Source organism: Pedobacter sp. Leaf194 (assembly GCF_001423945.1).
In the GTDB taxonomy this organism is placed as follows: domain Bacteria; phylum Bacteroidota; class Bacteroidia; order Sphingobacteriales; family Sphingobacteriaceae; genus Pedobacter.
The window spans coordinates 230687-346029 of sequence record NZ_LMPU01000009.1 but is presented as its reverse complement, the minus strand read 5'-3'; the positions used below and the strand labels follow the sequence as shown (position 1 = coordinate 346029).

Genomic DNA, 115343 nt, shown 5'->3' with positions numbered 1-115343 from the left:
GGAATGGTAAAATAAAATGGATACATGTACGAAACGAAGAAGCAGGTGCCTTTGCGGCCGCTGCCGAAGCCGAGCTTGATGGCATTGCATGTTGCGCAGGCAGCTGCGGACCAGGGCACGTACATTTAATAAACGGCTTATACGATGCGCATCGTTCTCACGTACCCGTAATCGCAATAGCATCCACCATACCAACTACAGAGTTTGGAACAGAATTTTTTCAGGAAACCAACACGATTAAGTTATTTGATGATTGTAGTTACTATAATCAGGTAGCAACAACGGCAGCACAAGCACCACGTATGCTGCAAACGGCAATTCAGCATGCGGTACATAAGAAAGGAGTTGCCGTTTTTGGTTTGCCGGGCGACGTTGCCGAACTCGATGCAGTTGAAAGCATAACTTCGATGCAACTCTTTAGAAACGCACCTATTATAAGGCCAGCTGATGCGGAACTTTCCCAATTAGCCCAACTTCTAAATTCGGAGAAAAAAATAATGCTTTACTGTGGTATTGGGGCGGCACAAGCTCATGATGAGGTAATTCAACTTGCGGCGAAATTGAAGGCGCCTGTAGGGTTTTCATTCCGTGGTAAAATGAGTATTCAATATAACAATCCATATGAAGTTGGGATGACGGGCCTACTCGGCCAGCCATCTGGTTACCATGCCATGCATGAAGCTGATGTGGTCTTGCTTTTAGGCACCGATTTTCCCTACGTAAATTTCATGCCTGTAAAAAATAAAATAGTACAGATAGATGAAAGTCCGGAACGCTTAGGCAGAAGGGCGAAACTTACGCAAGGCTTGTGTGGCAATATTGCCGATTCCATCAAGGCTTTATTGCCATTTATTGAAGAGAAGAAAGATGATGGCTTCCTCAAAGCTCAGCTCGAGTTTTACAGTAAGGTAAAGGAACACCAGCAGGTGTATGTTAATGATAAAGGTGAAGAAAACAGAATTCAGCCAGAATTTGTTGCTGCTACCATTAATCGTTTAGCCAAAACCGACGCAATTTTTACGGTAGATACCGGGATGTGCTGTGTTTGGGGAGCAAGATTTATTGATGGCACCGGCGAACGGAATATGCTCGGTTCATTTAACCATGGTTCTATGGCAAATGCAATGCCAATGGCTATTGGTGCGGCATTAGCACATCCCGAAAGGCAGGTAATTGCTTTATGCGGCGACGGTGGATTATCGATGTTGTTAGGCGATTTAGCCACTATAAAACAGTATAACCTGCCGATAAAACTTATCGTTTTCAATAACCGTGCTTTAGGTATGGTTAAGTTGGAGATGGAGGTTGATGGTTTGCCAGACAGCGAAACGGATATGGTCAACCCCGACTTTGGTTTGGTTGCACAGGCCATGGGTTTTACGGGTATTACCGTTTCCAAACCTGAAGAAGTTGAAAACGCAATTGCCAATGCACTTGTTACCGAAGGACCAGTTTTGTTAAACATCTTAACTAATCCTAATGCCTTGGCAATGCCGCCTAAAATTGAATGGGCGCAGGTTAAAGGGATGACAGAATCGATGGCAAAGTTAATGTTGGGTGGTAAAATGTCGGAAGTATTTGATACGATCAAGTCAAACTACAAACATTTGGGAGAGGTGTTATAAAATTTATCTGCAATATTATTCGTCATTGCGAGGTTTGCAATTATCTTCAAGCATTTTTGTTTTATACGAATGCTAACTGAGATAGTTGAGTCACACCTGGCAATGACGATTTTTTTTTAAAAGGAAGAAAGATCTAGCTACAAATTCCCTCTCAGTTCTTGTTCACGTTCTAAAGACTCAAATAAGGCTTTGAAATTTCCGGCACCGAAACTTTGGGCCCCTTTACGCTGAATGATTTCGAAAAACAACGTTGGCCTGTCTTCAATCGGTTTCGTAAAAATCTGAAGCAGATAGCCTTCTTCATCGCAGTCTACAAGAATTCCAAGGTCTTCAAGAATTTTTATTTCCTCATCAATTTGCCCAACACGTTGTGGCATCATATCGTAATACGCTTCGGGTGGGGCACTTAAAAATTCGACACCCCGCGATTTTAATTCCTTAACGGTTTTCACAATATCCTTTGTTGCAACCGCAATATGCTGCACGCCTTCCCCTTCATAATATTCCAGGTACTCTTCAATCTGCGATTTCTTTTTACCTTCGGCAGGTTCATTAATGGGAAATTTTGAGAATCCATTTCCGTTGCTCATTACTTTACTCATCAATGCAGAATATTCCGTGTTAATTTGTTTATCATCGAAAGATAGAATATTTACAAATCCCATCACTTCTTCATACCACTTAACGGCTTCATTCATTCTGTTCCAGCCAACATTTCCTACGCAATGGTCAATATACAAAAGCCCTGCGTCGGCCGGTTTGTAATCACTTTCCCAATCCCTGAAACCTGGCATGAAGGTGCCATTGTAATTTTTTCTCTCGATAAACATGTGTACGGTTTCGCCATAAGTGTATATTCCACTCATTTTCACTTCGCCGTTCTCATCCGTTAACGTTTTCGGTTCCATGTATGGCTTTGCACCACGTTTTGTCGTTTCCTCAAAGGCATTGTAAGCATCATCAACCCAAAGCGCCAAAACTTTAACACCGTCGCCATGTTTTTTAACATGCTCAGAAATCGGGTGGTCCGATTTTAGCGCAGTTGTAAGAATCAATCTGATTTTGCCTTGTTGAAGCACATATGATGCCCTGTCTCGCAAACCAGTTTCCGGCCCGGCATAGGCCAAGCTCTGAAAGCCAAAGGCTGTTTTATAGTAGTGAGCAGCTTGTTTTGCATTGCCCACATAAAATTCGATATAGTCCGTTCCGTTAATTGGCAAAAAATCCTGTGCCTTGGATATTTTTTCTGCAAATGTTAGTGTTTCCATTTTTGTTGTATCAGGTAATTAATATCGTGTATAAAGATGTTTCGTTCATTTTTAAAAGTGATTTACTGCCCAATTGTAGCAAATCCGCATTATTCTACATTTATTTGCCAGCTTTTGTGGTAGTTTTCATCTTCAATATCTAAAGCATCCTGCGTAAGCATTAATGGTTTAAAAGGGTCGATCATTACTGCAAGTTCATCGGTTTTTTCCTTTCCAATTGATTTTTCTACCGTACCGGGATGTGGGCCGTGTGGAATACCACCGGGATGTAAAGTGATTTGCCCTTTAACTACACTTTTCCTACTCATAAAATCGCCATCTACATAATAAAGAACCTCATCGCTATCTACATTGCTGTGGTTATACGGAGCAGGAATCGAATCAGGATGATAATCATACTTACGGGGAACGAATGAACAGACAACGAAATTATGCCCTTCGAAGGTTTGGTGTACTGGTGGCGGCTGGTGCAGGCGACCAGTTATTGGTTCAAAATCGTGTATAGAGAAAGCATAAGGATAATGATAACCATCCCAGCCCACATAATCAAAAGGATGTGTACCATAAGTGTACGGATAGATCAAACCTTGTTTTTTAATTAAAACCTTAAAATCTCCATATTCATCATGCGTTTGCAGGTTTTCGGGCAACCGCAAATCCCTTTCGCAATAAGGCGAATGTTCCATCAATTGCCCAAACTGATTTAAATACCTTTTTGGGGGTCTTAGCGGACTAAAACTTTCTACAATGAATAAACGGTTCTCTTCTGTATCAAATTCGAGCTGATAAATCGTCCCTCTTGGAATAATCAGGTAGTCGCCATACGCAAATCTAATCTCGCCGAAGCCGGTTTTTAGCTTGCCAGAGCCTTCGTGTACAAAAATCATTTCATCAGCCTGGCTGTTTTTGTAGAAATAATCTGTCATAGATTTTCTCGGTGCCGCCAGCACGATATGCAAATCACTGTTTACCAAAACAGGTTTACGGCTTTTTAGATAATCATCCTCGGGCTTTATTTTAAAGCCAATTAAACTTGTGTGTTTAAGGTGCTTCTCACGGGCAATTTTTGGCTCTAAACTGTACGGTTCGCCCAAATGCTTCACAATTGTTGGCGGATGACAATGGTAAACAAGCGAGTAAAGGCTGGAAAACCCCTCGGTTGATACCAGTTCTTCTGCATATAAATTACCATCGGGCTTGCGGAAAACCGTGTGCCGCTTTGCAGGAATTTGCCCCAATTTATGATAAACAGGCATAATAATTATTTTATGGTTAGAAAGAAAAATCTTCAGAATAAACAATCGAAAGGCTAATGCGTTTCAACTAAGTAAAGAATGCAGAAAAGATTAAAGAGAATATTGGGCCATGATTAATTTCGATAGCATTTTGTAACGGCGTGCAGCAATTGCATCGTTTACAAGGTTTATATGTAATGCTTTTAAAATCATGTTTTGATGTTGCTAAAGTAATGATTTTATTTTGAACTTAAAATTTGTTTATATTTAAAGCAACCCCAAAAGCTTTATTATGAAATTTGTTTTAAGTCTCTTGATTTGCATTTTGATTTCATGCACAGTTTCTGCACAAAAAAAGTGGAAATATAAAGTTAAAGTTATCGAAAATAGTGGAAAACGACATCGTGGATTTTTTTACGCCGCAGAAGATACAAGGCTTGTAGTAATTAAAAAAAATGCAGACACCGTTGGGATAGATGCAGCCAATATCGACAGGCTTTTTATTCACAGGCGTGCGATTGTTGCTCCTGTTGCCATTGCTGCGGCCGCTGCCACCGCCGCCCTCGCAATTGATAATCCAAATGCGCTAGAAACGGCCGTAATCATAATTATTGGCGTGCCATTGAGTGTTTGCGCTGGCCTGGTTGTGGGTGAGCTTTTTGCAAATAAAAGGTTTTATAAGAAGCTTCAGGCAAAAGATTTCCCTTCCATAAAGGCAAACTTACAAAAATTTACGGTCCTCAAATAATCGATATTTGCTTTTTAATTGCTGCCCTAAATCACTAGCTTTACCCGGTATTTTAACCAAATTATATGAAATTAGTATCCTATAAAACTGAAGACCGAGAGCATCTTGGCGTTTTCATAAACGGCCATATTTATAATTTAAACAGTTGTGATAAGTTGCTTCCTGATACAATGAACGAATTTCTTCAGGGCGGAGAGGTATTGATGGAACGGGCTAAAAAAGTAGACAACGAAATCAAAAACGGAGCGCTTGAGGCTAAAGAAGAGATTTTTTATGAAATCCTTGCTCCGGTTCCGCACCCAACAAGCTGCAGAGATGGTTATGCCTTCAGGCAACATGTAGCTGCGGCTCGTAGAAACAGGAAAGTAGATATGATTCCTCAATTTGATGAATACCCAATTTTTTATTTCACCAACCATAATGCCATACAGGGAACAGGTGAAATTGAGTGTATGCCCGATCATTTTGAAAAGCTGGATTTCGAACTCGAGCTTGCAATTGTTATTGGAAAAAAGGGGAGAAACGTAAAGGCCGCAAATGCTGATGAATACATTGCCGGTTACATGGTTATGAACGATATGAGCGCCAGAACATTGCAAATGGAAGAAATGCTTTTAAACCTGGGACCAGCTAAAGGAAAAGATTTTTCTACAGTTATTGGTCCGTGGTTAGTTACACCAGATGAACTTGAACAATATAAAGTTGCACCAAAAGACGGGCATACAGGTAACGCTTACGACCTAAAAATGACTTGCCGGGTTAATGGTATCGAAGTTTCCAAAGGAAATGCTGCGGATATGGATTGGACTTTTGCCGAAATTATAGAACGCTGTGCCTATGGAGTAGACATCCTTCCCGGCGACGTGATAGGTTCTGGTACGGTTGGTACAGGTTGCTTTTTGGAGTTAAATGGAACCGGTTTATTAAACGACCCAAATTACAAAACGCAGTGGCTGCAATCGGGCGATGTGGTAGAAATGGAAATAACAGGCTTAGGTGCGCTAACTAATACCATAACAAAGGCCGAAACAGACTTTTCTATTTTAGCTTTGAAAAAGTAAAATGACAACGCTAAAAGCCGAAGATTTATCAGCAGTTCAACTTCAGGATTATTTGCAATACGCCATTGCGCCGAGGCCAATTTGCTTTGCCTCTACAATTGATGCGGAAGGAAATATAAATCTGAGTCCGTTTAGTTTCTTTAACATGTTTAGTACCAAGCCGCCAATATGCGTTTTTTCTCCCGCAAGGCGTGTTCGCGATAACACTACTAAACATACACTTGAAAATGTTCTTCAGGTAAAGGAATGTGTAATTAACATTGTTAATTACGATATGGTACAGCAAATGAGCTTAGCCAGTACTGAATATGCCAAGGGGGTAAATGAGTTTGAAAAGGCGGGCTTTACAATGCTTAAGTCGGTCATGGTTTCACCGCCAAGAGTTGCAGAGGCACCTGTACAGATGGAGTGTTTAATAAATGAAGTGATTTCATTAGGCGATACCAATGGTGCCGGTAATTTAATTTTGGCAGAAGTAAAGCTAATCCACATCAAGGAAGATATTCTTGATGAAAGCGGAAAAATTGATCAGCAAAAAATTGATTTAGTCGCACGTTTAGGTGGCGACTGGTATTGCAGAGTAACAAAAGACAATCTTTTTAAAGTTGCAAAGCCTTTATCTAAACTAGGTATTGGAGTAGATAATTTGCCCAGGTCGGTACGGTTTTCGAAAGTGTTAACCGGAAATGATTTAGGTATGCTGGGCAATGTAGAAATGCTTCCTACAGAAGATGACATTGACGCAGTAAGTCAGTTAGCTGATGTGAAAGAGATTTTAGACGCTACAATAGGTGATGCAACAAACAGGGAAAGGGAATTACATGAACTTGCAAAAAGCGCTTTAAAACAGGGAGAGGTAGAACTTGCGCTAAAAATTGTATTACTGTAAATTTACTAAAACAATAATCTGTTATGCATACAATTGTAGGGGTAGATCAATACATCGCAAATTCTGCTGAGTTTGCAATTCCTATTTTGGAACATTTAAGGAATTTAGTTCACCGTGCGGATGCCAGAATTGAGGAAAAAATCAAATGGAGTATGCCTTTTTTCGATTTTAAGGGAACCGTTTGCCACATGGCCGCATTTAAAAATCATTGTGCATTTGGCTTTTGGAAAGCATCACTGATGAATGATGACTATAAAATATTTAAAGACCGTTCGGAAGCGATGGGTTGGCTGGGACAAATAAAATCTTTTAAGGATTTACCAGAAGACGAGATTTTAATAGCATACATCCAGCAGGCGATACAGCTAAATGAAGATGGCATCAGTCTGCCACCAAAGCCTAAATCGGCGCCAAAAGAACTTGATGTACCCAAATATTTTATTGATGCCCTGCAGCAAGAGCCAAAGGCATTGGCAACCTTTCAAAATTTTAGCAACTCCAATAAAAAAGAATACGTGCAGTGGTTGCTGCAGGCTAAAACGGATACAACCAAACAGAAGCGGCTCGAAACTGCATTAGAGTGGATTGCAGACGGAAAAACAAGAATGTGGAAATATAAAAAGTAAGCTTATAAGATGCTTACAATTTTCATGAAACGATTTTTATAATGGCCATTAAACTCCGTAATGGTTACCCCGTGAGATTTGCCAGAGGAAGCGTGGATGAATTTAATTCCTGAATCATCAATCGAATAAACAATGCCAACATGGCCAATTCGTCTCACTTTCGAATTACTTCCTGTAAAGATTAAAACATCACCTACTTTCGCGTTTTCGATGGTAGTTTCTTTACCTGCAGCGCTAAACTCTCTTGAAGAACGCGGAACTTTAAAACCAAAATTGCTGAAAACGTAGCTAACAAAACCAGAGCAATCAAAACCAATTTTGGGGTTGCTGGTTGCATAACGATAGGGTATACCCAGCATGCTTTTAGCAAAATCGATAAGACTAGTAGAGTTTGTAGGTTTCGGTTCTTTAACTGGCTCTTCTGAAGTTTTAGGCAAACTTGCGGCAAGTTTTTTAACTAATTCCTGGTATTGAACAGGTAGTGTTGTTTGGGCTTTTACTGCTGTCGCAGACAAAATGAAAAACAAAATTGGTATTAATATTTTCTTCATATGTTGGGGCCAAAGATAGAAAAATTTTTTTAACCCATTTAAAGTGTTGAAAATCAGTTGAAACAAAATGGCCTCAGCTAAGCTAAGGCCATTTTTGTTGAAAAATTAAATGCCGGGGAACATTGTTTGTGCTCTTTCACCAATGAAAGGAATCGGTTTCTTCTCGCCGTTAATTGCGCCTATTAAACCAATTATCCAGATGATAAACAAAGCGATTCTAAACAGGTAAATTATATAGATTAATGCAGCTATTCCTGTCGCAACCATTAACGTTCCAATTAATAAGGCAAGTATCCAGCCCACCGCTATCGAAACAATTGCGAATAGAAGTGTTTGCCTCAATTGGTAGCTTCCCAATTCGGTTCTGTTATCCTTATGCATTGCAAAATAGGCTATCAACCAACCAATAATTGTAAAGTAGCTGATGATGCCAGCAGTTTTACCGCTGTCTGTTGTTGTGAAATTGTTGTTTGTTTCCATATTTAGATTTAGTTTATTTAATTTAAATTAATAAAATATATGGGAAGTATGATAAAATACTCGAAATAACAATCAGACAATTTTTTTTGCTTGCTATTCAGTTTCTCCGTTATGGCGTTGTAACGGCTACTGGCAGAATTTTTCCGTTAAAAAATTTATGGGCAGTCCTGGCGAAGTCAGCAACATATTTGCCCATTTCGAAAGCCATTACCGGACTTTGATAACCCGGAAAAGCGGCTTCCAGCATTTCAGTTTGAGCAGAGCCTAGCGCAAGGCAATTTATTTTAATACCCGTTTCAGCTAATTCGAAAGCCAAACATTCTGTTAAGGCATGTAACGCAGCTTTACTTGCAGAATACGCTGCTAAGCCTGGAAATTTTACGCTACCTTGAAATCCGCCCATACTGCCAATGTTAACAATGTGGCTTCCAGGTTGCAGGAGTGCGAGCGTATTTTGTATCATCTTAAAATGGGCAACAACGTTGCTTTGCAACATTGCACCTAAATCAATTTCCGTAGTTTCAACGAATGGCTTATTTATCAACGCTCCGGCGTTGTTTATCAGAATATCAACGGTGCCTAATCTTTCTTTTAAAAAAGGAATAAGGGCGGCATAATCGTCATTTACAATGTCGAACTCTACCGGTAAAAGGTTACAATCCGGATTAATTCCCTTCGCGATTTCTAAGAGCTTGCGCAACTTTTCTGCAGTTCTGGCAATAGCAACAATTTTATTTTCTTTTTGTAAACTAAATTCTAATGCGGTTTCAAATCCTATCCCGCTACTTGCGCCGGTAATTATAATGTTCATTATGTTTATGTTTTTGCAAACTTAACTATTCGGTAATTAACTGGCTAACGGGATTTTTAATCACATGCAAACCATCATTTATCAGCTTAGTGTGTTCCGCTTCTTTCCCTGCTTTTATTTCAAGGTAAACCGTAATTTCTTTTTCCAGCTGATGATAAATTTTTTTGTGGTAAACGAGTTCAAGAATTTCCAGCGCACAAAGCCAATCGTTTCGATGAATAGTTTTTAATTGCCCAAATATGTGTTCAAGCTGCTCCATACCTTCACCTTTTTCCCGGATTGCCCTAACTTGTTTGTATAAATTGTGCAGTTTAATCGTCTTTTCATCATAAGTTACCCGATTTGTTTTCTGGCCACTTATTAATGTTATTTCTTCGTATGCATCTTTATCTGCTGCGCCATTAAATACTGAAACTATTTTTTCACCTACAGCCATGTCATAGTTGCCCCATTCCGGTTTAAATAGAATATTACCATTGTTTTCGGTAACAGAGCAATCGGTAAAGGTTATTAAAATTATCTTCGCATTTTCGCGTACAATGCCGGCAATGAGGCCCTCAACAATAATCCCGTTTTCAAAGGTTAGTTTGGTTCTGCCGCCGGCATCTTTTCCTGTAGCCAAAAGGTCGGCTTCGGTGTAGTCCTCGAGCGGTTTTTCTGCATCTTTTAACTTTCCTACAGGTGATGAGAAACCATCTGCATGGTAGTGTTTATCGTGCCCTGAAAGTTGTTTGCCAGCGAATGACAAAGCCGTTGGTCCAGTAGTTTTAATAAATGTAACCTCATCATTTGCACTAATGCCAATATCCGTAAAAACCCCGCTTACCTGCAAGCCTGAACTGTAAACGGCTGTAGCAACGTTTTTGCAGGCAATTGCTTTCATAATACTTTCTGTTCCACCCTTTCTAAAAGCCATGGTGTCAGCAAATTGCTCCAACACATCAATAAGATTTTGGAAAGTTGCTGTTACAAACAGTTGAGGTTGGGTTTTGGTAATGTCGTACGGATAATTTATGGTTTCCATATTATACCAAAGTTTTTTAACGTTGGCTTGCATACAGGAAGCGCTTTCACCTATAGACGAAAGTAAACCAGCGCCATAAATTTTCGGGTTTTCCAAAGTTCCAATCAGGCCGTATTCAACAGTCCACCAGTGCAAACGGCCCAGCAAAGCCATTTCCGACGGTTCGCCCATGTTTTCGCTAATGTAGCGTAACTCTTTTTCCGCCTTTGCAATTGCCCTTTCATCAGTAGCCACGGCTTCTTTTAAAATGGAAAGTTTTCTTATTGCCTCATAAAGCTCAAAATCTTTTTCCGAAAACATAGCTTTGGCACCGATAGAGCCAAAATAGCTTAAATAATTATTGTAATCCGTGTCGGCAATAATAGGGGCATGGCCGGCACTTTCGTGGATAATATCCGGAGCCGGTGTGTATTCTATATGGTTTATCTGGCGAATATCTGCGGCAATAACCAAGACCCGGTAAGCCTGGTATTCCATAAATGCAGCGGGCGGAATAAAACCATCTACTGTTACAGCGCCCCAGCCAATCTTGCCGAGGTTATCATTCATGGTTTGCAAATCCGGAATGTATTCTATACTTAATCCTGCTCGTTGTAAGCCTTTTATGTATGGGTAATAAGCAACATTTTTAAGATAGCTGTAATTCTGGCGCATCACATATCGCCAAACAGCCTGGTCTATAGGTGTGTATTTCTCATAGTTTTGCGCAACAATGAACTGCTTTAAATGCTTAGGTAATTTGGCTACCTGGGCATTGTTAAAATCATTAAAATCGCTCATTAAGTATTATACTAAGTTAGTTGGTGCCTAAGTTAACTGCTTGCGGCAACCTAAGCAAGAAAGCCGTTGCTTAAATTAACAGCAACAGGTAAATAAAGTTTCGCCGGCCTAAAAATCAGGTTTTTTGGCAAAGCTAAGGCAGCATTTCAACTAATTGTTTCGTCGGGCTGTTCGCTAAATCTTTTTCGGACTTGTGCTGCTTTAGCGAACGAAGTAGCTGAAAAAGGATATCGCTGCCATCCCGTTTAGCTACGCAGTTTTTACACGCAACAGCGGTTTTTGGCAACTGCTATAAAAAACGATAGTAGTTGCTAAACCCTTGCCACTTAAACCCGACCAAAGTGTAAAGCCCGCAAAGCGAGGTACGAGCTGCGGACTTGAAACGGGGGCGGGACTGTATTACCCAAAACGATGCAGGCAGTGCTTTTCTAAAAAAAATTAAAGCTTGGGACCTGATTTTTTGCTTCCGATTTTTTTTACACTGAATGTAAAATAATGTTGATATAGGTAGCTAAAAAGGGCCATTAAAACCGAAACTGCAATTCTCGATAGCATGGCTAAGGTTGGATAATCTCTTAAAAGCTCGAGCAAAAATTTGAGGAGAACATAGTTGGCCAGTATATTTATAAACTGAAGGTTCAAAAAACGGAAAAACTGTACGCGGCCTTTTAATTCGCTATGGGTAAATATTACATATTTGTTTAGCAAAAAACTTGTGGGTATGGCAATGCTGTAATCAACCAATAGCGATGCTGTTTCCCGCTGCAGTACAATAATGCCGAAGTTTACCTCTTGACTTTTGAAGATAAAAAAGTAAGCAAAATAGTAACTTAAAATGCCAAGAAGTAAGGTTCCACCTCCGGTGGCCAGGTACCTGAAATTATGTTGAGAAATAAAGCCTTTAAAAGGTGGATGGAAGAAATCTATTAATGCTAAAATTGCTTTGCGCATGCTTAATCAAATGTAATCAAAAAGAAGTGGGAAGCTTCTGCTTAAATAGTTATGGGGCAAAGGTAATTTTTTTAGCAAACTTCTTTCGAAATTGTAACTAAAAAAGTCTGCAAGGTTTGTGTGGTGTTTTTTCTGCTGCCAGTTGGCCTATTTTACTCTGTTTTAATTAAAAGCAGATTTAATTTACCTGAATGCTATCCGCAAAATTTACTTTCTCACGTATTTTACGGGTTGCTGGTGTAAAAGGTAGGTTGCGCTACAAAATCTATTACCGCACACCAGCTGTAAGATGGATGCGGTTGAATGCTTACGCCGATTGTGTTTAATTTGTATTTCTGATCGAGTATATTGAAACGGTGACCTAGCGAAGGAACACCACAATCTAAAAGCAGGTGGCAAACAATATCCAGGCTGTTCGAGTAGCCAAAGTCTATGTTTTCACTCATTGGTTTATTAGGAAAATATTTTGCCAGCCTTTTGTTAAACTTGTCTCCGTTGCTGCTTTCGTGGCTGTCTAAATTATTTTTGTTTAAGTCTGTGGCGTGGCTTCTGCTTAATGCAGTAAGTCTTTCGTCAGGGTAGAACATTGGTAGGTTTTTTACCCGTACCTGTTTAAGTAACGAAAGGTAATAACTGTTGTTTTTGGCAATTTTGAGCTCGTTGTAGTTTCTATACCTTCTAACTTTCTCGTTGTAGTTATTTATGTAATCCTGCAGAAATGTGTAATAGAACTTCTCTCCGTCAATACGTATCAGGTTCATGTACAGCACGATATTCTTTTCCTCGTTGCTTAGGTAATCGGAAAATGCAGCTGTGTTTGCTCTTTTAAATTCGGCATCTGTCCAGGTTTGCGCAGAGGCCTTGCCGCCAAGAATAATTAACAGCGTCACAAAATAAAAGGTTCTACTCATGCCTGGCTTTTGATGGATAACGTTTGTAAAACAGATTTATTTCTTTGTTTTCGAAATTTAACATTGTTGCCTCGGTAAGCAATTAGTTACAGCTTTTTGCAGATGGCAAAATGTTAAAATTTGTAATTTTAACCAATCATGAAGAAAATATTTTTGTTGTGTTGCCCTTTATTTCTTTCAGTTTCGCTGAAAGCCCAGATTGATACGGCGGCTTTTAGGCAGATATCGATTGAGGTAAAAAAAGAATTTGCGCCCGATAAGCGCTCGGTTTACTTCAATGTTCAAACCAAAGGCGACACAATTTTTGTGGAAAGCAGTTCGGAAAGTGCTTTAACAGCAATAGATAAACGGGTGCCAGGGATTAAAGGCTTTACCAAAGTAAATGTATTGCTGCCGTCACAAAGTTTAGGCGGTATGACTTACGGTCTGGCGAATTTATCGGTTTGTAATAACCGCTCAGCGCCTCAAAATTCTGCTGAAATGCTCACGCAAATGATTTTAGGAACCCCTGTGCGGGTTTTAAAAAAACAAGGCGGCTATTATTTGGTTGAAACGCCAGATGGTTATCTTTCTTACACCGATGCAACTGCGGTAAGCCTGATGAATGCCGACGCTTTTGAATCCTGGAAAAACTCAAAACGAATAATTTATACTTTTGATTTCGGCCATGCGTTTAGCAAAGCCGATGTAAATTCGACCCGGGTTTCTGACCTGGTTAAAGGAAATATTTTACAGGTACTGGCCGAAGAAAGAAGTTATTATAAAGTTGGTTTTCCGGATAAGCGAATTGGTTATATTAAAAAGACCGAAGCGAAGCTATTTTCTGAATGGGAGAAAAGAGCCAACCCAAATGCTGATGCGATTTTGGAGACGGCCAAGACGTTAATTGGTGTGCCTTATTTGTGGGGAGGTACATCAATAAAAGGGGTAGATTGCAGTGGTTTTACCAAAACGAGTTATTTCCTGAATGGAGTTATCATTCCCAGAGATGCGTCTCAGCAAGCTTTGGTAGGGACAGGAATTGATGTTCTGGACGCTGATTCAATCAGCGTTGAAAAATGTCTGAAAAATTTGCAACCTGGCGATTTGTTGTTTTTCTCAGCAGCGAAAAGACGTGGGGTTACGGGTGGAAGAGTTACGCATACCGCAATATATATGGGCAAAGGAGAATTTATCCAAGCTGCAGGCATGGTTAAGGTGAGTAGCCTGGTTCCAGAAACTGCAAATTATGACGAACATCAGAGCAAAACACTGGTAAGTGCAAGGCGGTTTTTAACCGAGATTGGGAAGCCCGAAATTACCAGAGTTGCCGAACATGAGTGGTACGGAAAGTAGCTGAAAGGAAAATAGTTTGTCGGTAAACCTTCATTTACCGACAAACTCGATTTATTAAATTACAAGAACATTCCGCCAGATGCCTCGATGCGTTGTGCATTAATCCATTTAGCTTCTTCGGTGCATAAAAATGCAACAACAGGACCAATATCATCTGGCAAGCCAACTCTGCCAAGCGCTGTTTGAGAAGCAATTCCTTTATTCATCTCTTCGTTATCTCGAACCACACCACCGCCAAAATCAGTTTCTATTGCGCCGGGAGCAACAATGTTTACATTAATTCCTCTTGCACCTAATTCTTTAGCCTGGTACTTTGTAAGCGTTTCCATTGCGCCTTTCATTGATGCATAGGCGGCGTAGCCAGGCAAAGCGAAACGAGCCAGGCCTGTTGAAACGTTAACGATACCACCGCCATCATTTAACAATGCAAGCGCTTTTTGAGTTAGAAAGAATACGCCTTTAAACTGGATATTTACCAGGCTGTCGAACTGTTCTTCGGTCGTTTCTGCAAATGGCGCATGGATTCCAATACCAGCATTATTGACCAGGTAATCGATTTTTTCTGACTGGAAAGTTGTCTGGAGTAAAGACTTCACTTCTGCAAAAAACGCATCGAAGGTTTTTACATCTCCAACATTTAGTTGCAGTGCTGCCGCATTTACACCGATAGTTTTTAGCTCTTCAACCGTTTCCTCTGCATCCTCTTTTTTCGACTGATAAGTAAGAATTACATCCAGCCCTTTTTTTGCTAAATGAATAGCAGCATTTTTGCCTAATCCACGGCTGCCGCCGGTTACGAGTACAATCTTATTTTTTGTTTCCATTTTCTTTTAATTTGATAAACAAAGTTAAATGGAAAGTGGTGGTTAAAATGGTGACAGCTTAAGTTAAAATGGTGAGTGTTTAAGTTTTATATGGTGAAGGTTTCGTTTTTTTCGGCTAGCGACAGAAAATAATGCTCACGATATTGTTTTGGGGTTTGGCCAGCGAAATGTTTAAAAAACTTGGTGAAATTTGATGGATCGTAAGTTAAAATTCTTGCAATTTCAGCAATTGGCATACTTACATTCTGTAGCATCGATTTCGATATTTCCATTAAACGTTCTTCAAAAAAGAAGCAGGGAGAATGCCCGGTTGCGGCTTTAATAGTATTGCTGAGGTGCGTTGGATGCACATGTATTAAATCTGCAAAATCCCTAACCTCAAACATTTCCGTTGCTCTGCCAGCCACAATATCATCTAAATGTTTATCGAGTTCCTTTAAATAGTCAGCGGCAATTTCATGTCGGCGGGCAAAAAATTTCTGAGGGATTTTCATTTATTGTTTTATTACTTGCTTAGCCAAATATAAACCGTAAGTGTGCAAAATAAGGCATTACTTTACTTTTTTACCTGTACCCAACCAAATCAAGCTGTTTAAAATCATCTTATTCTGAGTTTCATTATCAAAGGTAAAAGAAAGTGATTTGTTTGTATTATCGTATTTATGCTCGTAATCCATATCGTTGTGCCCCATATTTACGTACACCATTTTGTAGTTTTTATTGCTCCAAACAACAGGATAATAACCACTATGCCAAATTTCATGCGCTTTGGGGCCGGTTCCTAACGGAAAACTTGTTGAATCAATGGCAAGTAAAATGGTGATGTTTTTATTTTCTCTCAAATCGTTTTGCCAGCGGTACCATTCATTTGGTTGAGACTTGAAGGTATTGGGCAGGTTTTTAGTTACCGGATGATTTTTTTTCTCGACTTTCAGTGTGGCAGATGTTGGTCTCCAGGTATTGCTGCCGTAACCACCAGAGCCTAAAAAAGTGTTGTGGTACCAATCCCAATCCATATTGTAAGCAGATTTTTCCAGTGCGAAAGCGGAAAAATGAAAGCCCATCCATCCACCACCATTTTCCATGTATTTTTGGAAAGCCTCGCGTTGTTCTTTTTTTTCCGGTCTTGTATCCAGAAACAATACAACCTGGTACCTGGAAAGAAATTTCTCGTTTAAGTTAGCCCAGTTCGATGTAGAATCATAACTAAAATTATTTTGCCTGGCCATTTCAGGCAGTCGTTTATTGGCTTCGTTTACAAAACTGACATGCGCCAGGTCGTTCTTGCCTGTATAAAATGCAATTACACTAAACTTTGGTGTTTTATTTTGCGCAAATATAGAAAGCGTGAGAAATGATAAAATCAGCAGTGGCAAAAATTTTCCAGTCATTTGTTAAGTTTTTATAATTAAAATTAACAAAAGCAACCTAATAGCTTTTTCGTTCAGGCAACAATCTACGCTTTTGTGTTCTCAAAGCGTTTTCAATCGAATGATATTATTAACTCAAAGCCATAGCTGTTACGACATTTACGCCGAAGCTTTTTTACGCAAAATTCGCTTAACCTTTTCTGAGTGGCAAATCGAAAGTTCCTTCCGTAACGGTTACAGCTGTTTTTATGGTGCTATCTTCATTTGGCGCTTTAAATTCAAAGGTTCCCTTTAGCCTGCCATTGGTTTCGCTCGTAATTTTTACTGTTCCGTTTTCTGAAGAGAATGAACCAGATGGTGTTTGATCTTTCATATAAGCGCCAATGCCGTCAACTGGCAGTACATATGTTCCAACTCCTTTGTATCCAAGAATCCCCAGTACAATTCGTTTTTCGCCATTTACAGCTAAAATAGACAGGCTGTTTCCAATTATGGGAACATTTACAGAAATTGCTTCTCCGGTAAAGCCTATTGCAACACCATCAACTTTTACATTTAAATTGTTTGTGCTGCTATTGGTTTCAGGTAGTTTTACTGGTACTAAACTAATTTTAAATTGTCCCTCCGTAATCGTTTTGGTTTCCGTACCTGCTAAATTTTGTCCTTTAAACTCAAAAGTTCCGGTTATCATTTTCTGTTCGGCATAACTTGTAATGGTAATTGTACCTATTGTGGTAGCCATATAAGAGTCGGTTTGCGGCAGGCCGGCCAGGAGATAAACTGCGGCATTTCCATCGGCTATTTTATAGGTACCAACGCCTTTAAAATCATTTATGACTAAGCTGAAACCGCTTTGGCCTTTATTTCCAATAATCTGAAGTGTTGTATTGGCGCCAAGATTATAGGTTTGTGCTGATGCAATTGGACAATTCAGTAATACGCCATCTATTTTGCCACTCATTGATGATGTATCCCATTCTGGGTGATAATCGATGGATTTTTTACAAGATGTACTGAATAAGATGCATGTTAATGCCAGCAGACAAAATTTATGGAATACCTTCACGAGCGTAATTTTTTATGGTTTAATTTACTTGCTAAGATAAAATAATTTAAATAAGCTTCAATTAGATTTTTTTGGCCAAGCCTTAATTTTTTAAGTAAATGCTTTTTCAGCGAAAGTTCGATGAATGCTGAGTCTAATCGTCAGATAAAAAAACCGCAGGCTTTTAAAAACCTGCGGTTAAACTATATTTTAAACCTACCGAGTTAAGTTCAGTTTTGTGTTTTTAGGCCAGTAGCGTTTTCCAGCTTACTGCTTCTCCAACCATGCCAGCTAAATCGGCAATTGCAACCCGTTCCTGGTCCATGCTGTCGCGATGGCGAATTGTAACAGTGTTGTCCTCTAAACTTTGGTGGTCTACAGTGATGCAAAATGGCGTACCAACAGCATCCTGGCGGCGGTAACGTTTTCCAATAGCATCTTTCTCCTCATAAATGCAGTTAAAATCAAATTTTAGCTCATCCATTATCTGGCGGGCCTTTTCTGGTAAGCCATCTTTTTTGGTTAGCGGAAAAACGGCTACTTTATATGGTGCCAAAGCAGGGTGGAGGCGTAGCAACGTTCTGCTATCCTGTTTGTCTTCCGTACTTAGATCCTGTTCTTCAAAGGCGTTAATCATGGTTAATAGAAACATCCGATCCAAACCAATAGAAGTTTCAATTACATAAGGAACGTAATTACCGTAAGGTTTTCCATCTTCGTTAAGGTCGTTATCGAAATACTGCATTTTTTTGCCAGAAAATTCCTGATGCTGCGTTAAATCGAAATCGGTTCTGCTGTGTATGCCTTCAACCTCTTTAAATCCAAAAGGGAATTCAAATTCTATATCGGTTGCCGCGTTTGCATAATGCGCCAGTTTTACATGGTCGTGGTAACGGTACTTTTCTGGTGCAGTTCCCAATGCTTTATGCCATTTTAAACGAGCCTCTTTCCAGTATTCAAACCACTTTTTATCTTCGCCGGGCCGAACGAAAAATTGCATTTCCATTTGCTCGAACTCACGCATACGCATAATAAACTGGCGTGCAATCACTTCATTTCTAAAGGCTTTTCCAATCTGTGCAATGCCGAAAGGAATTTTCATTCTTCCAGATTTTTGAACATTTAAAAAGTTTACAAAAATACCTTGTGCAGTCTCCGGACGAAGATAAACCTCATCACTTCCCTCGGCCATTGCACCAAATTGCGTGCTAAACATCAGGTTAAACTGGCGAACATCGGTCCAGTTTGAAGTTTTAGAAATTGGGCAGATTACTTTGTAATCAACAATTAAATCTTTTAGTTGCACTAAATTTTCTGATTTCAATGCTAAATTCATTTCAACCTCAAGCGCTAAGCCTTTTTTAACGAATCTCCAGCTGGGTTCATCAATAAAAGGGTATTCAGAGTTCTCTAAAATGCCGGTCCCATCTTTAAAACTTGGAATCCAGCTTGCCTGCCCTTCGTCACTTAAGCCAAGTATTTCTTGTTGAAAATTCTCAAATTTTGCTTTGTTTTCTGGTGAGAAATTTGCCAGTTCAGCATATAATTCATCAATTTTATTCTCTAACAACTGGTCGGCACGGTAACGTTTTTTCGAATCTTTGTTGTCAATCATCGGGTCGTTGAAACCATCAACATGTCCGCTGGCTTTCCAAACTTTCGGGTGCATAAAAATTGCAGAATCGATGCCCACAATATTTTCATGCATTTGTACCATGGCTTTCCACCAATAGGTTTTAATGTTGTTTTTCAACTCGGCACCCAATTGGCCATAGTCGTAAACGGCACTTAAGCCATCATATATTTCGCTGCTCTGAAATACGAAGCCGTATTCTTTAGCGTGTGATATTACATTTTTAAATTGTTCGTCGTTATTCTTTTGAGCCATAATGGTGGCAAAGATAATAAAAAGGCGGGGGCTTTAAAGGTTTAGGCTTTAAGGTTTTTAACCGGCAACCTTAGGGATTTGAAATATCGAACCTGATGCTTTACCTTACTTTAGACTATGCTTTTCAGAAATCTTTATGCTGAATGCAAATGTCTGCTTGTCTACTCTGCCTCGCCTGGCACTCATAATATTGAACAGTTGACGCTTTCCGAATGCCTGTTTGCTGCAGTGAAGCAATCGAAGTAAAGATCTATAAATTCAACTATACGTTGTTGCGGTAAACAAGAATTCTGTTTTGCAACTTACATCTTCCATTTTTTTCTATTTTTGAAACATGAAATTTTACCATTTGCTTTTTCTGTCGGTGATAATCTTTTTTGCATCGTGCAAGCAGGAAGAAAAAGTTCATCACTATATTAAGTTTAATAAAACTGCAGAACTCTATCAGTTTTTAAAGTGGTCGCCAGAAAATCGTTTTCCTTTAATCAGCGCTCACCGAGGCGGGCCAATGGCTGGCTTTCCAGAAAATTGTATCGAAACTTTCGAAAACGCAACCACTTATAACCCGGTTATTATCGAATTTGATATTGCTTACAGTAAAGATTCGGTTATGGTCATCATGCATGATGATAAGTTGGATAGAACTTCGACCGGGAAAGGCAATATAGGCGATTACACCTACGAAGAACTAAGAGCATTTAACCTGAAAGACAATGATGGTAAGGAAACAAACTTCAAAATCCCGACTTTAGACAGCGTGTTGACCTGGAGCAAAGGAAAGGCTTTGCTTACCATCGATTTGAAAAGAGGTGTTTCATATGCGAGGGTAATTGCAAAAGTTCGTCAATATAAGGTAGAAAGCAATTCAATCATTATTACCTATACAGCAAACCAGGCTCAGGAAGTACATCAGCTGGCGCCCGATTTAATGATTTCAGCCTCTGTGCAGAAAAAGGCGGAGCTGAAACGGTTGAACAATTTAGGCATACCAAACGATAGAATTGTAGCATTTGTGGGTGTAAGCGCACCTGAAAGAAGCTTGTATGATTTTCTGCATGAAAATGGAATAACTACAATCCTCGGAACAATGGGCAATATTGATAAAAGTGCAATTGCCAGCCCTGCAAGAAATATTTATTATCACCTGGTAAACAATGGAGCGGATATTTTGTCTGGAGATAACCTTCCGCAGGCAGCAGAAGAGCTTGATAAGTTTCGGTATAATAAGAAGCTCACGTCATCATTCGTTAATTAACCACAGCTGGAATTTGTGCCTGATATTAGGCAAATCTTTTGGTTAAAAAATTTTATATGAGTATTTCAGTAAGAAATCTTTCTAAGCATTACGATAAGCAAAGGGCAGTAGATTCGATAAGTTTTGAGGCAAAACCAGGTCGTATATTGGGTTTTCTGGGTCCAAATGGCGCAGGGAAATCCACTACAATGCGTATGCTTACCGGATATTTGGAACCGACATCTGGCGATGCTGAAATTTCGGGTAAAAACATTTTAACGAGCGCAATCGAAGCCAAAAAACAGATTGGTTATTTGCCCGAAAATACACCGGTTTACACAGAAATGTACGTAAAGGAGTTTCTCCGCTTTATTGGCCAAACCTATCAATTAAAAAATTTGCCTGCAAGAGTTGATGAGGTAATAAAAATGGTCGGTTTAACGCCCGAGCAACACAAAAAAATCGGAATGCTATCTAAGGGTTACCGGCAGCGGGTAGGCTTGGCGCAAGCGATTATCCACAACCCTGCGGTTTTGATTTTGGATGAGCCAACTTCAGGGTTAGATCCAAATCAGCTGGTGGATATAAGAGCACTTATCAAAGAACTCGGCAAAAACAAAACGGTCGTAATTTCTACCCACATCATGCAGGAAGTAGAGGCAATTTGCGATGACGTCATCATCATAAACAAAGGCAAAATTGTAGCAAATGACACGCTTACAGGCATTAAACAAACTCACAGCCAACATTCTTTAGAAGAAATTTTTAGAACATTAACTGCTTAAATGTAGGTTGATGTAATCAATTTATTGATAAGTCTTTTTCTTTAAGAAGCGTTTTTCTAGACATTATATTCGCTGACGACTAAAGCATTTCCCATTTCGTAACCAGCGCTTTTTTACGAAGAAGAAATTGGCTTTTTTGCTTCAATATTTCATATCTTCGGCATTTAAAATTGTATGTACGCAGTATTTAAACGCGAATTGTTAAGTTTTTTAAGTTCGATGGTTGCCTATATTACCATCGGTATCTTTCTTGCTGTTTCCGGTCTTTTGCTCTGGTTTTTTCCTGATACTTCTGTTCTTGATTATGGTTATGCCGACCTTGGCGGTTTTTTTAGTCTTGTGCCCTATTTATTTATGTTTTTGATTCCGGCAATTACCATGCGTTCTTTTGCCGAAGAACAAAAGGAAGGTACATACGAACTGTTAGTCACCAAGCCAATTAGCCAATGGCAAATCATTTGGGCAAAGTATTTAGCCTGTGTTATTTTAGTTTTACTCGCCCTAATACCAACATTGATATATTATTATTCGATTTCAAAACTTGGTTTGCCGGAAGGGAATATTGATTCAGGTTCAGTAATTGGCTCTTATATTGGTTTGTTTCTATTAGGCTCGGCTTTTACCGCAATTGGTATTTTTGCCTCCTCATTAACTAAAAATCAAATTATCGCATTCGCAATTGCTGCAGCTTTATGTGCCTTTGCATTTTTAGGATTTGACTATACAAGTGAAATCTTTTCGATGCAGAGTTTCGAGACAACCATATCCTCGTTAGGTATTAATCAGCATTACCAATCGATAAGTCGCGGCGTTTTAGATACTCGCGATTTAATTTATTTTATCAGTTTTTCTGTTCTGTTTTTATTATTCACAAAACTGGCCACCGGGAGGAAATGATGATGAAAAAGAAATGGCTTAACCTTTTTGTTGTGTTACTTGCATTGGTTTTATTAAACGTTGGCGGTCAGTATTTTTTCCATCGCTTCGATTTTACTTCTGATAAAAGATTTACCCTCAATGATAAAACAAAAAAGCTACTGCTCGATACGAAGAAGCCAATTATTGTAACTGTTTTTCTGGATGGTAAGTTGCCCGCCGCTTTTAAGCGCTTGCAGACTTCGGTAAAGGATTTACTGGCTGATTATAAAGCCTATTCGAAAGCCAATTTGAAAATTGTTTTTGTTGATCCCTTAACAGGCTTAAGCGCTGCAGACCAGGATACGGTAATTAACAATCTTTACCAACAAGGAATAGAAGCCACAAATTTGAGTGTAAAAACAGAAAGTGGCTTAACTCAGAAACTCGTTTTCCCGATGGCAATGATAGAAAGTGATGGGAAGCAGATGCCTGTTAAACTATTGCAAAACCTTGATGCCGGGGGCAGTTACGAAGATAATATAAACCGCTCTATCGAAAATCTTGAGTATATCTTTACCTCAAGCATTAAAAAGGTGCTTACCGGAAATAATCCGAGGATTGGTTTTACGGAATCTAATGGCGAACCATCTGATTTACAGCTATATGATGCAATGCACACGCTTGCGAATAGTTACGAGGTTGGTCGCGTGGATTTGAATACAATTGATAAGGCCGGATTAGATAAACTGAAAATGATGATTGTGGTAAAACCCCAAACGGAGTTTTCGGAAACGGAGAAATACAAGTTAAATTATTTTGTAATGAACGGCGGACGAGTACTGTGGAGCATCGACCAGATTTCAGCAGAGCTCGACAGTTTGAGGGGTAGAGGTAGTCAGATGGTGTTCAATAAGGCTTTAAACCTTGATGATATGCTGTTCATTTATGGAGCCAGAATAAATTATAACATCATTGCGGATAAGAATGCTGCGGAGATTCCGGTTTCTACCGGCGTAGTTGGTGGCCAGCCTCAATTACAGCTTGTTCCCTGGATTTACTACCCGATTTTGCTGCCCGATACAGCTGCTAGTGTGGTTAAAAATTTAGATGGCATCAAAGCAGAATTCGCCAGTACGGTTGATACCATTGGCGCCAAAGGTATAAAGAAGACATACATTTTAACCACTTCTAATTTTAATAAGGTATTTAATGTGCCGAAATTATTTTCGCTTCAAATGCTTGCAGAACAGCCGGATCCGGAAACATTTCGTAATCCGTTACAAAGTGCTGGTGTTTTATTAGAGGGAAATTTTCCTTCAGTTTTTTCCGGCCGACCGCTTCCGGCGGGTATTTCTATGCCGTATACCAATGCTGCGGTAGGCAAACCCGCCAAAATGGTTGTGATAGGAGATGGAGATATCTTTAAAAATCAGGTGGTGGCAAAAGACAATTCGCCCTTACCATTAGGTTTTGACCGCTATACACAGCGTACCTATGGTAACAAAGCTTTACTGTTAAACATTGCCGATTATTTTACTGATGATGATAACTTAATCGCTTTGCGTAATAAAGACGTTAAAATAAGGCTGTTAGACCGGGCAAAAGTTAAAATCGAGAAAACCAAGTGGCAGATTGTAAATATTGTTGCGCCCATGCTATTGTTAATATTCTTTGCAATTTTTCAACATTATTACCGCAAGTACAAGTACGCTAAATAATTTTTATATTTTTGAAGAAGACTAATTGATATCATGAGATTTATTGTATCCACATCAACTTTATTAAAACACCTGCAAACAGTTAATGGTGCATCTAGCAGCAGTACTGTTTTACCTATACTAGAAAATTTTTTGTTCGAAATCAAAGATGGTAATTTAACTATATCAGCCACTGATTTACAAACAAGTATGACAACGGCTTTGGCTGTAGAATCAAAAGAAGAAGGCAAAGTAGCTGTTCCATCAAAAATTCTGCTTGATACGCTAAAAACTTTACCGGATCAGCCGATTGCTTTCAATATTGATGATGCTACTTTCGCTATCGAAATTAGTGCTGGTGATGGTAAATATAAACTGAGTGGCGAAAATGGCGATGATTTCCCGAAAATTCCAGTTGTAGAAAATGCTTCATCGGTAAATCTTCCCGCATCAGTTTTAACTGAAGCAATAACAAAAACCATTTTTGCAGTTAGTAATGATGAATTACGGCCGGCTATGACTGGTGTTTTCTGCCAGTTATCTCCGCAACACATTACATTCGTAGCTACTGACGCCCATAAGTTGGTTCGTTACCGCCGTATGGATAGCAAGGCAGATAAAGCAACATCATTTATTTTGCCTAAAAAAGCACTAACACTCCTAAAAGCAGCACTGCCATCAAACGATATTAACGTATCTGTTGACTATAACGCCACAAGTGCTTTTTTTAAATTTGAAAACATAAACTTAGTGTGTCGTTTAATAGACGAGCGTTATCCTGATTATGAGGCAGTTATTCCGCAAAATAATCCAAATAAGTTAGTTATCGACAGAAGCTTGTTTTTAAACACACTTCGCAGAGTGGTAATTTTTGCAAATAAAACTACCCATCAGGTTCGTTTAAAAATTAATGGAAGTGAATTGAATATTTCTTCTGAAGATTTGGATTTTGCCAACGAAGCTCACGAACGTTTAAGTTGCCAATATGATGGTGAAGACCTGGAAATAGGCTTTAATGCCCGCTTTTTAATCGAAATGCTGAGCAATCTTAGTGGCGATGAAGTAACGCTAGAACTTTCTACACCGAACAGGGCAGGGCTGCTTATTCCTCAAACAAACGATGATAATGAAGATGTATTAATGCTGGTAATGCCGGTAATGCTAAATAATAGTTATTAATCGACTAAAATTTTAGTTTATTCATAGGAAATGGCTTGGTTTTTGACCAAGCCATTTTTGTTAATACCAAATACAACTACCTATGAAAATCTTTACAAAACGTGTCTCACTACGCTTCTCAGGCGTGCTTGTTCTTTTTATCACATTCTTTGCATCCTGTAGCAAAAAAAATCCGGATGTTATCGTTAATGGGCAGGCTAAAATCAAAGTAGTAAACGCTGTGCAAACAGATGTTAAACAAGATGTTTTTGTTGATAAACAAAAAATGACAACCAATTCTTTAGCCTTTGGCGAAACAAGTGAATACGTTAAAATTCCTTCGGGAAACAGGACTTTAAGTTATATTGATACCAACAACTTGAACACCGATGCAAGCTTAAACTTTACCCCATCAATAACCTATAGTACATTTTTAGTTGCAGATAGAAACGGAAACAGGGAAATACTTAACTATGAAGATAATTTAAGCAATGCAGACATCGCTACTGCGAAATTTCGGGTTATCAACTTAACGCCTTTTTTTAACACCGGGATAAATGTGAGTATACAGACGGGTTCGCCATTTGTAAACGCTTTACTTTTCAAAGAAGCATCGAACTACTTTAACCTCGAGGCTGGAGCCGCAATCAGGTACAATGTAGTAGGTTCCGGAAGCATCAAAACAATTGCGGCTACCGAGCTAATACCGGGTAAAATTTATTCTATTTGGTTTAGCGGCTTAACCGCTTCTACTTTAGAGGCACATTTGATTGTAGATAATTAGAGTTTGTATTTTCATTAAATATTTAGAATACTAAGGCTATCTTTACAGTTCATTTTTACCGAATCGACATGAGCGACAAACCATCCCTGCTTTTTCAATTTCTTTTTTTGTGCGGAGCAATTTGTTTGATTACCGCTTGCGTGAAAAGCGACAATACCGATTTAGATACTAAGGTCCGCTTTATAAACGTAGTAGATGGCCCTTCGCAGGATTTTTATCTGAATAATGTATTGGTATCCAATTCTGTGGGCTACGGTACAAACAGCGCTTACGCAGTAACGGCAGCAGATAAGCTTTACACTATTCTGGCTAAAAATACCGGCACTCAAAATGTCAGTGATTCTATCAGCGAAAAACTGAGGGTGGGTAGAAATTATTCTGTTTATTATTATAAAACCTCTTCACAGGATTCGCTGCTAAAAATATATGAGGATGATTTAACACCTAACGGAGATAGCGCACGGGTTCTTTTTATCAATCTCGGCTACACGCTGCGCTCCAGGGTAAATATAAAAACGCCAGCAATGACAACCACTTTAGGCTTCGGTGAAAAAACGGGTTACATTTCGCTCAAAGCCGATTCAACCTCTAAAATGTCGTTCAATCTGGTAGATTCTGCTAATGTGGTTGATGTTATTGTTCCGACCATTTTTTCCAAAGGGAAAACATACACTATTCTAATAGACGGCGTGACTAAAGGTGTTGGTACAGGCAAACTTCGCGAACGCTTAATCACCAATAACTAATTAATTTTATTAATAACTCTGGAATACTCTTTTAATCAATTTGATATTCCTACTTTTGCCTAAAATCAGAAACTTTGGAATTATTACAACAACTCTGGGATTTTATTGCCCATATAGATGTTCACTTAGCAGAAATCATTCGCGATTACCAGACTTGGACCTACCTTATTTTATTCCTAATTATTTTTGCTGAAACCGGCTTCGTGGTTACACCATTTTTACCAGGCGATTCTTTACTTTTTGCAGCAGGTGCATTAATAGCCGGCGGAAACACAGGTTTAAACATATGGCTAATGCTGCTGATTTTAATAGTTGCAGCTATTGCCGGCAACACCTTAAATTATAAACTCGGTACCGTTTTGGGCTCCGGCGTTTTTAAGGAGGAAAATAAAATTCTAAAGCTTAAGTATTATCACCAGTCTCATGAGTTTTTCGAAAAGCATGGTGGTAAGGCAATAATGTTAAGTAGATTTCTTCCTATTTTCAGAACCATCGCACCATTTGTAGCTGGAATTGCAAAAATGCCGTTCGGCCGCTTTACTTATTACAACATTATTGGGGGTGTTACCTGGATTTTCGCATTGCTTGTAGGCGGCTATTTATTAGGACAAATTCCAATCATCAAAAATAACTTTGAGATTGTTATTTTAACAATTGCCGTTGTAACCTTTGTTCCCGCAATTTGGGCTGCCGTTAAAAGCAGAATGCAGCCTAAAAAAATAGAAGAGATTATTGAAGGGGAAGATTCAAAATAGCAAAAATTTTTTTAAAAGGTAGCATAGCGTTTTCGATTATATAAAATCGCTTATGTTGGTAGTAGAATAGAGATTTTATAATTCTCTTCCTATCGGAATTCCGTTACGGTATTTCTTTTCTACATTTTCCTGCATCTGCTTTTCCTCAGGTTCTAAATCTATTTTAACAAGGTCTTTTAACTCAGGCTGACCAGCATCTACCCACGCCGAATACCAAAAGGAGCCAATCTCCAGAATCGCAGAACGCATTTGCTTTTCTACCATATGATTCATCTTATCGTGGTAAGCTTTTGAATATGCTGTAGAATATTGTTTTAATACCGTGTTGTTTCGCTCGCTAAAACTGTATTTCTTGTCAGACGGAAAAGATGCAGCTAACTGTGCCTAAAAAGTTAATACGCTATCAACCAAACTGTGTGTATGTTTCACAATTTTCCAGCTCTCCTCTAAAGGATTTTCTATGTATTGCGCTTTGCCCACGATGAAATTATAGTTTGTAGAGAATAGTTCGGGCAGCCTGCTTTCCCAAAACGCATGGATGCCAGCCTGATTTGTGAGTTGTCCGTTGTGATTATTTGTTGTATGCAAAGGCACATGCGCATCACCAATATAATGCCCTAAATCAGCAGCGTACTTCAGAATCTTAATGGAATCTCTTGTTTTAAAAGCTTTCACTAAATTATAATAGGTTCGTTGAATTTGCCATGGAACAATACCATTGGCATTCAAATGCTTCAATCCATACTTTGCTAAAGCATCATTATATTTCTTTGGGATGCTGTCAATATCGCTTTCATAATTTTCGACGTCGAGGTAGTGCCGGGGCGCCTCCAATGTGTCAGCGTAACGCCGCTTATCTGGGTCTACAGCATGTTCTGTAATGTATTTGATGCCCTTTTTGTAAAAACCTATCATGCCCGAAGGCAAAGTAAAAATAGCCAGGTTATTTATCCTCTGGTGTGCGAAGAAACCCCAGGATGTACAAAAAAATAAAGGGATGATTAACGCAATCAGTATCGTTAATCGTTTCATAATTGAAGATAGTCTTTAGGGCTTTTTGAACCTTGTACCTTTAGCTAACATTCCCCCTAAAATCGAAATTGGGGCGAAAATCACGATCGCCAAAATTTGAGTCCAGTGATTTCCGTCAGATTTGAAGAGCGAGAAACTTGCAAAGCCCGCAATGAGTAGAGCAAGTATATAATTTACATTAAGGGTGCTGCTTTTTGAAATTAGATTTGTGGCGTAACCTGCTATAATCGAAAAGAGTGCACCATAAATTGCGCTACAAATAATGAAAAAGTTCGTGGCATCAGCATGTGGCTTTTGCCCCGAAATTTTGAACAATAAGAGCGATGTTATCACAAAAATTGCATAACCAACTATAACCGCTAAAATTTTTCTAATCATAATTAATTAAACACCAAACTGATTTAAATGATGATCTAAATGTTTATAAAACATATTGTTCCATTCACCTTTAGTGAGTTTGCCGAACGAAAGCGATTCTTTTCCGTCGAAATGACTTTCGCCCAACTCTTGCGTTTGTTGTAGGTATAAAATTAAGCGATTTTTTTCTTTCTCAAATTCCTTTTCATCGGTAATTATAAAAGAAGGAGCTGTATGACTGTTCCGTTTATACGGTTTTTCACTAACCACGACATTTTTTACGAAAGCTTTTAGCATTAGTTTCATCAAAGCGTTGGGCTTTGGATGCTTGTTTTCGTAAACCATTTCATAGCTGACACTGCAATGTGCCAACATTTGAGAAACGTTCATTTTACCCCATTGCTGTGGCGTTGAAGGATTTAATTTGTTAATTCTTTCGATTACTTCGCTAGTTACTGCGGCTTGAAAAATGTTTTTCATGTTTGTATTTATTGTTTTTTATAGTTTAATATCTTGAAAAAGCTTTGAAGTTTTGATGTTTTTGTTTGAGTTTGATGGCGAGCGTTATTCGCGGTGCGCCAAGGGTATAACTTAAATTTATCCGCTTGATCGGTGTGATCGCATCATTATCTATTGCATATTTCGCTCCCGATACATACATCAAATGTTAATATGAGGATACCAATCTTGCAGATTAGATTCCCTTCGATAAACTATCGGTGGGGAATTTTTCGTTTGTACTGCAATTTTAACAGGAAAGGGATTCTGTCGTTCAGCGATGCAGCCTGTTTCATGTTGCAGTGCTTCAACAGGCTGCTTTGAAGCGAAAATTTCTGCTTCGAAACCTTGTTGTCTCAGTTGTAAATTTGTCAGCTTAACTAAAAGCAGGTTTAGCTGTTCGGAGTTATCCATACTATATTTGGTGTTGTGTAATTTACGTTGTTGAATATAGGGCTGGAATACGCAAGGTTAAGGAAAATATTTTATTGATAATGATAATTCTTTACCTTTAAGCAAAAAAATATGGAATTATCCTGCCCGATATCTGCTGAAAGAGTTAACGAAAGTGTTGTTAGGATTGTAGCCTTCATGGTTGCCATGATTGCGATCTGCTGTATTGCGTTTTCGAATTATTGGGCAATAAGCTTATTAGCTGTAGATTTTGCTGCGAGGGCCTTTGGAAACGGGAAATTTAGTTTACTGAAATTGATTGCCGTGAATATTTCGAAAGCTTTGCATTTAAAGCCAACGATGACGGATTTAGCACCCAAAAAATTTGCGGCAACCATGGGCTTTGCATTTTGCCTTCTGATTACCGCAACATTTCTTTTTAGCTTTTCTACCGCGACCTTAATTCTTATTTCCATAATGGTCATGTTTGCATTACTCGAAAGCCTATTTGGCGTCTGCGTAGGATGTTATGTTTATACTTTTCTACAAGTATTTAAACGTAAAAAAGCGTAACTATTTATGCAGTGCTTTTCTAACAGCAGGCGCAATTTCGTTTCCAAAAATTTCTATCGATTTCATCATTGCTGCATGTGACGGCCCGCCAACATCCATGTGAGCGGAAAAACGCGTAAGACAGAAGGTTTCTTCCATTGCCAAGATTTTATCAACCGATTCATTAGCGTCACCAATAATTAGTGCGCCATTGCTGTTTCTGCCGGCCTCAAACTGGTTTCGCTGAAACGGTGCCCAACCACGGGTATTGCCAATACGGTTCATTTGGGCAGAATATAATGGAAAATAATAATCAGAAACCTCCTGACTGTTTTCGCCAAACAGCGAGTGCATGTGTACGCCAACTTCGAATTTATTCATATCATGCCCATAAGCCTGATAAACTTTTTTGTAATAATCGAAAAGTGGTTTGAATTGCACAGGCTGACCGCCGATGATGGCAAACATTACAGGCAAACCTAATCGTCCTGCTCTTTCAACAGATTCCGGTGTACCGCCAACAGCTACCCAAATTTTTAAATTATCGTTAACTGCTCTTGGCAAAACCTCTTGATTAACCAATTCAGGACGAAATTTCCCTTTCCAGGTTATCTTTGCTTCCTTATTGATTTTCAATAGCAATTCTAATTTCTCTTCATAAAGTTCATCGTAATCTTCGAGGTTGTAACCAAATAATGGGAAAGATTCGATGAAACTCCCACGACCAGCCATCAATTCCGCTCTTCCGTTCGAAATCAAGTCGATAGTTGCGAAATTTTGATATAGTTTTATCGGGTCTGAGGAACTTAGAACCGAAACAGCACTGCTCAACTTGATGTTTTTGGTCACAGTTGCAGCAGCGGCTAAAATAATTTCAGGACTCGAAACGGCATAGTCAGGACGGTGGTGTTCGCCAATGCCGTAGAAATCTAATCCTACTTCATCCATCAATTTAATTTCTTCTATAATTTCTTGAAGTCTCTGCTGTGCAGACTGAATTTCTCCTTTTGCATTAATTTGCAAATCTCCGAACATGCCAATACCTAATTCCATATTGCTAAAATTTATGTTTCAAAGTTAACAGCTTAGCGGTAAAGAAATTTTGATGTATGATAAGAAAAAATCAAAGCGCATGCAAACCACCCGCAGTGCAACAGTTGTAAATACGGGCCGTTTGTTTTTTAGCAGGAACTAACTGATTTACCTATTCTATTTTTTTACCTTTCATTGCGGTAGATATCGCAGCATCCATAACACGTTCGGCAAATGGCCGGGTAAACTCATTAAGTTCATCCGCTTTTTTCAGGATAATATCTTTTTCCTGTTCGGCAAGGGCAGTTTTCAATGCTTCGATATGAACTTTCGTTTCAGAAATTTCATCCTCTGTTAGGTGTTCAGCATGTTTTTCTATAAATCTTTCTGCGGTGTAAAGTAACTGTTCACCTTCACTCCGGGCCTCAATCAACATACGCTGCTGCACATCACTCTGTGCAAACTCAATACTATCTAAAAGCATTTTCTCAACGGTATCATCACTCAAACCGTAGCTTGGTGTTACTTCAATCTCCTGTTTTACTCCAGATCTAAGTTCAATAGCCTGAACCGTCAAAATGCCATCAGCATTTAGCAAAAAGTTAATATCTACTTTTGGCAAACCGGCCGGCATCGCTGGAATTCCTTTTAAATCAAACTCGGCAAGCTTACGGTTTTCCTGCACTAAATCACGTTCACCCTGATAAACCGAAATTTTCATATTTACCTGCCCATCAACCGAAGTGGTATACTGGCGGCCAGCCTTGGTTGGAACTTTGCTGTTTCTTGCAATAATTACATCCATTAAACCACCCATTGTTTCAATACCCAATGAAAGTGGCGTAACGTCAAGCAGCAGGATATCCGAACGGTTTCCGGCCAAAACATCGGCCTGAATGGCGGCACCAAGGGCAACTACCTCATCAGGATTAATATTATCTTGCGGCTTTTTGCCGAAGAAATTTTCTACAGCTTGCTTTACAAAAGGGGTACGGGTTGAGCCACCAACTAATATTACTTCGTCAATATTTTCTGAGCTCAAGTCAGCATCTTTCAAAGCGTTTTTACATGCCGAAATCGTCTCTTCAACTTTTGTTGAGATGAGTTGCTCAAACGTCTGTTTATCTAATGTACACCAAATATCACCAACCTTTTCATTGTATAAATTCTGGGTCGATAAAGCTTTCTTCGCAGCTTCTGCTTGCAACCGCAACGTTTGCATTAGAATGTTATCGGTAGCAACCCTGGTGAACTCAAGTTTGTTTTTTTCTATCCAATGGTTTAAAATGGCACGGTCAAAATCATCTCCACCTAAATAAGTGTTCCCATTTGTGGCCAAAACCTCGAAAATTCCATTCTGTATCTGCAGAATCGACACATCGAAGGTTCCGCCACCTAAATCGTAAACTGCAATGGTTTTTTGCTCCGTTGGGTCTAAACCGATACCGTAAGCCAAACTGGCGGCGGTAGGTTCATTTACAATGCGCATCACATCCAGGCCTGCAAGTTTCCCCGCATCACGTGTTGCCTGGCGCTGGCTATCGTTGAAATAGGCAGGAACCGTAATCACCGCACGGTTAACTGGTGTTTTTAAAGCATGCTCGGCCCTGGCCTTAAGTTCTTTCAAAATTTCGGCTGATAATTCTATTGGGGTATAAAACCGGTCGCCAGCCTGGATTTTCACCAAAGCATCGCTATCATCATCGATAATTTTATAAGAGAAAATATCTTTATGTTCCGCAACATCTTTATACGAACGGCCAAGTAATCGTTTTACGGAAAAAATTGTGTTTGCAGGGTCTGTGGTTAAATATTCTTTTGCCTCATTACCTACAATTGCTTCATTTTGGTTGTTGAAATAAACTATAGACGGCACTAAAAGTCCTTTACCGGCATCATTAATTACCTGCGGGTTTTTATCAGGATTGATGAAGGCAACCAAACTATTTGTTGTACCTAAATCTATTCCCACTATAATTTCTTCCTTTTGAAACGAACCTGTAGCAAGGTTAATTGATATTTTTGCCATGTGGCGAATTTACGTAGATTGTTGCAATGTTTCAGGGCTGAAATGTTTTAATGTTGTAAATTAAAGCGGTAAGATTGCGGCTCAAAAAATTGATTGACCAATATGCTGGTGCCTGTAAGAATTGTTAACAGCCGACTATTTTTTGTTCTTTTCCTCAATCCATAGCGACATATACCGGGTGCTTTGTAAAGTATGGTGGTTCAGTATCTGACCTATAAAATTTTTCCGGCGATGGGATTTTAAATCTAATTTGTCAATATCAGCAACAAATTTATCGGCGAAATTCGAGGAAGCGTAGCGTTCATTGATAATACGAATTCCATTTTTTTGTGCGTTATGCCAGGCTGATTTATCCTGATACAACATCGCCGCTCTATCAACAAAAACCACGAAATCATCTTCAACAAACCCGTTCCACTCCAAATTGCCTTTCATTGCTTCGGCACCAACCAGAGTAGTTACCGAGGGCGTGCCAACTTGCATTGCATCGATAAACTTGCCTTTTACGCCGGCGCCAAACTGAATGGGGGCGAGTAAAACCTTATGTTTCGAAATCGTTTCCTGTGCATTGATTGCTCTTCCTTTTACAAAAAATCTTTCCTGCCTGTTTTCCAGTTGCAACACTTTTTGCGATGCATAAGCCCCGTAAATATTCATATTCACGCCAGGCAATTTTTTCCTTAGCAGTGGCCAGATTTTCGTTTTTAAAACTTGAACCGAATTCCAGTTAGGTTCGTGCAGGAAGTTGCCAATAAAGATAAAATCGGTCCTGGCCTCAAATGGAAGCCAATTACTTATGTTTTCGGAACGAATTTCATTTTCTAAAAACGGGAGATAGTATAGCAGAGCAGGTTCGATATTGAAGGTTTCTTCCAGAATTTTGATTTCCACCTCAGAAATTATCAAAGATAGATCACATCTGAGTATTGCTGCCATCTCCCTTTTAGCAGTATCAGAAAATAAATCTACCGGACTTTGTGTTTTATCACTTTGCTGCCGAGCGCTTCGGAGAAAATGTAAATCTTCTGTGTCTAAAATTCTAAGTGCCTCCGGGCATTCTTGCTGCACCCGCCAGCCATACTGCTCTTCTACCATAAATCGATCGAAAAGGACGATTTCCGGATTCAGCGTTTTCAATAATAAATTGAAACTTTCATCATTTAGTTTTATTTGCTGTTCAATAACTTCAGTTTCAGAAAAATCATAACTGAAATCACTTTTAGAAGCCGCAGATGCGAAGGTAATATTGAAACCTTTGCGCAAAAACAAATCAACCAATTGGATCATCCTCGTCCCGGCTGCTGATGAAGTGGGTTCAGGCCATACTAATCCAATAATCAATATCTTTTTTGCACTCATATTTAACTGCAAAGTAAGTCGTTTTTTTTGTCTCCCGTATATCAAACGGAAAAGTTCTAAGTTCATCGCGTAAATCTTTCTGAAACACGCACCATATGTTAAATATTCTTAATTTTGCAGCTCAATCACAAAGACCCGAATGTTAGGATTAAAATTGTTAACAGACCCACGCTGGGCAAATATTGCAGAATCGAACATAGCCGAAATCTTATCTGACCATGCATGGTGCGAACAGAAAGCAGCATCGAATGCCATTACCTTAATCACTCAAAACTCTGAACACCAGGATTTGGTAGATGAATTGACTGCAATTGCTATTGAAGAGATGCAGCACTTTCAAATGGTAATTGAAATTATTAAAGAACGTGGCTACACTTTGAGTCGGGAAAGGAAAGATGATTATGTGGGCCGGTTGGTAAAGTTTAGTAAAAAAGACGGTAGCAGAAATCAGGCCTTTATCGACAGACTTTTATTTGCAGCAATGATTGAAGCCAGAAGCTGTGAACGGTTTCGTGTATTATCTTTAAACATTAAAGATGAAAAGCTCGCTAAATTCTATCATGAACTTATGGTTTCTGAAGCAGGCCATTATACTACATTTTTAAATTTTGCCCGCAAACATAGTGTCGACGTAGATGTTGATAAGCGCTGGAAAGAATGGCTGGAATTTGAGGGTGAGTTAATTCAAAGTTTTGGCAAAAAAGAGGCAATACACGGTTAAAATTTATTGGTTTAAAGGTTAAGTTTATCTGCTGTAAGCCGAGTTTACGCGTTCCCGCTCAACTTTTTTCAATTCTTTCTTATGAATATTCCATAACCAAATTACAATATCCTGATAGCTGTCGATGCCTTTCGGCTGATTATTTAGTTTTAAAAAACTGTCAAAAGCGGCATCCATATAACCGAACATATCACCATTATATTTTCTCCAGAATTCCTTTTCGGTTTTAAAATCAGCCAAAACCCTGGGTTCTATCTTCTCATAAAGTAGTTTGTAATCCTGCGGTGATTTCATTCTAATTTCAAACAAAATATACCTTAACATCTCATAATTAGCCGAGTATTGATAATTAACATCGGGCATATTACTTGCAGTTAAATAGCCTAAAAGATTCGCTTCATCTTCGTAAGATATCCCCAGTTGATGTGCGATTTCGTGGCAGGAAACGTAAGGCTTAACAAAATCTGGTAAAGCCATATTCATATTTGCTTCGCCGGTTAAAGGCGCATAATAGCCCTCTATGCCCGCTTTACTGGTTAGCCAATTGCTTGAAACAGGCTTTAGGCAAGGGTTTTTATAACGAAACAATGAATTTTTGTTTTTCAATAAATCGTATGCTTTCGAAGAGTTTTGCTCTAAATCGTTAATGGAATACGCCGGAATTTTGCTTTGCTTTGATTTTAAACTATTCGTTTTTTTTACAAAATAATCGCCCAGCAGAACCAATTCTTTTACACTATATTTTTCATCTCCAATGCCCAGTTCTTCGCTTACACTTGGCCGACTGTAATTTAAGCCCCAGGCAATTTTGAAAAGAATGTAGAGCACTAAAAAAAAGTTTAGAACTTGCAGCGGAACTATAACGCGGTGTTTTCTATTTAGAGTTTTCCTCTTTCTAAAAAACCTGACAACTTTATAAATAACAAAGCCGATAAGCAATAGATAAACAAGATCGCCAATGGCAAAAGGGAAAATTGAGGAAACAAATCGAAGTGAAGAAGAAATATAAGGGTAAATGCCGGTTGAATAATACGTTAAAACCAGTTTAGGAAACAGGCCGAAAACGAAAATCAGGATGGTTAAACTGATTGAAACCGAAATTCTTTTGTATACCGAATGCTTAAACAAACAATTATGGCCTTTTAAAGATTGGATTTCCATAAGTGTGAGCATGTCATCATCATGGGTTTTGTAAACAAGTGAGTATGTACCGTTTGATTTTGCTTAATAAACAAATATAAAAAACTATCTGGCAAAAGTTAGTCGCTTTCCAATCTGGTCGGTAGTGAACCTGCCTTTTTGGTACGCCAGGTTGCCCGACACAAAAGTATGTGTAACGCTCGCCTGAAAGGTATCTCCATCAAAAGGGCTCCAGCCACATTTATAAAAGTTATTAAGTTTGGTTACTTTCCAGGAGTCTTTCAAATCAACCAAAACTAAATCGGCCCAAAAGCCCTCACGGATGAAACCACGTTTTTCAATATCGAAGCAGATGGCGAGGTTATGAGCAGTTTTTTCTACAATTTTTTCTAAGGATATTTTGCCTTGTAAGTGCATTTCCAGTAAAGCGGGCAAAGCATGTTGCACCAATGGTCCGCCTGATGGTGCTTGCGAATAGGGTTGGTTCTTTTCTTCCAAAGTATGTGGGGCATGGTCTGTGGCGATAACATCAATATTATCATTTAGAATGCCTTGAAGAATGCCATTTTGATCGTGTTCGGTCTTCACAGCAGGATTCCATTTAATAAAGTTACCTTTTGTAGCATAGTCTTTATCATTAAACCACAGGTGATGGACGCAGGCTTCTGCCGTAATTGTTTTAGCAGCTAATGGAATGCTGTTGTCGAACAGTTCAATCTCTTTGGCTGTCGATATATGTAAAATATGAAGTCGGGTTTGGTAGGCTTTAGCCAGTTCGACTGCAAGCGACGAAGATTTGTAACATGCTTCTGCACTGCGAATAAGCGGATGCATTTCTATGGTTAAGTCATCGCCGTATTTTGCCTTAAATTCTGCAAGGTTATGTCGAATTGTGGCTTCATCTTCGCAATGTGTAGCAACGAGAATTGGTGCTTTACTAAAAATATTTTCCAGGGTTTTTTCATTGTCTACCAACATATTTCCTGTTGATGAACCCATAAAAACCTTTATGCCGCAGACATTTTTCGGGTCGGTTTTTAAAACTTCCTCAATATTATCATTGCTGGCACCCATGTAAAATGAATAATTAGCCAACGATGTTTCTGCAGCAATGGCATATTTATCGGCCAGTAAAGCCTGAGATAATGTATTAGGAACCGTGTTTGGCATTTCCATGAACGAGGTAATCCCACCGGCAACGGCAGCCATACTTTCGGTAAAAATATCTGCCTTATGAGTTAAACCCGGCTCGCGAAAATGAACCTGGTCATCAATCATTCCCGGTAAAAGATATTGGCCCTCAGCATTAATTTCCGTTGTATCTTCAGCAGAAATGTTTTGACCGATTTTCTCAATAAATCCATTTTTAATTAACACATCTGCAACAAATTTTTGTCCTTCGTTTACAATTGTGGCGGCTTTTATCAGGTAAGAATTCATGGTTTCAAAGGTAGTAATTTAGTATTAAGTAGTGGCTATCGAGTATCATGTTTGGGCGGATGGAAGTTAGAAATTGAGTTTTTACCACTGTTTTTAGTTAAATAAACCTGATAGAGTGGAAATACTTTTTGCAGCAGTGCTGCGGCAAGCTTGAACTTACAAAGGCAAAAAGATTGGAACGATAGCAGGGCTGCCCCAACCGAAGAATTACCTAAATTGCTTTTCGAAAGAAGATAAGCTGATATAAGTTAATTAACAACAATCAGTTTTTAGTCTTGAGCTTTGGTTGTTAAGCTTTTAGCCTTTCGGCTTAAAAAAGCTATCTTTGTGCGCTATGGCAAAATCGTTCGAAGAATTTAAATTAAACAGGCAAATTTTAAATGCAGTTGCCGATGCAGGTTATACCGTTGCCACGCCGATACAGGAGAAAGCAATTGCGCCTGTGTTATCAGGACAAGATATTTTCGGTATTGCCGAAACGGGAACAGGAAAAACTGCGGCCTTTGTTTTGCCAATTTTAATGCAGTTGAAGTACGCTCAGGGTGAAAATCCGCGGGCTTTAATTTTGTCGCCCACACGGGAGCTGGCCATGCAGATAGCGGAACAGGTAAAGTTGTTTTCTACTTACACGGATTTGCGTTCGCTTGTAATTTTTGGCGGCATCGGACCAAAAACCCAGAAAGAACAGATTGCCAAGGGCGTTGATATTTTGATTGCAACGCCAGGAAGATTTCTTGATTTGTACCTGGCAGGGGATATTAATACTCAAAGCTTGAAGTTTTTGGTTTTAGATGAAGCGGATAAGATGATGGACATGGGCTTTATTGGTTCTATACATCGGATTCTGGAAATTGTGCCACGCAAGCGCCAAAATTTACTTTTTTCTGCAACGATGAGCGATTTGGTACAGAAAATTGCTGGTGATTTTCTAAATAATCCACTTGTTATTGAAGCCTCGGCGCAGGCTACACCAGCTGCAAACGTAACGCAAACGCTGTATTACGTGCCGAATTTTAAGACAAAAATTAACCTGTTACAGCATCTTTTAAAAAATGATGAGGCTTTTAGCCGTCTGATAATTTTTTGTAAAACAAAAACAGTTGCCGATAATATTTTCAGCTTTATTGAACGCAGATATGGTGCAGAAAATGTTCGTGTGATACACGCGAATAAAGGTCAGAATACCAGAATTAATTCTATTACTAGCTTTAAGGAGGGCAATATTCGTGTATTGGTTGCAACAGATGTAGCGAGCAGAGGAATCGATGTGAGCGATGTAAGTCACGTAATTAACTTCGATGTGCCGATTATTATTGAAGATTATGTGCACAGAATTGGCCGTACAGGTAGGGCTTTTGCTAAAGGTGACGCGATTACTTTTGCCACTGATGCGGAAAAATATTATATCCGTAAAATTGAGAAGTTAATTCGTCAGTATATTCCTGTGGCCGAAATTCCGGAGGGTGTTTATATAGATGAAACGCCGTACGAGGAACGCCAGTATATTGCCAAGGAAATTGATATGCAGAAACGCAAGGAAGACCCCGATTTTAAAGGTGCTTTCCACGAGAAAAAACATGCTGCAGCAATTGAGAAAAAAGCGAGGGAAAAGGCAAAAGCGAAGGCAGGGAAGGAAGTTAAGAGTTTTAAGAAAGGTAAGCGTTTCGATAAGAAAAACTAATGAAATTAAGGATTACGCCTTTGAATATTATTGGCGCTGCAGGTTTGGGACTTGCGGTTTTAAACATTATAGCGCCGAAAAATAATGCACCAAGGCAAATAGATTTAAGCGGTTTTTACCTTGTTATTTTAGGGTGCTTAATTCTGGTTACTTTTATTACCGATTTGATTTTCCGTTCTACGTTAAAAGATTTGAAAAGAATCTGGATTGTCGAGTCCGTTTTTATCCTGATTACCTTAATCTTGATGGTAATATTACAAAAAATGACCTAAGTGGTTAAGAGATTATTTACTAAAATCAGCATCTTTGCATCCTTAAAATAATCGATAAATCTGTAAAGTCTTATCGTAATATTCAATTTAAAAGAAATGAAAACAGCAGAAATAAAGTTAACAGTTGAGTTAGACGAGGGCAATAATCCAGATAATATTCTTTGGGAAAGTACCGATTCTGGCAATGCTGATAAGGTGCCCGCCAAAGCCATGTTTTTATCGGTTTGGGATCATAATTACAAGAACACGTTGAAGATAGACCTTTGGACCAAAGATATGCCTGTTGACGAAATGAAACGTTTTTTCTATGAAACCTTGCAAACCATGGGCGATAGCTTTCTGAAGGCTACGAACGAGACCTTGATCGTAGAAGATTTACGGGACTATTGTGCACATTTTGCTGAAAAGATGGGTATTGTTGAGGGACAATAATTGTTTTTATTAAATCAATAGTAAGGTTTTTTAGTCGCAACCTTCAGAAAAAATATAAAAGAAGATGTTAATTCTAAATAAATTCAGGGCCTGGTTGGGTATTTTGTTATGCGTTGTTGCGAGTTTCTGCCCAATCTTGAAAGTGCCTATCAAGGGTAATTGGAATTTGTATCAATCTGATGCCCGATTGTTCTTCATTACGTTTGCTATTCTTGGAGTCGCAGTTCTGTTCTTATTTATCAGAAAAGCAGGTGCATTCCGTTTCATGAGCTTTGTAATGGCTATCTGGTATGTTTTAGCAGTGATTGCAGTTTATTTTACTGCGAATAATTACACTAAATATGGTTTCGCAAATAAATTAATAGGAAAGGTGGTTCATTTCCAATGGGGATGGATTGTGCTTTTGGTTGGTGTTATTTTTATGCTATTTAGCACAAGCCGGAGCGGAAAGATCACTAGTCAAACCATTACCCCTTAAATTGGGCAGTTAGTTTACTTACTTCATATCCTTTTTCCCTGCAACGGGCAACAATCTCATCATGTGTTTTCTTCGCCATTGTTTGATTGCGACTCATGATGAATAAGAACTTCCGATCTGGGTGCCCCACTACAACATAAGAATAGTCGTCAGCAAGCTCAATAATCCAATAATCTACTTTTATTGGCCAAACAAATTGCGCCTGTAGTTCCCCACTTCTTCCTTCATCTGAAGGAAAAATTTTAGAGCTTCTGGAGTAGACTTTTTCGTCTCCAGGCTTTTTGTAAGTTGTAATTACGTTATAATATCCCTCTTTATTAAGCGTGTATTTTGTCGTAGTTTCCCTACTTCCCTTATCGAAAATTGTTGGAATTGAATATAACGAATACCATGTTCCTGAGTATTTTTTAAGGTCTAGCTTAGCCACAGGAGTATTCTTTTCCATTGGAAGATAGCTTAGCATAATCAACAGGACTGCATAAATCGTTTTCATAACAACAATAGGTTTGAGGTTATTTACGCATTATCAATTGAATTGGTTTTTAAAAAACTCGGTAAGGATATTTATAAAGTGGCTTCTTTGAAAGGTTTTTGCTTTTGGCAAGTTGTCGTACTTGTAAGATGCTTGTTTCCATATTTTGCAGAAATGACTTAGTCTGCTATAAAATGATCATTAAAACTATCTTCCAATGGGATATAGATTCTTTCCCATTCATTGCCGTCAATAATTTCCCAGGTGTGGCCTTCGCCTTGAGTATCATTTGCAATCAAAATTATTCCGGGTTCTATGATGAAGGTTTTACCGCTTGTAACTGTAAATTTTAACCTCCCTTTTGTTGTAATTACATATTGCTTCCTGGGTGCAGGGTGCGGGGTATTGTGCAACGAAACATCTGTTTGTGCGAAAAAATAATTAGCGTTGATGTGTTGTCTGGCAGGAATTCGTCCGAGCTCAAAATCACATCTGTTACCGTCGACATTTATTAAGCGGATCGCTTTTAAGTAGGTTGGGGTATCGGCTTTTTCTGAAGTAGTATTCATGTTAAAATTTTATTTCCGTTTGTCCTTTTTGAGAAACTTCTCTTTCATGCTGCAATAACCATTGCTTGCGCCACAAACCGCCAGCATAACCAACAAGTTTTCCATTGCTACCAATAACCCGGTGACAAGGAATGGCTATGGCCAGGTTATTTTTTCCATTGGCCGCTGCAATTGCTCTGATGGCTAATGGATGGTGCGCAGAAAATTTAGCGTAAGATAGCGTTGTCCCATATGGGATAGTGAGTAGATTTTGCCAAACGCCTTGTTGAAACGCAGTTCCTTTTTGTTTAATCGGGAAGTCGAAGGTTGTTAAGTTGCCGTCGAAGTAGTCGGCCAATTGTTTAGCTACCCTCTTCGTTAAATTGTTTTCTACTAATCCTTCGATGGTTTGTTCACCAAAAGTTACCGCATGCACGAAATCATCATCTGCAAGGATGGTTATTTTTCCAATTGGAGAATTTATGAACGATGCGTATTCCATTTTTTTTTCTGCCACAAAGCAAAGATTTACGAATGTACCGGAATTTTTTTTGACAAGTTAAATCATCATTGCTCTGAGTCTTCTGTGTTTCTGTGGCTAATTATTTTTATTTAAGTCAAAATTGGTGCATTAATTTTTGCCACAGAAGCACAGAATTCACCGAACATGGCGGAATATTTTTTTGTTAGTGAAATCATCTTCGCTCTGAGTCTTCTGTGTTTCTGTGGCTAATTATTTTATTTAAGTTAAAATTAGCGGATCAATTGTTTTTGCCACAGAAGCACAGAATTCACCGAATATGGTGCCGTATTTTTTGACAAATTAGATCATCATCCCTCTGAGTCTTCTGTGTTTCTGTGGCTAATTATTTTATTTAATTTAAAGTTGGTGTAATAATTTTTGCCACAGAAGCACAGAATTCACCGAATATGGCGGCGTATTTTTTGACAAGTTAAATCATCTTCGCTCTGAGTATTCTGTGTTTCTGTGGCTAATTTTTCTATGTTAACGTTAAACAATATTACAACAATCCAACAATTTTAACTTACAATATTTATCAATAAAAGTATCTTTGCGTTTATGCAATTGGCCAAAGAGGTTAAATATTTAATCCACAAAGAAGTACTATTGGAGTGGCGCTCAAAATATACCATCAACGGTGTGTTGCTCTATGTCGTTTCAACTATTTTTACTTGCTATTTATCTTTTGTAATTCTCAGCGAGAAAGAGAGATTGATCTGGAATGCGCTTTTTTGGATTATTATGCTCTTTGCATCAATCAATGGGGTCTCGAAAAGTTTTCTTCAGGAGAGTAGAGGACAGCAACTGTACAGCTATTTGTTAGCTAGCCCTGGTGCAGTACTTATATCAAAAACAATTTATAACACGATGCTGATGCTGGTGCTTACTACCGTGGCTTTGGGCTTCTATATGCTAGTATTTAATGATTACACACCACCCGATTTACTCCTCTATTACGTAGCTGTGGTACTCGGAAGCATCAGCTTTTCAACGGTTTTTACCATGGTTTCGGCAATAGCAAGCAAAGCTGGAAATGGGGGCATGCTCATGGCGATCTTAAGTTTTCCAATCATTATTCCTGTACTAATATTGCTTATAAAGCTTGCGAAAAACGCTGTTGATGGCTTGCCATGGGAAAATAGTTATGATGAAATCGCGATGCTTTTGGTTGTGAATGTGCTTACGGTAGCAACCTCGTTATTGTTATTTCCTTATCTTTGGCGTGATTAATATTGATTAAGCAATTAGAAAATGAAGGACTGGTTGAAAGTTATCTCTTTTAAAAAATGTTGAATCAGAAATAGTGAATTGAGGGATTGTTGTATCAATCATTCAGTAGTCACTCATTAAAAATTATAGATGTATGAATAAAACTTGGTGGAAAATTTTGGGTTCTGTATTGGTTATTTACACCGCTATTGCCGGCTTATTACTTGGCGTACCTCGTTTGCCTATTTTAAATGAATCTATCAGGAACCTTTACTTTCATGTACCAATGTGGTTTGCAATGATTGTGTTGTTTTCAATCTCTGTTTTTTACAGTATAAAATCTTTAAGCTCCAAAAGTGAAGTGGATGATATCAAAGCTGTTGAAAGCGTAAATGCAGGAATTATTTTCGGCCTTTTGGGTTTGGTAACCGGCGCCATCTGGGCCAAATATACCTGGGGCCAGTTTTGGAGTTTTGACCCAAAACAAAATTTCGCAGCCATCTCCGTCCTTCTGTATTTTGCTTATTTAATTCTTCGCAATGCGATAGATGAAGAGCAAAAAAGAGCTAAAATTTCTGCTATCTACAACATTTTTGCTTTCCCAATGATGGTTGTTTTACTTTTCGTTTTACCGCGGTTAAAAGACTCCTTACACCCAGGAAACGGTGGTAACCCCGGTTTTAACAGCTATGATTTAGATAGCCGTATGCGCATGGTTTTTTATCCTGCTTGCCTCGGCTGGATACTAATTGGCTACTGGGTGTACACCATTCGTTTCAGACTTCGTTCGCTGGAAAATAAACAGCAAATGAATTAGCTTGATAATTAAAATAAGAGAACAAAAAAATAATTGCCGAACATTCATTACCAAAATTTCAAAACACAAATGAAAAAGATATTGTTTTCCCTAATATTTACGCTTTTTACTGTCCAGTTATTTGCCCAGGATAATGGTGTAGAAATGGCAGATAAATTGCGCAGCGATGGTAAAATTTACGTAGTTGTAACCTGTATTGTTATCATTCTTGTTGGTTTGCTGGCTTACCTGTTCTCAATCGATAAAAGATTAAAAAAAATCGAAAGAGAAAACTTACCTAAAAACTAAGTTTAAACAATTTAAAGCTATTTTTTGCGCTTGATAAGATTGGTGTCGGGTTTACACTAAGTGTTTTTTCATTTGGATATATGCGTTTTTTTTAGGCAATTTTGCGGCATACTTAATTCATAAAAATAAAAAATGGCTAATCTAGCAGACGAGAACAAGTTTTTTGCTGATGTATGCAAGAACTTTGACAGTGCGGCTCAATTCACCAATCATCCTGAAGGTTTATTGAACCAGATTAAAGCGTGTAATAGTGTTTATCGTTTCCAATTCCCAATTCGTCGTGGAAACGGTTTTGAAGTAATTGATGCCTGGCGTGTTGAACACTCGCATCACATGAGCCCAACAAAAGGCGGTATCCGCTACAGCGAAATGGTTAATGAAGATGAAGTTATGGCGCTTGCAGCCTTAATGACATACAAATGTGCTATTGTGAACGTTCCTTTCGGCGGCGCCAAAGGGGGTATCAAAATAAATACTAAACAATACAGTGTTGCCGAGCTAGAAACCATCACCCGTCGCTACACTACAGAATTAATTAAGAAAAATTTTATCGGTCCCGGTATAGACGTTCCTGCACCAGATTATGGTTCTGGAGAACGCGAAATGAGTTGGATAGCGGATACTTACATGACTATGAATCCGGGTCAGCTTGATGCTTTAGGTTGCGTAACCGGAAAGCCAATTGCTTTACACGGTATCCGTGGGCGGAAGGAAGCTACGGGTCGCGGTGTGGCTTATGCAGTTCGCGAATGTGTGGATGTTGCTGAAGATATGGCTAAAATCGGTTTTAAAGCTGGTTTGGGCGATAAAAGAGTTATTGTTCAGGGTTTGGGAAATGTGGGCTACCATTCAGCTAAATTTTTAGCCGAATTTGGCGCTACAATTGTTGGTTTGTGCGAATTCGAAGGTGCAATCTACAATCCTAATGGCTTAAATGTCGATGAAGTTTTTGCACACCGTAAAAACACCGGTTCAATTTTAGGTTTTCCTGGTGCAACCGATTTTAAAAATTCGATGGACGGTTTGGAGCAAGATTGCGACATTCTTGTACCTGCGGCATTGGAAAATCAGTTTACAGAGCATAACATTCGCAACGTTAAGGCGAAAATTATTGCCGAAGGCGCAAACGGACCAACGACGCCGGAAGCAGAGGCAATTTTTACAGAAATGGGTGGTATCATCATTCCAGATATGTATTGCAACGCTGGCGGTGTTACCGTTTCATACTTCGAGTGGTTAAAAAACCTTTCTCATGTGGCTTTTGGCCGTATGGAAAACCGTTACGCAGCTAATTCAAACGCCAACCTAATTAACACTTTAGAAAACTTGACGGGCAAAACGATACTTCCCGAGCATCGTCTAATGATTGTTAAAGGGGCATCCGAAATCGAATTGGTAAACTCTGGTTTGGAAGATACCATGATCCATTCTTACCACGAAATTCGCGAGACTTTGGTAAACAAGCCTGCAACAAAAACTTTAAGAACTGCAGCTTTTGTTAATTCAATTGATAAAATTGCGGTTTCTTACATGAATTTGGGCGTTTGGCCTTAATAAGAAAGAGTACACACAGGAGGAAGGTCTAAGGCTCTTTCCCTCGATATACTTAAAAAACCCTTGCAGATGTAAATTTGCAAGGGTTTTTTGTTTTGGAAATGTGCGGTTCTGTGTTTGTAGGGTAGGGTTGTTCCCGCTTTCGTTCCAATCTTTTGTGAATGTCAGTGTGAGCCTGATGAAGACCTTGCAACAAAAGTATTTCCACATTAATCGGGTTTAGATACAAAAGTATGTTTGGGAAGGTTGCGCAACAAGTCATCCTTCAGAAAGAAGTGGAGAGACCTTTTAAAAAACTAAGATTGAGATTTTCTCACGAATATTCGGGATTTTGTTTCAGGTGAAATGAGGATTGATATCAAAATCCTTTCAGTAACTGATACAGCGAATTGATATCCTTATTAACGAATGCTAATCTACCATCAACTTTAATTTTGCCATTTTCCTGCTTGTTCCCGTTAACCTCCAGCAATGCTAAATTCTTTGTATAACGAGTGAACAGAGGATGATTTATTTGCTTATTCAGTTTTAAAAAATTAACCTTCAAAGCGAAAAAATTGTTTGATGATTCAGTAGAATCTCCAACTTTACTACCCTTGCTTGTGCTTAAAACCAGTCGTTCATTATCTCCGCCAACAAATACGTTATATAGCGGAAATACCGATTTGTTAACAATACCGCTATCTAAATTGATGATACTCCTGCTACTCAAATATTTCTTTAAACCAATGGCATCTGCTGAAATATTTAAAACGAAATTCGGTACATCTCTTTTTTGCAATGTTACTTTCTCAACCTTCTCAAAATCATCATTGTAGTCATAAGTAATTATCGAGTCGATTTGTTGAGTGGTGTTTACCCATTCAAAATCGAGATACCTTTGATAATATTTGGCTATGCTGTCTCGTTCCAAGCTAGTGTTTTTAAGTATTAGAGTTTGCTTAGCTGTTCTTTTAAAATCTGCATTTACCCAAAAACTAATAGCACTTTCGTTGTTAAACTTTCTGTAGACTGGTTTTGCGGCAGGAATTATACTTTTAGAAACAAACTCGTCAGTTAAGTTTATTGTTCCCTTACCAAAATTCAAGGTGCCAAAGTGCTCGCCATCTGCAAAAGCAACATGTTCGGTTGAGTTCTTAACCAAATCGAAATTGCTCTTGCCAACTTCAATAAAATCTTTTTGATTTAAGACATTCTTTAATATCAGCTCGAACTTAATTACCTCAGTGGAAATTGCAATCGCTGCATATTTTGTATTATAATAAACTGCAATATTGCCTGTTTTTGATTTTGAATAATTGCCGTTTTTTCCGCTTTTAACTACCTGCAATTTAAGGGTACTTAATAGAAAATGCTCAAAACGATCTAGCTCCTTAATTTCAAACCTCGAAAAAAAAGCCGTTTTTGGTTGATTTTTAAGGGTATACAAATAAATACTTGCAGGAATTTTTAATCCATGGTCAAAATCTTCAACCTTCGGTTTAGTGGTTTTGTTTGTGTCCGATTTGAAATAATAGCCAGGGTTTGAAATCAAGTTAGCCGCAATACTTTTGTAAATCTCATCAATGTTAAGCTTTACCAAAGAAGTAGCGTTTTTAGGGATGGAAACTCCATTGGCTTTATACTGCCTGTACTTGAATGTGCCTAGAAAAAAAATAAGCAGTAATAAAATTATCACTACTGTTATTTTTAAAAGTTTCTTCATGAGACTATTTTAAAAGATTTTGCCACAAGAAACACGAGGTAACACCGAAAAACTTAGCACTTATTCTGCGGTTTTGTTGGCGGATGTTATTTCGATGCATTCTCAATTAAAGAAAACAAATATTTTAAGGCATTTTCATGGCCGTTTGATATTTCTGCACTTATATCAGCTGAAACGACATTACCTTTTATTGGATTTGATTTCATGTAAACATTTCCCATTTTCCCCAAAGTTTCGTTGAATTTCTTAGCCGTTTCTTCACCGCCAATTTCTTCGGTAGGAACTTTACCCACCAAATTTTTGGCGTTAAATAAGAAGCTAAAATTGTTTTTGGCTAACAAGGTTCTATGTGCTTTTGTTATTGCCGGTTTAAAAGTGTTATCACTGATGCTTTCCATTTCGACGATGGAATTGCCGAAAAATACGATTCCATCTTTTATCATAAAGTAAATATCAACCGGACTTTTCTTCTCTTCAATTTTATAGATGTTATTCTTTAGAGATACATAATTTTTATGCATACCATATTTAATCAGCTTGTTCATCAGGCGGTTATCTTCTGATGAAAACATGAACAAGAAATCTGGCAAGGTTTCTTGTTTTGTTTTCGTTACTTCTTTTTGGTTGTAATCATCGTCATATTCGTAAGAAGTGTACGTTACATCTTTTGTATTTAAACCGTTAATTACAAACAATGCGTCGCCTTTTACAACTTCGCTTACAGCCTCCTCATCTAATAAAAGTGAAAATAAGTCAGTTCCTAACTCAATTTCTTCCTCCATATTCCGACCTAGAAAAGCGCCGTAAGTCTGTTTCATTAACTTAGGGAATTCCTCCAGATAGGCTTTTGTATCGATAGAATACCCCATAAAGCCAATTGCTTTCTCGCTATTTACATATTTCAGGAATTTTTTGTTCATCTTCCTGTCCATAATTTTTTTGTAAGCATCTGCCTGGTCTTTCGCCAACGTTATACCTGTCGAAATCCTGAAGCTCTTATCATCCATAAAAAGCTTGGCGCCTAAACTACCGTAGCCCTGCATTAAACCGGTTTTTCCGTACGTGCCAAACTCGGGCGCAACCGAATTGTACACATCTTGTAAGCTCGCAACCCAAAGCTCGGCAATTGCCTTATTATCCAAACTGGCTGAATAAGATTTATTGCTCTCAATCGATTCGTAACTGGAATTAAAAATTTTATCTGCCTGAGCCGTCATCCATACAAAAGCAAGCTGTTTTTTCTTCGCATCTTGTTCAGCTCTTTCTTTTTGATACTCGTCGTACTGCTCGTCGCCATAGGGATTCTGTGAGGCCATCATCGCACTATCAACCGGAATTTCCTGCACTATCGGTTCGTCAATTACTTTAACCTTGGGCGCTTTAACGGTCTTTGAAACACCTTTTTTACCTTTCGAATTTTTGACTTTCTTTTTAAACTTAGTCGTTTTTTTCTTTGACGTTTGTTTTATTGCAGCCTTTTTTTGAATTTGTTCTTTCTGAATGATGGGCGGCGGAACATCGGTGACCTCAACAAGTACAGGTTCGGCTGTTGTTGCATAAGTTGAATCGACGGTAACCATTGCGCTGTCTGTTAAATCATCGTAGCTATTCTGATAACGAATATCTTTTATACCATATCGAGCAGATTTTGCGGAATCAGCGAAAAAAGAACTTTTTATGCTGCCGGTAACAAAATACATCATGCTGTTGTTCCACTTAATAATGCTTGTACTGTCGGGCAGGATCATGGTTCTTACATCGCCATCTTTCTTTATCTTTTTATCTTTATCGTTTATCAGGTTTTCAAATTTTGTAGCGTCTTTGAGCGGAATTAGAAAACAGTTGTAGCTAATACTATCCGTTAACTGATTAAAGTAGTACATGTTTTTTTCGAGATTAATCCCAAAATCTTCAATACTTGAAAACGTTTTATCAAGTGATTTAGACGTTTCTGTGAGTAGTTTTTTTCCTACGAACGACTCGTTAAAGTCTTTCACAAACATCAGTTTAAATACATTATCGCCTTTAATTGTGGCAACTGTAAAGGCATTAGCCGGAATTTTCTTCACTAAATCCTGAGCGTAATTTAGCTTGGTTAATAATAGGAGGGCGGCGGCAAGTAGAACTTTTTTCATTTTTATTTAGATAGTTGTATTTGGTTGGAAACATTTGTTTTTCCATTTATTAAATCCATTATGCTACTTTTTAGCATCACGGCTTTTTTAGATTTAGACACGTTTGATGCCGGGTTACTGGTACTTGTAACCGGCGATTCGAAGCGGTAAATACTGGTATAGGTTGCGCCGTTAAAAACAGCTTTATCTTTAGTTTTTAATTTATTAAATTCGGCTTTTGCAGTGGCTACCGGTTGATATTTCCTTATAAATGTTTTGCCGATTTTATTAAAGCTGTAAGACGAAGTATTTGTAGCTTTTATTTTTTGGCGGGCCAAAATGTTTTTAGTGATGTTATTTATGTTTGAAACATCTTTAAAAGTAAAGCTTATCGTAGCGATATAATTGTTGAAATCGCTGCTGCTTTTAACATTTGATATTCCTTCAGATTTTTTGAGGTAGGCAACTGCCTCGCTCAGTTCTTGTTGAATCTTCTGTTTGCTGGGTACTTTATAGCCCTGCACGCTATCTAAAAGCATTACTGATGCAACTTTAGTTCTACTTTGGCTTAAATTAATGGTAAGTACAACATCTCCGGTTCCATCGTTTCGCATAGAAATTTCTTCAATAACCTCGAAGCAGGAACTAAACAAAGGAATCAAAAAGGCAAATAGAACGAGTTTGTAGAACTGTTTAAGGTTCATAAATATTAGTGATTTTGGTTTACGGCACCTGTTATAAATGATAAATTACCTGAATGGCCCAAACTTAATGATAATGCCTGAACTTTGAATCGATTTGTGTGTGCAACTGATGTTTTTTATGCGATGGGTGCGTTAACGATGGAAGCGGCATCCTTTTTGGCTTTTTCTGCCAAAAAGATAAAGCGGACAGCGTGTTGAAACGCCAAAAAAATTATTTTTCAAGGTTTGCAGAAATCCTGGATTCCATCAGCTAATTGTCAATATAAAGACAAGAAAAATGTAAAAGAACGTTCGCTATGGCTATTTTTCTATCTTTGTTGCCAGCTTTTACAATAACATATACAATGAAAAAAAGTGCAATTATTGGTCTAATTACCATTGCTATTTCGGTTGGAATCTTATTCAGTTTAAATGCGAATACAGATACTTACTCAAATTTTAGGGAGGCAACTGCTTCTCAAAAGGAAGAACACGTAATGGGTTACTGGGATAAATCTCAAGGCACATACTATGATGCCGCGAAAGATGCCAATCATTTCTCTTTCCACATGAAAGATGAAAAAGGCGAAATCCGTGAAGTGGTTTACAATGGTACGAAACCCCAGGATTTTGAAAAATCGGAGAAGCTGGTTCTTATAGGCCGGATGGACAAGGATAAATTTTATGCCTCGAAAATTTTAATGAAATGCCCGTCTAAATACAACGATAACCTTGTTGAGATTAATAAAGACGGTAAGGTTGATGAAGTAGGTAAGTACGGCGAGAAAAAATATAACTAATTTAATGGATATTCAATTTATAGGCGAAAACCTGTTGCCGGGCAAAATCGGACAGTTTTTTATTGTGCTGGCGTTTAGTGCATCTTTACTTTCCACTATCGCATATTTTTATGCCAGTCGCGATAAAAATTTAGAAGATAATTCCTGGAGAAACCTTGGTAGAATTGGATTTCTTGTAAACTGGATGAGTATCATTGGTATTGGTGCAACTCTTTTTTACCTCATTCTTGGTCATTACAACGAGTATAGTTACGTTTACTGGCACTCTTCGAAAGAGTTGCCTATTTATTATATTGTTTCTGCTTTTTGGGAAGGGCAGGAAGGAAGTTTTTGGCTTTGGGCTTTTTGGCAATCATTTTTAGGTGCATTATTAATTTGGAAAGCCAAAACCTGGGAGCGCCCGGTAATGACGGTTGTTGCATTCTCGCAAGTGTTTTTAACCTCGATGATGCTTGGTGTAGAAATTTTTGGTGAGCGTATTGGTAGTTCGCCATTCATTTTGCTCAGAGAGTCGCTTGATTTAAAATCAATGGCTCCGGTCGTTTTTGCCAACCCTGAAAACTTTGCTAATTATTTAAAATTTATAACCGATGGAAGGGGTTTAAACCCGCTGTTGCAAAACTATTGGATGGTTATCCACCCGCCAACGCTATTTTTAGGTTTTGCGAGTATGGTTGTTCCTTTCGCTTACGGAATTGCGGCCCTTTGGCAAAAACGCTATAAAGAATGGATTAAACCTGCAATGCCCTGGACGCTTTTTGCCGTTATGGTTTTGGGAACCGGGATTATCATGGGTTCTTTCTGGGCTTATGAAGCACTTAACTTCGGTGGTTTCTGGGCGTGGGACCCCGTTGAAAATGCATCCTTGATACCATGGTTAACGCTAATTGGTGCAGTACACGTTATGATCGCTTATAAAAACACTGGTCATGCTTATTTTACAGCAATTGCACTGGTTTTCTTAAGCTTTTTGTTGGTGCTTTATGCATCTTTTTTAACCCGGAGTGGTATTTTAGGTGACACATCTGTGCACTCATTCACAGATATGGGCATGTTCGGCCACCTGATTCTTTATAATGTTGTGTTCGCTGTTTTAGCAGTGTTTTTGATTGTCAAAAGGTGGAAGGAACTTCCTATTACCACAAAGGATGAAGAAACCTATTCGCGGGAATTTTGGATGTTTATTGGTGCGCTTGTAGTAACGATTGCCTGTATTCAGGTTATTTTTTCTACCTCTGTTCCGGTATTCAACAAGGCTTTCGGTACAAAATTTTCGCCCCCGATTGATGCTGTAAAATATTACAATCAATGGCAGGCACCATTTGCAGTTTTAATTACGCTAATCTCAGGGTTTTCTCAATATTTAAAATACAAAAGAACCGACCCACGCAAATTCTACAGCAGTTTGGTTTCTGCAATTTTATTTGCCGCGGTTTTAACCGCTGGTTTGGTTTACGTAACAGGAATTTACACAAACACCATGTACATTCTAATTACGTTTAGTTGTTTGTTTGCGATACTTTCTAATGCAACAATTTTATACACAGCATTTGGCGGGAAGGCAAAATTAGCTGGCTCTGCAATTGCACACATCGGTTTTGCCTTTCTTATTTTAGGTGCCTTAATTTCGGCCGCTACAAATAAGCCGATATCTATAAATGCGAATAATTTTATTCCCGTTAAGGATTTTGAAAAAACGGAAAAACCTGGTGAAAACATTATGTTGTATAAGAACGAACCCAAAAAAATGGGTAAGTATACTGTAACTTATGTGAGCGACACCACGCGGTTACCAAATACTATTTATACGCTTAATTTTAAGGTTTATAATGATGAGGGCAAGCTGAAAGAAGATTTCAATCTGCATCCGCATGTTCAGGATAATGAAAAAATGGGCCTGATAGCCTCGCCTGATACCAAGCATTATTTAACTTACGATGTGTATACGCACATAACGAGTGCGGCAATTAAGAAGACCTCGCATGATGACCATGAAGGGCATTCTGATGATGAAAATTACAAAGCACCACGTATTGTAAAAGTTGCTGCAGGAGATACCATCCACACATCGAGCGGGATTATTACTGTAAAAGCGTTAAATAACCAGCCAAAGGCGAAGGATTTAGCTTTAGCAAAAGGTGATTTTGCCGTTGGATTGCCATTGGAAATTAATGCTGCGGGGAAAATCTACGACACCGAGCCAATATTTTTAATTAAAGGCAACAATACTTTTGATTTCGCGAGGAAGGTTGATGAACTTGATTTAAAGTTCCGCTTTTCCAAAGTGCTTCCGGATGAGAAGAAAGTAGAATTGCAGATTTTCGAAAAACCGCAACAGGCTAAAGACTGGGTAGTGTTTAAGGCAATAGAATTTCCTTACATTAACTTGTATTGGGCAGGTACAATTATTATGGTTATAGGCTTCTTGCTGTCGATTTTCAGACGTCGGAAAGAGGCTAAAACTGCGTAAAGCATGAATATAGTTTTATTAGGTTCGGGAAATGTTGCCACACATTTAGCCTTGGCTTTGAGAGCAATTGGCGAAAATATAGTGCAGGTTTTCAGTCCGAATTTGATAAACGCAAAGGCTTTGGCCGATAGGGTTGATTCAGCATACATTAATAACCTCGCTCAAATTAATACCGACGCGGATTTGTATATCATTTCGGTTAAAGATGATGCGATAGTGGAAGTTGCCCGAAAGCTTGCCGATGTTAATGGTCTTGTCGTTCATACCTCGGGTACAACTGATATTAAAGTGTTATCCACGGAAGTTAAGCATGCCGGCGTATTTTACCCCTTGCAAACCTTCTCCAGAACCAAAAGCGTCGACTTTAAAACTATACCGCTTTGTTTGGAAGCAAATGAAGCCAGCCAACTTGAATTATTGCAACTGCTAGCAACCAGGTTGAGCAATAAAGTTTACCAACTGGATGGTGAAAAACGTAAAGTGTTGCATTTGGCAGCAGTTTTTGCCTGTAATTTTACCAATCATGTGTATGCTTTGGCCAGCCAGATTTTAAATGCAAACGGTTTGCATTTCGACATCATTAGGCCTTTAATTGCCGAAACGGCTGATAAAGTAATGGCTGATTTACCTGAGAATGTGCAAACCGGACCGGCAATACGGCAAGACGAAGGCACTATAAATAAGCATTTAACAATGCTGGCAGACCTGCCTGAATTGCAGGAAATTTATCAAACATTAAGTGATAGCATTAAATTAGTACATAAATAGTATAATTGCCGCTTTTGCTTATTACTTTTGCAAAATAATTATGAGCATTTTTAAACTTAAAATAAATTTTGAAGAAGCAGACCACGAAGCGCTAGAGTTACCTATTGCTGCCGGTGAGTCTGTATTGGATGTGTGCCTTGACAACGGAATCGATTTGCAACACAATTGCGGTGGGGTTTGCGGTTGCAGTACCTGCCATGTTTATGTAAAAAAAGGTATGGATAACATCGAAGAAATTTCCGATAAAGAGGAGGATTTTATTGATAGAGCAGTGCGACCAAGAATCACTTCCAGATTAGGATGCCAATGTGTGGTTATTAACGGCGATATTGAAGTAACCATCCCAGATCAGTCTGGCTTTATGGGCCACTAAATTTAAAAAATCAGCGTTGTTATCCCGATTAAAAATCAACAGATAACCGATTAATCCATTAGAAAAATAACCAAACTACACATACATGAATAACGATAAATTTGCCTTACCCTTTTATTGGAATGACTATGAAGACATTGCAATGTCTTTATATGAAAAATTTGGTGATGAGTTTGGCGAAACTAAAATTTACCGCATCCGTTTTACCGACTTGTTAGAATGGGTACTCACCTTGCCCAACTTTAAAGGTACCCGCGAAGAAAGTAACGAGGGGCATTTAGAGCAAATTCAATCGGCCTGGGTTTACGAGTGGAGAGACAATCAGGATTAAATTCCCGTTATCACTCCATATTAACTTCGTGTGCTCACAAACGTATTAGCCATTTCCATTTTCAATATAAATGTTTCTACAAAAACTAAAAGACATTTCGACCTTTATTTTTGATGTTGATGGCGTGTTAACCGACGGTTCAGTACAGGTTACCGATAACGGGCAATCTCTGCGAACTTTTAATATTAAAGATGGTTACGCCATGCAACTCGCCGTTAAAAAAGGCTATAATCTTTGCATTATTTCTGGTGGTGATGGTGTTGCGATGGCAAAACGCTTTTTAAATTTAGGCATTACCGACGTTTTTTTAGCCGCTGGAGATAAAGTCGAAATTTTCAGGAAATTCATTGCTGATAAAAATATTACAGCCGCCGAAGTGCTTTATATGGGTGATGACATACCCGATTTGAAAGTAATGAAACTCGTTGGCTTACCAACTTGCCCTGCTGATGCTGTAGAAGAAATTAAAGCCATCTCTGCATTCATATCTCCTTATAATGGTGGTCAAGCTGCCGTTCGAGACATCATTGAAAAAGTTATGAAAGTGCAAGGAAAGTGGTTCGATACAAATCCAAACGCCGCCGATTCCGGTAAATAGGCTTAGGCCTCACACTTCCAGATTCTAGTTTTTTCTGTTTAGTTCTAATTTTTGGCTATAAGTTATCTGCTGTGTACTTTTTTAAATGCAACGGTTTAGTTACAAAAATGTAATTAAACTTTTTTTGATTTTGGTATTCAAATAACTTAAAAATCAACCAAAAAACGAATGACAGGCGAAAGCCTTGCACTCGAAACAAAAAAACACAAAAACATGAAAAAATTAATGATGATTTGTGCATTGTTATTCTCCGTAATAACTTATGCAAATGCACAGCAAGGTGGCGGCCGTATGGGTGGTACGCCAGAGGAAAGAGCAAAAAGAAATACGGACCAGTTGGCTGAGAAGCTGAAACTTACCGAAGATCAAAAAACGAAAGTTTTAGCTATCTACACTGCTCAGAATGGAGAAATGGCTAAAGCGAGAGAAGCTGCAAGTGGTGACGCGTCTGGTATGAGAGAGAAAATGATGAAGATGATGGGTGAAACTAATACCAAAATCGAAGCTGTTTTAACCGATGAGCAAAAAACGACTTTTAAAACTTATTTAGAAGAGCGTAAAAAAGCGATGGAAGCACGTCAGAATGGCGGTGGTAAATAATCCTTATCGTAAATAATTCTAATATCAAAAGCGGCTTTATGCCGCTTTTGTTATTTTAGCGAAAAATTAATAAAATGATCCTAAACACGCCGATTATACTCGCTTCAAAATCGCCCCGCCGACAGGAACTTCTTAAGCTAATGGGGTTAAATTTTAAAGTTGAATTGAAAGATGTTGATGAAAGTTACCCTGAAGGCCTGGCGCCAGAAGAGATTGCAGTTTATATTTCTGAAAAGAAAGCCATTGCCTTTAATGCCGGTGATGAACTGGTTGTTACAGCTGATACAATCGTTGCCCTTAATGGCGAAATATTAGGAAAACCTGAAAACAGAGCTCATGCGCAGGAGATGCTTAAAAAATTATCAGGCGCTAAACACAAGGTTTACACCGGCGTTTCGATAGTTAAAAATGGTAAGGTGCAATCATTTTATGACGTGACCGAAGTGACCTGCAAAGCGGTTTCGAGCCAGGAAATTGATTTTTATATTGATAATTACAAACCTTACGATAAGGCAGGCAGTTACGGCATTCAGGATTGGTGGGGACTTGTGGTGGTAGAAAAAATTAACGGCTCGTACACAAATGTGATGGGGCTGCCAACCGAAAAATTATATCGAGCCTTATTGGCGCTCATTTAATTTTCATCCAGGTATGGAAATACGGTTACTTCATCATCATCTAATTGAATGTAAACAGATGAAGACGATGATAACTGACATACAAATCGAAGAACCTTGTTCAGAAAACTGGGAAACTATGCAAAGCGATGGCGAGCGTAGATTCTGTATTTCCTGCAATAAACATGTTACGGATTTTACGGGATACACCAATGCAGAAATTATTAAGACACTTGCCGCTGCCTCATCACAAGTTTGTGGTAGGCTTTCACCAAGCCAGCTTAATCAATTAAATTATCATCTTATTATTGCACCAAAAAACAGAAATTGGCTCAAATACATTGGCGTTTTGGCTATCACCGCAAGTTTCTTCATGCACGAAGTAATGGCGTCTGCATCAAATTGCCCGACCGAAATATCCGCATACAAAAAGATAGCAGACACCAAGCCGGCAAGTGTGCGCAAAATTTATGGATATGTCTTTGATGCCGCGAAAAAACCACTTGCAGGCATCAGAGTTGTTTTAAGCAACACCAGATATTTTGCTTTAACAGATAAAAATGGACGCTATCAGATCACTTTAGATGCAAAAACCGAGTTGAACGATGCAATGCTCTCTGTAGAAAGCGTGCGTTTTTCAGCTTCCATGAAAGTAAATTTATCGATTGAAAAGCAGGCCGATTTAATTTTAAAAGTTATGGACCCAATGATAGTAGGAAGGATAAGTTTTACTAAGAAAGGCACAAGGTTTTTATAGTAACCCAGCCAAAATACCCATTTTTAAATCGAAAGTTGATAACGTTAACCTATTTATCTGTAACCTGCCCATCACATAATTGGTGATAAGCGCTGCGATCACGCTCATGTCTACGCGAAGGGGAATCATACCAGGCATTGCCACCCGCTCTTCGTGTGTCGCATTAATTAGTTTTAAGGTAGTTTCTATATACTCATCGAAGTCAAATTCGAATTTTTTCTCGCTGGCAATATCAACCGGTAGCTTTTTCCTGTTGATGATTAATTGTGCGAAAGTTTCAAAGGCACCTGCAGAACCGATTAAAAGTCTGGGTTTATATTTTTCGCAGATTTCAAATAAGTCCGCGAGTTCATTTTGCACATGATGGATAATTGCATTACTGTCATCAGCGGAAATGGGGTCAGATTTAAAATATTTCTGCATTAAGCGTGCAGCGCCGATGTTATAACTTTTTTTCCAGATTAATTTCTCGGTGTCGCAAAGTATAAATTCTACGCTTCCACCACCGATATCCATAATCAAGGCTAAATCATTAATTGCGCCACTAAGTTTTACACCTTCGTAAATTGCCGTAGCTTCTTCATCACCGCTAATTATTTCGATTTCGATATTTGTTTCTTCCCTAACCGCAGATACAAAATCCCCGCCGTTGTTTGCGCTTCTAACTGCTGAAGTTGCGGTAGCCCTCACTTTATCCACCTGGTAACCATCAATCGTTTCACGAAATTCTTTAAGTGCCGAGATGCCCCGTTCAAAAGCGGAAGGAATGATGATGTTATCATTTATCCTGCCTTCTCCCAACTTTACAGGCTTATTTGTTTTGTATAAAATTTCGAAACTTTTATTGTTTGCTTCCGCAATAAGAAGGTGGAACGTGTTTGTGCCTAAATCGATAATAGCGAAACGCATAATTAAATTTTTTTAATCAAATATCGTGGTAAAATTTTGGATGTCCATCCAAACAAACGCCATCTTTTACTAACATAAATTACATCCGCTTTGCGCTCTATGCCTTCAATAATTTGTTTAGCTGCCTTTCTTACCGGTGTAACCCAAAATAAATTGTCGCCCTTGGCCATTGAAGTGTCAACGTAACCTGGCCTGATATCTAAAATATTTATGCCGAGTTTAAACTTCGACGATTTTCGCGACAAGCTTTCCAAATAGTTAATTTGATAGGCTTTAGAGGCACTGTACGCCGGCGATTTGTCGTTTCCACGCAAGCCGGCTACTGATGTAATCGCAGCAATCTGCCCGTAACCTTGCTTTTGAAAATAAGCGAAAGTCCAGGTTAATACATTTGTGAAAGAACGTACATTGGTATTTATGGTATCTTGTTCAATTTGTGAATCGAGGTCTTCATTTATCTCACCGTAACCGGCACTGTAAACTAAAATATCAAAACCACCTAATCGCTCAATTAATTCTGTTAGGTTTTCAATTAAATTCACGTCATCATTTACATCGAAACAAGAGCCAAAAATGCGTTCAGAATTTAAGTTTTCCAACTCATTAATCAATGTTTGGCGCTTGCCAGTTACACCAATTTTATAGTTGGCGGCCGACATTCGAACTGCCAACTCCCTGCCGATGCCTGAGGTGGCACCAATGATGATTGCTTTTTTCAATTGTGTTGAATAGGTTTGGCAAAGGTAATAAAATCGACCTTAAATCAGAAAAAACGTATATTTGTAACTGGTTATATATCAATATATTAATTTATTTATATTCCATTTTGTTGTTCTAGCCTTTGTGCCAAAACCATTTAACCATTTCTTTAAAGCTTGCCTTTTTACCATACATTAAAATGCCCACACGATAAATCCTCGCAGCAAACCATACTGTTCCAACAAAACCGATAACTAAAATAATCATTGATAAGGCTAGTTCCCAACCTGGTACGCCATAGGGCAGCCTTACAACCATTGCAATCGGCGAGGTAAAAGGAATCATCGATTGCCAGAAAGCCACTTTTCCATACGGGTCATTTGTAACCACACTCAGCGAAAGTGCGTATCCAAGCAACAGAGGCATCATCACTGGCATCATAAATTGCTGTGTTTCCGTTTCACTGTCTACCGCAGAACCGATAGCTGCGTACAGAGCGCTGTAAAAAAGATAGCCTCCTAAAAAGTAGAAAATAAAAACCGATATAATTTTCCCTAAATCGAGGTTCTTGATACTTTTTTGTACGTTGCCAAGCGGCCCGTCGCTAATGGCGGCTGCCTGAATTTGTTGTGCTCCGGGATTTGAAGCTGTCACAATTGAACTTGATGCAACCATTTTCTTTGCATCATCCTTGCTCACAAATACGGTAACCGTCAGGGCCGATATCGAAAAAGTGAGCACAATCCACAATAAAAACTGGGTTAAGCCAACCATGGCGATACCGATAATTTTACCCATCATTAATTGAAAAGGCTTTACAGAAGAAATCATTATCTCTATAATTCTGCTTGTTTTTTCTTCAATAACCCCTCTCATTACCTGCACCCCGTAAAGCATAATGAACATAAACATCAGCACACCCGCAACAAAAGCAATAATTGTACTGGCGCCGGCACTACTATTTTCTTCTTCGCCTTTATCGCCAATCTTTTTGGTATTAATCGTTACCTTAATTTTAAGGTTGTCTAAATCGGTTTGCGAAATGCCAGATTTTTTAAGCTTGTAATCGCGGATTAGGTCTTCTATCGAATCCGATATCCTACCGTCCAGTGTAAGGCCTGCTTGTTTGGTGCCGATTAATTCTATACCTTTTGGATGTTCAATGTCAAAATCGGGCAGGTATAAAATGTAATCGTAACTGCTTTTTGTCAGATTTTTCTTCAAATGCTCAAAAGAGTCGTTTACATATTCAAACGTTACATTTCTATTGGAAACGAGGTTTTCTTTTAATGTTTTATTTTGGTTTACAACTGCAACCTTATCCGTTTTATCATTAATTCCTTTGATAGAAAAGTAAATTATCAAGCCATAAAAACCTGCAATAATCAGCGGTGTTAAAAAAGTCATTATAATAAACGATTTTTTTCTAACCCTCGATAAATATTCGCGGCGAATAATCAGTAAAATTTTGTTCATAACCTATTTTCTAACACGTTCAATAAAAATATCGTTCATACTTGGTATCACTTCCTCTAAATGATTGATTTGCACCTTCGAAATCATCATGTTCAGTACATCGTTAACCACAAAATTTCCTTTTAACTTAAATTTAAGACATTTACCGTTCTTGGTTTGCGTTAACTCAATTACATCAAAAATTGCCGAGTCACTAAAATCTGCGTCGCCCTTGTATTCAATCTTGTAGGTATTATTTCGGTATCCGGCTTTAATGTCATCAACAGCGCCGTCTAAAATTTTCTTCGATTTATCAATCAATGCAATGTTATCGCAAAGCTCTTCAACGCTCTCCATTCGGTGTGTCGAAAAAATGAAAGTAGTACCCTGCGCATTCAGCTCAAGAATTTCATTTTTAATTAAATCGGCATTAACCGGGTCGAAGCCAGAGAAAGGTTCGTCGAGTATAATCAATTCCGGATTGTGGAGTACAGTTGCAACAAACTGAACTTTCTGTTGCATCCCTTTACTCAAATCTTCCACTTTTTTATTCCACCAGCTACCCATTTCCAGCTTATCAAACCAGAAATTAATACGTTTGGTGGCTTCTGCGGTGCTTAATCCTTTCAGTTTAGAAAGGTAAAGTACTTGTTCGCCAATCTCCATTTTTTTGTACAGACCACGCTCTTCGGGCAAGTAACCGATTTGGTTTATATGGTCAGAATTTAATTTCTTTCCATTAAAAATTACGTCGCCACTATCCGGGGCGGTAATTTGTGTGATAATTCTAATTAGGGAAGTTTTTCCGGCACCGTTTGGTCCGAGGAGTCCGAAAATTTTGCCTTTTTCTACTTCCAGACTGACATCGTTGAGCGCCAAATGATTTGCGTATTGTTTTACAATATTTCTTACGCTAAGCATAGTTAATGTTTTAGTTATAACTGTTAGTCGTAAAAAAGCAAAAAAGGTTACAAATGTTAAATGTTTTTTGAAAAGCCAAACCCGAGCACTTCGGTTAATTCAGTCCTGCTTTCACTGCAATCTTTTTTTCATGGTAAGCAGGAAATTATTGGTGGTGCTGCAAAAAGTATTTCCGCTCAATCAGGTTTATTTTACTATGGCAGCTCCATTTCCAGTGCTTACCAATTGTTGCAATTGTTTAGCATTACGAATGGCGCCAACGCCCCAGGTGTTATTAAAATATACAAAAACATCTTGTGCCTTATTGGTTAATTGCTTAGCAAAGTCTTCTATAATGCCTAATTCGTATTCAGATTTGTACAACACAGGGTTGCCGTGAAAACGATAATATAACGTATTTGAAGTTTTTATAACTGTATTGGGTAGGGGCGAAGGATAATTTTGTCCACTAATTGTTATGTTATCAGCAGTAAATCGTGCTAAAATTTCATCGTCTAACCAGGAAATGTTTCTGAACTCAAGCACATTCTTGAACTGCGGATCAAGATTTTCGAGCAAAAGATTATACCGCTCTTCAGAAAAGGCAAATTTTGGTGGAAACTGGAAAAGCACACAGCCTAATTTTTCTTTCAAACCGTCTTTAATTGCCAGGTAGAAATCGGCAAGTAACGTCTCACATTCTTTAAATTGCTTGTAGTGTGTTATCAACCTTGGGCCTTTTATGGTAAATAGAAAATCTTCGGGACTTTCATTATACCACTTATCGAACGAATTCTGCGTTGGCATTTTGTAGAAAGTTGAGTTTATCTCAATCGTGTTAAAATGCTCGCAATAATAGGTAAACCAATTTTTCTGCGCCAGGCCAGCCGGATAGAATTCTTCTTTCCACTCCCGATAGTAAAACCCAGAACATCCAATTCTCCATTTCATTACTTTATAACAAAAACCCTTTATTAATGTTCGTTTTAGCAATAAGCATGTCATTCTAAACGAACGTCACAAACTGAAAAGCCTTGGCTTAACCGCCGATGAAACCGAGAAAAGGAATCGGTAGAGCAATTTAAATAGCCTAAATTTTGGCAAAGCTTAGTATTGGTCACCAAATACGGCTTTTTGTATGAGACGTTCATGTAATAAAAAAAATCGTCAACATATGTTAACTAACTGATTTATAGAAACTTGTACTAAATGTAATCTCTGTTAAAAGCCTGTTTGTCAGCTTTTTACAAAATTAACTTTGTTAATGCCTATATTAAATCTACCTTCAATTCTATTTAGATAGATAGGAATGGTTTAAATTTTAAGCAGCCATGCTAAATGCCCGGCAGTTTAAAAAAATCTAATAGCCTAAATAATATTAATTATGCTGCAACAAGTAAAAAATACGGAACATAGCAGTCTGGCCGAATCTTATTCTTCGTCCAATGGTATTCGTGTAGGCTACAATGCTTTGGTAAAAGAAGTAATTCCCGAGAAGATGAATTTTTTCAAGAAGCTTTTTAGCCGCTCGGAAGAAGTTAAGCCGGCTACGGTTGTTTCAATGAAATATCCTAAATTCTGTAAATCGAAACAGCAACTTATAGAGAGATTTGGGGGCATTGCCTTCGATAAACAGTTGGATGTGGCCGAGTTAATCGGCGACAATAGCTGGAGTATTGATATGATTAGCTGTGAAATTAATTTTGGCGAGGAACTGGTGATACCCTTTCAAATTCTCGGTTCGTATTCACGTTCAGCTGAAAGCTGGGAATGGGCCTGGGCAAATAAACAGGCCCAAATGGCAGGCGATGCTCTTGGCCATGCCTTTAAGCTCAAAAACTATGGGGAAGTTAACGACATTGACTTTTTGAAAACTGAACATTTCGAAATGTCAAACATCGATTTGCATTTAATTGGGCTGGCCGCATCTGGTATTATGAAAGCAAGCGGTTACTACATAGCAGATTATGGCAAAGGGGCAATGGTTTTCACGCTAAATGATATCGTCATCAAAAAAGCTGATAACAATGAAACTGGCCGCATTGTAGATGTTTTTAAGCAGTTGATTTCTGATTTCGATATTAACCATAAACTGGCTTTTAAATTCTATTTAGAAGAAAAAGGCTACCAAACAACTGTAAATAAATATAGTGTTATTGGTATTAAAGGTTTAAATAAAATTACGGCAGAATTTGATAAAAATGATTCGTTAACCAGATTAAATGGTTAATAATGTAAATATTGGAAAATAAAAAAACCGAGGCTTTCGCATCGGTTTTTTTATTTTTGTTATCTTTTTAACCTATTCAAAGTACTCTTTCATTCTATCGAAAAAGCTTTTTTCATTTTTGCCTGGCTGTGGTTTAAAATTTGCTGAATCGCGTAGTTTTTCTAAAATGCTGCGTTCCTCGCTGCTCAAAGCCTTCGGTGTCCAAACGTTTATGTGAATAATTTCATCACCTCTGTTATATGAGTTAACCTCAGGCAAGCCTTTACCTTTTAAACGAAGAAGTTTCCCGCTTTGAGTACCAGGGTCGATTTTGATTTTAGCTTTACCATCGATTGTTGGCACTTCGATGCTAATTCCTAAGGCTGCATCGGCAAAGCTTAAGTGTAAATCATAAACAATATTATTGCCTTCTCTTTTTAAAGTTTCATGTGCCGTTTCTTCAATAAGAATAATTAAATCGCCAGGTACGCCACCGTTTGGTGCTGCATTTCCTTTTCCGCTCATGCTCAGTTGCATGCCTTCACTTACACCAGCAGGGATATTAATTGTTATCGTCTCTTCTCCGCGTACAACTCCGTCTCCATGGCAAACATTACATTTTGCTGTAATTTGCTGGCCGCTGCCGTTACAGGTAGGGCAGGTAGAAGCAGTTTGCATTTGGCCCAAAATGGTGTTTGTCACCCTACGAACTTGTCCGCTGCCACCGCAAGTACCACACGTACTTACTGATGATTTATCTTTAGCGCCAGTTCCATCACACGTTTTACAGGAAACAAGCTTGTTAACTTTTATTTTTTTCTCTGCGCCATGGGCGATTTCCTCAAGCGTTAGCTTAACCTTAATGCGAAGGTTGGAACCTTTAGCAACCCTGCGGCCACCACGTTGCTGGCCACCGCCACCGCCGCCACCAAAAAAGCTTTCGAATGGGTTATGACCGCCAAATATATCTCCAAAATTACTGAAGATATCATCCATATTCATGTTGCCACCGCCGTATCCTCCGGAGGCACTACTACCAACGCCGGCATGACCAAACTGATCATAACGTTGCTTTTTCTCCGGGTTACTCAGCACTTCGTAAGCTTCCGCAGCTTCCTTAAACATATCTTCGGCGGCTTTATCACCCGGATTTTTGTCGGGGTGATATTTAATAGCCATCTTACGATAAGCTTTCTTTATCTCCTCGGCAGGGGCGCTTTTGGTTACGCCTAACACATCATAATAGTCTCTTTTACTCATCTTCTTTTTAAAATGATTGAATTTTGAATGAACGAAATGTCGAATGTTTTACCATTCCATCATCCACTCATTTTATCATTCCTAATTTTATGCCCCTACCACCACTTTGGCAAAGCGAATAACATTATCGTTTAAAGTATAACCTTTCTCCACTTCATCAATAACTTTACCTTTCAAATCATCACTAGGTGCAGGGATATTGGTAATTGCTTCGTGAAAATCTGTATTAAACTCTTTATTAATACTTTCCACATCCTTCAGTCCTTTTTGGGCAAGCGTATTTTTCAATTTGGTGCTAACCAATAAAATTCCTTCTTTAACCGGCGTTACATCGGCAGCAGTTTCCATCGCTTTTAATGCTCTGTCAAAATCATCCAACACAGGTAAAAGCGAAACAATAACATCTTTTCCGGCAGTTTGTAACAACTCTACGCGTTCCTTTTGCGTACGGCGCTTGTAATTGTCAAACTCGGCATAAAGGCGTAAATATTTATCATTAAGTTGCTGAACTTCACCTTGTAATTTTTCCTCGGCGGTTTGTTCTTCAACCTGCTCAGCAGCTTGTTGGTTATCAGCATTTTCTACATTTTCAGGCGCAGTATTTTCTGATGAATTTTCAGTATTCATTATATTTTCTTCTGTATCGTTATTTTTCTTCTTATTAAACATAATATTATGCTGATTTTTTTGTCCTAATCTCAACTATTTTGCCACAAACGTAAATCAGCCAAGCTGGCAGAGTTATTAATAATTATCTGAACAGATTGACAGGGGACGTGGAATTGCGGATTTTAATTCACAATTTTGGCAGAGGGAAGCAGGTATTCAGATTTGGTTATTTATGAATTTGACGGTTTGTAAAACGCTCAATCCGTTACACTATTTGTGCATCTTCATGCACAACACCACTTTCGCATTTAATAATACGCGAAGGAAATGTTCTGATGATGTGGTAATCATGCGTAGCCATTAAAACCGCAGTACCGTTTTGGCTAATCTGTTTTAAAAGCGTAACAATTTCTTCAGAGGTTTCAGGATCGAGATTGCCGGTTGGCTCATCGGCGAGTATAATTTCGGGGTCGTTAAGGAGTGCCCTGGCAATTACGATACGTTGCTGTTCGCCACCAGAAATTTCGTGCGGCATTTTCTTTATTTTAGAGCGTAAACCAACTTTATCAAGTACGTCTTTTATCCGTTCGTTAATCAGATTTGCATCTTTCCATCCGGTTGCTTTTAAAACAAACTCCAGGTTTTTTTCGATTGTACGGTCGGTAAGCAATTGAAAATCCTGAAAAACTACACCTAGCTTTCGACGTAAAAACGGAACCTGGCTTTCTTTTAAATCTTTTAAATCGAAACCGGCAATATTTCCATTACCGCTACCAATGTGTAAATCGCCGTATAATATTTTTAGTAAGCTACTTTTTCCTGAACCTGTTTGTCCGATAAGAAAAACAAATTCGCCCTTTTCTATATGTAAATTTACGCTTGAGAGTACCAGGTGTTTCTGTTGAAATACATCAACACTGTTTAAATGAATTACTGCGTTTTCTGCCATTTTATATATCTAATTTAGCAATCTGCCCAAAAGGCAAATCCTTTACCATTTGCATTATATAGTCTAATTTGTCGCCAAGTCCCAGTTTATCTAAAGATTTGTCAGGTCTATCAACCCTAAAATAAGCAAGCAAAGTAAACTTATCATCCCTTAGCTGAACGTAATCGGGAATTTTGGCGATGCCTTTTACCTTAATAATGTACATTGTGTCCAAAAATAGCTATTTAAGCTGAAAGCTGAAAGGCAAAAGATTATCGCGTTAAGAAAATCCAGCCGGAGAACATGTCGAAATCTTCGTTGAAATAAATCGTGTAGTAATAAGTTCCAACGGGAAGATCCTTGCCTTCAAATCTTCCATCCCAGGGTTTATAAACGCCATTACTTTGGTAGAGGAGACTTCCGGTTCTGTTTACAATTCTTACTTTTGCATTAGGAAAAGCCTCGGCTGCCGGAATTGTCCAGGTATCATTTATCCCGTCGCCATTCGGCGTAAAGGAATTTGGGATAACAATTTTTGGATATACTTTAACAAAAACATCGTCAGATGTGCTAAGACAACCCGAATTTGATTCCGCATGAAGCGTGTAGGTGATATCGAAAGGCGGCGTGGCAACAGGATTCAGCTTTGTAGGGTCGTCCAGATAATCAGATGGGGTCCAGAAATACTTAACATTATCGCCGGAAACTTTTCCGCCCAACGTTACGGGCTGACCAGTCAAAATTTTCAAATCGGCGCCTGCATCTGCAACTGCATTTTTAATGATGTTAACTTCAACAGTGGCCGTAGCAGAACAGCCGCCATTTGAAACCGTTACTGTATAAATGGTTGTTTCCTTTGGCGATGCAATCGGGTTCGCAATATTTGGGTCTGAAAGCCCATCAACCGGGAGCCAGCGGTAAGTTGTTCCTCCGCTCGCCATTAATTGAATCGGACTATTCTGGCAAGTGAAGCCTTTATTCAAGTGCGTAGCCGCTTTTATCGGCTCGAGAACCTGTAAAGTAGTTGTGGAAGTACTTGTACAGCCATTTATTGTAGCGGTTACGGTGTAAACGCCAGCCATATTTAATTGCGCATTGTTAATTAAAGGCGATTTATCTGTTGATGTGAAGTTATTTGGACCAGACCAGCTAAAGGTTGCGCCATCAGTAGCTGAAAGTTGAATGTTTGCACCTATACAAACGGGGCCGTTGCTACTTGCAATGGTATTTGGCTTCGCGTTGACATTTATTACCAGAGGTGCAGAAGCAACTCTGCAATTCACCGAGGCAATATTCTGCCGCTCCGCAGCCACCAGGCGATACTGATAAATTCCTTTACTTGCATTTACCAGATTTACTGTGGTTTGCTTCGACGTTTCCCCGGGTAAATCTGTCCATGTTGTACCCGAATTTACCTGCCATTGAAATACCGGCTCTGCATAGCCTGCAGATACCTCTGCATTTAAATTATAGCTGTCTGTTACGCCCTCACAAACCGATATATTTGCAGATCCACTATTTATGGATGGCGTTATCGTTGGTCCGCATGCCCTGAAGGTGATGTCATCTAAAGCAATGTCATTGCCGTTTCCGCCTGGCCCGTTGTTGGTTATTTTTAATATCAAATCTGTTTGAGCGGTGGTTTTAAATGTTGTTGCGTACTGCACCCAGTTTGGCGATGGACCATCAGGAATGTCGCCTGTGTTATAACTTTGCAGTACTACACCCGCAGTTGTTTCAATGGAAAAGGTAATGTTTGGCTTTATCCCTGAGTAATTTAGCAAATTTATAATCCAGGCTGCAAACTCGTAGGTTGTTCCGGGACAGAGATTTGGGATAGCTGCCTGATAGAAGATACCGGGGTTGTTAGAAGCGTTAACTACCATCATATAGCCGTTAGAATCTCCGGGAGTATGGTTGGGAATTTGATGCCAACCTACGCCACTGTGCATTCCGTTCGTACTTTTTGCAATGGTGTATTCCCCATCGTTGGGCGTTCCGGCTAAAAACCTGTAATTGGTGTTGATGCTGCTAAGCGGCGAGCTGAAATTAGAAGTTCCTGAACCGAAATCGATATTAATTACCGGATCTCCAAGTGCGCCGGCGCAGGCCTGCTGTGCCGATAAATTTTTAAACGTGAAAATTAATAACAGAAATAGGGAAAATCTGATTTGAAGGCGCATTGGGATGAAACAATTTCCTGCAATATCTTAATAAAAAACCGAAATGCCGAATATGCGGAACCTAACTTCTCAGCCCATTCAGAAATGCTATTGTATCAACATTATCTGCGTAATCCCAAAGTTTTGGATGTTGGCTTTCGCCGAAATTAAAAGTTTTTACAGCTAATGGGGCCTTGGTGATAATGCATTGAATTTGCGCTGCTTTTTCAGTTAGTTTTTCTTCAACATTCGCCAGGCTTTCGTATTCTTCATAAAAAAGAACTGCAAGTGGCGATGTTAAACTTTCATCCTCTTTGAGCAATAAAAAACCGTTATCAAAGTGCTTGGCGGCATTTACCAGGTAAATTGATTTATTGTAATCGTAATTATTGTTGTACTTGAAGTGATTTATTATTGGTTGAAAGTGTTCAATTCCCTCATAGAAATTTGCAATATCGTAACCTTTCGGGAAATAAATTTTTGAAACGTTTCTACAACCCAATCCGAAATAATCAAAAACATCTGCACCCAGGTTTTGTATATCCTCAAAAGATTCTGACCCTGTTAACACGGCAACACTATTTCGGTTTTTTCTGATGATATTAGGCACTTTGCCAAAATAATAATCGAAATACCGGGATGAATTGTTACTGCCTGTTGCAATTACGGCATCAAAATCTTTTAAACGCTCTACATACTCAATTTTTTCAGAAAAGCCGGGTTCAATCAAAATGAGTTGTCCGAGAATTGCTTTTATTAGTTTATCATCCGAAGATGACAGTTTTATCAGGGCTATATTCCCTGTAGCAAGAACGCTTAGTACATCGTGCAAACCAACCATAGGAATGTTACCTGCCAGTATTAATCCGACTTTTTTTGGCGAAGCACTGAGCTCTATAGCCTTAAACCACGCGTCAACATCTGCCGGACTTAACATTTCTGCAAACGACGCTATAGATTTTTTAACATTTTCTATGGTAAACCATGCATTGGCATTTTGTGCCGAATACATTACACTTTCTAAAGAATCAGTTGAACTGGCAAGAAATTTACCTAGGTTTTTGAAGGCGATAATTATTTTTTCCTGAGTTAAAACTGACATATTTAGAATTATTATTAATTGATTATATCTTATATTTGCAGCTGCAAAGGTAAACTAAGCAAAAGAATTAGACGAAGACATGGCAATTAAAATAACAGATGAGTGTATAAATTGTGGGGCGTGCGAACCAGAATGCCCTAATAATGCAATTTATGATGCCGGTACTGCATGGCGTTTTTCTGATGGTACAAATTTAGAAGGCGTTATAGATTTTGGTAATCAACAAATTGAAGCAGATTCGGCTCAGGAAGCGGTTTCTGATGAGGTTTATTATATCGTATCGGATAAGTGTACAGAATGCAAGGGATTTCATGACGAGCCTCAGTGTGCAGCAGTTTGCCCTGTAGATTGCTGCGTAGATGACGAAGATATTCGCGAAACAGAAGAGGAACTACTTGCTAAAAAAGCTTGGTTGCACCAGGAGAATTAACATTGATATCCAAAGTATTATAAAATTATAATCCCGGTTTTACCGGGATTTTTTTTTGCTAATTTTTGGCAGTTTGGTTGTAAATGATTGCTTTGAACCGACCCGCAATTTCACCATGAGAGAAAGGCCATTGCTGTACATAAATTTGTGCAACAATCTTCTTTTTTGGATCTACCCAATAAGTGGATCCAAAGAAGCCGCCCCAACCAAATGAACCAACGCTTTGGCCGCTGAGCTTGCTTCCCTTTTCGGTAACAACTTCAAAACCCAAACCAAAAGTATTATCTGTAAAAGGTATATTTCCAATTTGCCTGCTTGTCATTAACGCTACACTTTTTTCTGAAAGAATTCTTCTCCTGCTGTAAATACCCTTGTTTAAAAACATTTGTAAAAAAGTTCCATAATCTTTTGATGTAGAAACCAGCCCTGCACCGCCGGCATAATAGCCGTTATTATTAATCGGGTAATTTACTGTTGCACCCGGAAAGACACCATCTACCCAAGGCTTTACTCTTTTATTTTTTGGGTCTTCCGTGTAAACGGTCGCCAGCCGTGATTGCTTCTCTTTAGACAGCGCAAAATAAGTGTCGTTCATGGCCAAAGGCTTAAAGATCCTTTCTTTAAAAAAAGTATTTAAATCCAAACCGGAGGCTACTTCGACTAATCGTCCTAGAACATCAATGCTTAAGCTATATTGCCATCTTTCGCCAGGTTGGCCAGCCAGGGGAAGCTTAGCCAATTTGTTTATTTCGGTTTCCAGCAGCTTCTTGTGAATAACGAAGCCTGCCTCAATACCTGCTTTGGCATATATTGCATTCATTTCGGGCGAGCCAATCTGCGCATATCCCAAACCTGACGTATGGGTCATTAATTCTCTAACTGTAATTTCGTGAGTCGCGGGTTTGGTCGTGTAACTGGAATCAGTTGGATTAAATTTATCAAGCACCCTTGGATTTTTGAAAGCTGGAATGTACTTTGATATTGGATCGTCGAGGCCAAATTTTCCATCGTCGAACAAAATCATGGCCGCCGTGCAGGTAACAGCTTTGGTTTGGGAAGCAATTCTTAATATGTCATCCGTTCTGGCTGGCCGGTTTAAATTGTTGCCAAAAGCTTTATTATAAACTGGCTTTCGATCAACTAAAATGCTTGCAGAAACAGCTTTAATCCATCCTTTAGAGATGTAATCATTCAATAAGTTGTCGAGTTTAACGCGTTGCGATTCAGAAAACGAAGCCTCATTCGCTTTTTGCTGGGCGAAAACAGGACTTACAATCAATAAAAGGAACCAAATGTTAGCGGCAATTCGTTTTTTCATCCGGAAGATTAATCAATTTCGCTTTTGTTGGGAATGATTAAAACCGGGCATGCAGATTTTCTGGCAACATGTTCAGCAACACTTCCCATTAAAAAATGGTACAAGCCAGATCGGCCATAGGTTCCGATAACGATCAGGTCAGAGCCCCATTCGTCTGATTGTTGAATAATGCCATGCGCTGCGGTGTCAACAACACTTAAATATGAAGTTTTAACCCCGTTTGAAAATTTCGTTTCCATCTCTTTTAAAAGAATGTGGCTATTTTCTTCACTATTGTCGTAGGTTTCTAAAAAAACCGGAGCCAATGTTAAATCGGGGTTTACATTTGCCGGAATCGGCTCGATAATGTTTACCAGTGCAACTTCGGCGTCAAATTTTTCAGCGATATCGTATCCTGCCTTTGCTGCCTTCTCTGAACATGTACTGTTATCAACGGCTATTAATATTTTCTTGAAATTCATGGTGAGCAAGTTTAAAGGTTATCATAAAATTAACAAATTTAGCGGCAAAATGTTAGTTGGCCAATGTAATTTATTAGTTTTATGGCAGAATTAGTATTGCAGAAAATGGATAGTAAATATGGTATTTGCCGGGTGGCTGTTGCGCCTTTGAGGGCTGAAGGTTCTGACAAATCAGAAATCGTTTCTCAATTATTGTTTGGCGAACATGTCGAGATTCTTCAGAAGGAAGAGCGCTGGTGGCTTGTTCAAAACGGGTTCGACGGCTACCAGGGCTGGGTCGATTTCAAACAACTGGCCGCCATCAGTGAAAATGATTTCGCTAAAATGCATGATTGTAAATTACTTGTTCCTTTGAATTTTGATAATGTCTTGAAGGCGGCTGATGGGAGCTTACATCATTTAAGTGCCGGAAGCAACCTGCCTTTTTATAAAGATGGCTTTTGCTTTGCAGGCGACGAAAAATTTGAAGTTGCTTTTGAACCTTACAACAGCGAAAAGGCAAATTTCGAAAACGATGTTATCGCAACGGCGAAGTTTTTTCAGAACGTACCATACCTTTGGGGTGGCAGAAATGTTTTCGGCATAGACTGCTCTGGCTTTACACAAACCGTTTTTAAATTAATGAACATCAAGTTGAGGCGGGATGCATCTCAACAGGCAGAGCAAGGAGAATTAGTGGGCTTCTTAGCAGAATGTAAGGCTGGCGACGTCGCTTTTTTCGACAATGCAGAAGGAAAGATTACGCATGTAGGCATTATGCTAAACAGCAATGAAATTATCCATTCTTCGGGAAAAGTAAGAATAGACCCAATTGATGATCAGGGAATTTTTAACAAGGAGCTAGGCCGATATACCCACAAACTCAGAATTATCAAACGTTTTGTGGAATAAACACCGAAGTTGCATCATGTTATAAAATAACTTCTATGGCAACTTCTTTTAAAATAACAATTGATGCTCCTTGTACACAACAATGGGCAGGTATGCAAGAACATAAAGATGGCAGGTTTTGTACTTCTTGTCAAAAGTCGGTTGTTGATTTTACACAGTTTTCGGATTTCGAATTAAAAAACTGGCTTGCCAAAGATCAAGGTAAAAGCTGTGGTAGATTTCGGCCAGCGCAACTTAACCGTGTTATAGATTCCAAATCAAATTTTTCGATGGCAGGATTTAAACCAGGCCTGGTTGCGGCATCTTTAATTGCATTATTAAGTTTTCCTAAACCAACCCAGGCAATCAAAGTGAAATCCTATCCTGTCTCGCAGGGCGATTACAGTAATAAATCTGTTAAAAGTTTGGTTCACGAAAGGGCCGAGACCGCTTTGGTAACAATAAAAGGAACTGTAATCGATAAAGGTGAGAATACGCCAATTATCGGTGCAAGTATAAAGGTAAACGGTTTGCCGACTGGAGTTGTTACAGATAATGAAGGTAAATTCGAAATTGTTTTAGACCGCAATAAGTTTAAAAAGAGTGTTGTGCTGGATTTAAGCTATATTGGCTATCAAAGTCAGTATGTAAAAATAAACCTGTTTAAGAAGGATAAAATTGTGATTCGTTTAAAGGCGGGTAACTACATCCTGGGAGGGCTCGGTATTATAAAGCAACCAACCATGTTTGAAAAAATCTCTAAGTTTTTGAATGGCTAAATTTATAGCTCCATCTCCCAAACCATTACTTGCCGGTCATCGCCCGTAGTTATCAAATATTTGCCATTATTGCTCCACATTAATTTGTTTATGGAGTGTGTGTGGCCAATTCCTGCCTTTTCCAAACTTAAAATTTTGTAAAGTTTAAAGTTTTCTGCATCCCAAAGTTTAATGCTCTTATCCTGACTGCTCGTAGCAAAGTAGGGGAGCGTGGGGTGAAAAGCGATATCATAAACGGTGAACAGATGCGCCGGAATATTTTGAACCAATTCATATGCGGGCAAACTCCAGATTTTGAGTTGCGCATCCCTGCTTCCAGAAATTAAATATTTGCCTGTTGGGTGATAGGCTACCGAAGTAACTGGTAGCGAATGGCTTTCCAGATTTTTTTTTCTGCTGTAATCGCTTAGGTTGTAAATTTTTATCAGATGATCTTTGCAGCCGAAGGCGATTTCGGTTTCATCAGGAGCGATTGCAATCGTCCGCACTGTATCAGCGGCGACTTGAAATCGGTAAATTTCAGCAAAATCATTTAACGACCAAACTGCAACGGTGCCATCTTCACCGGTGGTTAAAAGTTCATTTTTACTTTTAACTGTTTGAATGTTGAAAATCGGCTTTATATGAGCGTTAATTCTTGCAATTATTTTGCTTTCGTGAAAATCATAGACACTAAAAGCACCGCTACGTTCGCCAACAAATAATTGATTGTTATAATAATGCAGGTAGTAAACAGAGCTTTGAACAGGCATTTTGACTTTCACAAAAGCCATAGTCCCCAATGACCACTCTACAACACCTTTATCGTTTCCGGCGCTAAAAAAAGTTTCATCATTAGATGAGTTTGCTAAAGCGTACACAGGGTTCTGATGGCCGGAAAGGGTTTTTAAGTGTTTAAGCATGAATGTCAATTTGCAAATATTTTCGGAAAATTTACTTCATCACCAAATTCATCGATTTTGATTTGGTTTAAACGATTGAAGATTCTTTCTGAATCAACAGCCGAGATTGGTAATGATGTTCTAAAGATCTCTTCTTGCAACTTTTCATTGTTATAATTGATGAAAATCAAGGTCAATTCATTTTGATTGGTACTATCCGTTGAGATGAAGTCATACTTTAAAGTTTTTTGTGTGGTTTTCCAAATACCATAATGATGCTGGTAAGTTATATGAGTTGTGCTAATAATATAAAATTCTTCTCCAAAGGTGTTCCAAAGAAAATATTTGCCAATTGTACATCCGTAAGCTATGGGTAATAACAATGGTAATGGATTTGGCTTATCTTTTTGCAGAAAGAAGACGAAATAAAATAAACCAATTGCTGCACTTAGATTAACAATTACTAAAAATACTTTTAAATATCTATTCGTCGGAATCTTAGTCCTAACATAGATATTCAAGTGGTCAAAGGTTATTTCGGTGTTCAATAGTCTATCTTACTTATGTCTTTTCTCTAAGTTTTTTGCAATATCCTGAATCGATAATCCTTTTTCTTTTAACAAAAATAATAAGTGAAATATTAAATCCGAGGCTTCGCCTATTAGTTCTTCCTCTGATTCTGCTAATGCTGCAATAACTGTTTCTACACCTTCTTCGCCAACTTTTTGGGCAATTTTATTTAACCCTTTGCCTCGCATTTTATTGATGTAGGAACCCTCAACAGGATTCTCATATCTGTCTGCAATGATGTTCTCCAGTTCGAAAATGAAATTCTGATTAAAATCAGTTTTGAAACAACTACGACTGCCCGTATGGCAGGTAGGACCAACCGCATGCGCCTTAATTAAAATGGTATCATTATCGCAATCAACAAAAATTTCTTTTACGTAGAGAAAGTTATTGCTCGTCTCACCTTTCGTCCAAAGGCGATTTTTAGAGCGGGAAAAGAACGTAACCTTACCTTCGGATTGCGTTTTCTCCAGAGCCTCTGCATTCATGTAACCAAGCATTAAAACCTCTAAAGTTTGCTCATCTTGTATCACTACCGGGACCAAACCATCACTCTTACTAAAATCTATATTCATTGTATTTTCTAGTTCCGTCCTTGCGAGCAATGAATCAATCTTAAAGCGGTAGGTTTAGTGCCTACTCAACTAGTAATATTGCTTCGTGCCTCGCAATGACGAGTTTATTATATTCTCACAGGAATTTTATTCCTTTTTAATTCTCGTTTTAAATCGGGTATTAAGATTTCGCCATAATGAAATACCGATGCTGCAAGCGCTGCGTCGACGTTTGCTTTTTGGAAAACCTCCGTAAAATGATCCATACTGCCTGCACCGCCCGATGCAATTATCGGTATATTTATCATTTGATTAACGCTGCCGAGTAAACCACAATCAAAACCGGCCTTTGTGCCATCATGGTCCATAGAAGTTAGCAAAATTTCTCCGGCCCCTAAATTTTCAGCTTGTTTAATCCAGACTTCGGTTTCCAACTCTGTAATTAACCTGCCGCCATTTAAGTGCACCATATTTTTGCCATCGATATGTTTGGTATCTACTGCCAAAACCACAAATTGAACTCCAAAAGCCTTCGCCAGTTCTTCAATCAATTGCGGGTTTCTTACTGCTGCAGAATTGATGCTGATTTTATCTGCTCCTGCATTTAAAAGCGCTTCAGCGTCGGCAATTTCTGTAATACCACCTCCAATTGTAAATGGAATATTTAGCTGTCTGGCAACCGATTTAACCATTTCTATCATCGTTTTTCGGCGTTCGTGTGTGGCGGTAATGTCAAGGAAAACCAGTTCATCGGCACCTTGCTCTGCGTATTGCGCAGCCAATTCCACCGGGTCGCCGGCATCCCGCAAATCAACAAAATTTACACCTTTTACTGTGCGACCGTCTTTAACGTCTAAACAGGGAATTATTCTTTTACTAAGCATTTGTTTGGCTTTTCACCGTGATACATAAAGCAATTTTTCTATCGAAATAAGTTACTTTGTGCCTCGCAATGACGATTTGACTAATGTTTTCGCTTTATATCGAAGTCAGCGCTTTCAGATTCCACTCCTTAATTTCTTCGATGGTAATTCGATCTTCGTAAATAGCCTTACCAACTACAACGCTTCTGATAGGGTATTTAGCCAATTCGTGAATATCTTCCATCGAACTTACACCACCCGATGCGATTAACTTAATCATTGGAGAATGCTCAAGTAATTTTTTGTATAAATCAATAGCGGCACCGCCTAATTTGCCGTCTTTGCTAATATCTGTACATAAGAAACGGAAGAAACCAAGTGCCAAACATTTATCAACATAATCCATTAGCTTTATAGGCGAACTTTCCATCCAACCCGAATATTTTATCACCTCATCCAAAACATCGATGGCGATAACAATTCGGTTAGCGTAGTTGTCTTTCTTTGCAAAAGCCTCGCTTAATTGTTGTAAAAAATCTGGGTTGGTAATGGCTTGTGTGCCCACAATTACGCGATGAATTCCTGCATCGAGCAAATTTGTTACCTGTTCAATCGTACGGATTCCCCCGCCGTACTGAACTTTCATTTCCGTTTTTTTAATGATTTCAAACAGTGATTTCTGGTTGCTAAAATCACCCTTAGCGCCATTTAAATCGATAATATGGATAAAATCTGTTCCATTAGAACGGTATTTTTCTATCATTTCAGCGATAGATACATCATATTCAGTTTTCTGGTTGTAATCGCCTTCACGCAGGCGAACTACTTTTCCATCCAAAATATCAATAGCAGGAATTATGTACATTTCTTGAGTTATAAGTTAAAAGTTGTTACTTAATTTCAGAAGCTCAACTAAGGTTTGAAAAATTTTTTAATATCTGCTCGCCAGCTTTGCCCGATTTTTCGGGATGGAACTGAACGCCATAAAAATTGTCCTTTTGTACTGCTGCCGAAAATTTTAGTCCGTAATTGGCAGAGGCGATGTCAAAAGTAGGGTTATATTCAATAAAGTACGAATGAACAAAATAAAATTGTGCATTCTCTTCAACACCTTCAAATAATGAATTGTTTTTGTGGTTAACGGCATTCCAACCCATATGTGGAATCTTGATGTTCAGCAACTTATCAAATTTCCTTGTTTTTAAAGGTACAATGTCCAGTAGCGGTGCATCGCCTTCTTCCGAATGTTCGGTAATTAATTGCATACCTACGCAGATACCCAAAACTGGTTTGTTTAATGCTTTTATGGCTGGAATCAATCCTGTATGCTTTAATTTTTCCATTGCTGCACCTGCGTGGCCTACACCCGGAATAATGATGTGGCTATACGTGGCCAGGTCAGCTTCGGTATTAACCATGCCATAATTAAGTGCCAAACGCTCCAAAGCTGCAGTTAACGAGAAGATATTGCCGGCACCGTAATTTACTATTCCAATCATATTTTTTTAATTGAAGGTAAGAACAAAAATTAAAGACTATCAATCTTCAACATTGTTCGTATGTTTCTTCTTTTTTACGTTTATTATTTGACAGTTATTCACTTACAACAAGCCCTTGGTGCTCGGCAATACCATTTTTTCAGCATCGCGTTTAATTGCCATTTTTATCGCCTTTGCAAAGGCTTTAAATATCGCTTCAATTTTATGATGTTCGTTATCACCTTCGGCTTTAACGTTCAGGTTACATTTCGCGGCATCGCTGAATGATTTAAAGAAATGATAAAACATTTCGGTAGGCATATCGCCAACTTTTTCACGTTTAAATTCCGCGTTCCAAACAATCCAGTTGCGTCCACCAAAGTCTATTGCAACCTGAGCCAAACAATCATCCATCGGTAAGCAAAAGCCATAACGCTCAATGCCCAGTTTATTGCCCAAACCTTTAGCAAAAGCCTCGCCAAGGGCAATTCCGGTGTCTTCAATGGTGTGGTGTTCGTCAATGTGTAAATCGCCTTTGGCAATTATTTCCAAATCTACGCTTCCGTGCCTGGCAATCTGGTCCAGCATGTGGTCGAAGAAATTTAAACCGGTTTCAATTTTTGTTTTTCCGGTTCCATCGAGGTCTAAATTGATGGTGATATCGGTTTCATTCGTTTTACGGACATGGCTGATTTTTCTGCTTCCTGCCTTCAGTAAGTTATAAATGTCTTCCCATTTCTGCGTTTCCAGAATAATAACATCAAGTAGGGTTTCGTGTTTATCTAATGCCTCAGTAGAACCAAGAGCATCATTCTGACGGAGAAAAATGGCTTTTGCACCTAAATTCTTTGCCAGCACAACGTCGTTCAGCCTGTCGCCAATAACGTAAGAATTTTGCAAATCATAGTCACCGCTAAGGTATTTCGTCAACAATGCGGTGCCCGGTTTTCTCGTTGGCGCATTATCTTTAGCGAAAGTTCTGTCAATAATAATCTCGCTAAAGTTTACGCCTTCGCCGGCGAAAGTATCCAGCATAAAATTATGAATCGGCCAGAAATTTTCTTCAGGATTTGAAGCTGTTCCCAATCCGTCCTGATTCGTAACCATAACTAATTCGTAATCCATTTCGGCTGCAATCTTTGACAGATAATACAGCGAGCGGGGATAAAATTTCAGTTTCGCAAAACTGTCAACCTGCTCATCGGCCGGCTCAATATTCAACGTTCCGTCTCTATCTATAAACAATACTTTCTTCATCTTTCTAAAAGTTTTTCAGAATGGTTAATAGTTTATCATTTTCTTCTTTCGTGCCAACGGTAATTCGCAAACAGCCTTCGCATAAGATAACTTTCGAGCGGTCGCGAACAATGATCCCTTCGTTTACTAAAGTATCATAAATTTTAGCTGCGTCGGTAACTTCTGCCAATATAAAATTTGCATCTGAGGGATATACTTTGGTAACAATACCGAGCGTTTGCAGATCGACAGAAAGTCGCTCCCTTTCGGCCACAGCTTGTTTAATCCATGCGTTAACTTGTTCGATGTTTTTTAAGGCTTCAAAAGCCAAATCCTGAGTAGCCTGATTGATGTTGTAAGGCGGTTTAATTTTGTTTAAAACATCGATAACTTTTCGTGATGAAAATGCCATTCCCAAACGGAGGGCAGCGAGTCCCCAGGCTTTCGAAAAAGTTTGTAAAACAACCAGGTTTACATACTCCGTTAACTCCTGAATAAACGTCTTCTGACGGGCGTAATTTATGTATGCTTCATCCACCACAACGATGCCTTTAAAGTTGGCTAAAATGGTTTCGATATCTTCACGATTTATCGAATTTCCTGTCGGATTATTTGGCGAACAAATGAAAATTAATTTGGTGTTTTCATCGATTGTTTCTGCTATCGTTTCCATATCTAACTGGAAGTTTGGAAGCAGGCTGACTTTACGAATTTCAACATCGTTTATATTAGCCGAAACCTCGTACATTCCATAGGTTGGCGGTAGTACAATTACATTGTCTTTTCCTGGATTACAAAATGCACGGAAAAGCAAATCTATAGCCTCATCACTGCCGTTACCTAAAAATGTATTTTCGATAGGGACGCCTTTAATTTTGCTGATAGCATCTTTCAAATCCAATTGCAACGGATCCGGATAGCGGTTGTAATTTGCAGGTAGGGGAGAACCATAACTGTTTTCGTTTGCATCTAGAAATACGGATGCATGCCCTTTAAATTCGTCCCTGGCGGTGGAGTAGGGTTTAAGATTTTTTATATTTTCTCTAACTAAATCGTTAATGTCCATTTTTTATGCTTTATGAAGGTTGAAAGAACAAGTCAACATGATTAAACCATAATATCTTGTGGCTTTGTCACATCAATTGGGCCGAACCTTATGCTTTTACTCTATGTTATTTAATCTCAAAGTGATTGCGTTTTTGTGCGCCTCTAAGCCTTCCGCGGCAGCAAGTATTTCTACGGTGTTTCCAATATTCTTTAAACCATTGACTTTTAAGTGTTGAAAGGTGATTTTCTTAAGGAACGCATCAGTAGAAACGCCCGAATAAGCTTTTGCAAAGCCACTTGTAGGTAATGTATGGTTAGTTCCAGAGGCGTAATCTCCGGCACTTTCTGGCGTAAGGTTGCCAAGAAATACTGAGCCTGCATTGATTATCAATGGAATAAGGCTTTCAAACTTATCGGTAGCGAGAATTAAGTGCTCAGGAGCATATTCATTTGAAAAATGCATTGCCTCATTAGAATTGTCGACTAAAACTGCGTAAGAATTTGCAATTGCTTTTGCGGCGATTTCTTTTCTAGGTAGAGTAGTCAATTGATAATCAATTTCTACAAGTGTTTTATCTATAACATCCATAGATGTAGCAACTAAAACCGACTGACTATCAATGCCATGTTCTGCCTGTGCAAGTAAGTCTGAGGCCACGAATGACGGATTGGCAGTTTCGTCAGCGATTACCAAAACCTCGGATGGACCCGCAGGCATGTCGATGGCCACCTTATTTTGCACCATGGTTTTAGCAGTTGTTACATAACGGTTTCCCGGGCCGAAAATCTTATAAACCTTCGGAACGGTTTCCGTTCCAAATGCCATTGCAGCAATTGCTTGTGCACCCCCGATTAGGTAGATTTTGTCGATACCTAAAAGCACAGCGCAGTAGGCGAGATAACAGTTCGTTTTAGCATCACTTTGCGGTGGCGAGCAAACTACAATCTCCTTGCATCCGGCGATAATTGCAGGCGTAGCTAACATTAAAAAAGTGCTGGGTAAAACAGCCGTACCACCCGGAATATAGAGTCCAACCTTCTCAATTGCTCTCGATTCCCGCCAACAAACCACACCTGGCATCGTTTCAATTTTCTCTTCCGATTTTAATTGAGATTGATGAAAGACTTTAATATTTTGGTAAGCAGTTTCTATAGCTTTTTTTGCATCGGGTGGAATGGATGATGCGATCGTTTCCAATTCTTCTGCATCTAAATAAAGCTTTTCAAGGGTGACTTTATCAAACTGTTTTGAGAAATTGATCAGCGCCTTATCGCCATCATTTCTAACGGTTTTAATGATGTCTGAAACCCGTTCTTCAACTAATTTATCGTCTTCAATTTGTCGCGAATACAGGTGCTCAATATTTGATTCAGATAAATCTTTATAGTTATAGACTTTCAATGTGTTATAATTTTAAATTAACTAATAGTTAATGTTTTTTTTTTAGGTTTTTATGCTTTTTTAGGTGATTATTTTTTCAATTGGCATCACCAAAATACCTTCGGCACCTGCAGCTTTAAGGCTATTTATTTTATCCCAAAAATCTTCTTCGGCGATTACAGAATGAACAGCAACCCAGTTAGGTTCGAACAAAGGAACAACCGTCGGACTTTTAACACCAGGCAACAAATCAACAACTTTTTGAAGGTTATCTTTTGATACATTGAGCACAACATATTTGTTAGATTTTGCACTTAAAACTGAACGAATACGTTGAAGTAATTCTGCAACTTCCGGGTTGTTTACAATCGATTTATTTCCGATTAAAACGGCTTCCGATTTCATCACATCAGCGAAAGGTTTTAGTCCGTTACTTTTCAAAGTTCCGCCTGTAGAAACGATGTCAAAAATGGCATCACTTAAACCCAAACCCGGGCCAATTTCTACCGAGCCGGAGATGGTTCTGATGTCAGATTTTATTCCTTTTTCGGTTAAGAATTTTTCTAGAATAACAGGGTAAGAGGTTGCGATTGCCTTACCATTTAAGTCTTCAAGTTTTTGAATATCGCTACCGGTTTGAACAGCGATTTTTAATGTGCATTTTCCAAATCCCAAACGCTGTAGATATTCTACCCCAGCTTTAGTTTCGGTGATTACATTTTCCCCAACAATACCCAAATCGGCAATGCCGTCCTGAACATACTCCGGGATATCATCGTCTCGAAGAAAAAGGATTTCCAAAGGAAAATTTTGAACAGTTGATATCAGCGAACTCTTGTAGTTTTCGAAAGAAAGACCACAGTTTTTTAATATTTCTACGGATTTTTCGTTTAACCTACCCGATTTCTGGATAGCAATTTTTAGTGTTTTCAAAGTATTGAATATAGAATGAACAAGAAATAATTTTACGGAAAAAAAGTTTTGAAGTACAAAACAAACATATCATATCGCCTATCGGCGATGGTGTAAATGTAAGTGATGGTTCAAAATTAAATTCATAAATTATTTATGCCAGTATCAATACTTTAGCTGATAAGCGCTGGCAAATATAGTGTTTGAATCCGTAAAACAAAAAATAATGGCACTTAATTTGCCTTTATGCTGTTTTTATTTCCGATAACCTTATTTTGTATTAAATTAATTACGTGTTGAAAAACTTCCGCTTTCTGATTATTCCTTTAGTTCTTTCTGTTTCTGCCTGTAACTGGTTCAAATCTCCTCCAGAAATCGGCAAAATTCTGGCTGAACATTTCAACAATAAAATTTACAAAGACTTTGATACGGCAGCCTACGATAGTGTTTTCGTTAAAACGATGGGCGATCTTTCTCAAAATTTCATCAACCCAAAAACGATTAAGGCTTTTTACGAACACAACAATGATGAGCCACGATTAGTTACAAAATTTTATGTCAATGGCGAATTGGATTCCTTAAATAATTATTTAAAGAATAGTACAGTCCACGGCTTAAACCCTAAGCTTTTTAATATTGATGAGCTGCAAAGTTTGATAAATGAACTTGGAGCAAATAAATTTAAGACTGTTGATGAAAGCTATCCTGTAATTGCCAGGCTTGAAATTCTGAGTGCAAATGCTTATTTAAATTATACAAATTTTTTGCGGTATGGCGTGGTAAATCCCCGCAACATTTTTTCCAGATATTACATCAAAGTAAAACGGCCGGATAGTTTACGAATGAGCAAAATGCTGGCTTCAGAAAGTTTGATTGATACCTTGAAGAATGTTCAGCCAAAATCGCCCCAATATAAGGCACTTCAAACCGCTTACCTTAATGCAAATTCTGCAGATGAGAAGCGAATTTTGCTGTTAAATATGGAACGTTTCAGATGGCAAATGCCCGAAACGGGTGATAATTATGTGCAGGTAAACATTGCAGATTTTAAACTGACCTGGTTTGATAAGCAGGATACGGTAATTTCAATGAAAGTTTGCGTGGGCGGTAAACGTGAAAATGGTTATGAAGAGAAGATGAAGGCCTTTGCGAAATCGGGCAATTTAGACGATAAACCGAAAAACCACGAAACCCCTTTATTGTTTAGTAAGATAAATTCAATTCAGGCCAATCCAATATGGAATATACCGGTTAGCATTGCGCAAAGTGAAATCTATTGGATGGCCAGGAAGGACCGATACTATCTTTCGAATAGTAACATCAAAGTTTACTACAAAGATAAGCTCATCGGCGAGCCGGATACCATAAACTGGAACCGATATTCGCGGGATAAGTTGCCTTTTAAATTTAAACAAGGTTCTGGCGACGGAAACGCTTTAGGTAAGTTTAAATTTATCTTTGATAACAGCTCAAGTATTTATCTACACGATACCAATAATAAAAGTGGCTTTGGGTTAAGTAACCGGGCAATTAGTCATGGTTGCGTACGCGTAGAAAAGCCCCTTGAATTTGCGGAGAAATTACTCGACGATAATTACGCCTATGACAAGTTGAGGGTTGAAGTAGATTTATTGCCGGTTGATACCACGCACATGAACTGGTATCGCAAGCGAATGGCAAAAAAGGCGGATACCTTGAAATCTTTCCAATTGAAACCAGCTTGGTTTGGGCCAAAAAAAGCCGTTCCGTTGTTAATTACCTATTTTACGGCTTGGTCTCAAAATGATAAAATTGAATACCGCCCTGATGTTTACGACATGGACGAAAAATTGTGGTCTGCAATGAAAAAATTTAGATAAAACGCGTAAAGTAATCACCCTATAAAATAGCTTAAAAACATCCCGAGTTGAAACAAATTTTCTATTTTAACCCGAGCAATCTTGAAAACTTTTACCTCGTTTTTTATTCCTTTATTAGCTGTTATTTTTTTTCTAAATTTCAACAAAAAACCAGAAATCGGTCAGCAATTAGCCATTAGCTTAGGTAGTTCGATTTACAATGATTTCGATACGACTGCGTATGATCTTGTGTTTAAAAAGGAGTTTAAACTTCTTTCAGAAAAGTACATCAACGTAAGCAAACTCAATAATTATTATCAAGAGGTTAATAACCAACCAAGGTTTATTGCCAGTTGTTTTGAAGATAAGAGTCTAGATTCACTCATCAAATATTTAGCCAAAAGTACTGCGCATGGCTTTAATCCTAAGGTATTTCATTTTGAGGAAATTACTGCATTAACAGCCAGGCTTAAAGCAAACGATTATAAAAATGTTAGTGAAAATTATGAGCTGCTTGCCAGGTTAGACATTTTGGCTTCGGATGCCTTCACCCGGTACACCAGGTATTTAAAATTCGGGGCTGTTAATCCGAAAGACATCTTTACCCGGTATTATATTGCGGTTAAGCAACCTGATAGTACATTTAATGCATGCCTACTGAAGGCCCCGGCCATTTTGGATACGTTAACGGTTTTGCAACATAAATCACCGCAATATAAAAGCTTACAACACGCATATTTAAGTAGCAGGAATGATTCTCTTAAAAAAATCCTCCTGGTTAATATGGAGCGTTTACGTTGGGTAATGCCATCTGCAGGAGAGAAATTTATTCAGGTGAATATTCCGGATTTTAGGTTATTTTATTTTTGTGGCAGCGATACCTTGATATCGATGAAAGTTTGTGTGGGCGAAAAAAGAGATTTAAATTACGATGAACAACAAAAAATTTTTGCGAGAACCGGCGATTTAGACGACAAGCCTCAGAATAAAGAAACGCCGTTACTTTTTAGCCAAATAAAAAAGCTTTACACCAATCCGGTTTGGAACATTCCCGAAAGTATTGTACAGGAGGAAATTTACCCAATGGCCCGCCGTAGTTCGAGATATTTAATGCGCAAAAACATAGCGGTTTTTCGTAACAACAAGCGAATAGAAAACCCGGCAACGATTAAGTGGTACAAATATAACCGGGATAAAATTCCGTTTTTATTTGTTCAGCAACCGGGAACAAATAATTCTTTAGGGCGTTTGAAGTTTATTTTTCCAAATAGCAGCAGTGTTTATTTGCACGATACGAACTTTAAGCAGGGATTTAAGCTAACCAACAGGGCCATTAGTCACGGATGTATCCGATTGGAAAAACCACTCGAACTTGCTCGGCTTTTGGTAGAGGATAGCTTAAAATATGATTCGATTAGGAGTGAATTGAATTTGAAACCGTTAAAAGTTTTCGTGGCAACAGGCAAAAAAACAAAATCCATAGCAACCGATAAAGAGGAAGAACGGTCAACTTTCCAGTTCGTTCCGAAGGCAGAAACCCCTATATTAATTACCTATTTTACGGCATGGTTTCAAAATAATAAAATTCAATACCGGCCTGATGTTTATGGCATGGACGAGAAACTTTGGTTGGCGATGAAGAAATTTAGATAGAAGATGTAGATTTGTGCCATGGAGGATAATATTTCATTCAATCATCAAGCTGATATCGTAAACAGTGCCCTTAGATTTATTAACGCCTGGTTTAAGCAGTCAAAGTCTATCACCGCCGAGTTGAATGATTTTTTTATCCTTCCGGGAAACAAAATTATCGGAAAAGAGGCTATTGTTGGCAGATTAAAAGGCATTTTTGGGAAATTTGATGAGTATGTTGGTGGCCGGTATGACATTATTGATGTAAATTTCGAATTGCTTACTGATGGCAAAGGAATGGGTTTTGTTGAGGGTGTTGCAGGTTACCGGGCAGTCGTTCAGAAACAATCGAAGATAGTTAGCGGCCCTTTCAAACTCTATTTCGCTTTGCAAAATGGCGTATGGAAAATTGTAAATATTGAGTTTCCTGGATTTATCTAAAAATTAACTATTAATTTAGTTTGTTGGTTAATTTTTTTAAATTGTCTCCTGATTAACCTTCCCTAATTATGAGAAATCTTGCCAGCATCTTTATTCTATTTGTTTTTTTTCTTGCGTCTTGTTCACAAAGTTCAAAACAAGATAATCCAGTAACTACTAAAGCTTTACCAGCGCAGCAGGATAAGTCCATACCGGGAGCGCCAGTATTTGCACTGACAGCAATAACGACCAACTTTGACCAATATTGGGAATACCATACCCGTTATGTTAAATTGTATCGTGATTTTCTGGCTTTTGATGAAAATGCTTCACCCATAACAAAAAAAGCCTTTCTGCAACAACTCAGCACCGGAAGGTTTTTGCCCTTTTTGTTAAAGTCGAAAAATCCAACGAGCTGTTATAAGCTTGTAGAAATTCCTGCAACCATCAAAGAAGAGACTAGCGCAATTATTGCTGATTATGCTAAAACCCAGCTTGGCTTTTTCAACATGGAAGCTAAACCCGTTCCTGATTTTGATTTTGTTGATATAAATGGCGTTAGGTATACCTCTGCGAATACGAAAGGAAAAATTGTTTTGTTTAAATGCTGGTTTATTGGCTGTGCTACCTGTGTACAGGAAATGCCTGAATTGAATAGAATCGTAGAACGCTATAAAAACCGTAAAGATATTTTGTTTATAAGTCTGGCGAGTGATAAGAAAAAGCCGCTCCAGGATTTTTTGGTTAAAACGAAATTTGATTATGCGGTTGTGCCGGATCAAGATAAATATATGAGTGGGAAATTAAATGTTATTGCCTATCCAACTCACTTCCTGATTGATAAAAATGGAATTTTAACAAAAATTGTTGACACCGAAAAAGAAGTTTCCGAAGTGCTGGAAACGATGGCAGTTAAATAAGTTGTTACAATTGAAATTCGCCACTTTATTTAATTTTTCTATCTTTGGTTTTTAATGAATTTCCTTTATCCGGGCTTTCTTTTCGCACTATTATCGGTTGCAATTCCGGTTATTATTCATTTATTTAATTTTCGAAAATTTAAAAAGATTTATTTCTCAAATGTTCAGCTTTTAAAAGAGGTAGAACAGCAAAACTCATCAAGGGAAAAGCTAAAAAATCTACTTATCCTCATTTCGAGAATTTTAGCAATCGTGTTTTTGGTTCTCGCTTTTGCGCAGCCGTATCTTCCTGTGGGAGAGAAGAATCAGCGCTTAAGTAACATAGTAAGCATCTATGTGGATAATTCTTACAGTATGGAAGCCGTTAATAAAGATGGCAACTTATTGGACGAAGCCAAAAGACGTGCGAAAGAACTCATAAAGGCTTACGGTTTAAATGATAAATTCCAGTTGCTTACCAATGATTTCGAAGGTAAACATCAGCGGCTTTTAAACCATGACGAATTTTTGAAAGCACTGGATGAGGTGGAAATTTCGGCTTCGAACAGAAATCTTCAACAGATTTTAAACCGTCAAGAGAATATTTTGTCAGGTTCGGCAAATAAATACAGTTTCATTATTTCTGATTTTCAGCAAAATATTTCCGATGGAAATAACCTCAAAACCAATAAGGATATTCAATATTCGTTTTTAAAATTAAATGCAACTGCGCTACCAAATGTTGCTGTAGATAGTGTTTGGTCACTTTCACCAAATCATCAACCTGGTGCAAATGAGCGCCTTGTTGTTCAGTTAAAAAATTATTCTGAAGAAGATGCCGTTAATATTCCGCTAAAGCTGACCATTAACAATCAGCAAAAGGCGTTAAGTTCTGTGAGTATTGCTGCGGGTAAAACAAATCGTGATACCCTTAATTTTTCTGGACTAACCGCAGGATGGCAAAAAGGACTTTTAAGTATTAAAGATTTTCCCGTTACTTTTGATGATACACTTTCCTTCAGTTTTAAAGTTGATTCGAGCCTGCCGGTTTTAAGCATTAACGGCCCTGACGCCGGGAGTTACATTAAGGCACTTTTCGGCGCAGATAAATATTTCAAGCTTACAGAAAACTTAGAGAGCAACATCAATTACAGTGGCTTTTCCAATTACGGTTTAATTGTATTAAACGGGTTGAGAAATCCTTCGAGTGGTTTGGCACAGCAATTAAAAGCTTACCTGAAAGGCGGTGGGTCGGCGGTTATCTTCCCAAATTTGGATGCAGATATTCGAACTTACAACAGCTTTTTAAATGGTCTTTCGCTGCCGGCTATTCAAAGTTTAAATACTACGGAAACCCGGGTTGATAAGATAGATTTGCAAAATCCAATTTTTAAGGCGGTTTTCGAAGAAATTCCTAAAAATCTTGATTTACCCATTGCTAACCGGTACTTTTCCTTTGTCGAGCGTAACTCAACGAATAAAGAAAGCTTACTGTCTTTTACCGGTGGGCGACTTTATTTCGCAAAATATGGCGTTGATGATGGTGCGGTTTATTTAGCGGCAACCGGCTTAAATCCTGCCGATGGTAATCTTGCGAGGCATCCTGTTTTTGTTCCGCTAATGTACCGATTAGCATTGTCTGCCGAAAATGAAACTGCGCTGTATTATAACATTGGTACTGATAACGCATTAATTGGCAAAAAAATCAGTTTAGGCAAAAACCAAACGTTAAAGTTAACCGCAAAAAATTTCGAGGCGATTCCGGAAATCAGACAGGTTGATGGCAAAACAATTATTTATGTTGCAGACCAGATTAAAGCGCCTGGGTTCTACAATTTAAATCTTGCAGACTCTTTAATTGCCGTTTACAGTTTCAATATTAGCAGGTCAGAATCTGCTATGCACTATTTGAAAAGTTCGGAGCTTAGCAAACTGGCAGGGAAGAATAACCTAAAAATTTACGATACTGATAAAGACGCTGTAAAGCTCATTTCTGGCAGTAATAAAATCGGACAGACTTTATGGAAACTTTGTCTAATTTTGTCGCTGATTTTTATTGCAGCAGAAATTTTGCTCATCCGATTTTTTAATAAAACCAAGAAAACAAAATGAATCTCCTAGTAAAACGTGCAACCATTACCGACCCGCAAAGTAAGTTTAACACAAAACTGTGCGATGTTAGGGTAGTTGATGGAAAAATCCAAGCCATCGGGAATTTATCTGCTGAAAAAGATGAGCACGTTTTTGACGCTAAAGGCGCATTACTGACACCAGGCTTTTTCGATTTAAACTGCGCCGCAGGCGATCCGGGCTACGAAACAAAAGAAGATATACAAACGCTAACGGCTGCTGCAGCAGCTGGAGGCTTTACCGGTTTAGCTTTGCTGCCGCAAACAAGCCCTGTTGTGCAGTCAAAATCTCAGGTAGAATACATCATTAACAGGGCAAAAAATAATCTGGTTGATGTTTATCCGGTTGGCGCCTTAAGCCAGAACCGTGAAGCTAAAGAACTTGCAGAACTTTTCGATATGCAGAGCGCTGGGGCCGTGGCTTTTTCTGACGGCGATAAAGCAATTCAGGATGATGGTTTTATGAGCCGTGCCTTGCAATACGCAAAAGGTCTTGATGCTTTGATAATGGTTTATCCGGAAAATAAATCAATTGCGGGAAAATCGCAGATTAACGAAAGTAAAAATTCGGTGCTACTGGGCATGAAGGGCTTGCCGGCCTTGGCAGAAGAAATGCACATCGCCAGAGATATTTTTCTCGCTACTTATAACGAAACCAAAATTCACATCAGCAATATATCTACAGCAGGTGCTGTTGCCTTAATCCGCAAGGCGAAAAAATACGGGGTTCAAATTACATGTGATGTTACTGCACATCACCTTGTTTTTACGGAAGATTTGCTGGTAGATTTTGACAGCAATTATAAAGTGAAGCCGCCTTTGCGCAGCAAAAACGACGTAAAGGCCTTAATTGCCGGCTTAAAAGATGGTACTATTGATGCGATTATTTCGCAACATCGCCCGGAGGAAGTTGAGTTTAAAAATGTGGAATTTGAAATTGCACATTACGGAATTATCGCTTTGCAAACTGTACTGCCATTATTACTAAAAGCCGGTTTAGACACCAGTCTTATTGCCGAAAAACTGGCTATAAATCCTCGCAAATTGTTAAATTTAACTGTTCCGGTGATAGAAGAAGGACAGGAAGCAAACTTTACGGTTTACGATCCAAATGAAAAATGGGTTTATAATGCGGCCAGCAACTTTTCGAAATCAGCGAACAGTCCGTTAATAGGAAGAGAATTAACCGGAAAAGTAACTTTAGTGTTTAACAATAACCAATACAGAGCAAGCTAAATCTGGCCGGTAAGCTGAAATTTTGATCCTAAACCATTGATACAAGAAACTACATAATATGGATAATAGAGTAAAAAAGGCGCTTAATGCTGCAACAACTAAATACGCCGAAACAGAAGGCATTGAAGCCGGTAACTTCCAAACGGAATTAATTGCTGCTTTTGAACTTGATGTTAATTTTTTAGACAAAGCAACTGCTTTTGATGCAGTTTTTGATTCTAATCCAAAATTTGAAGCGCTTAGAGAGATTTTCTTCGATTTATTGATGGTGAATTTTTTCAGCAGCGACGTTCAAAAACTCGAAGATGATTATTTAGAAAGTGATGAATGGGCGAATATTGAGGAAGAAACCATAGATAGGGGAACTGAACTTTTAAACCTTCTTTTATACATAAAGGAATGCCACGATGAGGATTTAGACCCTGAACTAGGCGATTTTTTAAAGGAATTTTTGTTGGTTGAAGATGATGAGTTTCAGGATGAATTTGAAATTTATGAGGAGTTAATTAGCAATCAACAGCTTGCGGAAAGTAGTGTAGAAGAAATTTGTAAAACTGCGGAGACCTTGAATGTTAGTGATGAAATGAAAGATTTATTCGTGCCGTTTATGGCCTTTTTCCTTGATACGGAAGGAAGCGCGGAGACTATGAAAGAATTAATTCAGTTTAGCCGTAACAAATCTTTCGATTCTGCTACTTATATATTGATAACAACTATTAATAACTAAACTTAAACAAACAACATGGACAAGAGTACATTAATTACCAAATTATCATTAAAATATGGTTTTATACTTGCAGCCGTATCACTTGTAATTTCATTTACGCTGTATTTCATAAACCCGGTAATGCTTTACACCAATTTCGCATTGCCGTTTATCATATTGATTGTTTTTATAGCCCTGCTTGTTTTCTCGGGAATAACAATTCGAAAAGAAGTTGGTGGATACTGGACCTTTGGCGAGGCTTTTAAATCATTCCTGATAATTGCCCTTATTCTCGCAATAACATCAGTTTTGTATAATGTGGTTTTAATGACTTTAATTGATCCTGATTTACCAGCCAGAGCAGCTGCAGCTATTGAAGAATCACAAAGAAGTATGATGGAGAAATTTGGTATGGCGTCTGAACAAATAGATGAAGCAATGGCCAAAGCAGGCAACATGCAAGAAAAACTTACGCCAACGTTTAAAAATTCATTCACAAGCTTCGGCGTATCAATAGCAATGTATGGTGTACTTGCATTGATTCTTGCGGCAATCTTGAAGAAAAAAGAACCGGTAACTTTTAATTCCTTACCAGAACAAGAAGGTTAAACCAGCGTTATAAAAATTTACAACGTGCAACTTTTATCATTTTATTTGATGAAATTTGCACGTTTTGTTTTGAACAAACTTCCTAGGCTTTCAAACCTTTGCGGTTTAAATTTTGAAAATGGATATATCAGTAGTAATACCTTTATATAACGAAGATGAATCGCTTCCGGAGTTAACAGCCTGGATTGCAAAAGTAATGGACGAAAAAAATTTCAGCTACGAAATAATTTTGGTCGACGATGGTAGTACAGACCGCTCCTGGGAAGTTATAGAGGAATTGAAGTTGCAAAACGATGCAATAAAAGGCATTAAGTTTAGGAGGAATTATGGTAAATCTGCTGCACTTAACGTTGGTTTTGAGGCCACCAGAGGTGATGTTATCATAACAATGGACGCTGATTTGCAAGATAGTCCTGACGAAATACCTGAATTGTACCGACGCATTAAAGAAGAAAAACTCGATTTAATCTCAGGCTGGAAGAAGAAACGCTACGATCCGATTACGAAAACCATACCTACAAAATTATTTAATGCAGCCACCCGTAAAATGAGTGGAATTGAACTGAACGATTTTAACTGCGGTTTAAAGGCATACCGGAGCGATGTAATTAAAACCATAGAAGTTTACGGAGAAATGCACCGCTACATTCCCGTAATTGCGAAATGGGCAGGCTTTAAGAAAATTGAAGAGCAAGTTGTAGAGCACAGAGCCCGGAAATACGGCACCACAAAGTTTGGTTTCAGCAGGTTTATTAATGGCTTTTTAGATTTGCTTTCGATATTCTTCGTAGGTAAATTCGGTAAACGCCCAATGCACTTTTTTGGCTCACTCGGCGTACTGAGTTTTTTAATAGGAACAATTATGGCTTTATGGATGATTGGCATAAAGCTTTACCACATAGCTGCACATATTCCTTACAAAAGGGAAATTACCGACCAGCCATTGTTTTATATTGCCTTGGTTGCAATTGTTGTGGGTTCGCAAATGTTTTTAACGGGCTTTGTGGCCGAATTGGTTACCCGAAACGCCCCAGAAAGAAATCAATATTTAATTGAAAAGAGGGTGTAAGGCAAAAGTTTCACAATTAGGCTAATCGGCCAAGAAACAAAACCAATTAAATTCTACTGCTTACCTTTTTCGAAAATGTTTTTCTCCGTCATAATTCCACTTTACAATCGTCCGCAAGAAATTAACGAATTGCTGTACACGCTAACCAAGCAAACTTATTTACAGTTTGAAGTTTTGGTTATTGAAGACGGTTCAAAAGACGATGCTAAATCGATTGTAGAAAGTTATGCAAACAAATTAGATGTAAGCTATTTTTACAAAGAAAACGAAGGACAAGGGTTTACCAGAAATTTTGGCTTTGAGCGTGCAAAGGGAGATTATTTTGTAATTTTTGATTCAGATTGCTTAATTCCTCATGACTATCTGGAAATTGTTAAAAATTATCTTTACGAGCATGATTTGGACGCCTATGGTGGTCCAGATGCCGCACATGACAGCTTCACACCCGTACAAAAGGCCATAAGTTACGCAATGACTTCGCCCTTTACAACGGGGGGCATTCGCGGCAATAAAAAACATGTTGGCCAATTTCATCCACGAAGCTTTAACATGGGGGTTTCCCGTCAGGTTTGGGAAAAAGTTGGTGGCTTTATTCTAACCCGGCTCGGAGAGGATATCGAATACAGTATTCGTATTCATGAAAGCGGCTTTAAAATTGGACTTATACCAGAAGCAAAAGTTTACCACAAACGGAGAACAAGTTTTAGCCAGTTTTACAAGCAGCTTCATTTTTTTGGCCGGGCCAGAATCAATATTTATAAGCATTTTCCAAAAGAATTAAAGCTTGTTCATTTCTTTCCTGCGGTGTTTACTGTTGGTTTCATTACCACCATCCTATGCGATATTTTTTATCGCCCTTTAGGAATTGTTGGTAATTTTATCTTGTTAATGTTCTTTTTGTTGATATTTTTTCATTCGTGGTCTGTAAATAAATCACTAAAAGTTGCATTTTTGAGCATTATATCTTCATTTATCCAATTATTTGCCTACGGCTTAGGATTTATTCAAGATCTATTTAAAAGAGTGGTATTTAAACAACAATGATAAACTATCTAAAAGAAAGTACTTTCGCAGTTAATGATGTTATTCAAAAAGCATGGAACATCACCAGGAAACATTATTTTTCCATTGCAACGCTGTGTTTTTTAATGTTTATCACCGCGAGCGCATCAAGTTTGATGGCATTTTTTATTAAAGATGTGAGTAAGATTTTAAGCATCGCGATGGTCTTCGTATTTATAATGCTTTATTTTACAATCAATCTTTCGTTATTTAAATACATTTTCCATTTGATGGATGATGAACAAAACGATGTTAAAATTGTGGATACACTACCAACCAGGCAGCAGATTATCCGCTTTCTTGTTGCTACATTATATTTTGTGGGCTGTATTTTTGGTGTTTACCTGGTGGTCATACTCATAGCCTTTCCTTTTATTTACACCGGTCTGGATGTTACAATCGTAAAAAACGTGGCGATTTCTGTCGGTGTAATTGCAATCTTCATCACCTGGTTAAGAATATCATTTTTCCCATTCTTTATAATCGACAAAAATTCTACGCCTTTCGATTCGATTAAGTTGAGTCTGGCCACAACCAAAGGGAACTTTACCAAAATATTGTTGTTATTGGTTGTGTTAGGTGGCGGATATTTAATTTATTTATTGTTAAACTACTTGCAATGGCCGCTTATTGCTTTTGTTGTTAATATTTTAAGTTCTTTTATAATTGTCCCGTTATCGAGTGTTGCTTTAACCGTTGCCTACCGCAAAATTTCGGGCGAGTATAAGGGCGACGAGCATCCTGATATTTTGCATAATATCGTTTAGCCTTGAACAATGTAATGGGCAATTGAAATCCCAACTAAAAAATTATGCCTAGTAAAATTTGCCAGCTAAATACCAATATCAGAAAGGAGAAGCCCCTTTAAGGGTTTAAGGTGTATGGGAATTAAATCAGCGCTGAGCAAACCGTTTGCAGCATTTGTGGTTTGGCAAATCAACAAGTGGAAAGCAAATGCAGTCTATGCCCAGCAAAAAATTCTTTTAAAGCTTGTTAATGATGCAAAGCAAACTGCTTTTGGAAGAGATCATCATTTCTCGGCGATAAAAAGCTATTCGGATTTTAAAAATTATGTACCAATTCAGGATTACGAGGGTTTAAAACCCTATATAGACCGCACCGTTGCCGGGGAAGCCGATGTGCTTTGGAAAGGTAAACCGTTATATTTTGCAAAAACGTCAGGTACAACATCGGGAGTAAAATATATCCCTTTATCTAAAGAATCTATGCCTGAGCATATAAAAGCTGCCAGAAACGCAATTTTAACGTACATCAACGAAACTGGGAAAACTGCTTTCGTTAACGGGAAAATGATCTTTTTGCAGGGGAGTCCGGTACTCAACCAAAAAAATGGCATTAATGTAGGTCGTTTATCAGGTATTGTTGCTCACCATGTGCCAAAGTACCTTCAAAAAAATCGACTTCCTTCCTACGAAACCAATATTATTGAAGATTGGGAGCAGAAAGTAGATGCTATTGTTGGCGAAACAATTAACGAAGATATGACCCTGATTTCTGGCATACCGCCTTGGGTACAAATGTATTTTGATAAACTAACCGACCAGAGCGGGGGCAAAAAAATTGCAGAAATTTTTAAAAACTTTAGCCTGTTTATATACGGTGGCGTTAATTTCGAGCCTTACCGGGCTAAAATTGAACAAAGTATTGGTAAGCGAATTGATTCGATAGAAACATACCCCGCCTCCGAAGGTTTTATTGCTTATCAGGATTCGCAAAAAGACAAGGGCTTACTGCTGCTTGCCGATGCTGGTATATTTTACGAATTTATTCCTGCAGATGAGTATCATGACGAAAATCCGGCCAGATTATCATTAGGAGAAATTGAACTTGACAAAAACTACGCACTAATACTTAATACGAATGCTGGTTTGTGGGGTTACAGCATTGGTGATACGGTTAAATTTGTGTCCAAAAATCCGTATCGAATTGTGGTTACAGGTAGGATTAAACATTTTATTTCTGCATTTGGCGAACATGTTATTGGCGAAGAGGTAGAACATGCACTGCTTTCGGTAGCAAATGCTGAAGGTGTAAAAATTACCGAATTTACAGTTGCGCCTCAGGTTAACCCGAAGCCGGGTGAACTGCCTTACCATGAATGGTTTGTGGAATTCTCTGCGCCGCCTGTAGATTTACCTGCATTCAGCAGAAAGGTAGATGAAGCGCTGCAAAAGAAAAATATTTACTATTTTGACCTCATTGAAGGAAACATCCTTCGACCGTTAATAATACGTACGTTGCAAAAGGATGCCTTTGTTAATTATATGAAAAGTGAAGGGAAACTGGGCGGGCAAAATAAAGTTCCAAGATTAAGCAATGACAGGAAACTTGCTGATGGGTTGGAGAAGTTTATTGTTTAAGTGTTTGACCTCAATAAACAGTGTTTATCTAGAGGTTGAGACCTGAGTTTCACAAAGATGGAAAGCAAATGACTTCTTCGAAACTAAAAGTTTTGCCTAAAAGAAATTCACAACTAATAAAATATACAAACGAAAAGTTAAAAATTTCATTGATTTTTAACCTTCAAAAACACGTAGACTCAACATTTCTTAGCAAAAGAAAAAAAACATTTGCATAGTGAAAATAAGAAACCTTCAAATACGAGAGGAAGAACAACAATTGAGCAATACATCAACAAAACATTCCATTAGAAACATAACCATACTAGGCTCCACAGGGAGCATAGGCACCCAGGCACTCGAGGTTATTCGTGACCATCCGGCAATTTTTAAAGTTTCGGTATTATCTGCGTTAAAAAATTCGGAATTACTTATCCAGCAGGCGAAAGCGTTTAAACCTGAAACCGTAGTAATTTGTGATGAAAGCCAATATTTGTATGTGAAAGATGCTTTAGCACCTTTTAACATTCAGGTTTTGGCTGGCGAGGCTGCATTGTCAGAAGTAGCGGCTTACCCTCAAAGCGATGTTGTGCTAACGGCGTTAATGGGTTCTGTTGGGTTAAAGCCAACAATAGAGGCGATAAGAGCGGGCAAAAGTATAGCGCTTGCAAATAAAGAAACTTTGGTTGTAGCAGGCAAATATATTACCGAACTGGCGATACAACATAAAGTAAAAATCCTTCCGGTTGATTCAGAACATTCTGCAATTTTTCAGTGCCTGGTTGGTGAGGAAAATAATGAAATTGAAAAGATTTACCTTACTGCATCGGGCGGGCCTTTTTTAGGCAAAAACGGGGATTTCTTAGCTACGGTTAAGAAAGAACAGGCTTTAAAGCATCCCAATTGGGTAATGGGCGCAAAAATCACCATAGATTCTGCCTCGCTTATGAACAAAGGTTTGGAAGTTATCGAAGCGAAATGGCTGTTCAACCTAGAAGTAGACCAGATTGACGTTATTGTCCATCCGCAATCAATCATTCATTCTATAGTTCAGTTTAGAGATGGTTCGATGAAAGCGCAAATGGGTGTTCCGGATATGAAATTGCCAATTCAGTATGCCTTAAATTATCCCGACAGGCTAAAAAATGATTTTAAGCGTTTTAATTTTCTGGATTACCCAAACTTTAGCTTCCAGCAGGCAGACCGGGAAACGTTTAGAAATCTGGAACTTGCATTCACATCAATAAAAAAAGGTGGGAACATGCCATGTATTTTAAACGCGGCGAACGAAGTTGTGGTAGAGGCATTTTTAAAAGATAGGATTGGGTTTCTTCAAATGAGTGATGTTATTGAACGCTGTATGTTAGATATCAATTTCATAGAAACACCACAATTGGCCGATTATTTAGAAACTGACAAACATAGCCGTATCTTAGCGGCCGAATTAGTAACAAAAAGTATATTTTAACATCTAACATAAAATATTGTAAGAGCATATGAATGGATTGATTATGGCGGGGCAGCTGCTGCTTGGATTGTCTTTATTAGTTATATTACACGAACTAGGGCATTTTCTTGCGGCCAGGGCATTTGGAATTAAAGTAGAAAAGTTTTATCTGTTTTTTGATGCATGGGGTTTCAAACTTTTCAGTTTCAAAAAAGGGGATGTTGAATACGGAGTTGGATGGTTGCCTTTGGGCGGTTATGTTAAAATTGCCGGGATGATAGATGAGAGCATGGATACTGAGCAACTCGCACAACCTGCGCAACCTTGGGAGTTCCGCTCGAAACCAGCCTGGCAGCGCTTAATTGTGATGCTTGGTGGTATTATCGTTAACGTTATTGTTGGTATTGTTATTTTTTGGGTGCTTACTTTTAAATATGGTGAAACCTTTACCCCAAACAGTGCGGTTGTACATGGTATTCAGGTTGGAAAAGTAGCGGCTGATATCGGACTGAGAAATGGTGATAAGATTTTGGCCATTAACGGTAACAAGGTTATCCGCTTTGAAGAACTGAAAAGCTCAAAAGTGCTTATGGGTAACACAACATTAACGGTTATCCGTGGTGATAAAACCATCGAGATTAAAGTTCCTGATGATTTCCTGAATAAGGTAGCTGATGGAAAAAGCCTTTTTGTTGAGCCTAGATACACTGCAACAGCAGACAGTTTAATGGCTGGGTACGGTGCAATTAAAGCCGGGGTTAAGCCTGGTGATAAAATCAAAGCCGTAGACGGAGTACCTGTAACTTATCAGGATGAAGCGAAGCCTTTAGTAATGAAGAAAAAGGGTAAAATGGTTGCTTTATCGATCGACAGAAATGGCAAGCCTTTGCAAATAAACGTACAGGTTGATACCGCAGGTGCGATTGGTTATTTCCCGGATTTCGATGAAATAAAACGTAAAACAATTAATTACGGCTTCTTTGCGGCACTTCCTGTTGGCGCTAATATGGCATGGAGCACTTTTGCCGACAATGCAAAAGGCATAGGTAAAATGATTACCGGTAAAGTTAGTGCCCGTAACATCAGCAGCCCGATTGGTATTGCAAAAGTTTATGGTAGCACCTTTGACTGGCTTAAATTCTGGACTTTAACAGGCTTAATTTCAATGGCACTTGCCTTTATGAATTTATTGCCTATTCCGGGTTTAGATGGAGGCCATGTAGTTTTTCTGCTTATTGAAATGGTGCAACGTAAACCTGTGAGCGAAAAAGTACTTGAGAAAGCGCAAATTGCCGGTTTTGTAATCTTAATAAGTTTGATGGTGTTTGCCTTTGGTAATGACATCTTAAAAATATTTGGCAAGTAAAACTAATTTTATAGCATTGCCGCAGTTATTAGTTTTAATTCTAATGGCTGCGGCTTTTTAATTTATACGCAATGTCGGAGCAAAAAAACATTCCAAACTATTTTGAATTTTATGAACTGCCGGTACGGTTTCATCCAGATTTAAATGTTGTAAAATCTAAATTTTATGCCTTCAGCAAAAAGTTTCATCCCGATTTTTTCGCAAATGAAAGTGAAGAGAAGCAACAGGAAGTTTTACATTTATCAACCTTAAATAATAAAGCTTATCAAGTTTTAAGTAGCCCTCAAAAGCGATTGAAATATGTTTTGGAACTTAAAGGCATTGTTGAAACAGATGAAGGCTATCAGTTGCCTCAATCTTTTTTGATGGACATGATGGATGTAAATGAAGCCCTGATGGATTTACAGTTCGAGCCCGACCCAGAAAAACTACATCAGGTAAATGCCGACGTTAATGCAATTGAACAGCAACTTAATGATGAACTGGATGGCCTTACGAAACAGTTTGATGAAAATCCTGAAACTGCGGACGCATTATTATCGTCTATAAAAGATATTTTCTACCGGCAGAAGTACATTTCAAGAATTAGAGAGAAGCTACCCAAGGAGTAGCATTAGCACCCAAGGCAGAAAAACACTTGATTTGAGCGCATAATTGAATGTGCATTTTTGGTGCTTGAAAGATGGTTCAAACAATCGGCGTTTTTTAAAAAGATTCCTGATAACTACACAAGAAATTAAATTTCGATATGCAGGTAAAACGGGCGGAAATTGTGTAGAGTTTACAAAAAACGATTGCTGAGGTATATTACCGGGCGGGGAAACAGATTGTTTATTAACTGATAGAAGGTTGTGTATTAAGCGATTGGCTTAATACACAACCTTTTTTATGAGGCTTTTATTTTTTTAATATGCGCAGCAATTGCCGCCCGTGAACTGCTTCCGGATTCAGTTGCGTACTTTTTATATTCCACTGAAGATACGCCTGCTTCCTGAGCAGCATAAGCAACCTCGTTTGGGTCGTTCAAATCTACTTTAGCATCATCACGACCATCTTGTTTTGATTTATCATCCATGCTTTATTAACACGCTTTTTAAGCATTGGTTTGGTTTTTCCCAAGGATGCTTGTTTGAAAACTATTTTTTTTGCCAACTTTCCAGTCACCTGGAAGCAAAAATTCTCTGGATACAGGCTTTAAAACTATTTGTTTAGCCCTCCGAACTTATCTTTCAGTACAATGTTGTAATCAAACATTTAGTTACAACTATGATTACAACATATACAGAAAATGGCTGGCAAATTATTACCCAGCGTTCCCATGGTTTGCTTGCGGGCCAAATTTGTGCCAGATGGAAGCTTTCGAATCAGCCAGACAGGTGGATTGAAACCCTGATTGCCACCGCAGAACATGATGATGTTTTCAATGAATTTGAACGCAATCCGCTTATCGATGAAAATGGAGCGCCAATTAATTTTAAAGAGACTAGTTTCGATTTGGATGCTTCCACACGCTTGCTGGATATGGCCCTTACAAAAAGCCGTTTTATTGCGCTGTTAATTAACCGGCATATCAGGTTCACGCATGGTGATGATCCTCTGGCAAAAGAATTTATTTCAAATTTAAAAAAACAGGAAAAACATTGGCTATCAGATGCCGGGGTAGAAAAAAAAGAACTCGACATGGCCTACGAACTTCTCGAATTTTGCGATGCTTTTTCCCTCCTCATTTGTCAGTCACAAATTCCACCCGAAGGGAGAAGGATAGAAATAAGTTGCGGGCCGGACGGTACGCCCTATAGCTTATTTCAAAGTAAAGAATCCATTATAGTCGAACCCTGGCCATTCGCGGTAGGCAAGTTTGAGATTGGCTTTGAAAGAAGAAAAATAGAACAGTTGCAGTTCAAAAATGATGAAGAGTTCCGGACGCTCCTCAAAAATTCCGACATTGAAAACGTCCGTTTCACCCTGGCCGAAAAGTAAATTTACATGTCCTCTACATCGGTATCCCGCGGTTTTTCTGTTGATGGATGTAAATCTACAGGTAAACAACTTATTGATCCTCGTTGGAAACTGCCACATCATCTTTCGTTTTAAGCCTTTCGTGGTGTTGCTTTTGCTATAAATACTACTTTTCGAAGTGAAATACCTGTTGTGAAAAAAGCTTGAACATTTCTCAAAAACTTCTTGTATTAAGAATGGGCGCTCGAATTATAATCAATTTAATTAAACAGAACCTCATTAAAATTAAGTTTATGGAATCGCAAAGTAAATCGCACAGCGAAGGCAAAGTTGCTACCGCAATTGAAGAACAAACATCTAAACTACCATCGGATACTTTTTTATGGGCTGCTCTAGCCTCTATGGGTGTTTCTTTAACGCTAAAATGTTTGGGGCATCAGCATAATGCACTTTTTGTTGGCCAATGGGCGGCGCCATTTCTGCTTCTTGGAATATATAATAAAATTGTGAAAACACAGGGCCACGATCAGGAAAATCCTCAACCTTAAATTATAGGCTTGCCAATATTATGAAACAAAGCAGCGACAATCACATGATCCCAATGACTTCATTTTCAAGCGGAAACGGAAAAGGCATTGTGGAAGATGTTTATTATTACACCAATCAAATCGTAAATGTAATTATGCTGGGCAAGCCAGACGGAGATTGGTTTTTGATTGATTGTGGCATGCCCAAATGTGGCGAAGAAATTATTGAGGCAGCAGAAAATAGGTTTGGTAAGGGAAAGCCGCCGAAGGCAATTTTTTTAACCCATGGGCATTTCGACCATGTTGGTGGTATCGTTAAGATTTTGGAGCAATGGCCGGTACCTGTTTACGCCCACGAATTGGAACTGCCCTTTCTAACAGGTAAGCAAGCCTATCCGGAACCGGATAGCACAGTTGAGGGTGGTATCTTGGCAAAGCTTTCAGCGCTTTACCCAAACGAGCCAATTGACATAACCGGGCATGTAACTGCATACCCGCCAGATGGGAGCTTACCCGAACTTTCGGATTGGCGTTGGATACATACCCCGGGGCATGCTCCCGGGCAAGTAGCCTTTTTTCGTGAAAAAGACAGAATTTTAATTGCTGGAGATGCTTTTGTAACCGTGAGACAGGATTCTTTTTATAAAGTGCTTGTACAAAAACGGGAAGTACACGGACCGCCAAGATACCTTACAACTGATTGGCAGGCCGCATGGGAAACCGTAAAAAAACTTCGGGATCTTCGCCCGGCTGTTGTAATAGCAGGTCATGGGCAATCCATGAAAGGGGCGTCGCTTAGGCTGGGATTAAAAAAACTTGCAGACGATTTTGATACCATTGCTATTCCTGAGCATGGACGTTTTGTCTAACATTAATTATCAAGCTAAAATTTATATAATATAGAAAACCAGGCATGATTGCATATCACGCATCTCATGAGCAATTCAAACCTAGTGAATTGTTAGATTACGTTATTCTTGCTGAAAAAGCTGGCTTCGAAGCTATATCTTCATCAGATCACTTTCATCCGTGGAGCGAGCGGCAGGGCCAGAGTGGGTTTGCATTTGCGTGGCTTGGGGCTGCAATGCTTGCAACTTCCGTTCCGTACAGTATGGTTTGTGCGCCGGGTCAGCGCTACCACCCCGCCATTGTGGCTCAGGCCATCGCTACATTAAATGAAATGTTTGGCGGTCGTTTAGTAGTTGCCTTGGGTAGCGGGGAAGCGCTCAACGAAAGCATAACGGGTGAAAAATGGCCCGAAAAGTCAGTCAGAAATGCAAGGTTGCTAGAATGCTACGAAATAATAAGCGAATTATTAAAGGGTGTTATTGTTTCGCGGAAGGGGATTATATCAATAGAAAATGCCAGGCTTTATACACTGCCCGAAAAGGTTCCAAACCTGTTTTGTGCAGCTGTTGGTTCGGAAACGGCGAAATGGGCGGCATCATGGGCAGACGGACTGGTCACTACCCACAAGCCCAAACAAGAACTTAAGGAACTTGTTCAAGCCTTCAAATCTAACGGTGGTGAAAAAAAACCAATATACCTTAAAGTACAGCTATCGTACGCCAGAAACAAAGAAGAAGCAATCTTGGGCGCCTACCACCAGTGGCGTGGAAATATTTTTCAGGGAAGCGTTTTGGGCGAGCTCCCTACTGTTGCCCACTTTGATGCTGCGGCAGAATTGGTTAGCCAGTCGCAAATGGATGAACATGTGCTAATATCTGATGACCTTAACCAACACCGCAAATGGATAGAGGATTACCTGGGCATGGGTTTCGATAGAATTATACTCCACAATGTAAACAGAAATCAGCGAGATTTTATTGAAGATTTTGGCAATGGTGTGTTGCCAATGTTAAAAGGAAATAAGTAAGGTTTGCTCGGTTTGATGGTATTTTACAATCTCCATTGAGTTGCAAGAGAATAAAAAGTCATTGCGTAAAAGCCGCAATAAATGCCGTAGAAGTTCATAAACCTTTTCTTTTTGCAATGCGTTTTAAAATAAACTAACGTGATTGAATAAGTTAAGTTGAATTTATTATGAGTATTTTAAGAGAAAAGAAATCGACAATTGAAGGTAATAGCAGTTTGTCTCGGGAAACGGAACTTCCCGAAGGGGCAGACTATCGGGGAATTGCAGGAAAAGGAAGCCTGGTTGCAGAAAAACCAGATCTTAAGCAAGATGCTGTTGATGAAAGACACGAGCATTCAGATTTTCCTGATGAAACACCATTAACACGCGGCATTTAGTCGACATTAGCTCGCCTCGCCAATAATTAGTATTTGTTTTAACATAATCAACGATGGATTTTGCTGTAGAATGGAAAGACCTCTTCGCGATGCTCGTATCTATAATATGCGGTGGCGCAATTGGTTTCGAAAGGGAATATAGAAGTAAATCGGCCGGTTTTCGAACCATCATATTAATTTGCCTTGGCTCAACGATATTCACCATCATATCCGGGCACGGGGCTGATACCGATGATAGGATTTCTGCCAATATTATTACAGGAATTGGCTTCATAGGTGCAGGCGTAATTTTTCAGGATAAAATTTCAGTGCGTGGGTTAACAACCGCCGCAGTTATATGGACTGCAGCTGCAATCGGCATGACGGCTGGAATAGGTTTACATGCGCTTGCCGTTTCACTCACCGTAATTACGCTTTTTGTGCTGCTAATGGTTAGCAGAGTCGAAACACTCATCTCAAAAATTAGGAAGCAAAAGTTAATAACCATTACCCTAAAAAGCAGTGAACTGGCATTGCTGGAGCGATTAGAAGATAAAATGAGCAGTGCGGAAGTTTCTTTTCAAAGGATGGAAATGACGAAAGAACATGGTAAGCTATCACTTGTATACATTATTACAGGGAGAAAACATGCAACCGAGCGGATGAACTTAATGCTGTTGGATATGGATGAAGTTTTGAGTTTCGTTTAATTGTAGCTTTATACGGAGGCTAAGGCATACAGTTATCGGTCATGTTCTTTAGGAACGGAAAACCTACTATGCTGATTAATTATGGTTCCGGGTTTGAAGATGCATCTTTAACAGACGATTGTTGCAGGAATTGTTTTTCTTTAGAAAAATGGAAACGATTTGCAAAAGCCTTTTTTATGCCGATTAGCACAACGCCGTTGGTCGCTTTCTTTCCATAGGTGGCAATCGCTTTTGAAGCTTCCATAACATCTATCTTTTCAACCCAATCTGGCGATAACAATGCAAATGTCGTTGCATTAAGTTCGCAGTTTTTGTTTCCCGAGTAAACAATATAGATTGGTTTCCTAGGTGAGCTTCCGGCCACGACGCCTCCGAGCCAAATTGTTTTTGGCCTAGCAATCTTAACTGTCATTTTATCTTGTAAAAAATGGCTAGCCACAAGTACTCCGTTCAATTCAAAACCATAAGCGACCTTTGTATTCACATTATTGCATTCAGCTCAAACTTACCTGCTAAATCCGTTACCGCCAGTACATTCTGAAAGCCAACTTGCCGTAATTTGACACCAGCAATTGGTTTGCTGGTTGCACTATCTATCACTGTCCCGCTGAATAAATTGATGGGGGAAACCAACACTATTGTCGAATTGTTAGGCGATAAAGGTTCTGTTGACTTGTTAATATCATGAACAACCGGTTTTGGACTTTGCGCATGGCTTGGTCCAATTGCTGCTCCAAGTAGAGCAAAAGTGAACAACCATTGCAAACCCGGGTTTTTAACGGGCCTGGCTAACGGCCGGTTAAGCTGACTCGCTATTAACCTTACACAAACATTCTTTTGCTTGTCTTTAAAAAAAGCAAGCAATTCAGAGTCTGATTTATCGCTAAGGTCATACACAGTTTTTTCACAGCGGTCGCAAAACCTTGCGGCGTTTGTCTCGGTCATCTCATTCCAATGGGCCAGGCACGGGGTGGTTAGTGTCAATTCAATTTCTTTCATGCTGGTTTTTCAGTAATGATGCATGGAAATCGTTAATTCCATACTGCGAAATCAATTACAATCAACTCATTCAATATAATATTAAAAAAGGTGCCGGGCGATGTTCGGCCTAATTAAATCATCAAACCCTGGCGATGCAATTATTTATTGTTCTCCAAGCCTCTACCCGTTTTGTGCTGCAACTCGTCAATCCTTTTCGAAGCTTCCGATTTTGTTAGATTTTCATCATACTCCTCGCCAGCTTCATCAGAAAGGGTTTTTAAATAAGAACCTTGAGCACCCGTCATCGGTTCATCACCTGTAGTCCAATCATCAGGATTTTTAATGGTATTATCTCCTTTAATGCCGTTGTCGCTTGATGGTGTACCGTTTTGGTTCGTTGGCTCGTTATTTTCGTTGTTGTTAATCATGATTTTGTTATTTATAGTTTCAACAATAGAAATTTGCCAATGTTTGGTTTATTCCGCCAAAGAGTTGGTAAATTCTTTAGTTGCTGTCGCGATGTGATTCCATGATGATATAGCGATTTTAATCAAGACTTTGTGGTGACCTACAAGAATTTCCAAAATATAGGTGCTTAGCAACAGTATAATTACATAGGCTTTTGCTTTTTTCTACATCCTTGGCAACTCAACGATAAAAGTAGATCCAACTCCGATTTCGCTGTCAACTTTTATTGAACCCTGGTGTAAATCTATAATCTCCTTACAGAGGTAAAGGCCAATGCCGAAGCCTGCAATGGAACCCATCTTCGGGTTTTTTATCCGGTAATATCGCTCAAAGATTTGGTCCCGATCTTCATGATCAATGCCCATCCCTTCATCCTTTACCGAAATTCTAACTTTCTCAGGCTCAAACTCCGCAAAAGCGACAGTAATGGTCGTGTTCATTTTGGAGTATTTTACGGCATTACCGATTAGGTTGTGGACAACTTGTGAAAGCTTTTCCCGGTCGGCGCTAAGTTCCACCTCTTCACCTTGTTCGAAAATGATTATATGGGTGTGGACAGTTGAAAGTACTTCCTCTTCCAAATCTGCAAATAACTTCTGAAGATTGAAGACGGATTTCGAGAGGACCATCCGTCCGGAATCAAGCCTTGAAATATTTAAAAATCCATTAATCATAGCGGTCATATTTTGCACCTGTCTAATCGATTTTTCAACAATACTGTGTTGTACTTTGTCGCCAGAAAGGATTACATTTCTCTGCGTTAGTTGCAGGTAGGCATTTAAAGAGGTTAGGGGAGTCTTTAGTTCATGGCTCACCATGCCCATAAAATCATCCTTTCTTTGCTCATCCTTCTTTTGTTCGGTAATGTCTCTTAAAGTGCCGTTCAAGCTTGCGGGCTCACCATTTTGCTTATAAAAAACCTTTCCCATCGCTTGTACAAGTCTCCCTTTAGGGTCTTGAGGATGAAAAATTCGATATTCGATAAAGTAGTTTCCATCAGAATTTTTGCTCAAAGATTGGGCAATCGCGTCTGCAACACGCTGCCTATCTTCTTCGAAAATAGATGCGAGGGCGATGCTAAGATCGAGATTGTCATTTTCTGATAAACCAAACCAGGTTTTTAAAAGGGTATTTCCGGAGAAAAGATTTGTTTCGGGCTCGTAATAGAAAGTTGCAAGCTCTCCGGCAAGGATAGCCATAGACAGCATGTGCTGATCTTTTTCGTTCGACCGTCGCTCCAGAACCTGGCTTGTAATCTCTTCAAGTATCACCAATACGCCCGTTACCTCGCCTGAAGTTGAAAAAACAGGTTGATATATGGAGTTAACGATCGCGTCTCTTGTACCATTCTCTGCCAGAAGTTTAACCGAAAACTCATTGTTAATTCTTCTTTTGCCAGTTTGAAAAACCTCTGTCAGCCAAGTGTTTACAGGCTGGCCTTCAAGTTCCGGGCGGGCAGTTTCATGCGGCAGGCCTTCAACCTCGACTAGCGTACGTCCCCAGATTTTTAAAATAGCAGGATTGGCAATTTCAATAATATGGTCAGGTCCTTCTAACACGGCGATACCAACAGGCGCTTGCTCTATAATTGTTCTAACATGTTCCCGGCTCTCTGCAAGCAATTTTAATGAAATATTTAATTCATCGTTGGTAGAACTGAGTTCTTCCATAGTGGCTGCCATTTCCTCTAGCAGGGCCTGCTCTTTTTCCTCTTTTTGTTGAATTCTTTGCAGATATTCCCGCCTCGAAGAAACTTTTCGTGCCGTATTAAGAATGCACCAGGTGTGGCCGTTGTTATCCAGCAGCGCCTTATATTGATAGTCATAATAGTCAATAACAGCGATACCATTTTTGATAACTTCAACCCTTGCGTCTTCAACCGTATAAGTTTCGCCTGATTGCCATACCTGCTGAAGCAGGCTCAGAAAAGGTTGTCCGTCTAACTCCGGGAGCGCTTCCATCAAAGGTTTGCCAATAGATGAGCCATCCTTCCCCCAAACTTCCAGCATGCCTTCGTTTGCAAAACGGATAATCATATTTTGATTTGTGTAAATGGCTGTGGGTTCGGGAGAGTGTGTAAGTGCCTGAATGATGTGTTCGGTGCTAAAATTCTCCAGGGATGTGTTTTCGTCAATATTCATTACGAGTTCAGAGATAGAAATTTGGTATTCGGCTTAGCGCAAAGATAAATTTTTAGCGTTAATTGAACGAATTCCCATCATATTCATTACTTCCAACGCCCATCGTTATTCTTTGGGAGAAACGGTGGACGCAAAACGAAAAACGATTCTACTAAAATCTTTCCAGTTACGTAAATAAGTCGTTCGTTTAGAAATAATGCTCCATCCCAAACTAATTTCAACAATTGCTGTTCAATTATGAATTACCCTAAAAAATATGAAGAAGCTACTTAGCATTTTGCTGTTTTTAACTATTGTTACCGCGTTTTCAGCTTGTAAGAAAACAAGACCAGATGACTCAAATCCGCCTTCAACTTCGCCTTTTGATATTTATGCTGCAGGCCGTGAGGGCAACGTGGCGAAATATTGGAAGAATGGTAATGGCGTTTCGCTTGGAAGCGGAACAGGTTCGTCTGATGCAAATGCGATGGTCTTAGTTGGTAATGATATTCATATCGTGGGTTATGAGGTTAACGCTTCCGGAAAATATGTAGCAAAATATTGGAAAAATGGTAAGGCAACATCACTTACCGATGGTACGCAAGATGCCTTCGCGAATGATATTTTTGTGCAGGGAAGCGATGTGTACGTCGCCGGGCAGGAAATAGCGGCCGGGAAATCAACCTATCAGGCAAAATATTGGAAAAATGGCGTTCCGGTAATTTTGACAAATGATAACCAGAACGCTGTTGCAGCCGGTATTGCGGTTATTGGCAACGATGTTTACGTAATAGGCGAGTACAGAAATCTAGATTGGCCATCAACAATTACCTGCTACTGGAAAAACGGACAATTGTTTAACCTATCCGACCGCACCCGGGCAGCCGCCGACCAGGCATTAACAGTATCGGGAAGTGATTTATACCTTGTATGGTCTGAAAGTTATAATAGCTCCGGTCAATCTCAAACCCGCTACAGTAAAAATCTTGGAAATCCTATACTTATTAATGAAAGCGCAGCAGATGTAAGGGGCAACTCTATCACGATTAGTGGCTCAGATGTATATATTGGGGGTTCGGGTACCACTGCTGGTACCAATGCAATAGTTGCAAAATATTGGAAAAATGGTTCGCCTGTCAATTTATCCAACGGGCCTGAAAGTGCGTTTGGCCATTCAATTGCTGTTTTAGGTGATGACGTTTACGTTGCGGGATATCGCGACGGCAACAAAGGGAGTGATGCTGTAGCTCAATACTGGAAAAATGGCAATGCCGTAGCAATTACCAATGGTTCCCAGGCTGCACTCATCCGTAAAATTATTGTAGTAAAAAAGTAATTGAATATAGCCTTTGCAACGAGTCGATGAGAAATTATCTACTCAAAACGAATCCCTGGTTACAAACTGCTGTTTACAAGCCAGGTCATGGCTTCTTCTGCGTTTTCAAAAAAGGAAATTTCTGCCTGTTTATCTTCATTTTCGACACTCTTTTGCGCCGAAAGCTGGCTGAATGCACTTTCAGATAATACCCACGAAAAAAACTTGAGTCCGGCGAGCTCCATCAATGGCAGCCAAACTTTTGCTGCCCAATCCGAAGCTTCTGACCAGGTACCGGGAACCAGGCGATTATCATTAAAAACTTTGCTGCAACGATTATTTCTTAGGTATTCAATCATAAGCAAGCCACCATGTTTAACAGAGTGCATGTCCTGATAGCCAGTCCAGTTTACATGCATAATATCACTATCAACCGGGCATGAAATTGTGATGTAGCGGTCCTGATAATAATTGTCTGTTTTAATGTCTGCCTCGAAACGAATTCCTTCATTTATCGGTAGTTTAAAAGAAAAGACTGAACCATTGCCAAGGCTGCTTTCAATCCAGAAACTACCACCATGCCTTTTAATAATGTCAGCAGAAATGTACAAGCCAAGTCCAAGTCCATCAAAGCGGGTTGCCGAATTATCGGCACGGTAATAACGTTCAAATAGCCGCTTCAAATGGCTTTCCTCAATCCCGATTCCATAATCCGTTACCGAAACCACCAGGCTTTCTTCAACTACCGTGCAAGTGATTTCTACCTTATCCGATGAAGGGGAATATTTCACGGCATTAGAAATGAAGTTGTTAATCACCTGCTCAAGCCTGTACTGATCGCCATTGATAACCGTATTGCAATCATTCTGCAGCAGTAGCCTGTGACTGGGAAAAATTTGTGCCATCTCTGCGATAGCATTTTTTAGCATATCAGAAAAATTGAACGGTTCAAGGTTCAAAACCATTTTTCCGGCGTTTATTTTGCTTACATCTAGGAGGTCGCCAATTAGTTTTTCTAAACGCAAAAGCTGTCCGGCAGAGCGCTCGAGGTAATCTTTTATTCTGCCTTCATCAGCAATTCTGAGCAAGAGCTGATGAAAGCCTTTTATGGTGGTGAGTGGTGTTTTAAGTTCATGGCTGGCTATAGAAATAAACTCATCTTTTCGAGCCTCATTTGTTTTTTGATTGTGGATATTTGTATTGGTGCCTACCCAGATATTCGATTTTCCGCTTTGTGCCACTATTTTTGCAGTGGCGAGATGCCAATAATAATTACCGTCTGCAAAAAGCAACCGGAATTCGTTGCTGTATTCCTGTCCGCTATCCACTGAGGCGTTCCAAAGGCTTGTACTGTAGTTCAGATCTTCAGGATGAACAAAGGCTTTCCATCCATAATCTAGAATGGTTTCACTTGTATGGCCAAAATCCTGACAAATTACCTCATTTACATAGTCTAACTTACCAGCGCTGTTCGCTGTCCAAACCTGTTGAGAAATTGCGTTAAGCAACAAAGTTGCCGATGGTTGTGCCGCTTCTGGATGTGATATTTCTTTAGATTGCTCGGTGTCTTTCTTGTTATGCTCATCAAAAGAACGGTCGTGGTCAGGCCTCATACTTCAAATTTACAAAAATCGGCCGAAGAAAGCTTCTAAGCATTCAAAATCTTTGGTGGATAAATGATAATAGAAAATTCTTCTCGAAGGAAAAATGTTAACAAATCTTTTTGGTTTTGCTAAATAAGTTAGCAATTTTTGTATATGGATATCAAGGCAGCAACTGAGCAGGTAGAATTAAAAATCGGTAGTGAGGTAATAATCATCAGCGGAGTAAAGGGCGACAACACTTTATACCGAATTATGATTAATCAATCTTTTAGAGGATATATTCAAAAACGTGCAGATGAGTTTTACCGGGTGGATGGTTCGAGCATACACGACCTCATTTTTGCCCGGATTGCTAACTTCATGATGAATAATGTTTAAGACTAAGAAGGTGAATGCCGGTGGATTATAGTGTGTTCTGCAGAATCAGCTTGATGAAATTGCTAAAATTTTCTTCAGACCGTTTCTTCGGGCTTGTAATTTTAAATGGGTATCTCAGTTAGGTGTACAAAATGGTTTCAGCCAAGCCTCAAAATCCGAAGTGGCGGTTTAACTTCGGTATTTTTAAAATTTTGTACGACCAGAAATTATTATCGATAAATTTATTTAGCACAGGATATAATTCTTAAATTGTGTTAACTAAATCGCTCCTATGAAAACGTTACTTTCCCTAATTGTTATAGTATTCGCCTGGCAAATGTCTGTTGCTCAAAGTTTAACGGGCTACGAAATAGAAGTAAACGTATCGCATGTTAATACAAAAAAGATCTTCCTGACAACAATGAAGCGCACTCCCGCTCAGAATCTCTATTGGCCTGTTATTGATTCCACTTCAATTATAGATGGCAAGGGTATATTTAAACGTGATAGCGTACTTGCAGAACCATCCTGGTCATCTGGAATTTATTATGTAGACACGTTGAGCGGGAAACGTATGGATTTTAGCTTTCACAATAAAGCTCAAAATATGGGAAAGCATGGAAATTTTATTCTCGAGAACGCCCGGATTAAGATTTATGGAGATATGAAAGATGCATCAGGTTTGACGATAACAGGATCGAATGAGACGGATATGAACATGCGTTATGGGCTTTTGCAACCAAATACCTCGAAGATAAACAAACTGATAGATGCAGCAAAAAAGAAAGGTGATAATAAAGGCTTGTCGGTAGCCTTAAGTGCAAAAAATGATAGTGTAAGGTCATTTAAACAATTGCTTAACAAGCTAACGGAACAGCATCCTACGAGTTGGATGATCCTCATAAATGTGTATCAGAACGCAAGCCTGCTTACGCCATCAGAACTGGCAGAAATTACCGGTAAATTTGATAAAACATTGCTAGCCACCCCTAAAGGCAAATCGCTGGTAAATTTCACGCAGAGGAGCAAAAGTTTGGTGATTGGCGCAAAATTTCCAACTTTTAATTACGTTAACAGCGACGGAAAAAGAACAACGCTGGATAATGTTAAAGGTAAAAGAGGAACTTTAATAATATTTTGGGCAAGTTGGTGCGGGCCATGCCGTCGCGAGATTCCGGAATTAAAAAAGATTTATAAAAGTTATACACCAAAAGGCATTAATATGGTTAGCATTTCTACTGACCATGATATCGTTGCATGGCGCCAGGCGATGAAGGAAGAATCCATGGCCTGGACAAATCTTTCAAACCTTCCTGGTGATGGTAAAATAATCAACTCAACATATAATATCTATGCTATTCCATCGGTATTTTTACTCGATGCTGAGAACAAAATAGTTATGCCAGATGAATATGATATCCCGACAATAAGAGAATATATTGAAAAGTTGCTTAGCAGGGGATAGTGTGATTCGTTGCAAGAAGGGCAACAAGGCTATTCATTATAGTAATCTTTGAACTTTTTCCGTCGGATCAATTTTTCATTTTGGAACATTCCTGTAAAAGCTGAATAAAAAATGGATATCTGAATTCTTGAAAATGAACAATCCGAACAATCAATGTTGCATCAGAACGTATTACCTTTGTTATGTGATAGGTGAGAGCGTCACAAGCAATAGATTATTTTTGGTATAGGTAAAGGGTAAACATATTTTGTTTGCCCTTTTTTTGTAGACTTTAGCGGTTGGAAATGTTGCCGGCACTTATTAAAACGGGTATCAATTAGCCACGGGATTAATTTCTTTCCCTCTTTGGATCCAGCTTCAGAATTAAAAATTATTTTTTAGCAAGCGGCTCGGCACCTCACACACAGAGATCGTTAAGCGACAATTGACTTAAAAATTGGATGAATAGGAAATTTACAGATCTAATTATTTACGCCTGATGCTTGCTAATTGCTATATCTCGTGTTTAAGAATCGAAATATTCGAAAAAGACGTTAAGGTAAAGGAATTTATAAAGAGGAGAAGTGAGAGCTTAATCCAGATTTAGTAGGTGTTGTCTTGGTCATTAGGAATTTGCTTGGCTGATGATAAGCTCGAAATGATAAACCCAAAGGAGGTTAAATAGAATACGGATACGATGATTAGGAATGTGCTCATAGCTTTAATTATTTGGTTAGTGTAATTAAAACATTAAGGTATCGTAAAACCTCGTTAAAAACGAATGAATTCGAAGAAAAGTTATTAACATCTAAACAAGAACATCGTTCGCTATCTAATCGGTTTTTACTTCTGCGTCGCGTTTTCCTAAAATGAGATGTGTAATCGCTCGTACTTTAACCCGTTACTTATTAAAAGCATTTTATAGCAAGCTGCTAAACGGGCAGTGTAAACCAAAAAGTACTGCCTTTGCCAACAACACTTTCTGCGCCAATGTCGCCGCCATGCTGCCTTACAATTTCTGCACAGATAAACAAGCCTAGGCCAAGTCCCGAATAACGGCCGCCGCTCGTATTTACCTGATAGTAACGGTCGAACAGATAAGGGAGTTTTTCAGCCGGTATCCCAGGACCTTCGTCAGTCACCGCTACCTGTACAAAGCCCGATCGAGGCGTTATTCTAATTTTTATATGATAACTTTCTGGTGCATACTTAATTGCGTTTGTTATAAAGTTGCTGAGCACCTGCTCAATGCGGCCTTCATCTGCCAAAACAGAAACAGTAGCATCTCCAATTGTCGTAATCTTATAATTATCTTCAATGCGAATGTGGTGCACACAACTTCCAATCATTTCACTTAAGTTAAATGATTTTTTATTGAGTTTGAGTTGTCCCTCGTTCAGTTGACTGGCATTTAGTAAATCGTCGATCATTTCTGTTACCCGGCCAACATTGTGATTGGCTTTATCGATAAGGCCCGCCATGCGTTCAGAACCTTCCGTTTTCATTCTTTGCAGCAGCTGTAGAATTGCCTTTAAGCTTGTAATTGGCGTTCTCAGTTCGTGACTGGCAATATTGATAAACTCATCCTTCTTTTTCAGCGCACCAATGTGTTCGTTTACATTTAAACAGGAGCCAAACCAGCTGGTTTGATCGTCATCGCCAAATACAAAACGCGACGCTTTTAGCTGATGCCATTCATAATTACTATCCTGGTTGCGCAACCTGATGAGTTGGTTAAATTCACCGCCAGATGACTGG

The 115343-nt window shown here is 38.7% G+C and carries 119 protein-coding genes (2 of these 119 running past the window's edge); 61 read left to right on the top strand and 58 right to left on the bottom strand.

The window, feature by feature from the left end:
* Window positions 1-1625, top strand: the 3' portion of a protein-coding gene (locus ASG14_RS11755; RefSeq protein WP_056871260.1) for a thiamine pyrophosphate-dependent enzyme. Its footprint begins 112 nt before the window's first position; 1625 of the gene's 1737 nt are visible here — the last part of the coding sequence; the start codon falls outside the window, past its left edge; its stop codon occupies window positions 1623-1625.
* Between the two features lie 137 nt (window positions 1626-1762).
* Here the strand turns inward: ASG14_RS11755 and hppD are convergent, their stop codons facing one another.
* Together hppD and ASG14_RS11745 are read right to left on the bottom strand one after the other, a co-directional pair.
* Window positions 1763-2893 carry a 4-hydroxyphenylpyruvate dioxygenase gene (hppD, locus tag ASG14_RS11750; protein WP_056871259.1) on the bottom strand — a complete coding sequence of 377 codons (1131 nt, stop codon included), beginning with the start codon at window positions 2891-2893 and terminating at the stop codon, window positions 1763-1765.
* Window positions 2894-2982: 89 nt separating this feature from the next.
* On the bottom strand, window positions 2983-4149 hold the full coding sequence (locus tag ASG14_RS11745; protein ID WP_056871258.1) for a homogentisate 1,2-dioxygenase: 1167 nt from the start codon (window positions 4147-4149) through the stop codon (window positions 2983-2985).
* Window positions 4150-4420: 271 nt separating this feature from the next.
* On the opposite strand from ASG14_RS11745, the gene ASG14_RS11740 reads away from it, so the two are divergent.
* The 4 genes from ASG14_RS11740 to ASG14_RS11725 all read left to right on the top strand — a co-directional run bounded on the left by ASG14_RS11740 (window position 4421) and on the right by ASG14_RS11725 (window position 7452).
* Entirely contained in the window at window positions 4421-4876 is a 456-nt protein-coding gene (locus ASG14_RS11740) for a hypothetical protein (RefSeq protein ID WP_056871257.1), read from the top strand.
* A gap of 65 nt (window positions 4877-4941) precedes the next feature.
* On the top strand, window positions 4942-5937 hold the full coding sequence (locus tag ASG14_RS11735; protein ID WP_056871256.1) for a fumarylacetoacetate hydrolase family protein: 996 nt from the start codon (window positions 4942-4944) through the stop codon (window positions 5935-5937).
* Between the two features lies 1 nt (window position 5938).
* Window positions 5939-6826, top strand: coding sequence for a flavin reductase family protein (locus tag ASG14_RS11730; protein ID WP_056871255.1), 888 nt, complete (start codon window positions 5939-5941; stop codon window positions 6824-6826).
* A 23-nt stretch (window positions 6827-6849) separates the two neighbouring features.
* Complete coding sequence (locus ASG14_RS11725; protein ID WP_056871254.1) at window positions 6850-7452, top strand: YdeI family protein; 603 nt, start codon at window positions 6850-6852, stop codon at window positions 7450-7452.
* 2 nt (window positions 7453-7454) lie between these two features.
* On the opposite strand, the gene ASG14_RS11720 is transcribed toward ASG14_RS11725, so the two are convergent.
* From ASG14_RS11720 to ASG14_RS11695, 6 genes are all read right to left on the bottom strand, one after another.
* Complete coding sequence (locus ASG14_RS11720; protein WP_056871253.1) at window positions 7455-8003, bottom strand: C40 family peptidase; 549 nt, start codon at window positions 8001-8003, stop codon at window positions 7455-7457.
* A gap of 105 nt (window positions 8004-8108) precedes the next feature.
* The gene (locus tag ASG14_RS11715) at window positions 8109-8483 is read right to left on the bottom strand and encodes a hypothetical protein (RefSeq protein ID WP_056871252.1); all 375 of its coding nucleotides are present in this window, start codon (window positions 8481-8483) and stop codon (window positions 8109-8111) included.
* A 109-nt stretch (window positions 8484-8592) separates the two neighbouring features.
* Window positions 8593-9294: an SDR family oxidoreductase gene (locus tag ASG14_RS11710; RefSeq protein ID WP_056871251.1), complete on the bottom strand. Its 702-nt coding sequence runs from the start codon at window positions 9292-9294 to the stop codon at window positions 8593-8595.
* 25 nt (window positions 9295-9319) lie between these two features.
* The gene (locus ASG14_RS11705) at window positions 9320-11098 is read right to left on the bottom strand and encodes an aromatic amino acid hydroxylase (RefSeq protein ID WP_056871250.1); all 1779 of its coding nucleotides are present in this window, start codon (window positions 11096-11098) and stop codon (window positions 9320-9322) included.
* A 438-nt stretch (window positions 11099-11536) separates the two neighbouring features.
* Window positions 11537-12049 (bottom strand): GtrA family protein, encoded by a 513-nt coding sequence (locus ASG14_RS11700; RefSeq protein WP_056871249.1) that lies wholly within the window; start codon window positions 12047-12049, stop codon window positions 11537-11539.
* Window positions 12050-12273: 224 nt separating this feature from the next.
* Entirely contained in the window at window positions 12274-12960 is a 687-nt protein-coding gene (locus ASG14_RS11695) for a CAP domain-containing protein (RefSeq protein WP_056871248.1), read from the bottom strand.
* Between the two features lie 138 nt (window positions 12961-13098).
* Between ASG14_RS11695 and ASG14_RS11690 the strand changes: the two genes are divergently transcribed.
* Entirely contained in the window at window positions 13099-14295 is a 1197-nt protein-coding gene (locus ASG14_RS11690) for a C40 family peptidase (protein ID WP_056871247.1), read from the top strand.
* A gap of 59 nt (window positions 14296-14354) precedes the next feature.
* Here the strand turns inward: ASG14_RS11690 and ASG14_RS11685 are convergent, their stop codons facing one another.
* The 5 genes from ASG14_RS11685 to ASG14_RS11665 all read right to left on the bottom strand — a co-directional run bounded on the left by ASG14_RS11685 (window position 14355) and on the right by ASG14_RS11665 (window position 19422).
* Window positions 14355-15119, bottom strand: a complete 765-nt coding sequence (locus tag ASG14_RS11685) for an SDR family NAD(P)-dependent oxidoreductase (protein WP_056871246.1) — start codon at window positions 15117-15119, stop codon at window positions 14355-14357.
* A gap of 86 nt (window positions 15120-15205) precedes the next feature.
* Entirely contained in the window at window positions 15206-15613 is a 408-nt protein-coding gene (locus ASG14_RS11680) for a helix-turn-helix transcriptional regulator (protein WP_056871245.1), read from the bottom strand.
* A 57-nt stretch (window positions 15614-15670) separates the two neighbouring features.
* Entirely contained in the window at window positions 15671-16510 is an 840-nt protein-coding gene (locus ASG14_RS11675) for a ThuA domain-containing protein (RefSeq protein ID WP_056871244.1), read from the bottom strand.
* Window positions 16511-16679: 169 nt separating this feature from the next.
* Window positions 16680-17555, bottom strand: a complete 876-nt coding sequence (locus ASG14_RS11670) for a DUF6252 family protein (RefSeq protein ID WP_157274909.1) — start codon at window positions 17553-17555, stop codon at window positions 16680-16682.
* Window positions 17556-17778: 223 nt separating this feature from the next.
* On the bottom strand, window positions 17779-19422 hold the full coding sequence (locus ASG14_RS11665) for a glycine--tRNA ligase (RefSeq protein ID WP_056871242.1): 1644 nt from the start codon (window positions 19420-19422) through the stop codon (window positions 17779-17781).
* A 334-nt stretch (window positions 19423-19756) separates the two neighbouring features.
* Between ASG14_RS11665 and ASG14_RS11660 the strand changes: the two genes are divergently transcribed.
* The 8 genes from ASG14_RS11660 to ASG14_RS11625 all read left to right on the top strand — a co-directional run bounded on the left by ASG14_RS11660 (window position 19757) and on the right by ASG14_RS11625 (window position 27439).
* Window positions 19757-20677 (top strand): glycerophosphodiester phosphodiesterase family protein, encoded by a 921-nt coding sequence (locus ASG14_RS11660; RefSeq protein WP_056871241.1) that lies wholly within the window; start codon window positions 19757-19759, stop codon window positions 20675-20677.
* Between the two features lie 56 nt (window positions 20678-20733).
* Window positions 20734-21441, top strand: a complete 708-nt coding sequence (locus tag ASG14_RS11655; RefSeq protein ID WP_056871760.1) for an ATP-binding cassette domain-containing protein — start codon at window positions 20734-20736, stop codon at window positions 21439-21441.
* A gap of 174 nt (window positions 21442-21615) precedes the next feature.
* Window positions 21616-22338, top strand: coding sequence for a gliding motility-associated ABC transporter permease subunit GldF (gldF, locus tag ASG14_RS11650; protein WP_056871240.1), 723 nt, complete (start codon window positions 21616-21618; stop codon window positions 22336-22338).
* 32 nt (window positions 22339-22370) lie between these two features.
* Window positions 22371-24017: a gliding motility-associated ABC transporter substrate-binding protein GldG gene (gene gldG / locus ASG14_RS11645; RefSeq protein WP_235528575.1), complete on the top strand. Its 1647-nt coding sequence runs from the start codon at window positions 22371-22373 to the stop codon at window positions 24015-24017.
* Between the two features lie 33 nt (window positions 24018-24050).
* On the top strand, window positions 24051-25175 hold the full coding sequence (gene dnaN, locus ASG14_RS11640; protein ID WP_056871238.1) for a DNA polymerase III subunit beta: 1125 nt from the start codon (window positions 24051-24053) through the stop codon (window positions 25173-25175).
* Window positions 25176-25257: 82 nt separating this feature from the next.
* Window positions 25258-25938 carry a DUF4397 domain-containing protein gene (locus tag ASG14_RS11635; protein ID WP_056871237.1) on the top strand — a complete coding sequence of 227 codons (681 nt, stop codon included), beginning with the start codon at window positions 25258-25260 and terminating at the stop codon, window positions 25936-25938.
* 68 nt (window positions 25939-26006) lie between these two features.
* Window positions 26007-26684 (top strand): DUF4397 domain-containing protein, encoded by a 678-nt coding sequence (locus tag ASG14_RS11630; RefSeq protein ID WP_056871236.1) that lies wholly within the window; start codon window positions 26007-26009, stop codon window positions 26682-26684.
* 74 nt (window positions 26685-26758) lie between these two features.
* Window positions 26759-27439 (top strand): DedA family protein, encoded by a 681-nt coding sequence (locus tag ASG14_RS11625; protein ID WP_056871235.1) that lies wholly within the window; start codon window positions 26759-26761, stop codon window positions 27437-27439.
* Between the two features lie 75 nt (window positions 27440-27514).
* On the opposite strand, the gene ASG14_RS20530 is transcribed toward ASG14_RS11625, so the two are convergent.
* The 4 genes from ASG14_RS20530 to ASG14_RS11610 all read right to left on the bottom strand — a co-directional run bounded on the left by ASG14_RS20530 (window position 27515) and on the right by ASG14_RS11610 (window position 29308).
* On the bottom strand, window positions 27515-27703 hold the full coding sequence (locus ASG14_RS20530) for a hypothetical protein (RefSeq protein ID WP_235528574.1): 189 nt from the start codon (window positions 27701-27703) through the stop codon (window positions 27515-27517).
* 120 nt (window positions 27704-27823) lie between these two features.
* On the bottom strand, window positions 27824-28471 hold the full coding sequence (locus ASG14_RS11620; protein ID WP_235528573.1) for a zinc dependent phospholipase C family protein: 648 nt from the start codon (window positions 28469-28471) through the stop codon (window positions 27824-27826).
* A 15-nt stretch (window positions 28472-28486) separates the two neighbouring features.
* Window positions 28487-28849, bottom strand: coding sequence for a hypothetical protein (locus tag ASG14_RS11615; protein WP_056871234.1), 363 nt, complete (start codon window positions 28847-28849; stop codon window positions 28487-28489).
* 6 nt (window positions 28850-28855) lie between these two features.
* A complete protein-coding gene (locus tag ASG14_RS11610) occupies window positions 28856-29308 on the bottom strand; it encodes a DUF1569 domain-containing protein (RefSeq protein WP_056871233.1) in 453 nt (150 codons plus the stop codon).
* Between the two features lie 543 nt (window positions 29309-29851).
* On the opposite strand from ASG14_RS11610, the gene ASG14_RS11600 reads away from it, so the two are divergent.
* Entirely contained in the window at window positions 29852-30292 is a 441-nt protein-coding gene (locus tag ASG14_RS11600) for a DUF4395 domain-containing protein (RefSeq protein WP_056871231.1), read from the top strand.
* On the opposite strand, the gene ASG14_RS11595 is transcribed toward ASG14_RS11600, so the two are convergent.
* From ASG14_RS11595 to ASG14_RS11585, 3 genes are all read right to left on the bottom strand, one after another.
* Window positions 30293-31324 (bottom strand): Atu2307/SP_0267 family LLM class monooxygenase, encoded by a 1032-nt coding sequence (locus ASG14_RS11595; protein WP_056871230.1) that lies wholly within the window; start codon window positions 31322-31324, stop codon window positions 30293-30295.
* A 151-nt stretch (window positions 31325-31475) separates the two neighbouring features.
* Window positions 31476-33332, bottom strand: coding sequence for a molecular chaperone DnaK (dnaK, locus tag ASG14_RS11590; protein WP_056871229.1), 1857 nt, complete (start codon window positions 33330-33332; stop codon window positions 31476-31478).
* Between the two features lie 135 nt (window positions 33333-33467).
* Window positions 33468-34691, bottom strand: a complete 1224-nt coding sequence (locus ASG14_RS11585; RefSeq protein ID WP_082491533.1) for a glycosyltransferase — start codon at window positions 34689-34691, stop codon at window positions 33468-33470.
* Window positions 34692-34830: 139 nt separating this feature from the next.
* On the opposite strand from ASG14_RS11585, the gene ASG14_RS11580 reads away from it, so the two are divergent.
* Complete coding sequence (locus ASG14_RS11580; RefSeq protein WP_056871227.1) at window positions 34831-35412, top strand: tRNA-(ms[2]io[6]A)-hydroxylase; 582 nt, start codon at window positions 34831-34833, stop codon at window positions 35410-35412.
* 24 nt (window positions 35413-35436) lie between these two features.
* Here the strand turns inward: ASG14_RS11580 and ASG14_RS11575 are convergent, their stop codons facing one another.
* Window positions 35437-36573, bottom strand: coding sequence for a DUF3810 domain-containing protein (locus ASG14_RS11575; RefSeq protein ID WP_082491531.1), 1137 nt, complete (start codon window positions 36571-36573; stop codon window positions 35437-35439).
* 84 nt (window positions 36574-36657) lie between these two features.
* Window positions 36658-37992, bottom strand: coding sequence for a dihydroorotase (locus ASG14_RS11570; protein ID WP_056871226.1), 1335 nt, complete (start codon window positions 37990-37992; stop codon window positions 36658-36660).
* A gap of 334 nt (window positions 37993-38326) precedes the next feature.
* Here ASG14_RS11570 and ASG14_RS11565 point away from each other — a divergent pair, with 334 nt between their 5' ends.
* The 4 genes from ASG14_RS11565 to ASG14_RS11550 all read left to right on the top strand — a co-directional run bounded on the left by ASG14_RS11565 (window position 38327) and on the right by ASG14_RS11550 (window position 40855).
* Window positions 38327-39673 (top strand): DEAD/DEAH box helicase, encoded by a 1347-nt coding sequence (locus tag ASG14_RS11565; RefSeq protein ID WP_056871225.1) that lies wholly within the window; start codon window positions 38327-38329, stop codon window positions 39671-39673.
* Window positions 39673-39945, top strand: coding sequence for a hypothetical protein (locus ASG14_RS11560; protein ID WP_056871224.1), 273 nt, complete (start codon window positions 39673-39675; stop codon window positions 39943-39945). The genes ASG14_RS11565 and ASG14_RS11560 overlap by 1 nt, the downstream gene beginning before the upstream one ends.
* Window positions 39946-40041: 96 nt before the next feature.
* A complete protein-coding gene (gene gldC / locus ASG14_RS11555) occupies window positions 40042-40377 on the top strand; it encodes a gliding motility protein GldC (protein WP_056871223.1) in 336 nt (111 codons plus the stop codon).
* 64 nt (window positions 40378-40441) lie between these two features.
* Window positions 40442-40855 carry a hypothetical protein gene (locus tag ASG14_RS11550; RefSeq protein WP_056871222.1) on the top strand — a complete coding sequence of 138 codons (414 nt, stop codon included), beginning with the start codon at window positions 40442-40444 and terminating at the stop codon, window positions 40853-40855.
* On the opposite strand, the gene ASG14_RS11545 is transcribed toward ASG14_RS11550, so the two are convergent.
* The 3 genes from ASG14_RS11545 to ASG14_RS11535 all read right to left on the bottom strand — a co-directional run bounded on the left by ASG14_RS11545 (window position 40845) and on the right by ASG14_RS11535 (window position 42392).
* Window positions 40845-41348: a lipocalin family protein gene (locus ASG14_RS11545; RefSeq protein ID WP_056871221.1), complete on the bottom strand. Its 504-nt coding sequence runs from the start codon at window positions 41346-41348 to the stop codon at window positions 40845-40847. The genes ASG14_RS11550 and ASG14_RS11545 overlap by 11 nt on opposite strands.
* Before the next feature lie 158 nt (window positions 41349-41506).
* Window positions 41507-41896, bottom strand: a complete 390-nt coding sequence (locus ASG14_RS11540) for a hypothetical protein (protein ID WP_056871220.1) — start codon at window positions 41894-41896, stop codon at window positions 41507-41509.
* 1 nt (window position 41897) lies between these two features.
* Window positions 41898-42392, bottom strand: a complete 495-nt coding sequence (locus ASG14_RS11535; protein ID WP_235528572.1) for a methylated-DNA--[protein]-cysteine S-methyltransferase — start codon at window positions 42390-42392, stop codon at window positions 41898-41900.
* A gap of 564 nt (window positions 42393-42956) precedes the next feature.
* On the opposite strand from ASG14_RS11535, the gene ASG14_RS11530 reads away from it, so the two are divergent.
* From ASG14_RS11530 to ASG14_RS11515, 4 genes are all read left to right on the top strand, one after another.
* Complete coding sequence (locus ASG14_RS11530) at window positions 42957-43628, top strand: heme exporter protein CcmB (RefSeq protein WP_056871219.1); 672 nt, start codon at window positions 42957-42959, stop codon at window positions 43626-43628.
* Between the two features lie 133 nt (window positions 43629-43761).
* Complete coding sequence (ccsA, locus tag ASG14_RS11525; RefSeq protein ID WP_056871218.1) at window positions 43762-44424, top strand: cytochrome c biogenesis protein CcsA; 663 nt, start codon at window positions 43762-43764, stop codon at window positions 44422-44424.
* Between the two features lie 69 nt (window positions 44425-44493).
* Entirely contained in the window at window positions 44494-44712 is a 219-nt protein-coding gene (locus tag ASG14_RS11520; RefSeq protein WP_056871217.1) for a CcmD family protein, read from the top strand.
* 132 nt (window positions 44713-44844) lie between these two features.
* Window positions 44845-46266 carry a Glu/Leu/Phe/Val dehydrogenase gene (locus ASG14_RS11515; protein WP_056871216.1) on the top strand — a complete coding sequence of 474 codons (1422 nt, stop codon included), beginning with the start codon at window positions 44845-44847 and terminating at the stop codon, window positions 46264-46266.
* 358 nt (window positions 46267-46624) lie between these two features.
* Here ASG14_RS11515 and ASG14_RS11510 read toward each other — a convergent pair whose 3' ends face one another.
* From ASG14_RS11510 to ASG14_RS11500, 3 genes are all read right to left on the bottom strand, one after another.
* On the bottom strand, window positions 46625-47971 hold the full coding sequence (locus ASG14_RS11510; protein ID WP_056871215.1) for a hypothetical protein: 1347 nt from the start codon (window positions 47969-47971) through the stop codon (window positions 46625-46627).
* Window positions 47972-48057: 86 nt separating this feature from the next.
* Window positions 48058-50106 carry a hypothetical protein gene (locus tag ASG14_RS11505; RefSeq protein WP_056871214.1) on the bottom strand — a complete coding sequence of 683 codons (2049 nt, stop codon included), beginning with the start codon at window positions 50104-50106 and terminating at the stop codon, window positions 48058-48060.
* A gap of 2 nt (window positions 50107-50108) precedes the next feature.
* Entirely contained in the window at window positions 50109-50789 is a 681-nt protein-coding gene (locus ASG14_RS11500) for a hypothetical protein (protein ID WP_056871213.1), read from the bottom strand.
* A gap of 344 nt (window positions 50790-51133) precedes the next feature.
* On the opposite strand from ASG14_RS11500, the gene ASG14_RS11495 reads away from it, so the two are divergent.
* The 9 genes from ASG14_RS11495 to ASG14_RS11455 all read left to right on the top strand — a co-directional run bounded on the left by ASG14_RS11495 (window position 51134) and on the right by ASG14_RS11455 (window position 58082).
* Window positions 51134-51568, top strand: a complete 435-nt coding sequence (locus tag ASG14_RS11495; protein WP_056871212.1) for a cytochrome c maturation protein CcmE — start codon at window positions 51134-51136, stop codon at window positions 51566-51568.
* Between the two features lie 4 nt (window positions 51569-51572).
* Window positions 51573-54038: a heme lyase CcmF/NrfE family subunit gene (locus ASG14_RS11490; protein ID WP_056871211.1), complete on the top strand. Its 2466-nt coding sequence runs from the start codon at window positions 51573-51575 to the stop codon at window positions 54036-54038.
* 3 nt (window positions 54039-54041) lie between these two features.
* The gene (locus ASG14_RS11485) at window positions 54042-54806 is read left to right on the top strand and encodes a Rossmann-like and DUF2520 domain-containing protein (RefSeq protein WP_056871210.1); all 765 of its coding nucleotides are present in this window, start codon (window positions 54042-54044) and stop codon (window positions 54804-54806) included.
* 40 nt (window positions 54807-54846) lie between these two features.
* Window positions 54847-55179 (top strand): 2Fe-2S iron-sulfur cluster-binding protein, encoded by a 333-nt coding sequence (locus ASG14_RS11480; RefSeq protein WP_056871209.1) that lies wholly within the window; start codon window positions 54847-54849, stop codon window positions 55177-55179.
* Between the two features lie 85 nt (window positions 55180-55264).
* Window positions 55265-55510, top strand: coding sequence for a Fe-S cluster assembly protein IscX (iscX, locus tag ASG14_RS11475; RefSeq protein WP_047797582.1), 246 nt, complete (start codon window positions 55265-55267; stop codon window positions 55508-55510).
* A 70-nt stretch (window positions 55511-55580) separates the two neighbouring features.
* Entirely contained in the window at window positions 55581-56108 is a 528-nt protein-coding gene (locus ASG14_RS11470) for an HAD family hydrolase (protein WP_056871208.1), read from the top strand.
* Between the two features lie 213 nt (window positions 56109-56321).
* The gene (locus ASG14_RS11465) at window positions 56322-56708 is read left to right on the top strand and encodes a Spy/CpxP family protein refolding chaperone (protein WP_056871757.1); all 387 of its coding nucleotides are present in this window, start codon (window positions 56322-56324) and stop codon (window positions 56706-56708) included.
* A gap of 74 nt (window positions 56709-56782) precedes the next feature.
* Window positions 56783-57346, top strand: a complete 564-nt coding sequence (locus ASG14_RS11460) for a nucleoside triphosphate pyrophosphatase (RefSeq protein ID WP_056871207.1) — start codon at window positions 56783-56785, stop codon at window positions 57344-57346.
* A gap of 67 nt (window positions 57347-57413) precedes the next feature.
* The gene (locus ASG14_RS11455) at window positions 57414-58082 is read left to right on the top strand and encodes a carboxypeptidase-like regulatory domain-containing protein (protein ID WP_056871206.1); all 669 of its coding nucleotides are present in this window, start codon (window positions 57414-57416) and stop codon (window positions 58080-58082) included.
* On the opposite strand, the gene ASG14_RS11450 is transcribed toward ASG14_RS11455, so the two are convergent.
* The 5 genes from ASG14_RS11450 to ASG14_RS11430 form a co-directional block, all read right to left on the bottom strand.
* Window positions 58077-58991, bottom strand: a complete 915-nt coding sequence (locus tag ASG14_RS11450) for an exopolyphosphatase (RefSeq protein ID WP_056871205.1) — start codon at window positions 58989-58991, stop codon at window positions 58077-58079. The genes ASG14_RS11455 and ASG14_RS11450 overlap by 6 nt on opposite strands.
* Before the next feature lie 2 nt (window positions 58992-58993).
* Window positions 58994-59710 (bottom strand): SDR family NAD(P)-dependent oxidoreductase, encoded by a 717-nt coding sequence (locus ASG14_RS11445; RefSeq protein WP_056871204.1) that lies wholly within the window; start codon window positions 59708-59710, stop codon window positions 58994-58996.
* 115 nt (window positions 59711-59825) lie between these two features.
* Complete coding sequence (locus tag ASG14_RS11440; protein WP_056871203.1) at window positions 59826-61166, bottom strand: ABC transporter permease; 1341 nt, start codon at window positions 61164-61166, stop codon at window positions 59826-59828.
* A 3-nt stretch (window positions 61167-61169) separates the two neighbouring features.
* Window positions 61170-62066 carry an ABC transporter ATP-binding protein gene (locus tag ASG14_RS11435; RefSeq protein WP_056871202.1) on the bottom strand — a complete coding sequence of 299 codons (897 nt, stop codon included), beginning with the start codon at window positions 62064-62066 and terminating at the stop codon, window positions 61170-61172.
* A gap of 186 nt (window positions 62067-62252) precedes the next feature.
* Window positions 62253-62996 (bottom strand): DUF72 domain-containing protein, encoded by a 744-nt coding sequence (locus ASG14_RS11430; protein ID WP_056871201.1) that lies wholly within the window; start codon window positions 62994-62996, stop codon window positions 62253-62255.
* 433 nt (window positions 62997-63429) lie between these two features.
* Here ASG14_RS11430 and ASG14_RS11425 point away from each other — a divergent pair, with 433 nt between their 5' ends.
* On the top strand, window positions 63430-64275 hold the full coding sequence (locus tag ASG14_RS11425) for a DUF6882 domain-containing protein (protein WP_056871200.1): 846 nt from the start codon (window positions 63430-63432) through the stop codon (window positions 64273-64275).
* A gap of 72 nt (window positions 64276-64347) precedes the next feature.
* Here the strand turns inward: ASG14_RS11425 and dnaJ are convergent, their stop codons facing one another.
* From dnaJ to ASG14_RS11395, 6 genes are all read right to left on the bottom strand, one after another.
* Window positions 64348-65514 carry a molecular chaperone DnaJ gene (dnaJ, locus tag ASG14_RS11420; RefSeq protein ID WP_056871199.1) on the bottom strand — a complete coding sequence of 389 codons (1167 nt, stop codon included), beginning with the start codon at window positions 65512-65514 and terminating at the stop codon, window positions 64348-64350.
* An 87-nt stretch (window positions 65515-65601) separates the two neighbouring features.
* Entirely contained in the window at window positions 65602-66183 is a 582-nt protein-coding gene (locus ASG14_RS11415; protein WP_056871198.1) for a nucleotide exchange factor GrpE, read from the bottom strand.
* A 205-nt stretch (window positions 66184-66388) separates the two neighbouring features.
* The gene (locus ASG14_RS11410) at window positions 66389-67072 is read right to left on the bottom strand and encodes a cell division ATP-binding protein FtsE (RefSeq protein WP_056871197.1); all 684 of its coding nucleotides are present in this window, start codon (window positions 67070-67072) and stop codon (window positions 66389-66391) included.
* 1 nt (window position 67073) lies between these two features.
* The gene (locus tag ASG14_RS11405; RefSeq protein WP_056871196.1) at window positions 67074-67277 is read right to left on the bottom strand and encodes a hypothetical protein; all 204 of its coding nucleotides are present in this window, start codon (window positions 67275-67277) and stop codon (window positions 67074-67076) included.
* 46 nt (window positions 67278-67323) lie between these two features.
* Window positions 67324-69234 (bottom strand): gliding motility-associated C-terminal domain-containing protein, encoded by a 1911-nt coding sequence (locus ASG14_RS11400; RefSeq protein ID WP_056871195.1) that lies wholly within the window; start codon window positions 69232-69234, stop codon window positions 67324-67326.
* Window positions 69235-69295: 61 nt separating this feature from the next.
* A complete protein-coding gene (locus ASG14_RS11395) occupies window positions 69296-70315 on the bottom strand; it encodes an acyl-CoA reductase (protein WP_056871194.1) in 1020 nt (339 codons plus the stop codon).
* Between the two features lie 79 nt (window positions 70316-70394).
* Between ASG14_RS11395 and ASG14_RS11390 the strand changes: the two genes are divergently transcribed.
* Window positions 70395-70745 (top strand): 4Fe-4S dicluster domain-containing protein, encoded by a 351-nt coding sequence (locus tag ASG14_RS11390; RefSeq protein ID WP_056871193.1) that lies wholly within the window; start codon window positions 70395-70397, stop codon window positions 70743-70745.
* 58 nt (window positions 70746-70803) lie between these two features.
* Here ASG14_RS11390 and ASG14_RS11385 read toward each other — a convergent pair whose 3' ends face one another.
* The gene (locus tag ASG14_RS11385) at window positions 70804-72063 is read right to left on the bottom strand and encodes a serine hydrolase (protein ID WP_056871192.1); all 1260 of its coding nucleotides are present in this window, start codon (window positions 72061-72063) and stop codon (window positions 70804-70806) included.
* 8 nt (window positions 72064-72071) lie between these two features.
* Window positions 72072-72524, bottom strand: coding sequence for a universal stress protein (locus ASG14_RS11380; protein ID WP_056871191.1), 453 nt, complete (start codon window positions 72522-72524; stop codon window positions 72072-72074).
* Between the two features lie 81 nt (window positions 72525-72605).
* Here ASG14_RS11380 and ASG14_RS11375 point away from each other — a divergent pair, with 81 nt between their 5' ends.
* Window positions 72606-73415, top strand: coding sequence for a C40 family peptidase (locus ASG14_RS11375; RefSeq protein ID WP_235528571.1), 810 nt, complete (start codon window positions 72606-72608; stop codon window positions 73413-73415).
* 35 nt (window positions 73416-73450) lie between these two features.
* Window positions 73451-74173: a carboxypeptidase-like regulatory domain-containing protein gene (locus ASG14_RS11370; RefSeq protein ID WP_056871190.1), complete on the top strand. Its 723-nt coding sequence runs from the start codon at window positions 73451-73453 to the stop codon at window positions 74171-74173.
* Window positions 74174-74175: 2 nt separating this feature from the next.
* On the opposite strand, the gene ASG14_RS11365 is transcribed toward ASG14_RS11370, so the two are convergent.
* The 10 genes from ASG14_RS11365 to hisG all read right to left on the bottom strand — a co-directional run bounded on the left by ASG14_RS11365 (window position 74176) and on the right by hisG (window position 83116).
* Window positions 74176-75075, bottom strand: coding sequence for a WD40 repeat domain-containing protein (locus ASG14_RS11365; protein ID WP_056871189.1), 900 nt, complete (start codon window positions 75073-75075; stop codon window positions 74176-74178).
* Window positions 75076-75080: 5 nt separating this feature from the next.
* A complete protein-coding gene (locus tag ASG14_RS11360; RefSeq protein WP_162238730.1) occupies window positions 75081-75602 on the bottom strand; it encodes a hypothetical protein in 522 nt (173 codons plus the stop codon).
* A 9-nt stretch (window positions 75603-75611) separates the two neighbouring features.
* Complete coding sequence (hisIE, locus tag ASG14_RS11355; protein ID WP_056871187.1) at window positions 75612-76199, bottom strand: bifunctional phosphoribosyl-AMP cyclohydrolase/phosphoribosyl-ATP diphosphatase HisIE; 588 nt, start codon at window positions 76197-76199, stop codon at window positions 75612-75614.
* Window positions 76200-76306: 107 nt separating this feature from the next.
* Entirely contained in the window at window positions 76307-77062 is a 756-nt protein-coding gene (gene hisF, locus ASG14_RS11350) for an imidazole glycerol phosphate synthase subunit HisF (protein ID WP_056871186.1), read from the bottom strand.
* A gap of 94 nt (window positions 77063-77156) precedes the next feature.
* Window positions 77157-77906 carry a 1-(5-phosphoribosyl)-5-[(5-phosphoribosylamino)methylideneamino]imidazole-4-carboxamide isomerase gene (gene hisA, locus ASG14_RS11345; RefSeq protein WP_056871185.1) on the bottom strand — a complete coding sequence of 250 codons (750 nt, stop codon included), beginning with the start codon at window positions 77904-77906 and terminating at the stop codon, window positions 77157-77159.
* Window positions 77907-77949: 43 nt separating this feature from the next.
* On the bottom strand, window positions 77950-78540 hold the full coding sequence (gene hisH / locus ASG14_RS11340; RefSeq protein ID WP_056871184.1) for an imidazole glycerol phosphate synthase subunit HisH: 591 nt from the start codon (window positions 78538-78540) through the stop codon (window positions 77950-77952).
* Window positions 78541-78642: 102 nt separating this feature from the next.
* The gene (hisB, locus tag ASG14_RS11335) at window positions 78643-79776 is read right to left on the bottom strand and encodes a bifunctional histidinol-phosphatase/imidazoleglycerol-phosphate dehydratase HisB (protein ID WP_056871183.1); all 1134 of its coding nucleotides are present in this window, start codon (window positions 79774-79776) and stop codon (window positions 78643-78645) included.
* Window positions 79777-79780: 4 nt separating this feature from the next.
* A complete protein-coding gene (gene hisC / locus ASG14_RS11330; protein ID WP_056871182.1) occupies window positions 79781-80821 on the bottom strand; it encodes a histidinol-phosphate transaminase in 1041 nt (346 codons plus the stop codon).
* Window positions 80822-80917: 96 nt separating this feature from the next.
* On the bottom strand, window positions 80918-82204 hold the full coding sequence (hisD, locus tag ASG14_RS11325; RefSeq protein WP_056871181.1) for a histidinol dehydrogenase: 1287 nt from the start codon (window positions 82202-82204) through the stop codon (window positions 80918-80920).
* A 60-nt stretch (window positions 82205-82264) separates the two neighbouring features.
* Window positions 82265-83116, bottom strand: coding sequence for an ATP phosphoribosyltransferase (gene hisG / locus ASG14_RS11320; RefSeq protein WP_056871180.1), 852 nt, complete (start codon window positions 83114-83116; stop codon window positions 82265-82267).
* Between the two features lie 275 nt (window positions 83117-83391).
* Here hisG and ASG14_RS11315 point away from each other — a divergent pair, with 275 nt between their 5' ends.
* From ASG14_RS11315 to ASG14_RS11240, 15 genes are all read left to right on the top strand, one after another.
* Window positions 83392-84954: a L,D-transpeptidase family protein gene (locus ASG14_RS11315; protein WP_056871179.1), complete on the top strand. Its 1563-nt coding sequence runs from the start codon at window positions 83392-83394 to the stop codon at window positions 84952-84954.
* A gap of 81 nt (window positions 84955-85035) precedes the next feature.
* A complete protein-coding gene (locus tag ASG14_RS11310) occupies window positions 85036-86586 on the top strand; it encodes a L,D-transpeptidase family protein (protein ID WP_056871178.1) in 1551 nt (516 codons plus the stop codon).
* An 18-nt stretch (window positions 86587-86604) separates the two neighbouring features.
* Window positions 86605-87006, top strand: coding sequence for a hypothetical protein (locus tag ASG14_RS11305; RefSeq protein ID WP_056871177.1), 402 nt, complete (start codon window positions 86605-86607; stop codon window positions 87004-87006).
* Between the two features lie 68 nt (window positions 87007-87074).
* Window positions 87075-87905 carry a TlpA disulfide reductase family protein gene (locus ASG14_RS11300; protein WP_056871176.1) on the top strand — a complete coding sequence of 277 codons (831 nt, stop codon included), beginning with the start codon at window positions 87075-87077 and terminating at the stop codon, window positions 87903-87905.
* 54 nt (window positions 87906-87959) lie between these two features.
* A complete protein-coding gene (locus tag ASG14_RS11295; protein ID WP_056871175.1) occupies window positions 87960-89996 on the top strand; it encodes a BatA and WFA domain-containing protein in 2037 nt (678 codons plus the stop codon).
* A complete protein-coding gene (locus tag ASG14_RS11290) occupies window positions 89993-91249 on the top strand; it encodes a dihydroorotase (protein WP_056871174.1) in 1257 nt (418 codons plus the stop codon). Before ASG14_RS11295 ends, ASG14_RS11290 begins: the two co-directional genes overlap by 4 nt.
* A gap of 58 nt (window positions 91250-91307) precedes the next feature.
* Window positions 91308-91976 (top strand): hypothetical protein, encoded by a 669-nt coding sequence (locus ASG14_RS11285; RefSeq protein ID WP_056871173.1) that lies wholly within the window; start codon window positions 91308-91310, stop codon window positions 91974-91976.
* Window positions 91977-91991: 15 nt separating this feature from the next.
* Window positions 91992-92564 carry a DUF4199 domain-containing protein gene (locus ASG14_RS11280; RefSeq protein ID WP_056871172.1) on the top strand — a complete coding sequence of 191 codons (573 nt, stop codon included), beginning with the start codon at window positions 91992-91994 and terminating at the stop codon, window positions 92562-92564.
* Between the two features lie 118 nt (window positions 92565-92682).
* Window positions 92683-93633 carry a glycosyltransferase family 2 protein gene (locus ASG14_RS11275; RefSeq protein WP_056871171.1) on the top strand — a complete coding sequence of 317 codons (951 nt, stop codon included), beginning with the start codon at window positions 92683-92685 and terminating at the stop codon, window positions 93631-93633.
* A gap of 75 nt (window positions 93634-93708) precedes the next feature.
* Window positions 93709-94677, top strand: coding sequence for a glycosyltransferase family 2 protein (locus ASG14_RS11270; protein ID WP_056871170.1), 969 nt, complete (start codon window positions 93709-93711; stop codon window positions 94675-94677).
* Window positions 94674-95462: a hypothetical protein gene (locus ASG14_RS11265; RefSeq protein WP_056871169.1), complete on the top strand. Its 789-nt coding sequence runs from the start codon at window positions 94674-94676 to the stop codon at window positions 95460-95462. The genes ASG14_RS11270 and ASG14_RS11265 overlap by 4 nt, the downstream gene beginning before the upstream one ends.
* Before the next feature lie 114 nt (window positions 95463-95576).
* The gene (locus ASG14_RS11260) at window positions 95577-97076 is read left to right on the top strand and encodes a GH3 auxin-responsive promoter family protein (RefSeq protein ID WP_056871168.1); all 1500 of its coding nucleotides are present in this window, start codon (window positions 95577-95579) and stop codon (window positions 97074-97076) included.
* Window positions 97077-97362: 286 nt separating this feature from the next.
* Entirely contained in the window at window positions 97363-98523 is a 1161-nt protein-coding gene (locus ASG14_RS11250) for a 1-deoxy-D-xylulose-5-phosphate reductoisomerase (protein ID WP_056871755.1), read from the top strand.
* Between the two features lie 28 nt (window positions 98524-98551).
* A complete protein-coding gene (gene rseP / locus ASG14_RS11245; protein WP_056871166.1) occupies window positions 98552-99868 on the top strand; it encodes an RIP metalloprotease RseP in 1317 nt (438 codons plus the stop codon).
* A gap of 71 nt (window positions 99869-99939) precedes the next feature.
* Window positions 99940-100479 (top strand): iron-sulfur cluster co-chaperone HscB C-terminal domain-containing protein, encoded by a 540-nt coding sequence (locus ASG14_RS11240; RefSeq protein WP_056871165.1) that lies wholly within the window; start codon window positions 99940-99942, stop codon window positions 100477-100479.
* A gap of 275 nt (window positions 100480-100754) precedes the next feature.
* Here the strand turns inward: ASG14_RS11240 and ASG14_RS11235 are convergent, their stop codons facing one another.
* Window positions 100755-100943 (bottom strand): DUF3606 domain-containing protein, encoded by a 189-nt coding sequence (locus ASG14_RS11235; protein ID WP_056871164.1) that lies wholly within the window; start codon window positions 100941-100943, stop codon window positions 100755-100757.
* Window positions 100944-101134: 191 nt separating this feature from the next.
* Between ASG14_RS11235 and ASG14_RS11230 the strand changes: the two genes are divergently transcribed.
* From ASG14_RS11230 to ASG14_RS11205, 6 genes are all read left to right on the top strand, one after another.
* Window positions 101135-101848, top strand: coding sequence for a DUF3891 family protein (locus tag ASG14_RS11230; protein WP_056871163.1), 714 nt, complete (start codon window positions 101135-101137; stop codon window positions 101846-101848).
* A 272-nt stretch (window positions 101849-102120) separates the two neighbouring features.
* Window positions 102121-102375, top strand: a complete 255-nt coding sequence (locus ASG14_RS11225; RefSeq protein ID WP_056871754.1) for a hypothetical protein — start codon at window positions 102121-102123, stop codon at window positions 102373-102375.
* 20 nt (window positions 102376-102395) lie between these two features.
* Window positions 102396-103223, top strand: a complete 828-nt coding sequence (locus tag ASG14_RS11220) for an MBL fold metallo-hydrolase (protein ID WP_056871162.1) — start codon at window positions 102396-102398, stop codon at window positions 103221-103223.
* A 44-nt stretch (window positions 103224-103267) separates the two neighbouring features.
* Entirely contained in the window at window positions 103268-104230 is a 963-nt protein-coding gene (locus tag ASG14_RS11215; protein ID WP_056871161.1) for a TIGR03885 family FMN-dependent LLM class oxidoreductase, read from the top strand.
* A gap of 167 nt (window positions 104231-104397) precedes the next feature.
* Window positions 104398-104607, top strand: coding sequence for a hypothetical protein (locus tag ASG14_RS11210; protein ID WP_056871160.1), 210 nt, complete (start codon window positions 104398-104400; stop codon window positions 104605-104607).
* Between the two features lie 53 nt (window positions 104608-104660).
* On the top strand, window positions 104661-105296 hold the full coding sequence (locus tag ASG14_RS11205) for an MgtC/SapB family protein (RefSeq protein ID WP_056871159.1): 636 nt from the start codon (window positions 104661-104663) through the stop codon (window positions 105294-105296).
* 79 nt (window positions 105297-105375) lie between these two features.
* Here the strand turns inward: ASG14_RS11205 and ASG14_RS11200 are convergent, their stop codons facing one another.
* The 4 genes from ASG14_RS11200 to ASG14_RS11185 all read right to left on the bottom strand — a co-directional run bounded on the left by ASG14_RS11200 (window position 105376) and on the right by ASG14_RS11185 (window position 108886).
* Entirely contained in the window at window positions 105376-105708 is a 333-nt protein-coding gene (locus ASG14_RS11200) for a hypothetical protein (protein WP_157274905.1), read from the bottom strand.
* A 68-nt stretch (window positions 105709-105776) separates the two neighbouring features.
* Window positions 105777-106295 carry a hypothetical protein gene (locus ASG14_RS11195; RefSeq protein ID WP_056871157.1) on the bottom strand — a complete coding sequence of 173 codons (519 nt, stop codon included), beginning with the start codon at window positions 106293-106295 and terminating at the stop codon, window positions 105777-105779.
* A 140-nt stretch (window positions 106296-106435) separates the two neighbouring features.
* Window positions 106436-106705 (bottom strand): DUF3072 domain-containing protein, encoded by a 270-nt coding sequence (locus ASG14_RS11190; RefSeq protein WP_082491528.1) that lies wholly within the window; start codon window positions 106703-106705, stop codon window positions 106436-106438.
* Between the two features lie 204 nt (window positions 106706-106909).
* Window positions 106910-108886, bottom strand: a complete 1977-nt coding sequence (locus ASG14_RS11185) for an ATP-binding protein (RefSeq protein ID WP_056871156.1) — start codon at window positions 108884-108886, stop codon at window positions 106910-106912.
* Window positions 108887-109142: 256 nt separating this feature from the next.
* Between ASG14_RS11185 and ASG14_RS11180 the strand changes: the two genes are divergently transcribed.
* Window positions 109143-110201: a hypothetical protein gene (locus ASG14_RS11180; RefSeq protein ID WP_056871155.1), complete on the top strand. Its 1059-nt coding sequence runs from the start codon at window positions 109143-109145 to the stop codon at window positions 110199-110201.
* 59 nt (window positions 110202-110260) lie between these two features.
* On the opposite strand, the gene ASG14_RS11175 is transcribed toward ASG14_RS11180, so the two are convergent.
* Window positions 110261-111793: a PAS domain-containing sensor histidine kinase gene (locus ASG14_RS11175; RefSeq protein ID WP_056871154.1), complete on the bottom strand. Its 1533-nt coding sequence runs from the start codon at window positions 111791-111793 to the stop codon at window positions 110261-110263.
* Window positions 111794-111937: 144 nt separating this feature from the next.
* Here ASG14_RS11175 and ASG14_RS11170 point away from each other — a divergent pair, with 144 nt between their 5' ends.
* Both ASG14_RS11170 and ASG14_RS11165 read left to right on the top strand, forming a co-directional pair.
* Window positions 111938-112162 (top strand): hypothetical protein, encoded by a 225-nt coding sequence (locus ASG14_RS11170; RefSeq protein ID WP_056871153.1) that lies wholly within the window; start codon window positions 111938-111940, stop codon window positions 112160-112162.
* A 271-nt stretch (window positions 112163-112433) separates the two neighbouring features.
* Window positions 112434-113606 carry a TlpA disulfide reductase family protein gene (locus ASG14_RS11165; RefSeq protein ID WP_082491526.1) on the top strand — a complete coding sequence of 391 codons (1173 nt, stop codon included), beginning with the start codon at window positions 112434-112436 and terminating at the stop codon, window positions 113604-113606.
* Between the two features lie 911 nt (window positions 113607-114517).
* Here ASG14_RS11165 and ASG14_RS11160 read toward each other — a convergent pair.
* A protein-coding gene (locus ASG14_RS11160) for a PAS domain-containing sensor histidine kinase (protein ID WP_056871151.1) crosses the window boundary here: on the bottom strand, window positions 114518-115343 show its 3' portion. Its footprint extends 626 nt past the window's final position; 826 of the gene's 1452 nt are visible here — the last part of the coding sequence; its start codon lies off the right edge, out of view; it ends in the stop codon at window positions 114518-114520.

Bases quoted from the DNA above. Each gene is read 5' to 3' on its own strand.
- ASG14_RS11700 (WP_056871249.1), bottom strand. From the start codon at position 12,049: ATGCGCAAAGCAATTTTAGCATTAATAGATTTCTTCCATCCACCTTTT.
- ASG14_RS11225 (WP_056871754.1), top strand. From the start codon at position 102,121: ATGGAATCGCAAAGTAAATCGCACAGCGAAGGCAAAGTTGCTACCGCA.
- ASG14_RS11410 (WP_056871197.1), bottom strand. From the start codon at position 67,072: ATGGCAGAAAACGCAGTAATTCATTTAAACAGTGTTGATGTATTTCAA.
- ASG14_RS11505 (WP_056871214.1), bottom strand. From the start codon at position 50,106: ATGAAAAAAGTTCTACTTGCCGCCGCCCTCCTATTATTAACCAAGCTA.
- ASG14_RS11530 (WP_056871219.1), top strand. From the start codon at position 42,957: ATGCAATTGGCCAAAGAGGTTAAATATTTAATCCACAAAGAAGTACTA.
- ASG14_RS11430 (WP_056871201.1), bottom strand. From the start codon at position 62,996: ATGAAATGGAGAATTGGATGTTCTGGGTTTTACTATCGGGAGTGGAAA.
- ASG14_RS11380 (WP_056871191.1), bottom strand. From the start codon at position 72,524: ATGAATTTCAAGAAAATATTAATAGCCGTTGATAACAGTACATGTTCA.
- ASG14_RS11170 (WP_056871153.1), top strand. From the start codon at position 111,938: ATGGATATCAAGGCAGCAACTGAGCAGGTAGAATTAAAAATCGGTAGT.
- hisH (WP_056871184.1), bottom strand. From the start codon at position 78,540: ATGATTGGAATAGTAAATTACGGTGCCGGCAATATCTTCTCGTTAACT.
- ASG14_RS11560 (WP_056871224.1), top strand. From the start codon at position 39,673: ATGAAATTAAGGATTACGCCTTTGAATATTATTGGCGCTGCAGGTTTG.
- gldC (WP_056871223.1), top strand. From the start codon at position 40,042: ATGAAAACAGCAGAAATAAAGTTAACAGTTGAGTTAGACGAGGGCAAT.
- ASG14_RS11440 (WP_056871203.1), bottom strand. From the start codon at position 61,166: ATGAACAAAATTTTACTGATTATTCGCCGCGAATATTTATCGAGGGTT.
- ASG14_RS11565 (WP_056871225.1), top strand. From the start codon at position 38,327: ATGGCAAAATCGTTCGAAGAATTTAAATTAAACAGGCAAATTTTAAAT.
- hisC (WP_056871182.1), bottom strand. From the start codon at position 80,821: ATGGACATTAACGATTTAGTTAGAGAAAATATAAAAAATCTTAAACCC.
- ASG14_RS11215 (WP_056871161.1), top strand. From the start codon at position 103,268: ATGATTGCATATCACGCATCTCATGAGCAATTCAAACCTAGTGAATTG.
- ASG14_RS11180 (WP_056871155.1), top strand. From the start codon at position 109,143: ATGAAGAAGCTACTTAGCATTTTGCTGTTTTTAACTATTGTTACCGCG.
- ASG14_RS11570 (WP_056871226.1), bottom strand. From the start codon at position 37,992: ATGAATTCTTACCTGATAAAAGCCGCCACAATTGTAAACGAAGGACAA.
- ASG14_RS11405 (WP_056871196.1), bottom strand. From the start codon at position 67,277: ATGTACATTATTAAGGTAAAAGGCATCGCCAAAATTCCCGATTACGTT.
- ASG14_RS11295 (WP_056871175.1), top strand. From the start codon at position 87,960: ATGAATTTCCTTTATCCGGGCTTTCTTTTCGCACTATTATCGGTTGCA.
- gldF (WP_056871240.1), top strand. From the start codon at position 21,616: ATGTACGCAGTATTTAAACGCGAATTGTTAAGTTTTTTAAGTTCGATG.
- ASG14_RS11715 (WP_056871252.1), bottom strand. From the start codon at position 8,483: ATGGAAACAAACAACAATTTCACAACAACAGACAGCGGTAAAACTGCT.
- ASG14_RS11235 (WP_056871164.1), bottom strand. From the start codon at position 100,943: ATGGATGATAAATCAAAACAAGATGGTCGTGATGATGCTAAAGTAGAT.
- ASG14_RS11210 (WP_056871160.1), top strand. From the start codon at position 104,398: ATGAGTATTTTAAGAGAAAAGAAATCGACAATTGAAGGTAATAGCAGT.
- dnaN (WP_056871238.1), top strand. From the start codon at position 24,051: ATGAGATTTATTGTATCCACATCAACTTTATTAAAACACCTGCAAACA.
- ASG14_RS11665 (WP_056871242.1), bottom strand. From the start codon at position 19,422: ATGGCTCAAAAGAATAACGACGAACAATTTAAAAATGTAATATCACAC.
- ASG14_RS11520 (WP_056871217.1), top strand. From the start codon at position 44,494: ATGAAAAAGATATTGTTTTCCCTAATATTTACGCTTTTTACTGTCCAG.
- ASG14_RS11175 (WP_056871154.1), bottom strand. From the start codon at position 111,793: ATGAGGCCTGACCACGACCGTTCTTTTGATGAGCATAACAAGAAAGAC.
- hisA (WP_056871185.1), bottom strand. From the start codon at position 77,906: ATGTACATAATTCCTGCTATTGATATTTTGGATGGAAAAGTAGTTCGC.
- hppD (WP_056871259.1), bottom strand. From the start codon at position 2,893: ATGGAAACACTAACATTTGCAGAAAAAATATCCAAGGCACAGGATTTT.
- ASG14_RS11495 (WP_056871212.1), top strand. From the start codon at position 51,134: ATGAAAAAAAGTGCAATTATTGGTCTAATTACCATTGCTATTTCGGTT.
- ASG14_RS11460 (WP_056871207.1), top strand. From the start codon at position 56,783: ATGATCCTAAACACGCCGATTATACTCGCTTCAAAATCGCCCCGCCGA.
- ASG14_RS11185 (WP_056871156.1), bottom strand. From the start codon at position 108,886: ATGAATATTGACGAAAACACATCCCTGGAGAATTTTAGCACCGAACAC.
- ASG14_RS11550 (WP_056871222.1), top strand. From the start codon at position 40,442: ATGTTAATTCTAAATAAATTCAGGGCCTGGTTGGGTATTTTGTTATGC.
- ASG14_RS11635 (WP_056871237.1), top strand. From the start codon at position 25,258: ATGAAAATCTTTACAAAACGTGTCTCACTACGCTTCTCAGGCGTGCTT.
- ASG14_RS11585 (WP_082491533.1), bottom strand. From the start codon at position 34,691: ATGAGTGCAAAAAAGATATTGATTATTGGATTAGTATGGCCTGAACCC.
- ASG14_RS11220 (WP_056871162.1), top strand. From the start codon at position 102,396: ATGAAACAAAGCAGCGACAATCACATGATCCCAATGACTTCATTTTCA.
- ASG14_RS11725 (WP_056871254.1), top strand. From the start codon at position 6,850: ATGCATACAATTGTAGGGGTAGATCAATACATCGCAAATTCTGCTGAG.
- rseP (WP_056871166.1), top strand. From the start codon at position 98,552: ATGAATGGATTGATTATGGCGGGGCAGCTGCTGCTTGGATTGTCTTTA.
- ASG14_RS11395 (WP_056871194.1), bottom strand. From the start codon at position 70,315: ATGTCAGTTTTAACTCAGGAAAAAATAATTATCGCCTTCAAAAACCTA.
- ASG14_RS11260 (WP_056871168.1), top strand. From the start codon at position 95,577: ATGGGAATTAAATCAGCGCTGAGCAAACCGTTTGCAGCATTTGTGGTT.
- ASG14_RS11690 (WP_056871247.1), top strand. From the start codon at position 13,099: ATGAAGAAAATATTTTTGTTGTGTTGCCCTTTATTTCTTTCAGTTTCG.
- ccsA (WP_056871218.1), top strand. From the start codon at position 43,762: ATGAATAAAACTTGGTGGAAAATTTTGGGTTCTGTATTGGTTATTTAC.
- hisIE (WP_056871187.1), bottom strand. From the start codon at position 76,199: ATGAATATAGATTTTAGTAAGAGTGATGGTTTGGTCCCGGTAGTGATA.
- ASG14_RS11515 (WP_056871216.1), top strand. From the start codon at position 44,845: ATGGCTAATCTAGCAGACGAGAACAAGTTTTTTGCTGATGTATGCAAG.
- ASG14_RS11195 (WP_056871157.1), bottom strand. From the start codon at position 106,295: ATGAAAGAAATTGAATTGACACTAACCACCCCGTGCCTGGCCCATTGG.
- ASG14_RS11415 (WP_056871198.1), bottom strand. From the start codon at position 66,183: ATGTTTAATAAGAAGAAAAATAACGATACAGAAGAAAATATAATGAAT.
- ASG14_RS11660 (WP_056871241.1), top strand. From the start codon at position 19,757: ATGAAATTTTACCATTTGCTTTTTCTGTCGGTGATAATCTTTTTTGCA.
- ASG14_RS11710 (WP_056871251.1), bottom strand. From the start codon at position 9,294: ATGAACATTATAATTACCGGCGCAAGTAGCGGGATAGGATTTGAAACC.
- ASG14_RS11290 (WP_056871174.1), top strand. From the start codon at position 89,993: ATGAATCTCCTAGTAAAACGTGCAACCATTACCGACCCGCAAAGTAAG.
- ASG14_RS11270 (WP_056871170.1), top strand. From the start codon at position 93,709: ATGTTTTTCTCCGTCATAATTCCACTTTACAATCGTCCGCAAGAAATT.
- ASG14_RS11575 (WP_082491531.1), bottom strand. From the start codon at position 36,573: ATGGAAATCCAATCTTTAAAAGGCCATAATTGTTTGTTTAAGCATTCG.
- ASG14_RS11675 (WP_056871244.1), bottom strand. From the start codon at position 16,510: ATGACTGGAAAATTTTTGCCACTGCTGATTTTATCATTTCTCACGCTT.
- ASG14_RS11300 (WP_056871176.1), top strand. From the start codon at position 87,075: ATGAGAAATCTTGCCAGCATCTTTATTCTATTTGTTTTTTTTCTTGCG.
- iscX (WP_047797582.1), top strand. From the start codon at position 55,265: ATGAATAACGATAAATTTGCCTTACCCTTTTATTGGAATGACTATGAA.
- ASG14_RS11720 (WP_056871253.1), bottom strand. From the start codon at position 8,003: ATGAAGAAAATATTAATACCAATTTTGTTTTTCATTTTGTCTGCGACA.
- dnaJ (WP_056871199.1), bottom strand. From the start codon at position 65,514: ATGAGTAAAAGAGACTATTATGATGTGTTAGGCGTAACCAAAAGCGCC.
- ASG14_RS11305 (WP_056871177.1), top strand. From the start codon at position 86,605: ATGGAGGATAATATTTCATTCAATCATCAAGCTGATATCGTAAACAGT.
- ASG14_RS11540 (WP_056871220.1), bottom strand. From the start codon at position 41,896: ATGAATACTACTTCAGAAAAAGCCGATACCCCAACCTACTTAAAAGCG.
- ASG14_RS11735 (WP_056871256.1), top strand. From the start codon at position 4,942: ATGAAATTAGTATCCTATAAAACTGAAGACCGAGAGCATCTTGGCGTT.
- ASG14_RS11385 (WP_056871192.1), bottom strand. From the start codon at position 72,063: ATGAAAAAACGAATTGCCGCTAACATTTGGTTCCTTTTATTGATTGTA.
- ASG14_RS11490 (WP_056871211.1), top strand. From the start codon at position 51,573: ATGGATATTCAATTTATAGGCGAAAACCTGTTGCCGGGCAAAATCGGA.
- ASG14_RS11280 (WP_056871172.1), top strand. From the start codon at position 91,992: ATGGACAAGAGTACATTAATTACCAAATTATCATTAAAATATGGTTTT.
- ASG14_RS11470 (WP_056871208.1), top strand. From the start codon at position 55,581: ATGTTTCTACAAAAACTAAAAGACATTTCGACCTTTATTTTTGATGTT.
- ASG14_RS11745 (WP_056871258.1), bottom strand. From the start codon at position 4,149: ATGCCTGTTTATCATAAATTGGGGCAAATTCCTGCAAAGCGGCACACG.
- ASG14_RS11545 (WP_056871221.1), bottom strand. From the start codon at position 41,348: ATGAAAACGATTTATGCAGTCCTGTTGATTATGCTAAGCTATCTTCCA.
- ASG14_RS11695 (WP_056871248.1), bottom strand. From the start codon at position 12,960: ATGAGTAGAACCTTTTATTTTGTGACGCTGTTAATTATTCTTGGCGGC.
- ASG14_RS11485 (WP_056871210.1), top strand. From the start codon at position 54,042: ATGAATATAGTTTTATTAGGTTCGGGAAATGTTGCCACACATTTAGCC.
- ASG14_RS11630 (WP_056871236.1), top strand. From the start codon at position 26,007: ATGAGCGACAAACCATCCCTGCTTTTTCAATTTCTTTTTTTGTGCGGA.
- hisF (WP_056871186.1), bottom strand. From the start codon at position 77,062: ATGCTTAGTAAAAGAATAATTCCCTGTTTAGACGTTAAAGACGGTCGC.
- ASG14_RS11425 (WP_056871200.1), top strand. From the start codon at position 63,430: ATGCTGCAACAAGTAAAAAATACGGAACATAGCAGTCTGGCCGAATCT.
- ASG14_RS11655 (WP_056871760.1), top strand. From the start codon at position 20,734: ATGAGTATTTCAGTAAGAAATCTTTCTAAGCATTACGATAAGCAAAGG.
- ASG14_RS11455 (WP_056871206.1), top strand. From the start codon at position 57,414: ATGATAACTGACATACAAATCGAAGAACCTTGTTCAGAAAACTGGGAA.
- ASG14_RS11510 (WP_056871215.1), bottom strand. From the start codon at position 47,971: ATGAAGAAACTTTTAAAAATAACAGTAGTGATAATTTTATTACTGCTT.
- ASG14_RS11730 (WP_056871255.1), top strand. From the start codon at position 5,939: ATGACAACGCTAAAAGCCGAAGATTTATCAGCAGTTCAACTTCAGGAT.
- ASG14_RS11705 (WP_056871250.1), bottom strand. From the start codon at position 11,098: ATGAGCGATTTTAATGATTTTAACAATGCCCAGGTAGCCAAATTACCT.
- ASG14_RS11285 (WP_056871173.1), top strand. From the start codon at position 91,308: ATGGATAATAGAGTAAAAAAGGCGCTTAATGCTGCAACAACTAAATAC.
- ASG14_RS11205 (WP_056871159.1), top strand. From the start codon at position 104,661: ATGGATTTTGCTGTAGAATGGAAAGACCTCTTCGCGATGCTCGTATCT.
- ASG14_RS11365 (WP_056871189.1), bottom strand. From the start codon at position 75,075: ATGCTTAAACACTTAAAAACCCTTTCCGGCCATCAGAACCCTGTGTAC.
- ASG14_RS11620 (WP_235528573.1), bottom strand. From the start codon at position 28,471: ATGAAACGATTAACGATACTGATTGCGTTAATCATCCCTTTATTTTTT.
- ASG14_RS11740 (WP_056871257.1), top strand. From the start codon at position 4,421: ATGAAATTTGTTTTAAGTCTCTTGATTTGCATTTTGATTTCATGCACA.
- ASG14_RS11600 (WP_056871231.1), top strand. From the start codon at position 29,852: ATGGAATTATCCTGCCCGATATCTGCTGAAAGAGTTAACGAAAGTGTT.
- ASG14_RS11200 (WP_157274905.1), bottom strand. From the start codon at position 105,708: ATGACAGTTAAGATTGCTAGGCCAAAAACAATTTGGCTCGGAGGCGTC.
- ASG14_RS11190 (WP_082491528.1), bottom strand. From the start codon at position 106,705: ATGATTAACAACAACGAAAATAACGAGCCAACGAACCAAAACGGTACA.
- dnaK (WP_056871229.1), bottom strand. From the start codon at position 33,332: ATGGCAAAAATATCAATTAACCTTGCTACAGGTTCGTTTCAAAAGGAA.
- ASG14_RS11580 (WP_056871227.1), top strand. From the start codon at position 34,831: ATGTTAGGATTAAAATTGTTAACAGACCCACGCTGGGCAAATATTGCA.
- ASG14_RS11265 (WP_056871169.1), top strand. From the start codon at position 94,674: ATGATAAACTATCTAAAAGAAAGTACTTTCGCAGTTAATGATGTTATT.
- ASG14_RS11400 (WP_056871195.1), bottom strand. From the start codon at position 69,234: ATGCGCCTTCAAATCAGATTTTCCCTATTTCTGTTATTAATTTTCACG.
- ASG14_RS20530 (WP_235528574.1), bottom strand. From the start codon at position 27,703: ATGGTAGAAAAGCAAATGCGTTCTGCGATTCTGGAGATTGGCTCCTTT.
- ASG14_RS11240 (WP_056871165.1), top strand. From the start codon at position 99,940: ATGTCGGAGCAAAAAAACATTCCAAACTATTTTGAATTTTATGAACTG.
- ASG14_RS11370 (WP_056871190.1), top strand. From the start codon at position 73,451: ATGGCAACTTCTTTTAAAATAACAATTGATGCTCCTTGTACACAACAA.
- ASG14_RS11615 (WP_056871234.1), bottom strand. From the start codon at position 28,849: ATGATTAGAAAAATTTTAGCGGTTATAGTTGGTTATGCAATTTTTGTG.
- ASG14_RS11685 (WP_056871246.1), bottom strand. From the start codon at position 15,119: ATGGAAACAAAAAATAAGATTGTACTCGTAACCGGCGGCAGCCGTGGA.
- ASG14_RS11390 (WP_056871193.1), top strand. From the start codon at position 70,395: ATGGCAATTAAAATAACAGATGAGTGTATAAATTGTGGGGCGTGCGAA.
- ASG14_RS11230 (WP_056871163.1), top strand. From the start codon at position 101,135: ATGATTACAACATATACAGAAAATGGCTGGCAAATTATTACCCAGCGT.
- hisB (WP_056871183.1), bottom strand. From the start codon at position 79,776: ATGAAGAAAGTATTGTTTATAGATAGAGACGGAACGTTGAATATTGAG.
- ASG14_RS11450 (WP_056871205.1), bottom strand. From the start codon at position 58,991: ATGCGTTTCGCTATTATCGATTTAGGCACAAACACGTTCCACCTTCTT.
- ASG14_RS11680 (WP_056871245.1), bottom strand. From the start codon at position 15,613: ATGAAAATCCCTCAGAAATTTTTTGCCCGCCGACATGAAATTGCCGCT.
- ASG14_RS11465 (WP_056871757.1), top strand. From the start codon at position 56,322: ATGAAAAAATTAATGATGATTTGTGCATTGTTATTCTCCGTAATAACT.
- ASG14_RS11500 (WP_056871213.1), bottom strand. From the start codon at position 50,789: ATGAACCTTAAACAGTTCTACAAACTCGTTCTATTTGCCTTTTTGATT.
- ASG14_RS11610 (WP_056871233.1), bottom strand. From the start codon at position 29,308: ATGAAAAACATTTTTCAAGCCGCAGTAACTAGCGAAGTAATCGAAAGA.
- ASG14_RS11480 (WP_056871209.1), top strand. From the start codon at position 54,847: ATGAGCATTTTTAAACTTAAAATAAATTTTGAAGAAGCAGACCACGAA.
- ASG14_RS11595 (WP_056871230.1), bottom strand. From the start codon at position 31,324: ATGGAATTAGGTATTGGCATGTTCGGAGATTTGCAAATTAATGCAAAA.
- ASG14_RS11165 (WP_082491526.1), top strand. From the start codon at position 112,434: ATGAAAACGTTACTTTCCCTAATTGTTATAGTATTCGCCTGGCAAATG.
- ASG14_RS11375 (WP_235528571.1), top strand. From the start codon at position 72,606: ATGGCAGAATTAGTATTGCAGAAAATGGATAGTAAATATGGTATTTGC.
- ASG14_RS11275 (WP_056871171.1), top strand. From the start codon at position 92,683: ATGGATATATCAGTAGTAATACCTTTATATAACGAAGATGAATCGCTT.
- ASG14_RS11435 (WP_056871202.1), bottom strand. From the start codon at position 62,066: ATGCTTAGCGTAAGAAATATTGTAAAACAATACGCAAATCATTTGGCG.